At 41.0% G+C, this 115,343-nt stretch carries 115 protein-coding genes, 3 pseudogenes, 2 riboswitches and 1 other annotated feature (1 of these 121 running past the window's edge); of the genes and pseudogenes, 28 read left to right on the top strand and 90 right to left on the bottom strand.

The features are described from left to right. From LQ203_RS00585 to LQ203_RS00570, 4 genes are all read right to left on the bottom strand, one after another. Positions 1–86: the 5' end (the start) of an RDD family protein gene (locus LQ203_RS00585; RefSeq protein ID WP_230154657.1), read on the bottom strand. 454 nt of this gene lie to the left of the window's left edge; only the first 86 of its 540 coding nucleotides appear in the window; it begins with the start codon at positions 84–86; its stop codon lies off the left edge, out of view. A 12-nt stretch (positions 87–98) separates the two neighbouring features. Beyond that, entirely contained in the window at positions 99–1,100 is a 1,002-nt protein-coding gene (sppA, locus tag LQ203_RS00580) for a signal peptide peptidase SppA (protein ID WP_230154655.1), read from the bottom strand. Positions 1,101–1,454: 354 nt separating this feature from the next. Continuing rightward, positions 1,455–2,369, bottom strand: coding sequence for a 4-hydroxythreonine-4-phosphate dehydrogenase PdxA (locus tag LQ203_RS00575; protein WP_230154653.1), 915 nt, complete (start codon positions 2,367–2,369; stop codon positions 1,455–1,457). Further along, a complete protein-coding gene (locus tag LQ203_RS00570) occupies positions 2,369–2,722 on the bottom strand; it encodes a nucleotide-binding domain containing protein (RefSeq protein ID WP_230154651.1) in 354 nt (117 codons plus the stop codon). Before LQ203_RS00570 ends, LQ203_RS00575 begins: the two co-directional genes overlap by 1 nt. Before the next feature lie 154 nt (positions 2,723–2,876). Here LQ203_RS00570 and LQ203_RS00565 point away from each other — a divergent pair, with 154 nt between their 5' ends. Further along, positions 2,877–3,677 carry an NAD kinase gene (locus LQ203_RS00565; RefSeq protein WP_230154649.1) on the top strand — a complete coding sequence of 267 codons (801 nt, stop codon included), beginning with the start codon at positions 2,877–2,879 and terminating at the stop codon, positions 3,675–3,677. 41 nt (positions 3,678–3,718) lie between these two features. Here the strand turns inward: LQ203_RS00565 and LQ203_RS00560 are convergent, their stop codons facing one another. The 5 genes from LQ203_RS00560 to LQ203_RS00540 are packed head-to-tail and all read right to left on the bottom strand — an operon-like array spanning position 3,719 to position 7,314. Beyond that, positions 3,719–4,489, bottom strand: coding sequence for a TatD family hydrolase (locus LQ203_RS00560; protein ID WP_230154647.1), 771 nt, complete (start codon positions 4,487–4,489; stop codon positions 3,719–3,721). 18 nt (positions 4,490–4,507) lie between these two features. Further along, positions 4,508–5,251 (bottom strand): ABC transporter ATP-binding protein, encoded by a 744-nt coding sequence (locus tag LQ203_RS00555; RefSeq protein WP_230154645.1) that lies wholly within the window; start codon positions 5,249–5,251, stop codon positions 4,508–4,510. After that, positions 5,235–6,017 (bottom strand): ABC transporter permease, encoded by a 783-nt coding sequence (locus LQ203_RS00550; RefSeq protein WP_230154643.1) that lies wholly within the window; start codon positions 6,015–6,017, stop codon positions 5,235–5,237. Before LQ203_RS00550 ends, LQ203_RS00555 begins: the two co-directional genes overlap by 17 nt. Continuing rightward, positions 6,014–6,298, bottom strand: coding sequence for a thiamine-binding protein (locus LQ203_RS00545; RefSeq protein ID WP_230154641.1), 285 nt, complete (start codon positions 6,296–6,298; stop codon positions 6,014–6,016). Before LQ203_RS00545 ends, LQ203_RS00550 begins: the two co-directional genes overlap by 4 nt. 11 nt (positions 6,299–6,309) lie before the next feature. Continuing rightward, a complete protein-coding gene (locus LQ203_RS00540) occupies positions 6,310–7,314 on the bottom strand; it encodes an ABC transporter substrate-binding protein (protein ID WP_230154639.1) in 1,005 nt (334 codons plus the stop codon). A gap of 130 nt (positions 7,315–7,444) precedes the next feature. Beyond that, positions 7,445–7,554, bottom strand: a riboswitch (TPP riboswitch). Positions 7,555–7,857: 303 nt separating this feature from the next. On the opposite strand from LQ203_RS00540, the gene LQ203_RS00535 reads away from it, so the two are divergent. After that, positions 7,858–8,685, top strand: coding sequence for a protein-glutamine gamma-glutamyltransferase (locus tag LQ203_RS00535; protein ID WP_230154637.1), 828 nt, complete (start codon positions 7,858–7,860; stop codon positions 8,683–8,685). A 93-nt stretch (positions 8,686–8,778) separates the two neighbouring features. Here the strand turns inward: LQ203_RS00535 and rarD are convergent, their stop codons facing one another. The 7 genes from rarD to ezrA form a co-directional block, all read right to left on the bottom strand. Next, positions 8,779–9,708 (bottom strand): EamA family transporter RarD, encoded by a 930-nt coding sequence (gene rarD, locus LQ203_RS00530; RefSeq protein ID WP_230154635.1) that lies wholly within the window; start codon positions 9,706–9,708, stop codon positions 8,779–8,781. Positions 9,709–9,788: 80 nt separating this feature from the next. Then, positions 9,789–11,390: an amidohydrolase gene (locus LQ203_RS00525; protein WP_230154633.1), complete on the bottom strand. Its 1,602-nt coding sequence runs from the start codon at positions 11,388–11,390 to the stop codon at positions 9,789–9,791. A gap of 155 nt (positions 11,391–11,545) precedes the next feature. Next, a complete protein-coding gene (locus LQ203_RS00520) occupies positions 11,546–13,129 on the bottom strand; it encodes an acyl--CoA ligase (protein WP_230154632.1) in 1,584 nt (527 codons plus the stop codon). A 134-nt stretch (positions 13,130–13,263) separates the two neighbouring features. Then, a complete protein-coding gene (locus tag LQ203_RS00515) occupies positions 13,264–13,470 on the bottom strand; it encodes an alpha/beta-type small acid-soluble spore protein (RefSeq protein WP_034309203.1) in 207 nt (68 codons plus the stop codon). Between the two features lie 81 nt (positions 13,471–13,551). Next, a complete protein-coding gene (gene thiI / locus LQ203_RS00510) occupies positions 13,552–14,763 on the bottom strand; it encodes a tRNA uracil 4-sulfurtransferase ThiI (protein ID WP_230154629.1) in 1,212 nt (403 codons plus the stop codon). Beyond that, entirely contained in the window at positions 14,760–15,908 is a 1,149-nt protein-coding gene (locus tag LQ203_RS00505) for a cysteine desulfurase family protein (RefSeq protein ID WP_230154627.1), read from the bottom strand. Before LQ203_RS00505 ends, thiI begins: the two co-directional genes overlap by 4 nt. Before the next feature lie 229 nt (positions 15,909–16,137). Continuing rightward, positions 16,138–17,832, bottom strand: coding sequence for a septation ring formation regulator EzrA (ezrA, locus tag LQ203_RS00500; protein ID WP_230154624.1), 1,695 nt, complete (start codon positions 17,830–17,832; stop codon positions 16,138–16,140). 168 nt (positions 17,833–18,000) lie between these two features. On the opposite strand from ezrA, the gene hisJ reads away from it, so the two are divergent. Continuing rightward, positions 18,001–18,804 carry a histidinol-phosphatase HisJ gene (gene hisJ / locus LQ203_RS00495; RefSeq protein ID WP_230154623.1) on the top strand — a complete coding sequence of 268 codons (804 nt, stop codon included), beginning with the start codon at positions 18,001–18,003 and terminating at the stop codon, positions 18,802–18,804. Position 18,805: 1 nt separating this feature from the next. Here the strand turns inward: hisJ and refZ are convergent, their stop codons facing one another. After that, on the bottom strand, positions 18,806–19,462 hold the full coding sequence (refZ, locus tag LQ203_RS00490) for a forespore capture DNA-binding protein RefZ (protein WP_230154621.1): 657 nt from the start codon (positions 19,460–19,462) through the stop codon (positions 18,806–18,808). 154 nt (positions 19,463–19,616) lie between these two features. Here refZ and LQ203_RS00485 point away from each other — a divergent pair, with 154 nt between their 5' ends. After that, the gene (locus LQ203_RS00485) at positions 19,617–20,096 is read left to right on the top strand and encodes a GAF domain-containing protein (protein ID WP_290370498.1); all 480 of its coding nucleotides are present in this window, start codon (positions 19,617–19,619) and stop codon (positions 20,094–20,096) included. Here the strand turns inward: LQ203_RS00485 and LQ203_RS00480 are convergent. Further along, positions 20,091–20,300, bottom strand: a complete 210-nt coding sequence (locus tag LQ203_RS00480) for a diguanylate cyclase (RefSeq protein ID WP_230154618.1) — start codon at positions 20,298–20,300, stop codon at positions 20,091–20,093. The genes LQ203_RS00485 and LQ203_RS00480 overlap by 6 nt on opposite strands. A gap of 276 nt (positions 20,301–20,576) precedes the next feature. Here LQ203_RS00480 and rpsD point away from each other — a divergent pair, with 276 nt between their 5' ends. Further along, entirely contained in the window at positions 20,577–21,179 is a 603-nt protein-coding gene (gene rpsD / locus LQ203_RS00475) for a 30S ribosomal protein S4 (protein WP_057911405.1), read from the top strand. A gap of 298 nt (positions 21,180–21,477) precedes the next feature. On the opposite strand, the gene LQ203_RS00470 is transcribed toward rpsD, so the two are convergent. The 3 genes from LQ203_RS00470 to tyrS all read right to left on the bottom strand — a co-directional run bounded on the left by LQ203_RS00470 (position 21,478) and on the right by tyrS (position 25,006). After that, positions 21,478–21,708, bottom strand: coding sequence for a hypothetical protein (locus LQ203_RS00470; protein WP_230154609.1), 231 nt, complete (start codon positions 21,706–21,708; stop codon positions 21,478–21,480). Between the two features lie 15 nt (positions 21,709–21,723). Then, positions 21,724–22,278, bottom strand: a complete 555-nt coding sequence (locus LQ203_RS00465) for a hypothetical protein (protein WP_230154607.1) — start codon at positions 22,276–22,278, stop codon at positions 21,724–21,726. 1,471 nt (positions 22,279–23,749) lie between these two features. Beyond that, on the bottom strand, positions 23,750–25,006 hold the full coding sequence (gene tyrS / locus LQ203_RS00460) for a tyrosine--tRNA ligase (RefSeq protein WP_230154605.1): 1,257 nt from the start codon (positions 25,004–25,006) through the stop codon (positions 23,750–23,752). Positions 25,007–25,074: 68 nt separating this feature from the next. Then, positions 25,075–25,291: a binding site (T-box leader), on the bottom strand. Between the two features lie 149 nt (positions 25,292–25,440). Here tyrS and LQ203_RS00455 point away from each other — a divergent pair. Then, a complete protein-coding gene (locus tag LQ203_RS00455; RefSeq protein ID WP_230154603.1) occupies positions 25,441–28,476 on the top strand; it encodes a transglycosylase domain-containing protein in 3,036 nt (1,011 codons plus the stop codon). 158 nt (positions 28,477–28,634) lie between these two features. Here the strand turns inward: LQ203_RS00455 and acsA are convergent, their stop codons facing one another. Further along, positions 28,635–30,353 carry an acetate--CoA ligase gene (gene acsA / locus LQ203_RS00450; RefSeq protein ID WP_230154600.1) on the bottom strand — a complete coding sequence of 573 codons (1,719 nt, stop codon included), beginning with the start codon at positions 30,351–30,353 and terminating at the stop codon, positions 28,635–28,637. A 325-nt stretch (positions 30,354–30,678) separates the two neighbouring features. Here acsA and LQ203_RS00445 point away from each other — a divergent pair, with 325 nt between their 5' ends. The 3 genes from LQ203_RS00445 to LQ203_RS00435 are packed head-to-tail and all read left to right on the top strand — an operon-like array spanning position 30,679 to position 33,162. After that, the gene (locus LQ203_RS00445) at positions 30,679–31,311 is read left to right on the top strand and encodes a GNAT family N-acetyltransferase (protein ID WP_230154598.1); all 633 of its coding nucleotides are present in this window, start codon (positions 30,679–30,681) and stop codon (positions 31,309–31,311) included. Positions 31,312–31,337: 26 nt separating this feature from the next. Beyond that, the gene (locus tag LQ203_RS00440) at positions 31,338–31,988 is read left to right on the top strand and encodes an acetoin utilization AcuB family protein (RefSeq protein ID WP_230154596.1); all 651 of its coding nucleotides are present in this window, start codon (positions 31,338–31,340) and stop codon (positions 31,986–31,988) included. Further along, positions 31,981–33,162, top strand: a complete 1,182-nt coding sequence (locus LQ203_RS00435) for an acetoin utilization protein AcuC (RefSeq protein ID WP_230154594.1) — start codon at positions 31,981–31,983, stop codon at positions 33,160–33,162. The genes LQ203_RS00440 and LQ203_RS00435 overlap by 8 nt, the downstream gene beginning before the upstream one ends. Positions 33,163–33,256: 94 nt before the next feature. Here LQ203_RS00435 and ccpA read toward each other — a convergent pair whose 3' ends face one another. Further along, positions 33,257–34,261, bottom strand: coding sequence for a catabolite control protein A (gene ccpA, locus LQ203_RS00430; protein WP_230154592.1), 1,005 nt, complete (start codon positions 34,259–34,261; stop codon positions 33,257–33,259). A gap of 369 nt (positions 34,262–34,630) precedes the next feature. Next, on the bottom strand, positions 34,631–35,707 hold the full coding sequence (locus tag LQ203_RS00425; RefSeq protein WP_230154590.1) for a bifunctional 3-deoxy-7-phosphoheptulonate synthase/chorismate mutase: 1,077 nt from the start codon (positions 35,705–35,707) through the stop codon (positions 34,631–34,633). A 296-nt stretch (positions 35,708–36,003) separates the two neighbouring features. Here LQ203_RS00425 and LQ203_RS00420 point away from each other — a divergent pair, with 296 nt between their 5' ends. Beyond that, a complete protein-coding gene (locus LQ203_RS00420; protein WP_230154589.1) occupies positions 36,004–36,246 on the top strand; it encodes a hypothetical protein in 243 nt (80 codons plus the stop codon). A 21-nt stretch (positions 36,247–36,267) separates the two neighbouring features. Further along, positions 36,268–36,675 (top strand): hypothetical protein, encoded by a 408-nt coding sequence (locus LQ203_RS00415; protein WP_230154588.1) that lies wholly within the window; start codon positions 36,268–36,270, stop codon positions 36,673–36,675. 50 nt (positions 36,676–36,725) lie between these two features. On the opposite strand, the gene ytxJ is transcribed toward LQ203_RS00415, so the two are convergent. The 3 genes from ytxJ to LQ203_RS00400 all read right to left on the bottom strand — a co-directional run bounded on the left by ytxJ (position 36,726) and on the right by LQ203_RS00400 (position 38,320). Continuing rightward, positions 36,726–37,052, bottom strand: coding sequence for a bacillithiol system redox-active protein YtxJ (gene ytxJ, locus LQ203_RS00410; RefSeq protein ID WP_230154587.1), 327 nt, complete (start codon positions 37,050–37,052; stop codon positions 36,726–36,728). 135 nt (positions 37,053–37,187) lie between these two features. Next, positions 37,188–37,760, bottom strand: coding sequence for a YtxH domain-containing protein (locus tag LQ203_RS00405; protein WP_230154586.1), 573 nt, complete (start codon positions 37,758–37,760; stop codon positions 37,188–37,190). A gap of 50 nt (positions 37,761–37,810) precedes the next feature. Next, positions 37,811–38,320 (bottom strand): DUF948 domain-containing protein, encoded by a 510-nt coding sequence (locus tag LQ203_RS00400; RefSeq protein WP_230154585.1) that lies wholly within the window; start codon positions 38,318–38,320, stop codon positions 37,811–37,813. Positions 38,321–38,548: 228 nt separating this feature from the next. Here LQ203_RS00400 and LQ203_RS00395 point away from each other — a divergent pair, with 228 nt between their 5' ends. Beyond that, positions 38,549–39,661 carry an aminopeptidase gene (locus LQ203_RS00395; protein ID WP_230154584.1) on the top strand — a complete coding sequence of 371 codons (1,113 nt, stop codon included), beginning with the start codon at positions 38,549–38,551 and terminating at the stop codon, positions 39,659–39,661. Between the two features lie 96 nt (positions 39,662–39,757). On the opposite strand, the gene murC is transcribed toward LQ203_RS00395, so the two are convergent. From murC to LQ203_RS00365, 6 genes are all read right to left on the bottom strand, one after another. Next, positions 39,758–41,062, bottom strand: coding sequence for a UDP-N-acetylmuramate--L-alanine ligase (murC, locus tag LQ203_RS00390; protein ID WP_230154583.1), 1,305 nt, complete (start codon positions 41,060–41,062; stop codon positions 39,758–39,760). A gap of 282 nt (positions 41,063–41,344) precedes the next feature. After that, complete coding sequence (locus LQ203_RS00385) at positions 41,345–44,182, bottom strand: DNA translocase FtsK (RefSeq protein ID WP_356713522.1); 2,838 nt, start codon at positions 44,180–44,182, stop codon at positions 41,345–41,347. Positions 44,183–44,609: 427 nt separating this feature from the next. Then, a complete protein-coding gene (locus LQ203_RS00380) occupies positions 44,610–45,797 on the bottom strand; it encodes a M20 family metallopeptidase (RefSeq protein ID WP_230154581.1) in 1,188 nt (395 codons plus the stop codon). A gap of 266 nt (positions 45,798–46,063) precedes the next feature. After that, positions 46,064–46,167, bottom strand: a riboswitch (glycine riboswitch). A gap of 373 nt (positions 46,168–46,540) precedes the next feature. After that, complete coding sequence (locus LQ203_RS00375) at positions 46,541–47,347, bottom strand: DUF1444 domain-containing protein (RefSeq protein ID WP_230154580.1); 807 nt, start codon at positions 47,345–47,347, stop codon at positions 46,541–46,543. Between the two features lie 50 nt (positions 47,348–47,397). After that, positions 47,398–47,709 carry a thioredoxin family protein gene (locus LQ203_RS00370; RefSeq protein WP_207436825.1) on the bottom strand — a complete coding sequence of 104 codons (312 nt, stop codon included), beginning with the start codon at positions 47,707–47,709 and terminating at the stop codon, positions 47,398–47,400. Positions 47,710–47,819: 110 nt separating this feature from the next. Next, the gene (locus tag LQ203_RS00365; RefSeq protein WP_230154578.1) at positions 47,820–48,368 is read right to left on the bottom strand and encodes a hypothetical protein; all 549 of its coding nucleotides are present in this window, start codon (positions 48,366–48,368) and stop codon (positions 47,820–47,822) included. Positions 48,369–48,451: 83 nt separating this feature from the next. Between LQ203_RS00365 and LQ203_RS00360 the strand changes: the two genes are divergently transcribed. Then, a complete protein-coding gene (locus LQ203_RS00360; RefSeq protein WP_230154576.1) occupies positions 48,452–48,901 on the top strand; it encodes a YtoQ family protein in 450 nt (149 codons plus the stop codon). Between the two features lie 145 nt (positions 48,902–49,046). Here LQ203_RS00360 and LQ203_RS00355 read toward each other — a convergent pair whose 3' ends face one another. The 3 genes from LQ203_RS00355 to LQ203_RS00345 form a co-directional block, all read right to left on the bottom strand. Continuing rightward, complete coding sequence (locus tag LQ203_RS00355) at positions 49,047–49,916, bottom strand: AraC family transcriptional regulator (protein WP_230154574.1); 870 nt, start codon at positions 49,914–49,916, stop codon at positions 49,047–49,049. 161 nt (positions 49,917–50,077) lie between these two features. Then, positions 50,078–50,590 carry a DUF84 family protein gene (locus LQ203_RS00350; RefSeq protein WP_230154568.1) on the bottom strand — a complete coding sequence of 171 codons (513 nt, stop codon included), beginning with the start codon at positions 50,588–50,590 and terminating at the stop codon, positions 50,078–50,080. A gap of 83 nt (positions 50,591–50,673) precedes the next feature. Further along, complete coding sequence (locus LQ203_RS00345) at positions 50,674–51,747, bottom strand: M42 family metallopeptidase (RefSeq protein ID WP_230154559.1); 1,074 nt, start codon at positions 51,745–51,747, stop codon at positions 50,674–50,676. 176 nt (positions 51,748–51,923) lie between these two features. On the opposite strand from LQ203_RS00345, the gene LQ203_RS00340 reads away from it, so the two are divergent. Then, positions 51,924–52,241 (top strand): PepSY domain-containing protein, encoded by a 318-nt coding sequence (locus LQ203_RS00340; RefSeq protein WP_230154556.1) that lies wholly within the window; start codon positions 51,924–51,926, stop codon positions 52,239–52,241. 47 nt (positions 52,242–52,288) lie between these two features. Here the strand turns inward: LQ203_RS00340 and LQ203_RS00335 are convergent, their stop codons facing one another. Together LQ203_RS00335 and trmB are read right to left on the bottom strand one after the other, a co-directional pair. Continuing rightward, positions 52,289–53,134, bottom strand: a complete 846-nt coding sequence (locus LQ203_RS00335; RefSeq protein WP_230154547.1) for an MBL fold metallo-hydrolase — start codon at positions 53,132–53,134, stop codon at positions 52,289–52,291. Positions 53,135–53,475: 341 nt separating this feature from the next. After that, a complete protein-coding gene (trmB, locus tag LQ203_RS00330; protein ID WP_230154539.1) occupies positions 53,476–54,114 on the bottom strand; it encodes a tRNA (guanosine(46)-N7)-methyltransferase TrmB in 639 nt (212 codons plus the stop codon). Positions 54,115–54,368: 254 nt separating this feature from the next. Here trmB and LQ203_RS00325 point away from each other — a divergent pair, with 254 nt between their 5' ends. Next, entirely contained in the window at positions 54,369–54,659 is a 291-nt protein-coding gene (locus tag LQ203_RS00325; protein WP_230154537.1) for a YtzH-like family protein, read from the top strand. Here the strand turns inward: LQ203_RS00325 and LQ203_RS00320 are convergent. From LQ203_RS00320 to LQ203_RS00285, 8 genes are all read right to left on the bottom strand, one after another. Then, positions 54,645–55,427 carry a phosphotransferase family protein gene (locus LQ203_RS00320; protein ID WP_230154535.1) on the bottom strand — a complete coding sequence of 261 codons (783 nt, stop codon included), beginning with the start codon at positions 55,425–55,427 and terminating at the stop codon, positions 54,645–54,647. The genes LQ203_RS00325 and LQ203_RS00320 overlap by 15 nt on opposite strands. A 310-nt stretch (positions 55,428–55,737) precedes the next feature. Continuing rightward, positions 55,738–56,676, bottom strand: coding sequence for a diacylglycerol kinase family protein (locus LQ203_RS00315; protein WP_230154533.1), 939 nt, complete (start codon positions 56,674–56,676; stop codon positions 55,738–55,740). Continuing rightward, positions 56,663–57,673 carry an NERD domain-containing protein gene (locus LQ203_RS00310; protein ID WP_230154531.1) on the bottom strand — a complete coding sequence of 337 codons (1,011 nt, stop codon included), beginning with the start codon at positions 57,671–57,673 and terminating at the stop codon, positions 56,663–56,665. The genes LQ203_RS00315 and LQ203_RS00310 overlap by 14 nt, the downstream gene beginning before the upstream one ends. A 28-nt stretch (positions 57,674–57,701) precedes the next feature. Then, positions 57,702–58,256, bottom strand: a complete 555-nt coding sequence (gene thpR, locus LQ203_RS00305) for an RNA 2',3'-cyclic phosphodiesterase (RefSeq protein ID WP_230155337.1) — start codon at positions 58,254–58,256, stop codon at positions 57,702–57,704. Positions 58,257–58,698: 442 nt separating this feature from the next. Next, entirely contained in the window at positions 58,699–59,937 is a 1,239-nt protein-coding gene (locus tag LQ203_RS00300; RefSeq protein WP_290370496.1) for an Nramp family divalent metal transporter, read from the bottom strand. A gap of 277 nt (positions 59,938–60,214) precedes the next feature. Then, positions 60,215–61,069, bottom strand: a complete 855-nt coding sequence (dat, locus tag LQ203_RS00295) for a D-amino-acid transaminase (protein WP_230154529.1) — start codon at positions 61,067–61,069, stop codon at positions 60,215–60,217. Between the two features lie 21 nt (positions 61,070–61,090). Further along, on the bottom strand, positions 61,091–62,503 hold the full coding sequence (gene pepV, locus LQ203_RS00290) for a dipeptidase PepV (protein WP_230154527.1): 1,413 nt from the start codon (positions 62,501–62,503) through the stop codon (positions 61,091–61,093). Positions 62,504–62,649: 146 nt separating this feature from the next. Beyond that, on the bottom strand, positions 62,650–63,987 hold the full coding sequence (locus LQ203_RS00285; RefSeq protein WP_230154526.1) for an MATE family efflux transporter: 1,338 nt from the start codon (positions 63,985–63,987) through the stop codon (positions 62,650–62,652). A gap of 506 nt (positions 63,988–64,493) precedes the next feature. Between LQ203_RS00285 and LQ203_RS00280 the strand changes: the two genes are divergently transcribed. Next, the gene (locus LQ203_RS00280) at positions 64,494–65,228 is read left to right on the top strand and encodes an SDR family oxidoreductase (protein WP_230154525.1); all 735 of its coding nucleotides are present in this window, start codon (positions 64,494–64,496) and stop codon (positions 65,226–65,228) included. 81 nt (positions 65,229–65,309) lie between these two features. Here LQ203_RS00280 and LQ203_RS00275 read toward each other — a convergent pair whose 3' ends face one another. The 14 genes from LQ203_RS00275 to LQ203_RS00210 form a co-directional block, all read right to left on the bottom strand. Beyond that, on the bottom strand, positions 65,310–65,795 hold the full coding sequence (locus LQ203_RS00275; protein ID WP_230154524.1) for a DedA family protein: 486 nt from the start codon (positions 65,793–65,795) through the stop codon (positions 65,310–65,312). Between the two features lie 235 nt (positions 65,796–66,030). Then, positions 66,031–66,609 (bottom strand): signal peptidase I, encoded by a 579-nt coding sequence (gene lepB, locus LQ203_RS00270; RefSeq protein ID WP_230154523.1) that lies wholly within the window; start codon positions 66,607–66,609, stop codon positions 66,031–66,033. A gap of 64 nt (positions 66,610–66,673) precedes the next feature. Further along, positions 66,674–67,057 (bottom strand): DnaJ family domain-containing protein, encoded by a 384-nt coding sequence (locus tag LQ203_RS00265; protein ID WP_230154521.1) that lies wholly within the window; start codon positions 67,055–67,057, stop codon positions 66,674–66,676. 187 nt (positions 67,058–67,244) lie between these two features. Beyond that, a complete protein-coding gene (locus LQ203_RS00260) occupies positions 67,245–68,909 on the bottom strand; it encodes an immunoglobulin-like domain-containing protein (RefSeq protein WP_230154519.1) in 1,665 nt (554 codons plus the stop codon). Between the two features lie 192 nt (positions 68,910–69,101). Continuing rightward, the gene (locus LQ203_RS00255; RefSeq protein ID WP_230154516.1) at positions 69,102–69,512 is read right to left on the bottom strand and encodes a DUF4064 domain-containing protein; all 411 of its coding nucleotides are present in this window, start codon (positions 69,510–69,512) and stop codon (positions 69,102–69,104) included. A 261-nt stretch (positions 69,513–69,773) separates the two neighbouring features. Then, positions 69,774–71,222: a uroporphyrinogen-III C-methyltransferase gene (gene cobA, locus LQ203_RS00250; RefSeq protein ID WP_230154514.1), complete on the bottom strand. Its 1,449-nt coding sequence runs from the start codon at positions 71,220–71,222 to the stop codon at positions 69,774–69,776. A gap of 13 nt (positions 71,223–71,235) precedes the next feature. Then, complete coding sequence (locus LQ203_RS00245; protein ID WP_230154513.1) at positions 71,236–72,051, bottom strand: uroporphyrinogen-III synthase; 816 nt, start codon at positions 72,049–72,051, stop codon at positions 71,236–71,238. Positions 72,052–72,230: 179 nt separating this feature from the next. Then, positions 72,231–72,773: a hypothetical protein gene (locus LQ203_RS00240; protein ID WP_230154512.1), complete on the bottom strand. Its 543-nt coding sequence runs from the start codon at positions 72,771–72,773 to the stop codon at positions 72,231–72,233. Positions 72,774–72,899: 126 nt separating this feature from the next. Further along, positions 72,900–73,181: a hypothetical protein gene (locus tag LQ203_RS00235; RefSeq protein ID WP_230154511.1), complete on the bottom strand. Its 282-nt coding sequence runs from the start codon at positions 73,179–73,181 to the stop codon at positions 72,900–72,902. Positions 73,182–73,345: 164 nt separating this feature from the next. Next, the gene (locus LQ203_RS00230; protein ID WP_230154510.1) at positions 73,346–74,056 is read right to left on the bottom strand and encodes a DsbA family oxidoreductase; all 711 of its coding nucleotides are present in this window, start codon (positions 74,054–74,056) and stop codon (positions 73,346–73,348) included. 74 nt (positions 74,057–74,130) lie between these two features. Next, on the bottom strand, positions 74,131–74,586 hold the full coding sequence (locus LQ203_RS00225; protein ID WP_230154509.1) for an Rrf2 family transcriptional regulator: 456 nt from the start codon (positions 74,584–74,586) through the stop codon (positions 74,131–74,133). A 225-nt stretch (positions 74,587–74,811) separates the two neighbouring features. Beyond that, on the bottom strand, positions 74,812–75,570 hold the full coding sequence (locus LQ203_RS00220; RefSeq protein WP_230154508.1) for a TIGR03943 family protein: 759 nt from the start codon (positions 75,568–75,570) through the stop codon (positions 74,812–74,814). Continuing rightward, a complete protein-coding gene (locus LQ203_RS00215) occupies positions 75,570–76,580 on the bottom strand; it encodes a permease (RefSeq protein WP_230154507.1) in 1,011 nt (336 codons plus the stop codon). The genes LQ203_RS00220 and LQ203_RS00215 overlap by 1 nt, the downstream gene beginning before the upstream one ends. Before the next feature lie 120 nt (positions 76,581–76,700). Then, the gene (locus LQ203_RS00210) at positions 76,701–77,369 is read right to left on the bottom strand and encodes a YdeI/OmpD-associated family protein (RefSeq protein ID WP_230154505.1); all 669 of its coding nucleotides are present in this window, start codon (positions 77,367–77,369) and stop codon (positions 76,701–76,703) included. 784 nt (positions 77,370–78,153) lie between these two features. Between LQ203_RS00210 and LQ203_RS00205 the strand changes: the two genes are divergently transcribed. Beyond that, the gene (locus LQ203_RS00205; protein ID WP_230154503.1) at positions 78,154–78,657 is read left to right on the top strand and encodes a DinB family protein; all 504 of its coding nucleotides are present in this window, start codon (positions 78,154–78,156) and stop codon (positions 78,655–78,657) included. A gap of 226 nt (positions 78,658–78,883) precedes the next feature. On the opposite strand, the gene LQ203_RS00200 is transcribed toward LQ203_RS00205, so the two are convergent. The 11 genes from LQ203_RS00200 to phnG all read right to left on the bottom strand — a co-directional run bounded on the left by LQ203_RS00200 (position 78,884) and on the right by phnG (position 88,322). After that, a complete protein-coding gene (locus tag LQ203_RS00200; protein WP_230155333.1) occupies positions 78,884–79,696 on the bottom strand; it encodes an ABC transporter permease subunit in 813 nt (270 codons plus the stop codon). A gap of 59 nt (positions 79,697–79,755) precedes the next feature. Next, positions 79,756–80,541, bottom strand: coding sequence for an ABC transporter permease subunit (locus LQ203_RS00195; protein WP_230154501.1), 786 nt, complete (start codon positions 80,539–80,541; stop codon positions 79,756–79,758). Further along, complete coding sequence (phnC, locus tag LQ203_RS00190) at positions 80,531–81,319, bottom strand: phosphonate ABC transporter ATP-binding protein (RefSeq protein WP_098369895.1); 789 nt, start codon at positions 81,317–81,319, stop codon at positions 80,531–80,533. Before phnC ends, LQ203_RS00195 begins: the two co-directional genes overlap by 11 nt. A 27-nt stretch (positions 81,320–81,346) precedes the next feature. Further along, positions 81,347–82,381 carry a phosphate/phosphite/phosphonate ABC transporter substrate-binding protein gene (gene phnD / locus LQ203_RS00185; protein WP_230154499.1) on the bottom strand — a complete coding sequence of 345 codons (1,035 nt, stop codon included), beginning with the start codon at positions 82,379–82,381 and terminating at the stop codon, positions 81,347–81,349. Positions 82,382–82,515: 134 nt separating this feature from the next. Then, positions 82,516–83,223 carry an ATP-binding cassette domain-containing protein gene (locus tag LQ203_RS00180; RefSeq protein ID WP_230154490.1) on the bottom strand — a complete coding sequence of 236 codons (708 nt, stop codon included), beginning with the start codon at positions 83,221–83,223 and terminating at the stop codon, positions 82,516–82,518. Positions 83,224–83,245: 22 nt separating this feature from the next. Further along, a complete protein-coding gene (gene phnM / locus LQ203_RS00175; protein WP_230154488.1) occupies positions 83,246–84,424 on the bottom strand; it encodes a phosphonate metabolism protein PhnM in 1,179 nt (392 codons plus the stop codon). Positions 84,425–84,455: 31 nt separating this feature from the next. Further along, positions 84,456–85,301 carry an ATP-binding cassette domain-containing protein gene (locus tag LQ203_RS00170; RefSeq protein ID WP_230154486.1) on the bottom strand — a complete coding sequence of 282 codons (846 nt, stop codon included), beginning with the start codon at positions 85,299–85,301 and terminating at the stop codon, positions 84,456–84,458. Beyond that, a complete protein-coding gene (locus LQ203_RS00165) occupies positions 85,302–86,156 on the bottom strand; it encodes an alpha-D-ribose 1-methylphosphonate 5-phosphate C-P-lyase PhnJ (RefSeq protein ID WP_230154484.1) in 855 nt (284 codons plus the stop codon). It abuts the gene before it with no gap. Next, positions 86,149–87,285: a carbon-phosphorus lyase complex subunit PhnI gene (locus LQ203_RS00160; RefSeq protein ID WP_230154482.1), complete on the bottom strand. Its 1,137-nt coding sequence runs from the start codon at positions 87,283–87,285 to the stop codon at positions 86,149–86,151. Before LQ203_RS00160 ends, LQ203_RS00165 begins: the two co-directional genes overlap by 8 nt. Next, on the bottom strand, positions 87,267–87,884 hold the full coding sequence (gene phnH, locus LQ203_RS00155) for a phosphonate C-P lyase system protein PhnH (RefSeq protein ID WP_230154480.1): 618 nt from the start codon (positions 87,882–87,884) through the stop codon (positions 87,267–87,269). The genes LQ203_RS00160 and phnH overlap by 19 nt, the downstream gene beginning before the upstream one ends. 12 nt (positions 87,885–87,896) lie before the next feature. After that, entirely contained in the window at positions 87,897–88,322 is a 426-nt protein-coding gene (phnG, locus tag LQ203_RS00150; protein ID WP_230154479.1) for a phosphonate C-P lyase system protein PhnG, read from the bottom strand. A 164-nt stretch (positions 88,323–88,486) separates the two neighbouring features. Here phnG and LQ203_RS00145 point away from each other — a divergent pair, with 164 nt between their 5' ends. Further along, positions 88,487–88,636: a hypothetical protein gene (locus LQ203_RS00145; RefSeq protein ID WP_230154478.1), complete on the top strand. Its 150-nt coding sequence runs from the start codon at positions 88,487–88,489 to the stop codon at positions 88,634–88,636. Here LQ203_RS00145 and LQ203_RS00140 read toward each other — a convergent pair. Beyond that, on the bottom strand, positions 88,603–89,304 hold the full coding sequence (locus tag LQ203_RS00140) for a GntR family transcriptional regulator (RefSeq protein WP_230154477.1): 702 nt from the start codon (positions 89,302–89,304) through the stop codon (positions 88,603–88,605). The two genes, LQ203_RS00145 and LQ203_RS00140, sit on opposite strands and share 34 nt — an antisense overlap. Before the next feature lie 247 nt (positions 89,305–89,551). Next, the gene (locus LQ203_RS00135) at positions 89,552–90,409 is read right to left on the bottom strand and encodes a PHP domain-containing protein (RefSeq protein WP_230154476.1); all 858 of its coding nucleotides are present in this window, start codon (positions 90,407–90,409) and stop codon (positions 89,552–89,554) included. A gap of 739 nt (positions 90,410–91,148) precedes the next feature. Between LQ203_RS00135 and guaC the strand changes: the two genes are divergently transcribed. Then, the gene (gene guaC, locus LQ203_RS00130) at positions 91,149–92,132 is read left to right on the top strand and encodes a GMP reductase (RefSeq protein WP_230154475.1); all 984 of its coding nucleotides are present in this window, start codon (positions 91,149–91,151) and stop codon (positions 92,130–92,132) included. A gap of 67 nt (positions 92,133–92,199) precedes the next feature. Here the strand turns inward: guaC and LQ203_RS00125 are convergent, their stop codons facing one another. Further along, entirely contained in the window at positions 92,200–92,538 is a 339-nt protein-coding gene (locus LQ203_RS00125) for a zinc ribbon domain-containing protein YjdM (protein ID WP_230154474.1), read from the bottom strand. A 186-nt stretch (positions 92,539–92,724) separates the two neighbouring features. Here LQ203_RS00125 and LQ203_RS00120 point away from each other — a divergent pair, with 186 nt between their 5' ends. From LQ203_RS00120 to LQ203_RS00105, 4 genes are all read left to right on the top strand, one after another. Then, positions 92,725–93,414, top strand: a complete 690-nt coding sequence (locus tag LQ203_RS00120) for a response regulator transcription factor (RefSeq protein WP_230155327.1) — start codon at positions 92,725–92,727, stop codon at positions 93,412–93,414. Further along, positions 93,411–94,415 (top strand): sensor histidine kinase, encoded by a 1,005-nt coding sequence (locus LQ203_RS00115; RefSeq protein ID WP_230154472.1) that lies wholly within the window; start codon positions 93,411–93,413, stop codon positions 94,413–94,415. Before LQ203_RS00120 ends, LQ203_RS00115 begins: the two co-directional genes overlap by 4 nt. A 100-nt stretch (positions 94,416–94,515) precedes the next feature. Continuing rightward, positions 94,516–95,277: an ABC transporter ATP-binding protein gene (locus tag LQ203_RS00110; RefSeq protein ID WP_230154464.1), complete on the top strand. Its 762-nt coding sequence runs from the start codon at positions 94,516–94,518 to the stop codon at positions 95,275–95,277. Continuing rightward, positions 95,267–97,213 (top strand): ABC transporter permease, encoded by a 1,947-nt coding sequence (locus LQ203_RS00105; RefSeq protein ID WP_230154462.1) that lies wholly within the window; start codon positions 95,267–95,269, stop codon positions 97,211–97,213. Before LQ203_RS00110 ends, LQ203_RS00105 begins: the two co-directional genes overlap by 11 nt. 107 nt (positions 97,214–97,320) lie before the next feature. Here the strand turns inward: LQ203_RS00105 and LQ203_RS00100 are convergent, their stop codons facing one another. Continuing rightward, entirely contained in the window at positions 97,321–98,385 is a 1,065-nt protein-coding gene (locus LQ203_RS00100) for an NAD(P)/FAD-dependent oxidoreductase (protein WP_230154460.1), read from the bottom strand. A gap of 306 nt (positions 98,386–98,691) precedes the next feature. Then, the gene (locus LQ203_RS00095; protein ID WP_230154451.1) at positions 98,692–100,332 is read right to left on the bottom strand and encodes a PucR family transcriptional regulator; all 1,641 of its coding nucleotides are present in this window, start codon (positions 100,330–100,332) and stop codon (positions 98,692–98,694) included. A gap of 436 nt (positions 100,333–100,768) precedes the next feature. On the opposite strand from LQ203_RS00095, the gene LQ203_RS00090 reads away from it, so the two are divergent. Both LQ203_RS00090 and LQ203_RS00085 read left to right on the top strand, forming a co-directional pair. Beyond that, positions 100,769–101,890 carry an alanine dehydrogenase gene (locus LQ203_RS00090; RefSeq protein WP_230154450.1) on the top strand — a complete coding sequence of 374 codons (1,122 nt, stop codon included), beginning with the start codon at positions 100,769–100,771 and terminating at the stop codon, positions 101,888–101,890. A 350-nt stretch (positions 101,891–102,240) separates the two neighbouring features. Continuing rightward, entirely contained in the window at positions 102,241–103,596 is a 1,356-nt protein-coding gene (locus LQ203_RS00085) for an APC family permease (RefSeq protein ID WP_230154449.1), read from the top strand. A gap of 199 nt (positions 103,597–103,795) precedes the next feature. On the opposite strand, the pseudogene phnX reads toward LQ203_RS00085, so the two are convergent. From phnX to LQ203_RS00055, 6 genes and pseudogenes are all read right to left on the bottom strand, one after another. Next, positions 103,796–104,610 (bottom strand): annotated as a pseudogene (gene phnX, locus LQ203_RS00080) (phosphonoacetaldehyde hydrolase). Then, on the bottom strand, positions 104,607–104,810 hold the full coding sequence (locus LQ203_RS00075; protein WP_253074190.1) for a hypothetical protein: 204 nt from the start codon (positions 104,808–104,810) through the stop codon (positions 104,607–104,609). The pseudogene phnX and the gene LQ203_RS00075 overlap by 4 nt, the downstream one beginning before the upstream one ends. Before the next feature lie 104 nt (positions 104,811–104,914). After that, positions 104,915–105,385, bottom strand: a complete 471-nt coding sequence (locus tag LQ203_RS00070; protein WP_230154447.1) for a methylated-DNA--[protein]-cysteine S-methyltransferase — start codon at positions 105,383–105,385, stop codon at positions 104,915–104,917. Positions 105,386–105,453: 68 nt separating this feature from the next. Continuing rightward, positions 105,454–105,679, bottom strand: a pseudogene (locus tag LQ203_RS00065) (Ada metal-binding domain-containing protein); the annotation flags it as partial. Positions 105,680–105,701: 22 nt separating this feature from the next. Continuing rightward, entirely contained in the window at positions 105,702–106,469 is a 768-nt protein-coding gene (locus LQ203_RS00060; protein WP_230154441.1) for an isocitrate lyase/phosphoenolpyruvate mutase family protein, read from the bottom strand. A 177-nt stretch (positions 106,470–106,646) separates the two neighbouring features. Further along, the gene (locus LQ203_RS00055; RefSeq protein WP_098372038.1) at positions 106,647–106,997 is read right to left on the bottom strand and encodes a hypothetical protein; all 351 of its coding nucleotides are present in this window, start codon (positions 106,995–106,997) and stop codon (positions 106,647–106,649) included. A gap of 543 nt (positions 106,998–107,540) precedes the next feature. Between LQ203_RS00055 and LQ203_RS00050 the strand changes: the two genes are divergently transcribed. Then, positions 107,541–107,762: a DeoR family transcriptional regulator gene (locus LQ203_RS00050; protein WP_034309346.1), complete on the top strand. Its 222-nt coding sequence runs from the start codon at positions 107,541–107,543 to the stop codon at positions 107,760–107,762. Between the two features lie 83 nt (positions 107,763–107,845). On the opposite strand, the gene LQ203_RS00045 is transcribed toward LQ203_RS00050, so the two are convergent. Beyond that, positions 107,846–108,568 (bottom strand): pseudouridine synthase, encoded by a 723-nt coding sequence (locus LQ203_RS00045; protein WP_230154440.1) that lies wholly within the window; start codon positions 108,566–108,568, stop codon positions 107,846–107,848. Between the two features lie 123 nt (positions 108,569–108,691). Beyond that, the gene (locus LQ203_RS00040; RefSeq protein WP_230154439.1) at positions 108,692–110,293 is read right to left on the bottom strand and encodes a polysaccharide biosynthesis protein; all 1,602 of its coding nucleotides are present in this window, start codon (positions 110,291–110,293) and stop codon (positions 108,692–108,694) included. Between the two features lie 205 nt (positions 110,294–110,498). On the opposite strand from LQ203_RS00040, the gene LQ203_RS00035 reads away from it, so the two are divergent. Beyond that, on the top strand, positions 110,499–111,764 hold the full coding sequence (locus LQ203_RS00035; RefSeq protein WP_230154438.1) for an NAD(P)/FAD-dependent oxidoreductase: 1,266 nt from the start codon (positions 110,499–110,501) through the stop codon (positions 111,762–111,764). Between the two features lie 66 nt (positions 111,765–111,830). On the opposite strand, the gene LQ203_RS27395 is transcribed toward LQ203_RS00035, so the two are convergent. From LQ203_RS27395 to LQ203_RS00025, 3 genes are read right to left on the bottom strand one after another with little or no spacing between them, the layout of a single operon-like run. Continuing rightward, entirely contained in the window at positions 111,831–111,956 is a 126-nt protein-coding gene (locus LQ203_RS27395; RefSeq protein ID WP_290370494.1) for a hypothetical protein, read from the bottom strand. Between the two features lie 31 nt (positions 111,957–111,987). Further along, positions 111,988–112,302: an MGMT family protein gene (locus tag LQ203_RS00030; protein WP_290370493.1), complete on the bottom strand. Its 315-nt coding sequence runs from the start codon at positions 112,300–112,302 to the stop codon at positions 111,988–111,990. 18 nt (positions 112,303–112,320) lie between these two features. Next, positions 112,321–112,881: an MEDS domain-containing protein gene (locus LQ203_RS00025; RefSeq protein WP_230154437.1), complete on the bottom strand. Its 561-nt coding sequence runs from the start codon at positions 112,879–112,881 to the stop codon at positions 112,321–112,323. 440 nt (positions 112,882–113,321) lie between these two features. Here LQ203_RS00025 and LQ203_RS00020 point away from each other — a divergent pair. Next, a pseudogene (locus tag LQ203_RS00020) lies at positions 113,322–113,447 on the top strand (SDR family oxidoreductase); the annotation flags it as partial. 134 nt (positions 113,448–113,581) lie between these two features. Here LQ203_RS00020 and LQ203_RS00015 read toward each other — a convergent pair. The 3 genes from LQ203_RS00015 to LQ203_RS00005 all read right to left on the bottom strand — a co-directional run. Next, positions 113,582–113,767, bottom strand: coding sequence for a sporulation protein Cse60 (locus LQ203_RS00015; protein ID WP_230154436.1), 186 nt, complete (start codon positions 113,765–113,767; stop codon positions 113,582–113,584). A gap of 65 nt (positions 113,768–113,832) precedes the next feature. Next, positions 113,833–114,915: a tartrate dehydrogenase gene (locus LQ203_RS00010; RefSeq protein WP_230154434.1), complete on the bottom strand. Its 1,083-nt coding sequence runs from the start codon at positions 114,913–114,915 to the stop codon at positions 113,833–113,835. A 181-nt stretch (positions 114,916–115,096) separates the two neighbouring features. Beyond that, a partial coding sequence (locus LQ203_RS00005) for an IS3 family transposase (RefSeq protein WP_230154431.1) occupies positions 115,097–115,343 on the bottom strand: 247 nt, incomplete at its 5' end.

The following is a 115,343-nucleotide window of genomic DNA, read 5'->3' as shown; positions in this document are numbered from 1 at the left end:
GGAAATTCCTGCTGAACGGGAACCTCATGATCAGCCATTAGATTGGATGAAGCGATTTGTTCATTGTTTTCATTTCGTTCCGTCATCCTTCAGCCCCCCTATTCCGCATACAAATACATTAAGCGTGGAGAATTTGAGGAGGAAAGGATTTTTGTCAAGACCGCCGTTTCCACATCATTTCCCAACATTTTTTGCGCTCCCATACTGAATAACGAACCGAAACCTGCCTCATCTGTATAACGGATAACTTGAGCATCTTTATTACCGATATCCGTTTTCATCGCGGCAATGACATCATCCAAATGGCCGAAATCATCGATTAGATGGTTTTCTTTCGCCTGACGCCCATCATAAATACGGCCATCGGCAATTTTCCTTACTTCCTTCTCCGTCATACCGCGTCCATCTGCAATGACTTTTACAAATTGATCATAAGAATTATCAATCATATCTTGCAGTATTTTACGTTCTTCTCCAGTCATTTCCCGGGTCGGACTCATAATATCTTTGTGTGGCCCGCTTTTGATCGTTTCGAACTCAACACCATACTTCTCAGCTAACTTCTCGTAATTATACCCATGCATGATGACGCCAAGTGAACCTGTCATCGTTTCTGGGCTAGCGTATATCTTATCGGCCGGTGCAGAAATATAATATCCACCTGAAGCCGCCATTGACCCCATGGAAACATAGACAGGTTTTTTCACTTTTTTTATATCTAGGATTTTGTCATAGATCTCTGCACTTTCGACGACACCGCCGCCAGGAGAATTCACCCGTAGGATGATTCCTTTAATATCATCATTTTCTTCTGCCATCTTCAGCTTATCCATGAAGGCACGATGATTATATGTTGCTGAACTAAGTAATGATGCTTCTCCAGTATCTTGAATCGTGCCCTCCACATCAAATACGGCAATAATATTAGAGAAATCTTCACCTTCTATGACTTCCTCGTAAAATGCACTTTCGGAAGCAAATAAATCATCAATAATATTTTCCGTATCGGCTGTAAATAGAGTCGTAGCCGTCCCTACAGCAATAGAGACAAAAAATAAAACGGCTGCGATTCCAAGTGCTGCCCAACGCTTTCCATTCATCTGTTTTCCCCCTTAAATATATGTATCCTTCTTACCATACGAACTAATAACAAAAATGTTTCATTCCATGATAAACCAAGACATCTAAAATTGTAGCAAATAATACCCTAATTGGAAATGTGTAGTTAACTTTGTCATATCGACTTTCCCTTATAAAGAAAAAAGAAGGCCCTTTCATCATTATTCATACTTAGAGGGATTATGATGTACAGAAGAAATATTTATTTTTTCCATACTTCAAATTCAGAGATGTCAAACGATGTTCCGGATTGTTTTCAATCATATAGGCATGTTTTGCTCTTCCATGGCATAAATAGAAAAAGCTGCCGGAATTCATCCCGGCAGCTTCTACATTTATTTCTTTGGAGCTAATTCAATGGCTGACTGAATGGCCGCAAGCATGCTTTTTTCATCAGCGATGTTCTTCCCAGCGATATCAAAGGCTGTGCCATGATCTACGGAAGTTCTGATAATTCCGCCTTTCAGCCCTACGGTAATATTGACCCCAGCCTCAATTCCCATAACCTTGATTGGAGCATGTCCTGTTACATTGACTCCCTCATTCTGTGCCCTTTCTATTCCGGGCATTAGTTTCTCTTCTTCTTCACCATTTCCGAATAAACCGTTTTCCCCTGCATGAGGGTTTATCCCGCATACAGCGATGCTAGGATTTTTGAAACCCGCTTTTGTCAGTGTTTCATGTGCAAGCTTGATCACTTTGTACGTCCGCTCAGGATTAATGCTTTCGATTGCTTCAATCAGTCCCATATGTGTCGTCAAATGAATGACCTTTAAGTTGGGGGTAGTTAACATCATCGAAAAGTCTTCTGTATCCGTAAGGTCAGCAAGAATCTCAGTATGCCCCGGATACATATGTCCTCCTTTGTGGAGCGCTTCTTTATTCAAAGGGGCGGTACAGATCGAATCGATTTTCTTTTCCTTCGCCAAGTCGATGGCCTTTGCCAAGTATTGAAATGCGCCGTCTCCCGCTAGAGCGGAAACCTCTCCAAACGGAAGGTCCATAGGAAGGATGTCCAAATCCAGAACATCTATCGAACCGAACTCATACTTCGCCTCAGAAGGGTCCTTTATGGAATGTACAATCCCCGCATAGCCTACGATAGGCTTTACCTTTTCTATTATTTTTGCATCTCCGATAATAAGCGGCCTGCACTGTTCATACACCTCTTCATGTCCCAATGCCTTTACGATAATTTCTGGTCCGATTCCCGCGGCATCTCCCATGGTAATTCCAATAATGGGTCTCATCAAGAATTCTCCCCTTTCAACTTTCTCATCGCATGTATAAATACGTCCTCTGTACCAAAGCCGCCTGCTTTCGTAACGACATAAATAGCGTCATTACCCAAGAACTTGGAGATAGGGACTCCTATTTCCAGTTCATCTAGCAATTCGAATCCTTTTACATCCCATAGATTGCATATTTGCTTGGCTGTATCGCCGCCGGTCATGGTAACACCTTTAAAATATTGTTTCTCTAACAATACAGAACATACTGTCCCTATCGCTTTCACAATCTCGTTACTGATCTGTTTATGAGTAAGTCCTTTAGATTCGCCTGTTCTCCAAGCCTTTTCAATGTCGGTTTTTCCTTTCGACAACGCGTCCCCAAACGGTTAACAATAGTCCTTCATTCCATGATAGACTAAGTCATATAATATTGTTCGCAATGCAGCTATTCTTTGTACTGTCGGCTTTCTCTTATGGAAATAAAAGAAAGCCTTTTCACCACTATTCATACTAGGGGGGATCATGATGAAGAGTCGAAGAAACATTTATTTTTTCCATGCTTCAAATTCAGAAATGCAAAACAAGGTGAAACGTCTAGCCGAGTTGGCAAAGCAACATTCATATGAAATCGTCCAAAATTTCACAGAAGCCAACATTATCGTAAGTATTGGTGATGACGGGACATTCTTACAGGCTGTCCGAAAAACCGGATTCAGGGATGACTGTTTATATGCTGGCATTTCCACCACAGGAAACTTGAATATGTATTGCGATTTCCACTTGGAAGACACGGACAAAATGATCGATGCCATGACAAGAGAGCAAATCGAGGTTCGTAAATATCCTACCATCGATATACAATTGGACGGTCAACCATCCTTTTTTGCGCTCAACGAACTCAGTATCCGGACTTCCATCACCAAGACGTTCATCATGGATATTTTCATTGACCAACTTCACTTTGAAACTTTTCGCGGGGACGGAATTATCATTGCTACTCCGACCGGAAGCACCGCCTATAATAAATCGGTCAATGGGGCCGTTGTGGACCCCCTTCTCCCATGCTTTCAAGTGAGCGAGCTCGCTTCAATCAATAACAATACATATCGGACGCTAGGCTCTTCTTTCATACTAAGCGGAGATAAGACGTTGAACGTCCACCTGGAGCAAAATGGGCCAAGCTATCCAATCATCGGAATGGACAATGAAGCCTTGAGCATCAGTCATGTCGAGAAGATCCAGGTCCGATTAAGCGGTAAAGTCATCAAAACCGTTAAGCTTAAGGACAATTCCTTTTGGGAAAAGGTAAAAAGAACCTTTCTATAAAAAATACTAAAAAGGTACCAGATCTACTATCTGGTACCTTTTTATAAACTATAAAAATCTTTTGTATTTTGATAAAGGATTTCATACACAATTTCAATGGCTAAGCCTTTAATTGAAGCAATTTGACGCACACTGTCATGCATCATGCCCGGATGTGTCCATTTCCCTTTGAAAACCCCTTCAAACGGCCATGGGCCATCCGTTTCAATCATCATTTGCTTAAGTGGGTATACAGAAACCAACTCCTGTATTTCTCTTTCATAACATACATCAGGTGTGACTGAAATGAGGTAACCGTTTTTGGCCATTCTTTCGATTGTGTGGATATCACCTTTAAACCAATGAAAATGTGCCTTTGTGATTTGATGTTTTTCCAACAGATCACAAACAATAGATGCATCATTATGGACGGCATGAAGAATAACCGGTTTTTCGATTTCTTTAGCTAACACCAAGAACCTCTCCAGTAATTCTATATACTCTGACGTATCCATATTGGGATTTTCCTGCCTTAAGTAATAGGGCAGCCCAACCTCACCTACAGCAAACATATCGTGGTGATGTTTCCGCATCCAACTCAGTAAATCTTCCATTTCTTCTTTACTTGGGAGTGGCTGCTCGGGATGAAAACCAAAGGCCGGCTTAATTCGTGAATCTTTGAGTGAAAGATGATAATTGTTTATGGAAGAAGTCAAATTCATGGAAACAGTTAGCAAAGATTCCAAATGAACCTTTTCCATATCCATAAGGATCTGCTTCTGCTTCCATTCATCATACCTATCCAAATGGATATGGCTATCGATGATTTTCATGTTTCATTTTCTCCTTCCTTACGTAGTAACAGTCGGCTTTAGTGCTGCATATAGTTCTCTCTTCAAATTAAAAAATTCATCACTAAGGAGCTGTTCTTCCCTTCTTGGCCTTGGAAATGGAACAACAACCTCTTTTATGACAGTAGCGGGTTTTGCTGATAACACATATATTCTATCGGAAAGGAAAACCGCTTCATCAATGCTATGAGTAACAAAAAGCACCGATCTCCGATTTTCTTCCCAAACAGACATCAGCCATTTTTGCATTTGCAATCTTGTCAGTTCATCCAATGCAGAAAAAGGTTCATCCAGACACATCAATTCCTGTGGACTTAAGATACTTCGAATAAATGCGGCTCTTTGCTTCATGCCTCCAGATAATTCATGCGGATATGCTTTCTCATACTCTTCCAATCCCGCTTTCACCAAAAGGGCTTTTGCCATCTCTTTGTCTCTAATGCCAGCCAATTCACTTCCAAGCAAGACATTTTCCAATACCGTTCTCCAAGGTAAAAGGGAAGGCTGTTGGGGCATATAGCTTATATGGCCTTTTAAGCCATTTATTTTTTTACTATCAAGCGAAATGATGCCCTGATTCGGCTTCAAAATGCCCCCGATCAAGTGGAACAATGTACTTTTACCGCTACCGGATGGTCCAAGGATCGTGACAAACTCCCCATCACCTACATGGAAATGTATATTCTCTAAAATATTTTGTTTACCATCGAAAGAATAGGAGACATCTTTAATTTCCAGCTTCATCCTTTTCACCCTCCTTTCTCTTCCATGAAACAAAGTATTTCTCCAGTAAGTTAATGATTCCAAAAAAGAGAAGGCTCATTCCCATAATGAGGAAAATGGAAACAAACACCCGATCTGTCCTGAATGCAGAGGAAGCTAGCGTCATATAAACGCCGATCCCCGATTTAGCTCCAAGCCATTCCGAAATAACCGCACCCATTACACTATATGTTGCCGAAATTTTCAATCCTGAGAAAATGAACGGAATCGAATGAGGAAGCTCCAGCTTCCAAAATAACTGGTTTCTCCCCGCCCCCATCATCTTGAAATAATGCTTAAGTTCATATGGTGTCTGGCGAAACCCGTCTAATGAAGCAACGGCAACTGGAAAAAAACACACGAGAGAAATCACAATTAGCTTTGGCAGCATTCCAAAACCAAACCAGATCACTAAAAGCGGTGCCAGAACAATGATTGGAATATTTTGTGATAGTATGAGCAGGGGATAAACCGCCTCTTTTACACTAGGAAACAGGTGTAAGATTGCCGCAATTAATAAGCCGATGCAGCTTCCTATAAAAAAACCGGTTAACGCAAGCTCAGTAGTTGATATCAGATGTCCCGAAAGATTGTGAAACGATTCAATTCCTTCAGTCAAAATGGCTGATGGAGCAGGAAGCAGCCATTCTTCAACTTTTAATAAGACTGTCACTGATTCCCATACTATCAGCAACAATAATAAAAGAAAGAAGGGAGCCCCCTTCTTCCAAATTATCCTTCCGATCATGCCCGATATTTCTCCGTTAACGTATCCATGGTAATTCCGCTCGGCTGATATAATATTTTCACTTGGGAAATGACATTCGGCGATCCTATTTCAATCATTCTTACATTCATTTTTTCTATCACGGCGAAAATTTCGGAAAGCTCACCCTCCATTGTTGTTTCAAGCGGGTGAACCTCATATTTGACACCTGATTCATCAATGATCTTGATTGCTTCATCGACCATAGGGATGACATTTTCCCCTTTAGGGATAATTTGTATACTAATTAATGAATTGGCCATTTTTTTTCCTCCTATTTTGGTAAAAATTCATTGGTAAATGCCTTTTCAGGATCGAAATCACCTTCGAGAAGCTTATTTTCAGCCATCCAATCACTGTAATTCTTCCAAATTTCAAGCTTTTGTTCACCCCAACGCGGAGCATCATCCTGATACTTGGTTGCAAGCCACTCTTGGCTTTTCTTCACTAGTTTAGCATCAAGATCCGGTGCAGCCTTAATTAACATGTCTGCTGCATCATCGGGATTCTTAATCGCAAACTGGTACCCTTTCGAAGCTGCATGAACAAATGCTTTAACGGTTTCAGGATCTTCTTTAATCAGCTTTTCATTTGTGGTCAAAACAGGCGTATAGTAATCAAGCTTATCAGAGTATTCGGTTAAGTAAACCATATTCAGCTTTTCATTTCTCAACTCGGCCTCGATACCTGTCCACCCATAATAAATCCAGGCGAAATCTATATCCCTTTTAACTGAAGTGAAAAAATCTGTGTCCCCTGTGTTCACTATATCCACTTTATTTACATCCGCATTATCTTTTTTCATGAGTGAATCAAGAATGGCCTTTTCAACTGGAGAACCCCAGCCACCATACGTTTTCCCTTCAAAATCCTTGGGAGTTTTAATGTTTTTTGACTCAGGGGAAGCGAAACCTGAGGTATTATGCTGGATGACGGCAGCTAGCGAAACAATTGGCACGCCCTGCACACGAGCCTGCGTGATTCCCTCCTGGTAGCCCACGCCAAATTCAGATTTCCCTGAAGCAACGAGCTTATCAGCACCAGCTTCACCAGGCATGATAATTTCCACATCCAGACCTTGTTCTTTAAAATATCCTTTTTCCTTTGCTACATACAATCCTGTATGGTTTGTATTCGGTGTCCAATCCAGCACGACCGATACTTTTTTTAATTCTTTATGGTTTTCATTTTTAGATGCTTCTTCTTTTTCATTCGTTCCGCCTGCACCACATCCAGCTAAAAGGAACAACGAAGTTAACAGTGGCAAAAATTTTCTCAAGACTTTACCCTCCTACACATTATATAAGATCGATATGCCGGAACTATAACGGACGCCAGGTTCTATTCAAATAAAAAACAAAAAACGCCCGAAGATGAATTCGGACGTTAACATACAAAAACAGAAAGACAGTAATAATATGTATGTTTCCTCCGCTGGCATCATCCAGATCAGGTTCAAAGAGTCAGCATCTAAAGGACGCAATCTCAGCCAGCAATACTGGCCCCCCTACATTTCTCGCACATATGAACTTTTCTCTCTCATTATATCAATTCAGACCGAAAAGGGAATACTAATTTGCTTCTTCTCACTAATTGGAAAGGTTTCCTAGCAGTTTGGGAAATCCAGCAACGCATCTTAAAAAATGTAGATATCCTTATACATGTATGGATCAAGTCGATTATCATTCATTTGTAACGGTGCATGGCACGTTTCAAATAGTCATTTCCGTGCAGGTATTCATATAATGAGCATTACCTGTAGACAATTCAGTGTACTGGTTTTATAAATCCTTAACTTAATAAGCAAAAGGTGGATATGATCATGATAAAGATTAATAACAAAGTATTAGATGTCAGTCAAATCCAACCAGTCATACAATCCGCTAAATCGCTGGAAATTCTCCATTTGCTGGCGGGGTATCCAAACGTTTATGAATATGCGAGCTTGGGTGAGCTTGAATTCGAGATACAACTGAGGCTTCGAGTCATAGAGGCGGCCATTTCGTTAGAAAATAGTCATGCAGAATTTTCAACACTTGAGGAATCGCTATCCAATAAACAATATTGGCACCTTTCAAAGAATGGCACCTTCACCCTTCTGCCAAGGGTTCCTCCACATGTTGCAATTGTAGACATCTTCTTGAATGGAAGGCTATACGCTTTCGAATGCGGTACAGCAATAGTCGTCACTTTTTTAAAGGCGATTTTGGATTTAATCGGTCCGAGGGATTTTGACTATCTTTTTAAAGACCTATTTCTTTATGACTGGCACCCTCCAAAGAATATGGCTCTGCTTGTCCATAAAGGAAGAGATTATTTACCGGGGGATAATCTTTACTTCAAAAACCCGGATCACGATGAGGACACTCCTGAATGGCAAGGGGAAAATGCCATATTATTAGGACAAAACCAATTTTATGGCCACGGGATTGGGATTACCAATTCACAGGGAATCATCGATGAATTAAATGGCAATAGAAAGCCGAATGCCAGCATATCAGCATTCCTGACCCAGCATATTATTAGCTTGGATAGTTCCTACTATCGTCCATTCCAAACCAATATCCCCCGAGTAACCCCCGTGCACAGTCCCAGTAGCCTCTCCAATTTGATTGTATCTGAAATAGGTCAAACGCTTTACCTTTCTTGACCCTGGCAGTTTACGTAATGTAAACCCGTTTTCTTTGAATTTCGTCATAAAAAAAATGCTTGGCGGATAGATCCGCCAAGCATTTTTTCTTATTCACGCACCAATATTCCTTTTACCTTTAAACCTGCGGGCACTTGCCTGCCCCCATTTCGTAATGGATAGCGTATAAACGGCCAAGGCTGACCATATGAACAAAAAGGCTAAAAGATGTGCTTTGGTAAAGCTTTCATGATAAACAAATACACCGATCAATAAGGATAAGGTCGGAGCGATATACTGAAAAATGCCAAGCATCGATAGCGGGATTTTCTCCGCCCCCTTCGCAAAATATAAAAGAGGTAAAGCCGTGACAATCCCACCGCCGACCAACAGCAAGCCTGTGCTTCCCGCCGTAAAGAATTGCATGTCTGATTGCGTCATCAAATATATGAGGTAACCCAGGGCAAGAGGCGTTACCATCATCGTTTCGAGCGTCAGCCCTATCGCTGATTCGGCCTTGATCATTTTTTTTGCCAAACCATATAATCCAAAGGTCATGGCCAAGACGAGAGAGACCCAAGGAATGGTGCCGAAATGAATGCCAAGGATCAAGACTCCGATCCCCGCAAGCAGGAACGACAAGATCTGGGCTCCGCTCAATTTTTCTTTTAAGACAATCACTCCCAATAATACACTGACTAGCGGATTGATATAATAACCTAGGCTCGTGTCAAGGATTCGTCCTGAATTAACGGCCCAGATGAACACTCCCCAATTGGCTGTAACAAGCAGCGAAGCCGTAAGTAATGCCGCAAAGAGTTTGGGATTTCCCAATATGTTTTTGACATAATCCACGAAGGATTGCCATTTTTTCATGAACATCAATAAAACCAGCATGAAGACGAAAGACCATAATACCCTCTGCGCTAAAATCTCTGTTGCACCGACTCCCTGAAGAAACTTCCAGTAAATCGGAACAACTCCCCACATCATATAAGAAAGGGCGGCATAAATTGCCCCTTCTTTTTGTTCATCCACTTTCATAACCTGCCTTCTTTCTAATTACATTCCTTTATCGAAATCCATCTAACTATTTTGCATACCCATTTCTTTTTTTGCAATTGTTATTTTTTATCATACACGATTCTGTCATCAATGATTGTCATGACCGCCTCTGCTTTTAGCAGATCATCTGGCTCAACTGCAAAGACATCAAGATCAAAAATGGTAAAATCCGCATCATGCCCTTTAATGATCTGACCACGACGTTTTTCTTGACCTATTGCTGCGGCACTCCCTTTTGTATAAAGTGCGAATGCCTCATATACGGAAAGTCTTTCATCCAAGCCATATACATGGCCATCCTCACTGTTGATTTTCGTCCTTGTGACGGCAGCATGAATGCCCAAAATTGGATTTAACGGCTCAATCGGAGCATCTGATCCTCCCGCACAAATAATTCCCATATTCAAATATGTTTTCCAGGCGTAGGAGGATTCCAATAGATTTGCTGGAACCTTTTCTTCCACCCACGGAAAATCGGAAGGTACGAAACCTGGTTGGATATCAAAGATGACTGGTAGTTTTGCCGCCCGCTCCAACAGTTCCGGCCGGACAATTTGTGCATGGATGAGCCGATCCCTCAGTCCCTCTTTTGGAGGGAGAGCTTCCATTGCATTCAAGACATATTCAAAAGCAAGATCACCAATGGCATGGACAGCAATCGGCATTCCAACCTGCCTTGCTTTTTGCACCCATTCCTGAAGCTCCATTTCGGTGAATATCGCCACGCCATTCGTATCTTTTTGATCTACATATGGTTCGCTCAACAGGGCTGTATGGCCTCCTAAGGAGCCGTCAGTAAATATCTTCATGCTGTCGAATTTGATATATCGCGTACCTTCTTGATAACGACCGCCTGCTGCCAGCATCTCTTCAAACGCTCCATGATGGACGAGTAAATTGGCGCGAAAGACCATATTCCGGTCCTCGATGACAGATTTAAACGCCTGATAAGTCGGCATGAAGCCATTGTAATAATGGAGGTCTTCTGTATGCCCGCCAGTCAATCCTACCTTATAGGCGTCCTGTATCGCCTCTGTAAGCGCGTTTTCGATATACTCCTGGTCAATGCCGGGTAGGCTGTCTAAAATAAGGTTCTGCGCCTGGTTCTCCTTAAATAAACCATTTAACCTTCCATCAGGATAACGGCAGATAACCCCGCCTGGCGGTTCTTTCGTATCCTCTTTAATATTAGCTTCTTTAAGGGCGCAAGAATTAACCACCAAGGCATGACGGCATATTCTTTTCAATACGATGGGATGCTCTGTCGATATCGCATCAAGCTCATCACGCAATATCAATTCAGGACTAGGCCATTCGTTTTCATTCCAACCCTCAGCGACAATCCACTTTCCAGCCGGTGTCATTGCGCATCTTTCTTTCAAGGAACTCAATATGGACTCCCTGCTATCCATCAAAGAGAGGTCTAGACGAAGCAATCGTTCACCATGCCCGACCAAATGGAGGTGACTATCCACTAACCCAGGCAGCATCGTTTGTCCTTTTAAGTCGATTTCCCTGGAAATATTGCCTGCATATTCATTTTTTAAATAGTCAGGGCTGCCGGTATCGACAATTACCCCCTTTTCAGTGAAGACTGCCTCCACTCGATCGTTTTCTTTAATCATCGTATAAATCGACCCATTGAACCATAACGTTCCCATTCTGGCTTTACACTCCTTATTAAATGATTGTTACTGTACAGATATGCAGTAAGTGTACCATCTCATATCACGAATTCACATATTTATGCTTTTATGCAAGCCCCTTGTTATATAAAAAAAACGCCAGCCTTGGGGGCTGACGGTAATGCTTTCGATCAATTGTTAAGGAGTGCTTCTTCCCTTTTCCGTAAATCCACCCGTTTGATTTTACCGGATGTTGTTTTGGGAAGCTCTTCTAAAAATTCGATTTTCCTTGGATATTTATATGGAGCCGTCAATTCTTTTACGTGCAATTGGAGGGTCTTGATCAAGTCCTGGCTTGATGGATCGATATCATCCATTAAGACAACATACGCCTTAACCACATTGCCCCTTATTTCATCAGGGCTGGCTATAACGGCACACTCTTTCACATATGGATGCTTAACGAGTGCATCTTCCACTTCAAACGGTCCAATGGTATACCCTGAGCTGATGATGATATCATCAGAACGACCTTCAAACCAGAAATAACCATCTTCATCCTTTTTCGCCTGATCGCCGGTGACATAATAATCACCGCGGAATTGCTTCGATGTCCGCTCGGGATCTTTAAAGTATTCTTTAAAGAGAGCAGGCGTATCGACGTGCACGGCAATGTCCCCCACTACACCAGGAGAGCAAGGATTGCCGGAATCATCAATGATTTCAACATGGTTGCCTGGAGTCGGTTTGCCCATGGAGCCCAGCTTAATTTCCATGCCTTTTGTGACACCTACCAAAAGGGTATTTTCGGTTTGTCCATATCCATCGCGGACTTCGATATGGAAATGATTTTTAAACACCTCGAACACTTTTTGATTTAATGGCTCGCCCGCTGATACAGCACTATGAAGATGGGATAAATCATAGTCATCAAGGTTATCCACCTTGGCCATCAATCGGTACTCAGTTGGTGTACAGCATAACGCATTCACTTTATAATCCTGCAGAAGCTGAAGATATTTCTTGGCCTCGAACTTCCCATTATAGGCAAGACCGGTTGCTCCCGTTCCAAGAACAGCCAAGAACGGACTCCAGATCCACTTTTGCCACCCCGGACCTGCCGTTGCCCAAACCACATCCCCTTCACTGATGCCCAGCCAGTTTGCAGCAGACGTTTTCAAATGGGCATAAGCCCAGCCATGTGTATGGACGACCCCTTTTGGGTTTCCTGTCGTTCCGGAAGTATAAGATAAGAATGCCATATCCTCACTCTTCGTGGCGGCCATGGACAGCTGATCCGATTCCGCATCGGCAAGCTCATTCAAATCAAGCCAATTTTCCATTCGTTTTCCGATCGAGAATTTCAGAAGGCTTGCCGCCCCCTCTACTTCATCCAATTCATGTGTATATTCATGATAACTGATTATCCCTTTAACATCACCGTGATTAATACGATACTGCAAGTCCTTTGCCCGAAGCATCTCGGAGCATGGAATGACAATCATGCCTATTTTCAATGCGGCTAAATAAACCTGATAAGCTTCCACTAGACGAGGAATGATGATCAGGACCGTATCCCCTTTTCCCAGTCCTTTTTTCTTGAAGGCATTTCCGATTTTATTTGCACTTTTTAATAAATTTTCATATGTAAGTTGCTTTTTATCTCCGGATTCGTTCTCCCAAAGTACCGCAACCTTTTCTGGATTTTTTGCAAAACGTTCCATTTCACTCACTAAGTTGTAATGTTCCGGAGCTAATAAATCTTCACGCTTCATTTTCTTCCCCTCCAATTATGAACTCTTAGTACCTACTCATTATACAAGATACTTCTCTAATATTTCTATGTATTTTTACAAATAAATAAAGAGAGCAGGTTATAAACCTGCTCTCTGTAGCCATATTTATTAAATTAACGGTTAAATCCTCCGCCTAATTGTTGTTCAGCCATTTGAACAAGGCGTTTTGTGATTTCTCCACCAACTGAACCGTTAGCGCGAGATGTTGTATCGGCACCAAGTTGTACGCCGAATTCTGTTGCAATTTCGTATTTCATTTGTTGTAGAGCTTGTTCTACTCCAGGTACCAATAATTCGTTTGAGCTGTTGTTGTTTGCCATGTGTTTTTCACCTCCTTGTGATTATAGAATGTGTTAAAACACATGGCTTCATTCGCAAAATTTTATTGGTAATTACAGGAATTAAAATAAGTCATCCATAGCCTCATCTTTATTGAATGTATGTCCCGGTCTAACCGTCAATATTTCGGTATCGGAAACCGCTTTTTCAATCAATGATTCAAAGTCGACGAAGCTTTCATAGAAATTGACTTTTTCACGTTTTGGTTTCGTTTTTGGGCTTGCCGGCGTAAAGACCGTACAACAATCTTCGTACGGCAGATTGGATATTTCAAAAGTATCAAGCTCTCTGGCAATTTTGATGATTTCCGTTTTATCCATGGTGATCAATGGACGCAGGATCGGTGTATTCGTCACTTCATTGATGGCAAACATGCTGCTCATCGTCTGGCTCGCTACCTGTCCAAGGCTTTCGCCTGTAATGAGTGCCATCGCTTCTTCTTTTTCACGGATTCGATCGGCGACTCTCATCATCAAACGACGAGTTGTCGTCATGGAGTAGTTTTCCGGAATCTGTTTTTGAATCAGTAATTGAATTTCCGTAAATGGAACAATATGCACTTTCATGCTTCCATTTATTTCAGCAAGCTTGCCCGCCAGATCAATGACCTTTTGACGAGAACGCTCACTTGTGAAGGGAGGGCTGTAAAAATGGATCGCTTCTACGTCCAATCCGCGTTTCATTGAAAGGAACCCCGCAACAGGGCTATCAATCCCGCCAGAAAGCATCAGCATTGCCTTTCCGCTCGATCCGAATGGAAGCCCGCCTGCCCCCTGGATGATTTCACCCGTCAAATACACGGCTTCGCGTCTCACTTCAACCAACAGGTTCAAATCCGGGTTCTTTACATCCACTTTTAAATCTTCCGTATTTCGAAGCAAATGACCGCCGAGTGCCCTGTTAATTTCATCGGTATTATATGGGAAATCCTTATCCGCGCGTTTTGTCGTGATTTTAAACGTGCTTACATCTTCAAGCGTGTGATTAAGGTAATATAACGCTGCCGTTTTCATCACTTCTAAATCACGCTCGATTTTTATCGCAGGGCTTAAAGACTGAATCCCAAAAATACCTTTCAATCGGTCTATGACAGGCTTATGATCCACCCCATTCAAAAGAACGTACATCCGCTCCCGGTTGGCTGTAAGGACTACGCCTTCAATATCCTTTAAACTCCAGCGGATATGTGCCTTCATTTTGTCAACAAAGCCTTTGCGGTTTCTTTTTTTCGTGGAGATCTCTCCATAACGAATAATTATATGATCGAATTTCATTTAGCAACCCTCATTATTTTTTCTAATTTAGCGACTATTTTCTGTATCGCCGCCAGAACTTGCTTCGCTTCTTCCATCTCATTCCCATAGGTAGTACTGATCCGGATGACACTCTCGGAACGGGCTTGATTATGGAACATCGCATCCACCGTTTTGCTTACCGTCCTTTTTTTCGAAGAACATGCACTTGTCGTCGAAACATATATTCCATCCGATTCAAGAGCATGCAGCAATACCTCTGATTTGAGTCCCGGAACGGAAAAATTCAAAATATGGGCTGCACCTTCCTCAGGAGTGTTAACCATCACCCCGTCCATTTCGTTCAACCCTTTATATAAATATTGTTTGATTTGCTGCAGCTTATCATGATACAGCAATTGATTGTTCATACTAATACGAAAAGCTTTCGAAAGAGAGACGATTCCCGCGACATTTTCGGTGCCGCTTCTGAGTTTCGTTTCTTGATTTCCACCGTGGAATAGCGGATCGATCCGAACGCCTTCACGAATATAAAGGATGCCTGTCCCTTTCAAGCCGTGTACCTTGTGTCCTGAAATTGTACATAAATCCACATTTGCATCACGTAATGATAATGAAACTTTGCCTGCCCCCTGCACATTATCTACATGAAAGAGCACGTGTGGATATTGCTTTAACACTTTTCCTATTTCAACTACTGGTTGTATGGAGCCAACCTCATTATTAACATGCATGACGGACACTAAAACGGTATCTTCCCTCATTGCATTCTTAAGATCAGTTAATTCAATTTGCCCAAATTCGTTAACAGGCAGATATGTGATTTCATAACCCATTTTCGTCAATGATTCGCATGCATCTTCAACGGAAGGATGTTCAATCGCTGTCGTGATGATGTGTTTGCCCCGATTTCCCTGAGAATGGGCGGCTCCTTTAATGGCAAGATTATTCCCTTCCGTTCCTCCGGATGTGAAATATATTTCCGAGCTCTTCACCTTTAATAAATCTGCGATCTGCTTTCTCGCAGCAGAAAGAAGCTTTTCGGATTGTACGCCAAGTCCGTGCAGTGAAGAAGGGTTGCCAAAATAATCCGAAGAAACCTTTACGAACGATTCGATTACTTCGGGATATGGTTTTGTTGTTGCGCTATTGTCAAAATAAATCATGGTTTCACCTTCCATGTTTTGTATCTATGATGGTCTCTCTTTTAAATATCGCTTCAAATGTTGCTGTTGCAACTTCTAATATTAACATAATTGAATTTGAAAGAGAATGTAAAACACTGGTCTTGTAAGAAAGGAGTCTTGCATACTCATCACTCCCCACCCACTCAAATATATTGGCAGAAAACTAATTTAGGGTCCGGAAAAAGAAAAAACCCGCCGTGGCGGGTTTTCAGGAAAGAACCTCTTCTACGTTCGCTCCAATTTTCCTTAAACTTCCTGGGTCGACCTTTTCAATGGCCGTGGCTGCCGTTTCCAGTGCAGCTTGATATTCATAGCTGCGAAATTTCGCTTCCGCTTCCCTTAGGCTATCGGCCACTGTTTCGTGACTGCTGCGATAACGATTGCCGAATTGAATCACTTTTTCGGCCAAATACATATGTTCGATCAATTCTTGTGCTTTTTCGTGGACCTTATTCACCTGTTGAACTGCTTTTTCTAAATAAATATAAACAACTGCCATGTCAAGCGGCTTTTCTTCAAGTTTACTTTGAACGTCATCCGTGCTCTCCTTGGCATCAGATAGCACCACTTTATACTCTTCAGGGAGACCAGGAATATTGCTTTTGGCAATTAAACGGCCTGTATCAACCATTTTGCGTTTCAATTCGGCCAGTGAATCCCTGGCATCCATTTCATCTTTCCTTAAAGCCTGGATTTTAACGGCAAAGTCTTTCTGATTTTCCTGTAATTCTTTCAACTGCACTGCCAGTCCTTGCATCTCTTCGCTGATTAGCGAGCTTGCCATCACATTGTCCTCCATCTTCAAGACGAGCAATTGATGGCGTTTCGAAATCTGGGCAATTTGCTTTTCCATTTTCCTTTGTGCATCCAGCTCATTTTCTGTTAGATGATAGGTGTGTTGAACATGTATCGTTTCAACTTTGAGTTTATCACTTTCATATTCAAGGTCACTAATCGTTTTCCTGAGCACTTCATCATTTTTCAAGATATACTGTTTTGAAAGCACTTCTTTCTCCAGTAGGTCATAAAGCACGTCAATGCTTTCGCGCATATCTTTAATGCCTTTATCAACAGCTTCCGTTTCGGCATTTTCCAATTGTGTTTTATATAAATCCAGTTCTTCTTCAAGCCTGGATATCTCCTGTTCGAATTGGATATGGCTTAAATGATACCCCTGTCCTGACATCTCCTCATACCCATCCTTTAATTCATGAAGTTGGGAATGCAGCTCGGATTGACTATCAACCAATAATTTTGGAAGCAGCTCCATTTTAACCGCCAATGCTGCTAGTTTTTCCTTTATGGATAGTACAAGCTCCCTAGCATTTAAATAATTTCCGTTCACAGTCTCTTCTTCATACTTCTGCAGGATTTGCACTACTTCATCCAAGGAGTTTTCGAGCTTATCAGCGGCTTTTCCATAATTATGTCTGTGTGCAAGCAATGATTTCTTCAATTGGCGGTAGGATTCTTTAATATCCTCGATTTCCAAGCGATTCTTTTCCTCACTGCCTACTAGTTCATTCAGTTCATATAGAATCTTTTTGATCATTTCTTCGATTTCATTAAGCTTGACTGTAATTTTGCGCTGCTCCTCTTTTGATCGGCTGAAACGGTATTTATCGACAAACTCCTCGGCATCGAATAAAAGCTCTTCGACTTCCGGCATATGGTCCGTAATGATAGCGTCCCATTCAATGCGCCAGTTTTCGAACATTACTTCTGTTTCACCTGTCATGTTCAATTGTTTGACTTTAGAAAGCTCTTCTAGCACGGGGCGGTGCATGATGCTAATTTTCCAGGATTCCAGTCGATCGATTTCTTTAAAATATCTTTTTTTGAAAAAATAACCCCAAATGATGAAAATCAAAATTAATACAATTACCCCAATTATGTAATCCATGGTAAGCCCCCTGTTCTAGTCCTTACAGTCTTGCTCTATTATATATCAATTTTAAAAATGTTAAATTTAATGCTTTTATGATACCATGTTAGCAATAATTTTTGATGAGAAAATTGAATTATTTGTAGAAAATTGCTACAAATACCTGTTTTTTGGGAGGGAATGGCCATGAAAGCTGACAGTCACGTGCATACTCCGTTTTGCCCTCACGGCTCTATGGATGAATTCGATGAATATATTACGCGGGGAATCGAGCTAGGATTAAAGGAAATCACATTTACGGAGCATGCTCCTTTGCCACGAGATTTTCAAGATCCTACACCTGAAAAAGACAGCGGTATGGACGCTGCCCTGCTCCTGGATTACTTTCAAGAGCTCCGCGTACTGAAAGAACGTTATAAAGACAAAATCTTGATCAAAAGTGGTCTTGAGGTTGACTTTATAGAGGGTTATGAAAAAGAAACAAAAGAATTTCTCGATGACATCGGAGAATTCCTTGATGATAGCATACTTTCCGTCCACTTCATCAAGCATCAAAATAGTTGGCATTGCATTGACTTCAGTGAAAATGAATTTGGTGCGATTGCTAATGAACTAGGATCTGTCGAGGCGATATACGCCAAATATTACGATACTTTAGAGCAATCAATCAAAGCAGATTTAGGCATTTATAAGCCTAAGCGGATTGGGCATATTACCCTTGTCCATAAATTCCAGCTTCGATATCCGCCAGCATTAAGTTTTGACGAGCGTGTTTACAAAGTGTTGGACATGATCAATGTAAATAAATATGAACTTGATTATAATGGAGCTGGGCTTGTAAAACCTCTATGCGGTGAGCCTTATCCTCCAGAACGATTCGCTAGACGTGCCCGTGATCTAGGAATTCCGCTTATTTATGGTTCAGATGCCCATCAGGCTAAAGATTTGGGTCAGGGCTATCGGGCATTGATTGCAGAGTTCAATGGATAACTCATGTATACACTTTTGGCACACCAGCCAGCAGCGGCTGTCGGTCTTCGGCATTGAAAAGTGTATCTTGCAGAAAACGTCCGACCTCATTAGCATATATATTCGTGTAATAGGCTTCCTGCGGGAACACATGAAGAACATCCATCGCATAATGGGTATGCAGGACAGGAGCCGTTAGCAGGCCCTTCAACTGGAGCATATACATGGGAATCGAGACCGGCTGGAAACTCCTGCTTTTAATCCCTTGTTCCAAAACATATTGAAAATAAGACTTTTCCTTTGTAAAATAAGTCGAATGAATTTCCCGGTTTAAATTGGAATCCAGTGAAGATTCCCCATATATGAACCGTGCGGCCAGGAAGTTTTCCCTCTGGAAAGTGAGAATATCCTTTACTAGATTCATCAAGCATTGCTGCGGGCCTTTAAGGTCCAACAGCGTCATGTTCGTCTCAAGGACCAGGATATACTCTTCTAAATAGGAAGTGAAACAGAATTCCAGCAATCCCTGCTTATTTTTAAAATAGTAGGCAATATTGGCTGCGTTCACTTTCGCTTTATTCGCAATATCCCTTATGGATGTAGCATGATAGCCCTTTAAATGAAATAAGTGTAACGCAGCTTCCACAATGGCTTGTTTCGTTGGCGTCTGGCGATTCATTTAGGCAATCCCTCGCTTTCTTTGAGACAAGTCTTGTGGACTATTTCTGCACGGAATAGAGAGAATCCTTTAGTAAGTTCTCGACAATTTCCCAACAATCAAGCAACATGACTGGAAAGTGCTGTAAAAATATGAGGAAGACAGGTGAACGCTTTTGTTTAATGTCGAAATGTATCAAGGAAAAAAAGAAAAAAACTATGACCTTGTCCAAAAACAACTTTTTGCTTTAATTGAAGATGAAACGAACCGGATAGCTAATTTAAGCAATGCGGCAGCATTACTGAATCTGTTTCTCGATGAGATTAACTGGGTCGGCTTCTATTTATACGAAGAAGACCAATTAATATTAGGACCCTTTCAGGGCCTTCCAGCCTGTGTCCGCATTCCAATGGGTAGGGGCGTATGTGGGACTTCAGCAGCCACTGAAAAAACGCTGCGCATCGAGGACGTCCACCAATTCCCTGGACATATTGCCTGTGATGCAGCATCGCGATCTGAAATTGTCATACCGCTCATGAAGGATGGCAAATTGATCGGTGTGCTCGATATCGACAGCCCGATCACGAACCGATTTGACGAAATGGATCAACAAGGACTTGAAAAGTTCGCTGAAATCCTTTCCAGCCGTCTATAAAGTGAAAGGGAGCGGCAACACATGCCTGCTCCCTTTTCCATTATCGTATTCCATGTGCATGTACCCGGTCATCCCCGAATTCTTCGCCAAATATAAAGCTTCATCGGCCCTTTTAACAACCTCTTTGACATTATCCCATTGCCCTTTTACCCAATGGGACACGCCTGCCGAAATCGTCACCCCTGGATTAGAAAGATCTCTCACTTTATCCTTTGCTTCGATACAGTTTCCCCCTCTTCTTTTAATTAATAGCCAACTGTCCTTGACTCATTGAACAGAATATTATACAATACTCCTTGTGTAAAATATTGCAGCCTATGTGACAGCTTTTATGTTCTCATTTTGTTCCTCCAACCAGAGGTGTATCTCGTAACTCTCTGCTGCTAGGGCGAAGGTACATGAAAACAAAATGGTCATGATCGTTCATTCACACGGTTTTTATTTTACCAAAATAAAAACATTTAAAGGAGGAGTCATCCTATGGCTCGTTATACTGGCCCAAGCTGGAAACTATCCCGTCGTTTAGGAATTTCCCTAACAGGTACTGGTAAAGAATTAGAAAAACGCCCTTATGCTCCAGGACAACATGGTCCTAACCAACGTAGAAAAATTTCTGAATACGGAATGCAACTACAAGAGAAACAAAAACTTCGTCACATGTACGGAATCACTGAACGTCAATTCCGTTCAATGTTCGACCGTGCTGGCAAACTAAAAGGTGTTCATGGTGAAAACTTCATGGTTCTTCTTGAATCACGTCTTGATAACCTAGTTTACCGTCTTGGTTTAGCTCGTACACGTCGTCAAGCACGTCAACTTGTTAACCACGGTCACATCATTGTAGACGGACGTCGCGTAGACATCCCTTCTTACAAAGTGTCTCTTGGACAAACAATCGCAGTTCGTGAAAAATCACGCAACTTCTCAATCATCAAAGAATCAGTTGAAGCAACTAACTTCGTACCTGATTTCCTTACATTTGATGCTGAGAAATTAGAAGGTACTTTCACTCGTTTACCAGAACGTTCTGAATTGCCTGCTGAAATTAACGAAGCGCTTATCGTTGAGTTCTACTCTCGTTAATACTTTGTTAACAGCTATTTTAAAAACCCTCGAAACATTGAAATCAATGTTTCGAGGGTTTTTTCTTTTTCTCCTGATTTGTAGAATGTTGTATAATAACCTATTTTTTTACGTTCTCTTGAAATTAGGGGACGTTTTTTTTAGAGATCAGAGAAGACATGGCTCAGAAGTGTCAAAAAATGCGGTTACGCACAATAAAAGGGATTGTTAAAAGTATAGGTATAAAAAGTGAAATAAAAATCAATACAAAAAACAAGAAAAACCCTCATCGACCGAGAGGGCTTGAATTACTATTAGACTAGTTTTTTTTATCCACATCACTCTTGATGTAAAATATTAGCAATACAACATTAACAAATACTACGCCTGCTAAAGAAAAAATCCCTTGCAATAAATATCTAATATTATAAAAAGCTTCCGTTCTATCTTCTTTTGCCAAAGGATATATTGATTCTAGCATACTAGGAATTTGAAAACTTCCAATAATTATAATTAGGATAAAAATTAAAATTATATGTTTTTTTTTCATTTAAACTTCCATCCTTTATTTATAGGTATATACTTTTTTATAAGATACACCATAAGCTTTTTTGGCGGTGCCTGTTCCTTGTTTAGTCCAACTAAAGGAATTCCATGGCATTTTATACACATCATATTTTTTAGTTTTATATACAGAATATGCTGTGAATTTTAATGATTTCACAATTTCCCCATTTACTTTACTCGGAACTTTAAATGTACCAGAAATTGTTATAGATGTAGTACCCGTAACACTCCATCCTATAGATGCTGATAGCGCAGCATTACTTGCACCAAAATTTGCACTAACTGTTGTAGCTACTGATTTTGTCTGACCAATATTTAATACTACTCCTGGACCACCAATAGAAGTGGCAAGACCGCTAGATCCTGTTACATCAGCACCCGCTTGTACATTTTGGACTTTATACTGATTAATTATAGCACGTGCGTTGGGACTAGCGCCTTTTTCGCTATCACTATTCTCTTCTAACAATGATTCATCAAGAACAATTAACTCATGTACATTTGAATCACTAAGATACTTATTAATAATGGAGTTTTGTTCACTAGCTGTCATAGTATTATCTACAGTTAATACTTTACTTTCTGTACTTTCTGTACTTTCGTCATTATAAATTGATTAAATTTTTCTCTTGAGCATGTCCCACACTCGGTAAGATTCCTCCTGCTAACATAACCACTGATAATAGCATAATCGTAAACCTTGAGAATTTCTTAAACATTTTGTCCCCCTTTAAGTTTTTATAGTACATATGCAATGTATTTCTAACTTTTTTTTGTATATATACTATTTTATTAACTTTTTATGGTACATATGTAATAGTATACTAAATATAAAAAAAGGGAAGTGGCAAATGAGAAATATTTGGAAAGTATCATACAATTACCATTTATAACTAGAAGACCTTTAAGAGTCTGATATAGAATTCTCATAAATATTTTATGCAAATAAATTACCAAAGAAATTTACATAGACCTTAAAGATACAGAATGGTGGAATGTGGTATACAACTCTTTAGCAGTTAGTTTGAATACTTAACTCTTTCGTAACAGGATGAATACACACAAAAAATCTACTCGTTGTGTAATCTAAATGTTATCAGTAAATGATATTCCATTTCATAATAAATGTTGTTTTCAAACTTTTTAATCTGAAATTCATCAAGGACAGGTTTTTTATTTCTGATCACCCACTTTAAGAATCTATTAATGGATATTTTTGCATTTTATGCCTTTTCGAGCGCTCGGTATAATCACCATAAGACAACCATTCGAGGGGGGCTATGGTATGGTTAAGAGTAGTTAATGGTCTGATTTCTGTCTTTTTTTTGATAATAGTACTCATACAAACATCTCTGTTCAAGAAAGAATTTAAAGAAGAAATTAATGATGATAGAAGTGTTTCAGAGAACTTTATAAAACGATGGGACCAGAGATCGAAAAAGGGAATTATTTTGGGTATTATTGCAATGGTTTTCGGTTTAATAGCCACCTTTTCATCATATTAAAAATGTTATTTAAAAGCATTATTTACATATTGTAAAGAAGAATTGGAAAAACAAAAATAGAGTGTTTTCCGCAAATCTTTTTAATATACAATGGAAGTTTTTAAACTTTTCCAGAAATCCTATTATTGATAGCCGTATTTTATTTTGTATCATTTATGGTGAAGAATACCAAAGACTGAAAGAAAATAATAACGTACCGTTCGGAATACTGCGGTTCAGTTTAAGTCTGACGCAGTTTTGTCTATCGTTCATATAGATTTACTAACCCTTGATGGGCTATTTCCCCATTCATATGCTTTTCCAACTTCTTGGCAGCTTCCATTGTTTCCATTGGCACATCCTGAGTCTTCTTTGAATCCATGAATCCAAGCTGATACTACGTCAAGAAAATAGACACAGGTTTTCTACCGCGCTTTTGCTTGGTGGCCTTCATGGTTCGGGACTCACACCCTATAGATTACACCCATGCCAGGCGCACGACATAACAAAGCCCGGCTGACTCAGCCGGGCTTTGTTAACTCATTTCACTAATGTGTATTTTTTCTTTCCGCGACGAACGAGGATGAACTCTCCCTCAATCTTAGCAGCTTCCGTCACTACAAATTGCAGATCAGTCACTTTCTCTCCATTAATGGAGATGGCTCCGTTTTGGATATCTTCACGGGCTTGGCGCTTCGATGGGGAGATTTTCGCTTCAACGATCAACTCGACCAAACCGATATCTTCCTTGCTTTCACGTTCGAAGCTAGGGACATCTTTAAAGCCCAACTTGATTTCCGCTGCACTTAAATTCTTCACCTCACCGCTGAATAGCGCGGCAGAGATTTTGATTGCCTGGTCAAGAGCTTCCTGACCATGAATCAAACGGGTCATCTCTTCTCCCAACGCTTTTTGCGCTTTGCGCAAATGTGGTTCAGACTGTACGGATTGCTCTAACTCTTCAATCGCTTCACGTGATAGGAATGTGAAGAATTTCAAGTATTTCACAACATCAGCATCGGCTGTATTAATCCAGAATTGGTAAAATTCATACGGGGTCGTCTTTTCCGGGTCAAGCCAGATCGCTCCGCCTTCCGTTTTACCGAATTTCGTTCCATCCGCTTTCGTTACGAGCGGGATCGTCATACCGAATGCTTTTGCATCCTCATCATTGGATTTCCGAATCATTTCAAGGCCTGTCGTAATATTGCCCCATTGATCACTTCCGCCAATTTGCAATTTACAGTTGTAATTGCTGTATAAATGCTCGAAATCAATCCCTTGTAGAATCGTATACGTGAATTCAGTGAAGGAAATCCCCGTTTCCAAGCGAGAAGAAACTGTATCTTTTGCCAAAATGTAGTTAATGCCGATATATTTTCCATAATCACGCAGAAACGTGACGAGATCAATTTTACCCAACCAGTCATAGTTATTAACCATGACTGCACCATTTTCGCCGTCGAATTCAAAAATGTGTGATAGCTGTCCTTTAATGCAGTCGGCATTATAAAGCACTTTTTCCAGCGTTTGCAGCTGGCGCTCCTCTTTTTTACCGCTTGGATCACCGATAAGCCCAGTCGCACCGCCTACTAACACAAGGGGACGGTGGCCGTGCTGCTGAAAACGGCGCAATGTCAAGAATGGCAGTAAATGTCCGATGTGCATGCTATCCGCAGTTGGATCTACACCACAGTATAAAGATATTTTCTCTTTTTCTAAAAGGTCTTTAAAGCCCTCTTCGTCCGTTTGTTGATAAATAATCCCTCTCCACTCGAGTTCCTTAAGCAAATCCATTTAATATTCCTCCTTCATCTCAGAAAAAAAAACCGCAAAAAGCACACAAAAACGCCCCTTCATAAATATGAAGGGACGAATAAATTCGCGGTACCACCCAACTTGAGGACATACTACGCCCTCCGCTCAAGACGAATAACGGTCGTCAACCGTTCACTGCTACTAATCATTTCACAGCAAATGCTCCAGGAAGTAATTCATCATACTATTTGTACCGATTTCCACTAACCACCGGCTCTCTAAAACAGGGATAGTCTGACTACTGGGTCCTATCATCGCGATCAATTCATCATTTTATTGTTGTTAATAAACTTTTATCATACATAAGATTGCTTGTCAACATCCCCCTTACAGATTATAGAAAAATAAGAAAGATGCCCTTTCCCCTACATGTTATATGCTATAATATATGTGATTTCAGGGGGTATGATACGATGAATAATAATCAACAAGATAGATTTCAAACAGTTTGGAAGCAGCTGACGCGTTTTTTCAAAAAAGAAAAGACACAAAAAAACGCGCGGGTTACATACCAAGTCATTTGGAATTTAACGCTGATCCTCATTATTGTTGGGATTCTAGGATTCTCATTCGCCGGCGGCGTCGGAGCCGGCTATTTCGCTGCCCTCGTCAAAGATGAGCCGGTACGCTCAAAAGAAGATTTAAAAAAAGACATCTACAATTATGAAGAGACCTCTGAGGTATACTTTTCTGATGACGTATACTTAGGCAAGCTCAAGAGTGACCTTGAACGTGAAGAAGTGTCCATCGATAAAGTTTCGGAGTATCTTAAAAATGCAGTCATTGCGACAGAAGATGAGTATTTTTACGAACATGACGGGGTTGTCCCGAAGGCCATCCTGCGTGCCATTTACCAGGAATTTTCAAATGCATCCGTCCAATCCGGAGGAAGCACTTTAACACAGCAGCTCATCAAAAACCAGGTCCTCACGAACGAAGTCTCATTTGACCGGAAAGCAAAAGAAATCCTGCTTGCACTCCGGGTGGAAAAGTTCTTTGAAAAGGAAGAGATTTTGGAAACCTACCTAAACGTCTCCACGTTGGGACGAAATTCTTCCGGTCGGAACATCGCTGGTGTCGAGTCGGCTGCTGAAGGTATTTTTGGTGTGGAGGCCAAAGATCTGACTCTGCCCCAATCCGCTTTTATTGCTGGATTGCCGCAAAGCCCTTTCGGTTATACACCATATACCCAGCAAGGAAAACTGAAAGAAAATCAAGAACCCGGCATCAACCGGATGAAAACCGTATTAAAACGAATGTATAGTAACGGATACATAACAAAAGAAGAATATGATAAAGCAAGCGCATACGACATAACAAAAGACTTTATCGGAAAAACGGAGATGCCATCAGAGAAGTATCCATGGCTCACGTATGAAATTGAAAAACGCTCCATTGAAATTCTATCCGTCAGTCTAGCAAAAGAAGATGGATACGAAGAGAAAGATTTAGAGAATGATGATTTAAAAGATCAATATGTAGCACTTGCTGATCGTAAGCTTCGTCAAAACGGCTATAAGATTTATACGACAGTCAATAAAAAGATCTATGACAAAATGCAGGAAGTAACGAAAAACTATCCAAATTTCGGATACGATAAAACGGCACAAGTCGTCGATCCGGATACGAAAGAAATGAAAACGGTGAGCGAGCCCGTGGAGGCGGGAGCCATTCTTATCGAAAATAAAACTGGGAAAATCATCAGTTTCGTAGGCGGCCGCGATTTCAAGCGGGAGCAGACGAACCATGCTACCGCATCACTGCGATCAAACGGATCAACGATGAAGCCGCTGGTGATATATGGTCCAGGCATCGAGCTAGGCAAGATCTCGCCTGGCAGCGTATCGGCCAACGTGCCAATTTCCATTCCAACAGGCGGTAAACCGTGGAGTCCAGGAAACTATGGCGGCGGCAGCTATACGGGAGTATCGACTGCCCGCGAGGCCCTGAAGAATTCCTACAATATCCCGGCAGCGCTCTTTTACAAGAAAATAATCAACTTGAGCCCCGCTTCGTATTTGGAGAAAATGGGCTTCTCCACCGTGACGAAAGCGGATTACTCCAACCTTGCCATGTCATTAGGTGCGATGCAAAAAGGTGTAACCGTTGAAGAAAACGTCAATGCGTTTGGCACATTTGCCAATTCAGGAGAATTCATCGATGCTTATATGATCGATAAAATCGTTTCGAAAGATGGCAAAGTCATCTATCAGCATAAAGTGAAACCAGTGGATGTTTTCTCTCCACAAGCCGCTTACCTGACCCTTGATATGATGCGTGATGTCGTAAACAGCGGTACGGCGGCCTCAGTCAGGAACCGCCTTGCTTTCTCAAGCGATTGGGCCGGTAAAACCGGTACTTCACAAAACTATTGGGACGCTTGGTTCGTTGCCACCAACCCTAATGTATCATTCGGGACATGGCTCGGTTATGACACACCGAAATCCTTGCAAGGGACTTATAATGGTCTAGAATATAATAAACGTAATATGTATTATTGGGCAGATCTGATCAATGCCGCATACAAAGTCGAACCGAAACTCGTCGACCCCGATAAGCGGTTTGAAATGCCGGGCGGGATTGTCAGCCGTTCCTTCTGTGGCGTTTCAGGACTGCTTCCGTCAAGTTCATGTCAAAAGGCAGGACTTGTCAAATCTGATTTATTCATCGCCAAATATGCTCCATCAAGGGCGGATAATAGTTTCATAGATGGACAATATGTATCAGTCGGCAGCAAACGATACGCGGCCCTTCCGCAAACACCTGGCGAATTCACAAGTGGCGGATTCATGCTGAATCCGGAGTCATTTGGAGACATCGGATTGCAATATGTGAATGATCCGGGTTCAGTGATTCCTGGAAGCGAAAAATCAGGTGGTGTTGTCGGGACGAAAGCGAAGCTGAATGATAATGGCAAAGCGCCTGATCCCCTCTCCATAACAATAAGTAACGAAAAGATTACATGGGGCTTGCATCATGAAGGAGATGTCGTCGGCTATCGCGTCTATAAAGACGGTAAAAAGGTAGCAAGCATCAATGCTGGAGAGAATCTTGTTTACAAAGTCAGCTCAGGCGGTTCCTATTACGTAACGGCTGTAGACATAGTCGGTAAGGAATCAGCCCCATCGCAACGTGTAGAAAGCGGTGCTAAGAAAACAAGTTCAAAAGAAGATTCCACAAAGAATAAAGATGATCGCGAAAAAGATCAAATAGCTGACAAAGATAAAAAACCAGACTCAAAAGAAGAGAATAGTACATCAGATAAAGAAAAAGAAGCAGATAAAGAAACAGATAAAAACAAAGAACAAGAGCAAAACAAAGATAAAGACAATACAGATAAAAAAGACCCAGAGACTGACAAAGATAAAGACACAGTCAATGATCAAGATAAAGACACAGTCAATGATCAAGATAAAGACACGGATAAAGCTGAAGAAGAGAAAGAATGACATTTTTCAAGTAAACAGGCTGTCGGGATATGACCCGGCAGCCTGTTTTTTATAACTTCTCCCTACTCGATTGGTAAATGTGCCCAATACTCAAAAAAGCATCCACGCAAATGTGCATGGATGCTTTTTTACCTTCTCTAAAAACATAGCTCAGCTTCTCAATCCTCCATCGATGATAAATCACCAGTTGGCAGATCCAGTTCCCAAGCTTTCAAGACACGGCGCATGATTTTACCGCTTCTTGTTTTAGGAAGTTTATCCCTGAATTCAATTTCACGTGGCGCCGCATGTGCTGCGAGACCCTGCTTTACAAATTGTCGAATTTCTTCTATCAGCTCATCGTTAGCATCGTAACCGTCACGGAGGGCGATGAACGCTTTGATAATTTCCCCCCGGATTGGATCCGGCTTCCCGATGACCCCCGCTTCAGCTACGGCTGGATGCTCGACCAACTTGCTTTCCACTTCGAAAGGTCCGACTCTTTCCCCTGCCGTCATGATGACATCATCCACCCGGCCTTGGAACCAGAAATAACCATCTTCATCCATATATGCGGAATCTCCGGAAACATACCAATCACCTGGCATAAAGTAAGATTCATATTTCGCTTCATTCTTCCAGACGGTCTTCATCATGGAAGGCCATCCTTTCTTGATGGCTAGGTTCCCCATTCTATGCGGTGGCAGCTCGTTGCCTTGATCATCCACTATTGCCGCTTTCACGCCAGGAATCGGTTTACCCATCGAACCCGGTTTGATTTCCAGGCAAGGATAATTGCATATGACCTGAGCTCCAGTCTCCGTCATCCACCATGTATCATGGATACGGTGATTGAATACCTTCATTCCCCAGCGCACCACTTCCGGATTCAACGGTTCACCTACACTTAAGACATGGCGGAGGGAGCTTAAATCGAACCGTTTAACGATTTCGTCGCCTGCGCCCATCAGCATCCTGAAGGCAGTCGGGGCACTATACCATACCGTTACACCAAAGTCTTCCAAGGTCTTGTACCAGGATTCAGGCTTGAATCTCCCGCCTACAATGACATTCGAGGTCCCTGTCAGCCATGGTCCAAAGATCCCGTAGGACGTCCCTGTCACCCACCCAGGGTCCGCTGTGCACCAATACACGTCCTCATCCTGTAAATCAAGGACCCATTTTGCCGTTTGATAATGCTGGATCATCGCATTATGAACATGTAGCACTCCTTTTGGATTTCCTGTGGAACCCGAGGTATAGTGAAGAATCAGACCGTCATTCCGATCCACCCATTCAATTTCGAATTTTTTGTCCGCTTCTTTCAATTTCTTATTGAAGTTATGATACTTTCCTTCTTCTTTTATATCTTCCCCCACCAAGAAAATATGCTTTAAATGGGGTAATTCATCAACCGGTACGCGCGGCAAAAGTTCAGGTGTCGTCACTAACACACTTGCCTCACTATCTTCAAGACGATCCCTTATTGCACCTTCCATGAATGCTTCGAACAACGGCCCTACGACCGCTCCCGTTTTAATCGCACCCAACAATGCAAAATAAAGCTCCGGGGAGCGAGGCATGAAGATGAAAACACGATCACCTTTTTCCACATTGGCAATGTTCTTGAACACATTTGCCGCTTGATTCGTATAATCCTTCATTTCCTTGAATGTATACTTTTCATTTCTTTTATCGTCTTTGTAATAAAGGGCTACTTTGTTCTTTTTGTATGTTTCTACATGGCGGTCAATGGCTTCATACGCAAGATTCACTTTACCGGTTTCAGACCAGGAGAATTCCTTCTCCGTCTCGGACCAGTCAAACTTCTTGTATTTTTCATCATAATTCTTTAAATTGAAATTACCTTCCACTACTGGCAACGCTTTCACATTCATACGACAAACTCCCCCTTTATTCGGCTCTATATTTTCATTATAGTATAAGAGGAGAATTATCTCAATTTTTTAAATATTCAACACTTCCATTTTAGGGAAATTCCTTCTTGCTGAATCTTGAATAATACAAGTTTATTGTTATAGTTAAGGTGAATTCATATTGATGGGCGGGAAAGAAGAAGCCCTGTAACAAAAGATTCATATATGCCTTGAACTTTCTGAATTATGCCCCTTGTTTTTATGTATAATTTATGTAAGCTTTCAATGCTTCTTATACTCCGGAATGCGAGAGTGAAAGATTACTATTTTACAAGGGGGTGAAAGAATGGAATATAATAAGACCTTTTATACTAAGGAACTGCAGACATTAAGCGGAACTCTCATCATCGAGGGGCCGTTAAACGGCGAAAGAATGTCCGCTTATGAGTTTCACGAAGACTTGGTCGCCTTTCGCCCGCCTGCTTTGCAGCATAAAGCGTTAATTGAGATTGCAGACTTGCCTGAGGGCAGGATCTTCATCGCCCGTGAAAATGAAACAATCGTGGGTTATGTAACTTACTTATATCCCGATCCCTTGGAGCGCTGGTCGGAAATCGAGATGGAGGACCTGATTGAGCTTGGTGCAATCGAGGTCATCCCTAAATACCGGGGTGCCTCCGTCGGTAAGAACTTAATTCGCCTTTCCATGGAAGACGATTCCGTTGAAGACTTCATCATCATCACCACTGAATACTATTGGCATTGGGATTTGAAAGGAACAGGCCTGAATATTTGGGACTATCGTAAGGTCATGGAAAAAATGATGAGTGCCGGCGGCTTGGTCTACTTTGCAACAGATGATCCTGAAATCAGTTCCCACCCGGCCAACTGCCTGATGGCACGTATTGGCAAAAGAGTCCCGCAGGAATCCATCCAAAAATTCGACCAATTGCGTTTTATGAATCGGTTCATGTATTAAAGAGGCGAGGAAGAGGAGGAAGGAAAATGATTGTTGAAACAATAATGAATGAGGGTATCATCACCCTCACTCCAACGGATACAATCCATAGCGCTGTCTTGATCATTAAGGAGAAACGAATTCGCCATATACCCATTGTCGATGACAGCTTTCAACTTGTGGGATTAGTCAGCGACCGTGATATTCGGGATGCTGCCCCCTCTATATTCCGCACCGCAGAATACAAAAATGATTTACAAAAACCACTATCCAGCATCATGAAAACGGAAATAATCACAGGGCACCCGCTAGATTTCGTGGAAGAAATCGGGGCTGTTTTTTGTGATAACAATATCAGCTGCCTTCCAATTGTAAAGGGAAGGAAGTTAGTAGGCATCATAACCGGTTCTGATTTACTTCATTCATACGTTGAGTTGACTGGAGTCAATCAGCCCGGTTCCCAAATCGAAATCAGAATCCCGGATAAGGCAGGTAGCCTTCATGATATTGCCCATATTTTCAAAAGGCGCAATACGAATATCCTCAGTACTCTTGTTTATCCTGAAAAAGATGGTACCGATTATAAAATTCTTGTAATTCGTGTGCAGACGATGAATCCATTTATGGTGGTGGAGGATTTGAAGAAAGAGGGCTATACCGTGTTATGGCCTAGTCTACCGGGGATTTCCCATGAATGATACATCCCTTTTTGTCTATTCGGATGAACTTCTTACCTATAAATTCAACGATGATCATCCGTTCAATCAAAAACGACTTAAACTCACGCTTGATTTATTAAAAAAACACCATGCCATTAGTGATGATCAAATTATCAAGCCCAGAATGGCTACCGATGAAGAATTGGAACTGATCCACGATCCGCATTATGTAAACGCTGTCAGATTGGCGGGTGAGGGCAAACTCCCCACTGAAAAGGCTGTAAATTACGGGCTTGGAACGGAAGATACCCCAATATTCCCCAACATGCATGAAGCAAGCGCCTTGCTTGTCGGAGGCACCTTGACGGCCGTGGATCTCGTCATGACAGGTCAGTCCCTGCACGCACTAAATCTTGGAGGGGGCCTGCATCACGGTTTCCGCGGGAAAGCCTCAGGCTTTTGCATTTATAATGATAGTTCGGTAGCGATTAAGTATTTGCAAAAGAAATATGGCGCACGCGTCTTGTATGTTGATACAGATGCCCACCATGGTGACGGAGTCCAATGGTCATTTTATGACGATCCGGATGCATGTACACTATCCATTCATGAAACGGGCCGATACTTATTTCCCGGCACGGGCAATATTAACGAACGGGGTCAAGGAAAAGGCTATGGCTATTCATTCAATATCCCGGTCGATGCGTTCACGGAAGACGACTCTTGGCTCGAATGCTATAGGGCTGCCTTTAAAGAGGTCATAGAATTCTTCAAACCGGATGTCATTTTAACGCAAAATGGAGCAGATTCGCATTATTACGATCCACTTACCCATTTATCTGCCACCATGAAGATATACAGGGAGATACCAAAGTTGGCCCATGAAATGGCCCATAAGTATTGCGACGGGCGCTGGATTGCCGTGGGCGGCGGCGGTTATGATATATGGCGCGTCGTCCCGAGGGCCTGGTCTAGGGTCTGGCTTGAAATGACGAATAATGATATTTCAGGTCCCCTATCAAAAGAATGGATTAATACATGGCAGCCGGAGTCCCCTGTGCCCCTCCCGATAGAATGGGATGATATGGAAGATATATATGAACCCATTCCAAGGAAGCCTGAAATTAGCGAGAAGAATGCCCTAACGCTTGAAAAGGTCCTTTATCCCATCCGTTCTTCCAAGCAAACATCGTCAAGCAATGAACAAAGCTAATGAAAAGATCGTTGAAAAACGATCTTTTTTGTTTGTGGATATAACCTGTGGAACAAAAAAATGAGAGCGCCCTCGGGGCACTCTCTAAACCAGATTATTTCGTTGATTGACGTTCTTCAATCCGATGTGGCAGGATCACTATTTCATGACCTTCTTCCACTTCCTCTTTATTCATCAATTTTGTCAGGAGCCTCATCGCAACCGCACCAATATCATATAAAGGTTGGACGATTGTCGTGATTTGCGGACGTACCATCAAAGTCAATCTAGTATTGTCAAAGCTGATCACTTCAAAGTCATCCGGTACATTATGTCCTTTGTCCTGGGCGGCATGGACAATTCCAAGCGCCATTTCGTCGGCGCCGACAATGAATGCTGTTGGTTTCTCATCCGCTTCCAGGAACTTTTCAAAAGACTCAATTCCAGAATCATATGTATAATCGCCTTCAACAATATAACTTTCATTATATGAAAGCCCAGCCTCTTTCAACCCGCGTTTATAACCAGCCAATTTCTTTTCATTAATCAGCATGGACAGGTTTCCGCTTACAAGGGCGATATGCTTGTGTCCTTTTTGAGCGAAAAAAGTCACTGCGTCGAATGCCGCCGCCTCATAATCAATATTAACCGATGGAATTTGTCCGCTTTCATCCACCGAACCGGCAAGAACGATTGGAACGGGTGAATTCTTAAACTCTTTGACATGCTCGTCAGAAATGTTGCCTCCCATGAATACGATACCATCCACTTGTTTTCCAAGCATCGTATTCAACAAATGGAATTCCTTATCTATATTCTCATCAGAACTACTTAGAATGATATTGTATTTATACATGGTCGCTATATCTTCTATACCTCGTGCCAATTCGGCAAAAAAGATGCTGGAGATATCCGGTATAATGACCCCAACTGTAGTCGTTTTCTTGCTGGCAAGACCCCTTGCCACTGCATTGGGACGGTACCCTAACTTCTCAATCACATCCGAAACTTTCTTCCTTGTCGCTGGCTTTACATTTGGATTCCCGTTAACTACGCGGGAAACGGTGGCCATGGAAACATTCGCCTCACGCGCCACATCATAAATGGTTATATTATTCATTCATCCATTCCTCCATTTCTTTCATTTTTCCCATAAAAGACCCGAATTATTTCGGGAAATATTCTTTTATGCGTTTTCCTCTATAAGGAAGATTTCTCAGGAACGATCTGCCTAACAAAAAATGCAGTCTTACTCTCTTCTCAGCCAAATATTCAATACCCTTTTCAAGTATAAAATTCACATAGATAACTCTTTATGTATGACTCAATCTTCCGAACAGTTCTCATTCTTGTTATTTATCATACGATAGTCGAATCTTTCCTGCAATCCAATAGTGCCTATTTCGATACTTTTTCTGAAAAAACCATTAAAAAGAGCCCTTGCCAAGGTGGTAAGGGCCTTAAATAGATATTTTTAAGACTTTTCAGCTTATACAGTAACCCAGTTCAAACGTTTAATTTCTTCGTAGAATTCATCAAATTGTTTGAAGTCCATTTGCTGTGCAGAATCCGATAAAGCAACGGAAGGATCCGGATGCACTTCTGCCATAACTCCGTCAGCACCGATGGCAAGAGCCGCTTTAGCTGTTGGAAGCAATAGGTCGCGACGTCCAGTGGAATGCGTTACATCAACCATGACCGGTAAGTGAGTTTCTTGTTTTAAAATCGGTACAGCAGAGATATCAAGTGTATTTCTTGTTGCTTTTTCGTAAGTTCGGATACCGCGTTCGCAAAGGATGATGTTACCATTACCCTGCGACATGATGTATTCCGCTGCATGAATGAACTCCTCAATCGTTGCAGCCAGACCGCGTTTTAAAAGAACTGGTTTATTTACGGCACCAGCCGCTTTTAACAAGTCGAAGTTTTGCATGTTGCGTGCACCGATTTGGATGACATCAATATGATCGATAGCCGCTTCAATATCGTTAGCACTCACGATTTCACTGATGACAGCCAAGCCGTATTCATCAGCAACACGTTTAAGTATTTGCAAGCCTTCCAAACCAAGTCCTTGGAAATCATATGGAGATGTACGTGGCTTGAATGCACCGCCGCGCATCAATTTCAAACCTTTAGCTTTAATGACTTCAGCTACCGCAGCTGTTTGTTCATAAGATTCAACGGCACATGGTCCGAAAACGAAGCTAGGAATCCCATTACCGACCAATTCACCCTTAATGTCGATGATGGTGTCTTCTGCCTTTTGTTTTCTAGAAACAAGAAGCGTTTTCTTCTGATCATCTTTTTGAAGCTCCAAGCCCAATTTGAAGATTTCCTTGAAAATATGTTTAATCGAACCAAGATCAAGTGGTCCTTGATGATTAGCTTCGATAAGATCCAGCATCGTTCTTTCACGGACCGGATCGTAACGGTTTACACCTTGTTTTTCTTTTACGCGGCCAATTTCCTGTACAAGTTCAGCACGTTGATTAATAAGATGTAATAACTGAAGGTTCACATCGTCCAGTTGATTACGAAGTCCATCAAGCTCTTTGTTGCTCATTACAAATCCATCCCTTCGTTTTTTAAAATAGAAATCGGTTTTGCGATCATCAAACTCAAAAATACCTTTGTAGTCTTCGATCATCCATCCCGATCATTTTATCAATGAAAAATTTAGAATATTTCATGTATAATTAAATCAATTATAAATGAAGTATCCGCAAATGTCACGATATTTTTCTTTAATAATTAAACGCTTTTAAGCATTAAAGTTATAAATACATAAAAGTAGGTGTTACCACGCAAGAAAAACTGCTTGCGTTAGATATTGGAACACGTTCCGTTGTAGGAATTATATTGGAAAATGCACAGGAAAGCTATCATATAATTGATACCTTATCTCAAGAGCATTCTGAGAAAGCGATGCGTGATGGACAAATTCACGATGTCCCAGCCGTATCCAAAGTCATTTCCCATATAAAAAGTCAACTTGAATCGGTACATGGCCCATTTAAGAAGGTATCCGTAGCAGCAGCTGAAAGGGCGTTAAAATCGAACGGGCGGGAGCGGCAATCAATATCGCCGGCAAGCCAATGTTGAATATTGAAGATATTCTCCACCTTGAATTCAGTGCCGTCCAGGAAGCTCAGACCATCGCCGCCAAACAAAACACTTCTCAATCCAACATTAAGGGATGTTGCGGAAAAGTTACATATTACAGCAGACCTTCTCCATTCCTATTTTTTTGAAGATAATCGATTCATCCTTTCAAGAAAGCTAGCCGAGTTCCGGCGAGATGACGTGCTTTTGGATGAGAACGAGATCATTCTTTCAGGAGATTCACTTAGCTTTGTCCAGCAAAAGCCAGAACCATTCATTTTTCAGGATATATTCCGCCATATTGAGATCGATTTCCCCAGACAGGGAAATAAACGCTTCATCCTCATCAAAAACGAACAAGAAACGACCTTTCAAGAACAAGTTTCCCCTGAAGATCGTTTAAAAATCCTTTGGCCAACCATTGTATGAATGGTGGCATTGTAAAAGGCCGGATCCTAAGGGATCCGGCCTTTATAAAATCATTCAGTGATGGCCTTGCTCAATGAATCATTTGTAATCCGCCAATGAGATTCATTCCATACCGGTTTTCCACTTTTAAAAAGTATGGCCTGGGGTGATTGATGCTTGATATCAAATGCTTCTGCCACATAATTGGAAAGTGGACGAGCTTCCTGAACGGCTAAATAGGCCGTTTTAAGTTGTTCGTTCCCTAAGATATACTTCTCATATTGTTCATATGCTTCCGCACTGACAGGGCAAGTTACACTATGCTTGAATAACAGGAATGTATCCTCTTTTAAAAGCTCATTGAATTGTTCTTCTGTTTCAATTTTGGTTATGGTCATACTATATGTCCCCTTTCCTTGTCCTATAAATTTTACCATCAAAAAGGCGATGAAGCCATTGATGCGCTTCACCGCCTTATTCTTCGTACCTCTATGCATCTTCATCCATATTGAATGAATGAAAGGGTTTAGAGTTTATTTCGTCAATTTATTTTCAGTTTCTTCAAATGCTTTTTTCGCTTCATCAAGTTTTAATTTTGCCGTATTCTTGTTTTCGCTTGTAGGGTCGGCTGGATTATTTTCTGAGTCCGTGCCGTTAGCAAAATTGGTTTCGACGGATACGATTGGAGAATCGGAAGCTCCCGTTACATCTATATCCTTATTGCTCGAATTTGTCGTATCATCAGCCGCGTCACCGTTTTCTTTTCCCGTTTTTAAGCTTTTCACTTTATTAACGATATCGGATGATTTATTTGAAACGATCTCAGTGACGGAACTTGTTTTTTCTTTTGCAGTATCGGCAAGAATAGTACCTTTTTCAATAGCTGTTTGTCTTAATTTTTCTGTTTTCTCTGAAATGTTTCTAGCTTGTTCATTAAAATCATTCCTTAATTCCTTGCCTGCTTTCGGAGCCATGAACAAAGCGGTGGCCGCTCCGATCATCCCGCCGATTAAGGCGCCAATCATAAAGTCTTTTGAATTGATCGAGTCGCGTTCGTCCTCATAGGATTTCTGATAGTCCTTTGTCTGAAATTCTTTTTGAGTCATAATACATTCCCCTTTCAATTTTCAGTTATTTATTTTTATTTAACTAGATTTTAAGATCTAGAACGTAAAAACCTTTTTTTAGGTAAATTATCGGTTTCCAATGCTACCCTTTCTAACTCCGCCCTTTCAGCGGGGCTCGGGGCAGCCTGTTTGGTTCTTGACTTCCATTTGTCCCGAATCTCTAAGGCTACGTTACTCCATTGTACAATTTGTGAGATTCGTTCTTGATTATTATCAATCTCCGCCTGCACTTTATGGGAAACCTTTTGGACCGAAGAATTAAAGCTAGAGATGGATGTACCCACTTCCTTCACAGCATCAACCACTGTGTTCAGGTTTTCTGACTTATGCTGCAAATCTTCAGCCAACGTATTTGTTTTATGTAATAACTGGGTAGTTTCGAGCGTTATGCCCTGCATTTGGCTCTCAAGTCCTGTCAGCGTCCGGGCCACACTGTCCAGGGTGGTTTGAAGTGATGTCAGTACCTTTGTTAGGAATATAACAAGGATCAAGAAAGCTATCGCTGCAACAGCAGCACTTACGTATAAAATAATCTCCATTGGAACACCTCCGAAAAAAATCGACTTATTTGGTAACTGATAGTTATTAATTACCCCTTCCCTAATATTATAAACTTATTTATTTTTTCAATATACCCTATCAAACCCTAATCTGGAAATATTATTGTCTAAATCCAGTTCCTCCATAAAATTCTACGGGTGACACTTATGGCCGGAAATCGGGTATGATAGAAAGATAAGTCGAATTTATACAATGGAGGTATTTTAATGAAAGATCCCAGAATTGAAACATTGGCCAAAAACCTAATCAATTATTCCGTGAAGCTTCAAAAAGGTGAAAGAATCTTGATCGAAAACTTTGGATTGCAGCGTGAACTTGTTAACGCCCTTGTTAATGAAGCCTATGCAGCTGGTGGTTACCCGTTCGTTCTTTTAAAGGATCATCAAGTGGATCGTGCCTTGTTGATGGGTGCCAAAGAAGAACAGTACAAGATGATGGGTGAGTTTGAAGCGAACGTAATGAGCCAGATGGATGCATATATCGGCCTACGCGCCGGGGATAATATCAATGAACAATCCGATGTCCCTCCAGAGAAAATGGCGATTCATGGACAAACAGTCGGTAAAGTACATAGAAATATCCGCGTGCCAAAAACAAAATGGGTCGTCCTTCGCTACCCGACAAATTCCATGGCCCAATTAGCCAAAATGAGTACAGAAGCTTTCGAAGACTTTTATTTCGAAGTCTGCAACCTCGACTATGGCAAAATGAGCAAAGCCATGGACAGCCTTGTTGAATTGATGGATAAAACGGATAAGGTCCGCTTAACTGGGCCCGGTACGGACCTAACCTTCTCCATCAAGGACATTAAAGCCATCAAATGTGCAGGTGAGCTGAACATTCCTGACGGTGAAGTATATACGGCTCCTGTGAAAGATTCCATCAATGGAGTGATTTCGTATAATACTCCATCCCCTTATCAGGGTTTTACTTTTGAAAACGTGAAGTTAACATTCAAGGATGGAAAGATCGTTGAAGCAGTTGCGAATGATACGGAACGCATTAACAAAATTTTTGATACTGATGAAGGAGCACGATATGTCGGTGAATTTGCAATTGGTGTAAATCCTTATATTCTACACCCGATGCAAGATATCCTCTTTGATGAAAAAATTGATGGAAGTTTTCATTTCACTCCCGGACAATGCTATGATGATGCCTTTAACGGAAACCATTCAGACATTCACTGGGACCTGGTCAATATTCAACGCCCTGAATATGGCGGAGGGGAAATCCATTTTGATGACGTCTTGATACGTAAGGACGGACGTTTCGTTTTACCGGAACTGGAAAATTTAAATCCAGAAAATTTAAAATAACGAAAAAACCAGCAGCATACGAAATATGCGGCTGGTTTTTTTTATTAAATACCGATAAAAAAACGACCGACCCACTAAACGGGATCGATCGTTTTTTTATTTTACCTGCAGTGAATGCTCGTAGGCAGCTTGGAACTTTTGAATGTCCCCCGCACCCATGAATAACACGACACTGTTTTCATGATTTTGCAATATTGATGTTGTGTTCTCCGTAATCAGCTCGGCACCAGGAATTTTATCTTGAAGGTCTTCAATCGATAATTTCCCTTGATGTTCACGAGCAGATCCAAAAATTTCACATAAGTATACTTTGTCGGCCAAATTCAAACTGTCGGCGAATTCATCCAGGAATGCTTGCGTTCTCGAGAAAGTATGCGGCTGGAATACCGCAACAACCTCACGCTCCGGATATTTTTGACGCGCTGAATCAACAGTTGCTGAGATTTCAGTCGGATGATGCGCATAATCATCAATGATGATCTGACTTCCGATTTCCTTTTCGGAGAACCGGCGTTTAACTCCGCCAAAAGTGCGCAATTGGGCTTTCACAGCTTCCGTATCCAAGTTTTCATATTTACAAAGTGCAATGACACCAAGTGCATTCAATACATTATGCTTTCCAAAAGTAGGGATAGTAAATGTATCATAGTAATTGTTCCTTACATGCACATCGAAAGTAGTGCCATCCGGAGAGACGGAAACATTTTTCGCTTGAAAATCATTTCCTTCTGCAAATCCGTAAAAAATAACCGGTACTTTCGCCTGAATATGTGGTAAATGCTCATCATCACCGCACGCAATAATGCCTTTGTTGACTTGAAGGGCCATTGCTTGGAATGCCTCGAACACGTCTTCGACATTTGCGTAATAATCGGGGTGATCAAAATCAATATTCGTCATGATTGCATAATCCGGATAATAAGAAAGGAAATGACGGCGATATTCACATGCTTCGAATACGAAGTAATCGGAATTCACGATTCCTTTACCCGTTCCATCCCCAATCAGAAAGGATGTCGGTTTAGCGCCACCCATTACATGTGCAAGTAATCCGGTCGTTGATGTTTTTCCATGCGCTCCCGTAACCGCCACACTGATAAAGTTTTTCATGAAATCACCAAGGAAACGGTGATAACGGATGATCGGCAAACCAAGTTCATTTGCCTTCACGATTTCCGGGTGACTATCCGGAAACGCATTTCCTGCAATGATGGTCATTCCAGGTTGTATATTTTCCTCATTGAAAGGAAGGATTTTAATCCCGGCTTTTTCTAATGCCAATTGTGTAAAAAATTCTTTTTCGTAGTCAGAACCCTGCACTTCAATATTCATATCATGCAGTATTTGTGCAAGAGCACTCATACCAGACCCTTTAATTCCCACAAAATGGTAAGCAGTCATAAAGCGAACCTCCACCAATCGTCTACCTGTATGACAGTATATGACGTCATCTTTTATTTGTTTTTCTTTACGAGACTTGTTAGAAACGCAATTTCTTCATAGGTTTAATGCTTATATTTTCAATCATTCATCAACAAATAACTATTATATCACTTTTTTATTCATACATCCATGTCAGGCAGATGCCAATTTATCAAATCATTGGCTTTTCCGTCCATTAAGGTGATAACAACGGGTTTTCACCCTTTCACATTATATACAATTTCCTTTAAATCGGTTCTCTTAATTACCATCTAAAAATTCCAGTTCTTCTTCTGTAATCAAAACATCCCTGGGTCTTGATCCTCTGGATTCAGATACGACTCCCTGCTGCTCCATCATTTCTATTAGACGCGCTGCACGGTTATAACCGACTCTGAAGCGCCTTTGGACGCTCGATGCAGATGCAGCCTGCTGGCTCACGACAAATTCACAAGCCTCGAAAAACAGTTCATCCGCTTCTTCAGTGACCTGGGCCCTATTCAGTAAGTCTTCCTGTTCAAAAAGATACTTCGGTTGCTGCTCCAATTTCACGTGGTTGACGACCTGATCTATTTCTTCGTCGCTTACAAAAGTCCCTTGCAAACGAACCGTTTTTGATGAGCCGTTTTCAGCAAATAACATATCTCCTCTTCCTAACAGCTTTTCTGCTCCCCCACTATCGATAATCGTGCGCGAGTCGACCTGGGAAGAAACAGAGAACGCGATCCTTGTCGGGATATTTGCCTTGATCAATCCAGTGATGACATCGACTGAAGGTCTCTGAGTGGCTACAATTAAATGAATGCCACAGGCCCGGGCTTTTTGAGCAATGCGACAGATCGCCTCCTCAACATCAGCCGGGGACATCATCATTAGATCTGCAAGCTCATCGATGATCACCAGGATATAGGGCAGCTTGTTCGAATATTGACCGGCTTTTTCCGCTTGGTCATTAAAGCGGCTGATATCACGGACACCGGCATGTACAAACAATTCATAGCGTCGTTCCATTTCCTCTACCGCCCATTTCAGCGCAGCCGTAGCGGCCTTTACATCGGTTATGACCGGACTGACCAAATGCGGGATTCGATTATACGGGGCAAGCTCGACCATTTTCGGATCGATTAATAGTAATTTCAACTCCTGAGGCGTCGCCTTATAAAGCAAGCTGACCAGCATGGTGTTGATACAGACACTTTTCCCTGATCCCGTTTGTCCGGCAATCAATCCATGAGGCATTTTTCTCAAATCCGTGATAATAGGCTGACCTGATATATCAAGGCCGAGTGCCACTGCAAGAGGTGATTCATGCTCTTGAAATTCAGTACTTTCCAAAACCTCTCGCAAAAATACCGGCTTGCTTTTCCTATTCGGAATCTCAATCCCAATTGTATGTTTACCCGGTATCGGCGCTTCCATCCGCATATCCTGGGCGGCAAGGCTTAATTTGATGTCATCCATCAGGTTTGTCACTTTATTCACCTTCACTCCCGGTTCCGGATGCACTTCGAAACGAGTCACTGCCGGCCCTTGAGTGACATTGACAACTTTTGCACGGACATTAAAATTTTTCAACGTCTCATCCAGTAATAAAGTTTGTTCCTCGAGCCACTCATCATCATGCACAGCATAAGTAGGAGGTGTCAACAACTCAATATTTGGAAACACATAGTATGGATTATCATCGACCTCCAGGGAACCAAAAGATTCTGGGGCTGCACTCTGTCTCCTTTCTGCTTTGGAGAAGGCTGCACCACGATTACCACTTTCAGAAATGGAAGTTTCATGGATCGGGTTCGAACCGATATTGGCTTCAACGGCATTTTCGGGCTTGGCGACCTTTTCGGAAACATAGTTGGTTTCCGTGAAGTTTGCGGGTTCTGGAGTGACAGGAGTTCCATCTTTCAACATACCCTTACCTTCCTCCGTCTGCCCTTCAGGAATGGTTGGTTTCGCTTGTCCTGCCTCCGCTTCATCAGCATTAATTAGAGGTTCCTTTTCAAGTGAAACTATTTCCCTTTCGGCATTAAGGCTTTTTTTTTCCGGGATCATTTTATTCAAGAACTCGTTTCTTTTTCGATCTTGCTTAAGCATCATCACATTAAAAGGGATATGTTTTTTCGTTGGTTTAGGCTGTTCATCCGGTATCACAGATGATGATTCACTTGCATGACTCATCGGTTGAGGTGATAGTACCGCGGTTTCCCGAGGAACCTCTATAGCTTCAGGCGGTGCATCTTCAACCTGTTCCATTATGGATACAGCGACTTCTCGTCCAAAATCATCATGATCGTGTTCATAGGCCTTTTTTTCTTCCACTTGTTTTGTTATTAGTTCAGCGGGCTCGCTTACTGGTTCTTCAGGTGCCGCCTCAATGGAATTTTTACGAAAGAAAGCGGGTATTTCCGACCCTTCTCTTTTTTCTTCCACTTGTTCTGGTACAAGAACGGATGGTTCTATCGTCAATTCCTCATAGGCTGTTGGAACTTCAGGGATTGATGCTGGAATATCATTATGAAGTTCTTCTTTTTTAAGAACAGGCAGTGTGCTTTCTAATTCATATTCGACAATTTTTTCAGAAGGGACGATCTTTTTTTCCGGACGGCGAAATCCATAAATAGGTGAAGGGATTTCCGTTGGGCGGAATGGAGTATTCGACGGGACTATTTTTGGGTTTGAATCCCGATTCGTGCTTCTACGTTTTGGTTCAGGCTCCCGATTCGTGCTTCCCCGTTTTGGTTCAGGCTCCCTCACTGGCCTTCTCGTTTCTTTGGGCATGTTTCCCTGCTTTGGTTCGTGATCTTCTTTCTTTCTTTCCCTAGGTCTTCTTTTGTTATGCTCCCTGTCGGGAATGAGAGGAAACTTGAACTCTCCTTTTGGATATTGAAACAGGATTTTTGTATCCGGATCTTTTGTCTGGGACATTTTTTCCACTGTTTGATTGTAAACTTTTATTTCTTCTTTCTTTTCCTTAGAAATCTTCGAAAAATCCATATTCCTTAATGTTTCTTCATCAAGCGGTTCATCTATAATAATTTCTTCAATTTCAATAATTTCCTCTGCTTGGAACCATTTTTTCATCTTATTTAGCCATTTCAAACCTATCACTCTTTCTACATCTGTAGTTATGTAACTAATTCTACCAGTTATTTTTAAAATATCGAGAAAATTTAAGCTAAATTGGGATTTGTATGTACATTTTTTTCCGATTCTTTACCAACTCTACGTTTTTCGCCTAACTCCTACCCTACTAAACCCCTTCTGAAAAGAGTTTAAACCTATCCGCCGCGAAATAACTTTAGTCCCTAGTCTACTATTTAAATAAAACACCGCTGTTAAATCGCGTTTACAAAGAGATTAAGTTTCCATGCAACTATTAGAGACGTCCGTAACACATGCCATCACCCTATACGAAATCGCCGGTGGCATTCATATAACTGCTGAAACTTATAAAACACCGTTCGTTTAAACCGAACGGTGTTTTGTGGGTTCCAGCGTTTTTTTTGCTAAGAAAGGGCCATTTTGACTATTCCGATTCACCAAAGCTGCATACAACTTGTGCGACTGATTTGGCAGCGATCAATAGGGCATCTTCATCTATATCGAATTTAGGATGGTGATTGAAATAAGCCCTTTCCACCCCTTTTGGTTTACAGCCGATGTAAAAGAAGCAGCCAGGAATCTTTTCTGCATAATACGAAAAATCTTCCGAACCTGAGAACATCGGAAATTCCATGACCTTCTTAATATCTTTGTCGTTCATACTTTCAAGGCTATTTTTCACGAATCCAGTCAGTTCAGGGTCATTATATAACGGTGGATAATCAGGCACATACGAAAGTTCACACTGAACACCAAATTCCGTTTCTATCCCTTTAACGATCCGGTGGACTTCCTTATCTATCAGCTTTTGTGTCTCTGCTGTCATGTAACGGACATCCCCTTCTATTTCTATACAATCTTTAATGACATTAAAACTACCTTTTCCATCAAAAGAACCGATCGTAACCACGCCCATATCAAAAGGGTTCAAGCGGCGGCTGATAACGGTTTGCACGGCTGTGACGAAATGGGCACCTGCTACAATTGCGTCATTGGCCATATGCGGGGATGAACCATGGCCGCCCATGCCTTTTATTTCCAATTTGAAGTAGGTCCTTCCAGCCATCGAAAAGCCGCTGCGATATCCAATTTCCCCAGCTGGATATGTCGGGAATAAATGAATGCCAAAAACAGCATCCAGTTCATCCAGAACCCCTGATTCCATAATACTTTTTGCACCTCCAGGGGGTGTTTCTTCTGCATGTTGATGAATGATTTTAATGGTACCGGAAAGGGAATCTTTTAACTCTACTAGGCAGTCTGCCAGGACCAATAAATAAGCGGTATGGCCATCGTGTCCGCAGGCGTGCATGACACCTTCATTTGTTGACCGGAACGGAACCTCCGTTTCTTCTGTAATCGGCAATGCATCGAAATCGGCTCGTAGACCTATCGTTTTCCCTGGTTTCCCGCCTTCGATCGTTACGATGACCCCTAATCCATTTCCTGCATTCGTTTGAATGTCCACATCTTTACCCTTATAAAAATCAATGATATATTGTGCTGTTTTCTCTTCTTTGAAGGAAAGCTCGGGATTCTCATGTAAATGACGGCGGATTTGAACCATTTCCTCTTTACGGGCTTCAAGCATGTTCATTAATTGATTTTTCAAAATATTTTCCCCCTTTATTTCAATATAAGTTTTTGATCAGGAAGGCCTTTCGAAATGGAAGGCTTCGTTTCGCTGCACGCCTGCCTGTCAGAAGCCAAATAAAGCTGGCCCCATTCTTTTTTGCACGCCAAAAAAGGACAGAAAAGGGTTGCGTAAACTTACTGCTCCCCTTCTCTGTCCTTTTTACCTGAGAGTTTAACTCCATTTTATTTTCTGGAGATTTCCCCTTTGGTGGCGTCATGTTTCATACGCGCTCTCCAGAGTTGCGTCCAGTTGCGGTTCCATTTACCTGAGAGATTTGATCCAAGGGCGATTTTTGGAACTTGCTCCTTCGGTGGCATTATATTTTGCACTCTCCCACAACATTCATCCGCTATATAATTTAAATATTCAGTTTTTTAAATCGTGAACCAATTCAGACTGAAACTCATACCAGTCCCTATTCACCATCAGCAATAATCTCTATTTTCAAAATAATCTAACTATATTATCACCCATACTAAAATAAATTTCAACACCATTAAACAGAACATTCCGGAGATATCCCTCTTGGAATTATGATTACTTACGGCTGTAAAAAAAAAATTCCTTGCTGCTTTGTCACTCACGCTTCCTTTTCATTGAACATATGGACCTGAAAAACTTCTAACTCTACTAAACTTGCACATAGTACTCCATAAATAAAGGACCACTGCCAAGCTGGAACTTTTCCATGCTGACACGGTCCTATGTTTTTCAATGATTCATTGTTCACGCTTTTTGTTTTTACCCATAATGAAGATGGGCTCCAACTCATTTTCTTCGTAAAGGAATGATAGAGCCGTTATCGGTACATGACCGCTCGCAAAGAAGCTCATGGCCATTTGTGCCAGAATATCATATCCCGTATCGTTCTTCACATCGGCAATGATGATGACATCCTGATGCGGAATGGCCACCGCCATGGTCCCCTCCATCTTGTCCTTCATGTCCCGAAGCCAGGAGTCGTTAAGAATTCGGCTAGCATCATATCCATCATTGGTGTTTAAAAAGTAAAATTTATTACCGGCGACGATATCCGATTTCATTTCAGTGGAAAGGGACCGGGCATTGAAAAGGGCAATTTCACGAATCCTGTCACCCTGCCAATTTTCCCGTTGAATCATCTTTTCATCAATCAGACGGTAGGTTTTCCCCAAATCGAGTGCGTAAAGTATCCGGGTTTCAGCCGTATGCTCATCGAATAAAAAGGGATTTCCTTCTTCTGATTCCATTGGAAAGGAAGTCGAACGGATGACAGGGAAAATGGATTTCTCCTTGCCTTCCATGCTGTGTTCTCCGCCCATTACATTCAAGGCCTCTTCCACGTAATAGGCAACCTCATCGATGGCTTTTTCCTGCACGTTTTCATAGTTAGCAAGTACAGGAGGCAACTCGATGGTGATCCCCTTCCCGGTTTTCACATTTTCCACCCGTAACGTATCTTGCTTGCTATCGAATTTGAATGATCGGTTATCATCTTTTAAACGATCCTTCAAGATATTTTTCAGCTTCGTGCTGTCCATTTTCATGTTTGACCCTCCTCTTCATTGAAAAATCCCCAGCGAGAAGGGGAAATTGATTATAGTGATTGAATGAATTCCTCAATTTGTTCTTGTGTTTTGCGATCCTTGCTCACGAATCTGCCTAGTTCTTTGCCATTATCATAAGCAATGAAACTTGGTATACCGAATACATCATTAGCTGCACACACATCGATGAATTCATCTCGATCTACATAAATGAATGTAAAATCCGGAAATTTCGTTTCAATCTCGGGCATGATCGGTTCGATTACACGGCAATCTCCACACCATGTTGCTGAAAAAAGAAAAATATGTTTGCCTTCATTTTTTAATGCATCATATTGCTCCACAGTTTGTAAATTTTCCATTTGAATATTCCTCCTGCTCTAAATGATATCTTAGGTTTTATAATCCCATCATACCAGACTCTTCAGAAATCAACCATTAATACGGATTGGTTGAACGACAGCACTTTTACTTATTTTTGCGGCACAGATGAAACGACTTCCATCATTTGTTTCGCATCGGTTTTTAGATGGTCCTTATCCGTTTCCGTTGTCAACTTGACTCCACCGATCCCCACTGCTAGCTCATACTTTTCATTCGGTGACTCTTTAATCGAGATAAAACCGAACTTATCATCATTTTGAAATGAATGCAGCACTACATATTGATCATCTTGTTCCTTTATCGCCAAAAATAAGACGGAGCTGTCTTCCTTTTCATTAGGATTGACAAATAATATATAAATCTTATCACCTTTTTGTAAAATCAAATTATTATCATGTTCTTCCACTACTTTAAAACCCTTTGGCATATATACCTGAATAAGCCCTGCCTCAATATTGGGCTGTTTTTCATCGTTTCGAAATGCCAATTCTGCGGCCTTCTCTGCTTTTTTTGTTTGTCTATCGATACTGGAGCAGCCCACAATCAAACTGCTCAATATCAGAAATATAATAAGAAATTTTTTATTCGATAAAGCCATTGTCATTCCTCCAGCCGTCACTTTTACTCTCTTATGCATACTATTATCCTTATTTATGAAATTCATCCATTTTCTCAAAACATGATACAATGAAAGCAATTTAAATTCAGAGGAGGAAAACCATGAAATTAACCGTTTATCTTGCTGGGGAAATCCATTCAAATTGGAGAAGTGAGTTGAGAGATAAGGCCGCTGCCTTGAAGCTACCGTTAGAATTTGTCGGTCCGATGGAGAACCATGAACGATCCGATCATATCGGTGAAGATATTCTTGGTGAACAACCGAACCCGATTCAAAAGGATACGGCCGCTTCCCAAATTAATAATTTGCGGACAGGTCTTTTGATGAAAAAAGCTGACCTGGTCGTTGCTCTGTTTGGCGAAAAATATAAACAATGGAATACCGCCATGGACGCAAGCACTGCCGTTTCACTCGGTAAACCGCTTATTTTGATCCGCCCCGAATCCCATCACCATGCCTTAAAGGAATTATCAGAAAAGGCGAGTGTCACGGTCGAATCCGTGAATCAAGCCATGAAGGTGCTCTCTTATATTTTTGAAGATGGATTGTGACTCTCCCTTGACGAACCAATCATGCCTGCCATTCTAGAATAATGCATTCATCAAGGTAAAAGGGAAAACGATTATGTACAATCAAACCGCAAAAAGCTTGTAGGGAAACAGAATAACCCACCCTACAAGCGAAATGCATTTAAACTTATCTATTTTTAATAGGAATCCAAATTTCTGAGTAATAATCAGGGTTTGAAGCGTCATCATTCGTGTATACTTCCAGTTCAGGAATTCCGGCATGTTCATAACCACTTGTAGGAAACCATTCGGAAAAAATTTGCTTCCACGCTTTTTGAATGGCATCAGGCATAGGTCCGTGAACTTCAAATGCAACCCACTTGGAAGCCGGTATCGTAAGGGTTGAAAACTCTTCGGGTACTTTCCCGGCATACTCTGCAGCTATCCAATAATCCATCGTTTCATTTTTTTCCTCTGCCCTCTTATCGACACACACACCGAGCAATCCAACTATTTGGCCATTGTTCAGCTGCTCTAATTTGTCGCTCGTTCCATCCGCATTCACTTTCTCCCACAACTTCGGAATCCCAACCAAATTTCCTTCATTAACCAAAGAAAACTCTTGCTTGATCCCAATCAATTGAAAAGAATCTCTTTCAAGGATATTGTATTTCATCGGTTTTTCCCCTTTCAAAATCACCTGTATCACCAGGCGTTCATAGAATTTCAGCTTCCCCATATACTTCCGGGCTTCACTTGGAGATACTCCATGCTGCCTTCGAAAAGCTTTTGAGAAGGCCTCGGGAGTGTCGTAGCCATACTTGTAGGCTAAATCAATAACCTTGCCATTTGTGCTTGATATCTCCTGCGCCGCCAAGGTCAATCTTCGGCGCCGGATATATTCACCAACGGATATATCCGTTAAGATGGTGAACGTCCGTTGAAAGTGAAAAGCGGAGGCATTCGCTTCCCAGGAAATATTCTCGATTGTCAGGTCATCCAATAAGTGCTCCTCGATATAGTCAAGGGCCTTTTGGATCGATTCAATCCACCCCATCCCACTCACTCCTTGTCATCTATACTAGCAACCCGACAAATTTAAATCCTGTCAAATCTTGCTCTGTTGTGGCAGTATTCCATTAAATCGCTCGTAGAATTGATATCGTACTGCTGAAATATCAAAATGAAGCATACACTCATGCCAGTAATTCAAACATTCTACTTTTTCATTTTCAGCTTATACTCGTGTTGACCTGCAAGCATCCTCATGATATGAAGGAACATATCTCCTCTGGTGATTCGCTCATTAGTAAACACGCCAATCGCTCCTTCTTTTTTGCTTATATTCTCTTGCTTTGTGAAGTTGTCCATCACCGGTCCCAGTTCTTCGCCGCCCAGCAGCCTCTCAGCTACAATTTCGGGGAGTGGAACTCTCGCACCGCCTGCAACATAGACCGCGCCGTCTCTCGTTGCCATCGCACCCCAATTACACAGAAATAGGCCTTGCTCCATTTTCACGACGCCGCCTTCAAGTCCAATACCGATTTCGGCATCACTGTGAATCAAGCAGTTCAGGGCACGCGTCTTTGCCCCATCCATCGTTTCTTCATCTGAAAATGGCTGTTCCGAAACCCCGCTTTCCACTTGGAGTGATATGATATCAGCTTTTTCATATACGCCCAGCACAGCCTTTACCTTCGCCGGATTTTTACTGCCCACTGCTATTTTCATAATAGTTACCTTCCTTCTATGCAAAAAAAAAGCTGCTGGAAAAGGATATCTGACTGTATCCCTTTCCATTTCAGCTTCCTCTATCAGCCGTTATTTATCAATGTTTCAAATGTCGTTTTATCACAGGAACGAACCAATTTTCCAATCAATTCACGTGCAGCGGCATAATCATCAATATGAATCATGGATGCATGTGTATGAATATAGCGTGAACAAATACCAATCACACCACTTGGAATGCCCTCATTTGCAATATGGACCTTGCCTGCATCCGTGCCGCCTTGGGATACGAAATATTGATACGGAATATCATTAGACTCTGCTGTATCAAGGATGAACTCCCTCATGCCGCGATGTGTAACCATCGAACGATCAAGAATGCGGAGCAGTGCCCCTTTCCCAAGCTGGCCAAATTCACTTTTACTGCCTGACATATCGTTTGCCGGGCTTGCATCCAAAGCGAAGAAAATATCCGGTTTGATCATATGAGCCGCCGTTTGCGCCCCCCGTAATCCCACTTCCTCCTGCACGGTTGCTCCGGAATATAAGACATTCGGTAATGTTTCATCTTTCAGATCTTTTAACAACTCGATTGCCAGTCCGCAGCCGTAGCGATTATCCCAGGCTTTTGCGAGAATCTTTTTCTCATTGGCCATTGGCGTGAATGGACAAATCGGCACAATCTGCTGACCAGGCTTAATACCGATTCTCTTCACATCTTCCTTATCATCCGCACCAATATCAATAAGCATATTTTTGATATCCATTGGTTTTGAGCGTTGTGATTCATCAAGTAAATGAGGCGGAATCGAACCGATGACACCAATAACAGGACCATTATCGGTAATGATTTCCACTCTTTGTGCCAAAAGCACCTGACTCCACCAGCCTCCTAGAGTCTGAAAGCGAATCATTCCATTTTCCGTTACGGAGGTGACCATGAAGCCTACTTCATCCATATGACCGGCAACAAGTATCGTGGGTCCTTCTTCATACCCTCTTTTTACGCCAAAAATTCCACCAAGCCGGTCTTGGACGATTTCATCTGAATATTTTTCAAGCTCACTCCTCATGAAACTCCGAACTGCATGTTCATTTCCCGAGGCACCTGGTAATTCCGTCAATGTCTTAAAAAGTTCTAAAGTCTCATGATTCATCTTTTTACCCCTAACCTATGTATTGTTTCTTACTATTTTACAGAACTTAGCATCATATTACACTAGATAGTTCTAATTTATCAGTTAATGGTTAAAATTTCAAATTGTTAGTCAAATAAAGCGTTCTTCTGTATACTAGAAGAAGTGATTGAAAAAAAGCAATGGAGGAGAAATCAATGAATTGGAAAACGTTTTTACTAGGTACTGTAGCCGGATTCGCTGCTGGCTATGCGACAAAACAAATATTGGATCAATCTAGCAGACCTTCTCCGGATAAAGTGTTAGCCCAAGTTAAGGAAACAGTCAAAAAAGATGGAAATATATATGGCTCATGGATCTTGATGAAGCCGGAAATCTATACAAAAAATGATTTGGACTATGAAGTGTATAAAGGCGGGATCACTAGAAACACAGAGGGAAAACGCGAGCAATTCGAATTTGTTGCAGATGCCTCTACAGGAACGATCTTGGAGCTAAATGCGCAAAATGATTGAAACAAGAGGAGGACCGTCAAAATGACGTCCTCCTTTCGCTATCCCACTTACCGCTTCCGTTTCAATTCGGCTATTATCCCCTTACCTGTTGCATCCCATTTGATTGCACGGTAATGGGCATCATGGTAAAAGCTATACCAAGACCCATTTTCCAGTCCGGATTTCATCCACTTTTCCTTCGCCTCGATGGAAGTCATCGGATAATCATCATAAGCGAGTACCCAGAGGACATTCGCATGTGCATGCGTCGGCATGATATCTGCCATATGGATCAACCTATCCTCACCATCCTCAAGGATAATGATTGCATGTCCGTCACTATGCCCACCTGTATGGATCATTTTAATACCGTCCGTAATTTCTTTCTCTCCTTCAAAAGGACGCACAAGAGAAGCTACCGCTTCCCAGTTTTCAGACCAATATGTACTTTTTGAACGAATATTGGGGTTTTGCATTTCTTTCCATTCAGTTTGTGTCGTAATAATTTCTGCACGCTCGAAAACAGGCACCCAAGCATCACCTTCACGTTTCGTCAAGCCACATGCATGGTCGAAATGCAGATGGGTCATTAAAATGTAATCGATTTCATTTGGCCCTATCCCAAGACTGTCAAGATCCTCGACAAGATTGGATTCCTCCGCCACCCCAAAATTCCGTCTTTGCTTATCATTCATCTTCCCATTACCAATCCCTGAATCGATTAGCATGTTCAACCCATTTGCCTGCACTAAAATTGGATCCGTACGTAACTCGATCTGGTTATTTTCGTTAACAGGATACTTCTTGGACCAGAGCGGTTTCGGTACAACACCAAACATTGCACCACCATCCAAGTGAGTCACACCGCCATTCAGCCATGTTAATTTAATTTCCCCGATTTGCAAAGTTTCCATTTTACCCCTCCTCTCCCTTTAGTTTAACATCCACTTCCAATTATTGAAATTGATAACGGTCATCACGTTCGTAGGAATAAAAAAACACACTTATTTATCCTTTACGATTTACCCAATGAAAATCTTTCGTATCGGCTTAAGGTTTTATAATATCTCATCCATAACTTAGTATTCTGAAAATACCCGTCATCAAGTATCGACCATTGAAGTATGTTTTGCTTTGATAAAGTTTTATTGAGAGGTTCACGGCAGCCTTATTGCTTCTGCGCGCAAAGAGCGCATTGATCTATTCTTAAACCACATAAAAACCAGATGCAGTGCACCTGGTTTCTAATCGAACATTATTGGAACATTGCTTCCAATCGGTATATCCGGTTTCCTTTACTCGAGAACTTCTCTTCATATTCAGTCATGATATTACCTTCAAAGCTGCTGTTATGCAGATCAAGGCTTACATATTTCAAGAGCAGGCCGTATTCGGATATACTCTTCAATGAAGATTCGAATAATCCTTGGTTATCCGTCTTGAAGTGAATCTCTCCCTGGTCTGGCAGGATGCCTTCATAAACTTCAAGGAAGGTCTTATACGTTAACCGACGTTTAGCATGACGTGATTTCGGCCATGGATCAGAGAAATTCAAGTAGACGCGATCAACGTCACCTTTTTCAAAATATTCCCCTAAGTTCGCAGCATCGACATTCAACAGCTTTAAATTTGGCACTTCCGCCTCAATCAGCAAGTCCAGTGCAGCTACAATGACGCTTCTATATACTTCTATTCCAATGAAATTCACATCAGGATGGGCCTTCGCCATTTCTGTAATGAAACGGCCTTTCCCTGTACCCACTTCAATATATAACGGATTATCGTTACCGAAAACTTCATGCCATTTACCTTTATGGCTCACTGGTTGCTGAATTACATATTGTGGAAAATCATTCAAACGGTCTTCAGCCCAAGGTTTATTTCTTAAACGCATGATGACACCCCTATTTATAAATATAATCGTTCAAACCATAACACGAGTGGATGGATTCCTGCAAGTTGATTTTTTCAGGAAAAGCCTGCATGTACCCACTGAATCAACAAAAAAACCACCGTCCATCCAGGCGGCAGTCTCTGTAGTTTTCATGTATAAAACTTTCCGCAAAACACACCATAAATAAGTGAAGGGCAGGCGAAAACAACCTGAGAATCCCTTAGATCCATATTTAAGAAAGGAGAGAAATTATAATGCCACTTTCCCATGAACATCAAATGTCACTATTGAAAGATATATTAACCAATCATCAATCAGACTGCTGCGGATCCGTTTCTGAATGTGAGCAGGTTGAAAGGCTCGTCAAATCCTTAATGGTCAATATGGATATTGATAGCAATGTGAAAACGATACTGACAGAGATTTACGAATACAGTCAGACAGGCATCGGTGCCGCTGATTTAGATGCACATATTACAACCCACCAGAACGACTTATCCCAGTGGGTGGATGACATGGATCAATACGGATCAGTCAACCGTTAATAATGCTTCAAGTTTTTGCAGTAAATCATTTCTTTCCTCGTACCGCTTTCTACGATGATGCCATTGGATGGAAAGCACAAGTTGTGAAACCGTGTGCCATTTCATCCTCATCTCCAGGCCTGCGTCAAGCTTCTTGCCATATCGGGCAAGCCACTGCTTCCATTCATTCCTTGGGACGTAAGAATACAGAAGTATGCCGAGGTCAATGGCCGGATCGCCAATGACCGCTCCGTCCCAATCAATTAGGAACAATCCGTCGGTTTCCGTCATAAGCCAATTATTATGGTTCACATCACAATGACAGACGACTTTTTCGTCACATTCAATCAACAGGAGATTGTTCTGTAAAAAATGAATGGCTTGCTTGATAATCGGGATTTCCGTAACATCCGAAGTTAACCCGGTTTCTATGTCTGTAAGTATACTTTCAGGTCGTAAAGGGGATTTCCCAAGCCTTTTGAGCATGCTTAACAAAGGATCGGATTGATGAATTTTTTGAAGCAGCTTTGCGACTCTTATATTGTTCATTTCCTGCTGAGATAGCTCCCTGCCTTCCATCCAATGCTGGGCCGTAATTACATCCCCATTTTCCAGGCGTTTTGTCCACATTAACTTTGGAACAATGCCCTCAGCTGATAGAACAGCTAAAAATGGCGATGAATTTCGTTTAAGGAAGAGCTTCTGCCCATCTTTTTCGGCAATAAAGGCTTCTCCCGTAGCTCCTCCAGCAGGGGATATATCCCACTCCTGACCTAATAAATGTTCCAACTGGTTCACCTTCGATTTCCTCGCTTAATCATACAAATGTGGGTACGTTCACCTAGTGTATGTATTACCACTACTTTGAGTCCATGTTTAATAAAAAATCCGCCTGCTGGCGAAGCTGCATATATACGTGCATCGGGATGACACCCGCAATTAAAAACATCCTCATTTTTGAGAAATAAAAAAATAGCTATTGAGCAATTTAACAATAGCCATAAATTAAATTTTAGTTGAAAAACGGTTTCTTCGTCAAGTACTATAAAACGATTATACGCATAAAACAAAAACAAATAAATCATTTCATATTTTTGTATCAACTATCATCCTTGAACATGACGCGGATTTTCTCCTTCAGAACCTCTACAGCTACTTCATCCATTCCAACAATTTCTCCATCCGATTGGATTTTTACTGACCCGTAATTCTTCATTTTCATCGTTTCTCCAGAAAAAGCATCAACGTTTTTAATGTGCAGGTGACCGCCCCATAAAACGGTGATGAATACGCTCAATAATTTCAACCATGAAATATCATGGACCGCAATCACATTCAACCTGCCATCATCCGGCTTTGACATCGGTGAAATCTTCATTCCGCCGCCAAAGTACGGCTGATTCGCAATGACGATGAACCAAACCTTTTTCAATAGATGCCGATTTCCATCAACGATCAATTCCATGCAGCTAGGCTCATATTTGAATAACTTTTTTAAAAATATGAACAGATAAATTAATTTACCCGCTTTGACAAAATTAAACCATTTTTTCAAAAGCGAACGGTCGGATTCAAAGGAAATTTCCGCATCAATCCCCATACCCAGGCTATTCATAAAATAACCAACCCTACCATCCGTCTCAAACTGTCCAATGTCAACGAACCTGCAGGCGTTCTCCTGAAATAAAGAAAGGGCTTCTTCCACACTCTTTGTTTTTTGAACGCCCCTTACATAATCATTGCCAGATCCAGCCGCAAGTGCTCCGATGATTGCATGAGGAAAACGAATGGCGCCATTTACCATTTCATTTATCGTACCATCTCCCCCGACAGCGATCACCCTTGTTTCCTGATTCGTCCCTGATAGGATTTCCTTCGTCAATCTTAATGCATGCCCCTTTTCTCTCGTAAAAAACACTTCATAAGGAACACCTTGTGATTTCAACATTTCCTCGGCTTTTTTCCAAACCTTCATACTTTCTTCATTTCCAGCCATTGGATTGACAATGAAATACAGTGTTTCGTTAAGGTGCGGCATGCTCATTTCCCTCTGTTTGGTTATTATATTCCGAATCCCATTCCGGTCGCAGGCTGGATGTAGTTTGGCAATATTCCAGCAATGCCTGAGCTCCTTTTAATTGCTGTGCCTTAAGCGGAGATGAAATGGAACGCATTTTTTCAAACCATTCCGGGAAGGTCCGCTTATCCAATATGGTCATATCATATGGAGTTTCAAGATAATCCACATAACCATTTCGCGATAGAATCACCTTTTTTATCGGCACATTCACTTCATATAGCTCAAATAACTGGGAGACGATGTTCCCCATCCGATTTGCACCCAATAAAGGATTGAGCACTTTTTTATCAGGATGCTTATGATGCCTGCGGACCCAGAACCGATCGCTTGAACCGATGAAAGCTGCATCTTCTTCCGCTTCCAGAAAAGTGATGCACCAAGCGTCAATAGGGGTCAATAAAATGACATCGACTTCAACAGGGGCGTTTTTCAATAGAAAGATAGGTTTATATAATACGAGAAACGTATCCGGAAAACGCTGCAGAAAAAAGCGGAGCCTTTCATCCAAAAAGAATGTTTGGTCCACAAATGACTTTTCACGAAGCGTCGAACTCCCCCATTTCATTTGAAAGCGGAGCAATTGATTTAAAAAATTCTGCTTTAATTCATCCACACTAGCTGGACGGTTCGGAAATCTCAATGAAAATATATTGGGATTTTCAACCTGGTTCGATATTAGCAACTCTTCTGCCTCTGCCTCCTGTTTATCCGTTCGGTGAAATATGCCTTTCACTTTTTTGAATAAGCCCTTTGACTCTTCGTGAGGCGCGTCAATTTTGACCTCGATTTCACCCGCGTCATATTCGCTATACAATCGATCTAGCTCGCCCGCATCATATGCAGCCTTCAATTTATCCCATTGCTGCTTTTTCAGTCGTGCAAATTGTGTTGGATATCGATAAATATCCTGCTCATACCGGGAAATATAATCCTGCATCTTTATGAGCTGTGCCATTCGACCACCACCCATCTTTCTTTCTCTATTATTGAAAGTTTATCGTGATTATCTTTTCGTATGAAGGGAAAGCTCCGAGATGTGTTTGATAAAGCGCAACCTGGACTGCTTCAAAATGCTCACCCTCCAAATTGGCTATCTGTCGGACGCCCTCCAGCGAAAAGGGACTTTCCCCCTCGTATTTTCTTGCTAGCGTTATATGGGGCTTAAACGGCTTTTTATCAAGTTCAAAACCCGCCTCTACACATGAGTCATAGATTTTCTTTTGAATGGTAAAAAGCCTTTCTTGCTTTTGGACACCTGCCCAAAGAATTCTTGGACTTTCATTCTTGCCAAAACCACCGATACCGTCAAGTTTCAGCTCGAATGAGGTCTCATCGGCAAGCTCCCTTTCGACACGCTCCAAAGCATCCTTTTTCAATGAATCGGGAGCATTACCCAAAAACGCCATCGTAATATGATAATCGGCTGGATGCAGCCATTTCTTAAATGGAAACTCTGACTTCAGTTGTTCCGTTACAGCATATAAGTATGCCTTTATATCATCAGGTAACACTAAAGCAAAGAAAAAATGAGTATTCATGGTCACGAACATTCCTTCCTGTTTTCCCTATAATTTTACCATAATTCCCATTGGATATACCCCCACTCGTACTTGTCTTCATGATATTCCGACTGGGAAAATCAATCCGTAAACAAGGGTTTAGAAGGGCCGAATTGTTCATGTTCTAGGTCGGATTTTCATCGTTGACGGACGATTTGTTCATGCATTAGGTCGGATTTCCCCGGTGACGGACGATTTGTTCATGCATTAGGTCGGATCCCCGCTGAGAAGGACGATTTGTTCATGCATTAGGTCGGATCCCCGCTGAGAAGGACGATTTGTTCATGCATTAGGTCGGATTTTCCGCATTGACGGACGATTTGCTCATGCATTAGGTCGGATTTCCCCGGTGACGGACGATCTATTCAAAGAACAAATGATAAGCAAAGAAAAAAGGACCAAAAATTGGTCCTTCTCCCCTTTAGCTGAACAGTGTTTCATAAAGCAGGAATAAGTTCAGCCCGATGATAAGTATTGCAATAAGCCAGGCAACGCTCGTGGTGATTTTATGATTAACCAGGTTGCCCATGATGTTTTTATTGCTAGTAAACATGATCAATGGCACTAAGGCAAACGCGATTCCAAACGAGAGTATCACTTGACTCATCACAAGAGCTTTAGATGGATTCACTCCCCATAATATGATGATCAGTGGTGGAACGGTTGTAATGACCCTTCTCAAATAAATCGGTATATGCCTTTTAATGAATCCCTGCATGACTACGTCACCGGTCATTACACCAACGGAAGAGCTTGATAAACCGGCAAATAATAATCCTATTCCAAAAAACATCGCGACAGATGGTCCAAGCATGGCACCAAATTGGTGGTAAGCCACATCCAAGTCTTCTACAAGTATTCCGTTCTTATGAAATAGGGCAGCTGAAACAATGACCATGGCAGCATTGATACCACCTGCAATCAACATGGCAATGACAATATCAATTAGTTCAAAACGGAAAATCCGCTTTCTTTCCAAATCATTTTTACCGACTATTCTCTTCTGAGTTAAAGAGGAATGAAGGTAAATTGCATGTGGCATAACGGTCGCTCCAAGCATACCCGCTGATAGTAAAATACTGTCCACCCCTTCGAATTTTGGAGTGAAGAGTCCTAAAACAACAGCCGAAGTGTCAGGTTGTGCATAAAAAACTTGAGCACCAAAGGCAAGCACTACAACAAAAATCATGACCGTGATCAAGGCTTCGAATGTACGATACCCTCTACGCTGGATTTCCAAAATGGCAAAGGAGCCAATTGCGGCTATAATGGCCGATGTGATAAGCGGCAAATCAAAGAGCAAATAGATTCCAAGTGCAGCTCCTATGAATTCTGCTAAGTCTGTTGCCATGATAACGGCTTCGGCCTGAATCCATAATAAGAATGAGGTCTTTTTCGAAAATTTCTCCCTGCATAATTCAGGAAGATTTTTCCCAGTTGCTATCCCTAGTTTAGCTGACAGTGATTGAATTAATACAGCCATTAAATTAGAAGCGAAGATAACCCATAATAACGTATAGCCATATTTTGATCCGGCTGTAATATTGGTGGCATAATTCCCCGGATCAATATAGGCCACAGCCGCTATAAATGCCGGTCCTAGATAAGGAAGCAGTTTTTTAAATCCTCTGGAAGAAGATTGATGCAATACATCAGACATATCTATCTCAACTCCTTTTACACGCAACTCAAAATGTTGCAATGGGTAAACTTTTTAGGTTATTAGCAAGTATATTCCTGAATCTTGAAAATGTCAAAAAGGACAAACTTAAATTTTCAAAGGTTTTCTACCGCATAAGGAGGATGTTATAAACGTTAAAAACACAGGCGGGTAAAAAGGATTCGGACATGTTTTCCTTCCCTTCCGGCATACACCTCAGAGATTGCTGAAAAATAAAAAAAACCCCTTGCCAGTTATGGCAAGGGGATGAACACATTTATTTAACCGGACCGCATTGCCTCTCGATTTCCTCAGAAAACAGTTTCTGCAGTCTTTGGGTTATCGGACCGGGTTCTCCGGAACCAATCGATTGGCCATCGATATTAATAATTGGTGTCACTTCAACGCTTGTGCTCGTATAAAGGACTTCGTCGGCTGCCATCATGTCCTCGACTGTGAAGGCTTCTTCGACATAGGGAATTCCATGATCAGCGCAAAGCTTCAGCATCACTTGACGGGTAATTCCATTCAGGATCAAGTTTGTGGCCGGATGCGTTTTAAGTAATCCATCCACCACGATTGAGACATTGGACGAACTTCCCTCCGTCACCGTGCCATCACGATGCTGAATCGCTTCGTCACAGCCAGCTTCCACCGCTTGCTGTTTAGCCATTATATTACCCAGTAGATTTAAACTCTTGATATTACAGCGCAGCCAGCGAATATCCTCGGTCGTAACTCCCTTGACCCCTGGCTTCATTTTTCCTGTATAAGGAGTTTCCTTCGTATAGGCAACAAAGACCGGTTCCACCTCTGCACTTGGAAACGCGTGTGTACGCAGAGATACTCCTCTCGTCAACTGCATATAGACGATACCGTCCTTCAGTTGGTCTTCAGTGATCAGCTCTTTCATACGGGTCTTGATTTCCCCTACAGTATAGGGAACTTTCATCTTAATCAACTTCGCGCTGTCCATCAGCCTGTTCAGATGCATGTCCCCCGCAAATAATTCGCCATTATAAACCCGGATGACTTCATAGACTCCATCACCGAATTGATATCCCCGGTCTTCAATATCAACCTTTACTTCCGACCTGCTTTTAAGGTCGCTGTTAAAAATGATTTTTCCCATATTTTCTCCCTCTTTAGCCTCTTATTTAGCCAATTCATGAATGGCACGTGCATAAATGGACGTAGCCTTAAGCATATCCTCAATATCAATATATTCATCTTTCTGATGCGCAATGTCTTCGCTGCCAGGGAAAAGCGGGCCGAATGCAACGCCTTCCTTCAACGAACGGGCGTAGGTGCCTCCCCCAATGGAAAGGAGTTCAGCTTTATCACCTGTCTCCGCTTCATAAACTTTCTGCAACGTCTTAATCAAAAAGCTTTCACTGTCCACAAAATGCGGCGTTGAATGCGAATTGGTCTTCACTTTCAAATTATATGCCGCAAGCCTATCTTCTAATGCCGCCTTTTCCTTGTCCCATTCGAACGTCACCGGATATCGCATACTGAAACCAATCGAGCTGTCCCCCTGTTTGGAATAATTGAAAACGCCGGCATTGACCGTCAATTCACCCGTTTGCTCATCCGAATATGCCACACCTAAATTATTTCCGCGGGAATCTTCAAACAAACGATCTTTGATGAAAGAGAAGTAAGCTTTCGCATGCGGATCAAGAGTATGATCAGCTAAAAATACGGCTAAATGCAGACCTGCATTCTTACCATTTTTCGGTTCCATCGCGTGCGCCGAGACACCGTTCAATTCCAGAAGCACTTGATTTTTTTGCGGAACAGCTTGGCCCTTCAATGAGTATTTTTGCAAATAATCCTGGTAGTTTGCCACTACTTCAGCAGGGTTAGCCGCCTCCACAAGTGCCGTTGCAAAATCCGGTACCATATTCGTCCTTCGACCTGAAGAAAATTCCATTACGTTCACTTCAGAGTTCGTACCATTTCCTACATCGGCTGGTTGTATAACAGAGAAATCCCAGATTCCTTTTTCCGCACTGATGATCGGGAAGTCAGCATCTGGTGCGAAGCCCATCGTGGGCATTTCCTCCACTTCAAAGTACCGGTCAACGCAGCGCCAGTTCGATTCTTCATCGGTTCCAATAATCATCCTCACGCGTTTGTTCAAAGGCTCCCCTAGCTCCCGTACCAGCTTCATCGCATGATAGGCAGCCATCGTCGGCCCTTTATCATCGATTGCCCCACGAGCATATATGCGGCCATTGCGGATTTCAGCTCCAAACGGATCCGAACTCCAGCCATCCCCTTCAGGTACTACGTCGACATGGCATAATATCCCGATTAACTCCTCGCCTTCACCCATTTCAATATGACCAGCGACATTATCAACATTTTTCACGGTAAAACCGTCTTTTTCGGCTAATTGAAGCATGAAATCAAGCGCTTCCTTCACCCCTTTACCGAATGGGGCCTCCTTAGTCGGATGTTCTTCATCCAGTACACTTTTTATTTTCAATAAATTTTGTGTGTCCAGTAACAGGTCCATTTTCCGTTTTTCAACTTCTTCTCGCCAATTCAATTCATTCAAAATCGACAACTCCTCTTTTATATATATTTTTCATTTTATCACTTTTACTATCTTATTCGCCAAATGTTGCTACCTTTTCTTCGTATTCCCGTATTATCGCTAACGTCAAACTACCGATAAAGTTCCCTACACAAACCCTCTTTTCATTAAAAAGAAGATGATTTCATTAGACGATCGTCATCCATCAGCTTTGTTACTTTTCGGTTCAGTCTTGGGATGTATAATGCTAAAAACACTGAACGCCCTAAACTGAAAGCCAGGAATGCAAGCCATAATCCATGATTGCCATGATGCGGGACTGCTGAAAATTGGACAAATAGAAAAGCCAATAGGGCAAGGAGCATCGAGTTCCTTACAGGAACGGCTTCAGTCGCACCGGTAAACACTCCATAGAAAATGAGTCCGATAAAGGCACTGAAAGGGAATAAAACAATCCAAAGTCCGTATTCATGGGCCAGTTCGATGACTCCTGGAATATTCGTGAAAAGCAGGATAATCTCATCGCTAAATAGATAGTATGATACGGCAAGTATGAAAGAAGCATACAAGCCCCACTGCGCCGATAGTGAGAGAGTTTTGTTATAAAGGTGTATATTTCTTGAACCGATGGCCTTCCCGACAAGGAGACTCGAAGCGTTAGCGAATCCATCAAAGCAATAGGCCATCAGATAATGGATTTGAATGAGTACGGCATTGGCCGCCAGTGTCTCTGTCCCGAAAGTGGCTCCCTTGGCCGTAAAAAAATTGAAAACCGTGATCAGACAAATGGTCCTGATGAATAAATCCCTGTTGACCACCATCATTTTTTTCAGGGAAGCCCGATCGAACCCCTCCAGTAATGAAAATGCATCCGGGACGTTAACCGCTTTCCGGATCACCCACAAGCCCAGTAAAAAAGCGGCAATTTCTGATATCAATGAAGCGGCAGCAACGCCTGATACAGACCATGAAAAGCCATTTACAAAAACCAGGCATAAGACAATATTGATCACGTTCATGAAAACTTGTATGAACAAAGATGTTTTGATCTTCGATTTCCCGATTAACCAGCCTAAGATGACATAGTTCAATAATGCAAAAGGCGCACCCCATATCCGGATGCCGAAATAATCTGCAGCAAAGGCGGATACTTCCGATCCCGGACCAATTGCGCCTAACGAAACATGCAAAATGGGTTTTTGGATCACGATAAAAAGAAGACCTATAATCGCCGCTATGAAAAAAGGCCGAATCAAGGCCATCAGGCTTTGCTTTTCATCCCTTGCACCCTCTGCTTGTGCAGCGAAGGCAGATGTACTGACCCGAAGAAAACCAAAAAGCCAATACATCGTATTAAAGATAATCGTTCCGACAGCTACGCCGCCAATATAAGCGGGATCACTCAACCTTCCAACCACAGCCGTATCAACCGCACCGAGCAAGGGCGTACTCATCGTTGAAATCGTAAGCGGAATGGCCAAGGAAAGATACGTTCTGTTATTCATACATGGATGATCTCCTTTTTACATTAAATTTCAGAAAAAACCAAAATTGGAATGACGTTATAAAAATTTGTATTAAAAGTACAAAAAGATTGCAGTATTCAATTTTACTCACTAGAATTGAACTTATCGTGCTCCCCGACAACAGTTGCCAGGAATTCGAGGACCCTAATTGCATGCAATGCCTCTACAAGATTACTTGTGAATCGTTTCAAATAGAACGGGTTAAGCATTTAGATTTTGCCAATCTATGGGATCAATATTTGAATATTAAATGATTGATAACGTTTTCAACTTACAGCGATTATGGGCAGTCCATTTAAATATATCAACTATTGCAAACATGCATCCACTTTTTATCCAGCAAGAAAAAGTAAAGGCGCAAGCCGGAAAATAAAATGCTTGACGGATTCATCCAGAAGGAATAGTATTGCTCGTTGATAATATAACTTTTGAACTAGCTTTGACATATATTCATGGTTATAACAAACTAATTGGGAGTGATCATGATGGGAAGATTGACTGATAAAGTAGCCATTCTCACTGGCGGAGCATCTGGCATGGGCAGGGAAATGGTAGACCTATTCACAAAGGAAGGAGCACAAGTCATTGCGGCTGATATCAATGAAAAAGCTGTAGCTGTTGTAAATGAATTGGATAACGTCCATGGAACTGTACTTGATGTATCTTCAGATGAAAGCTGGAAAAAGGTGACGGATGAAGTGATCGCTAAATTTGGCAAAATCGACATTTTGGTTAACAATGCCGGGATATCAACAGAAAAAGGCATTAACGATACGACATTGGCTGATTGGCAGCTAATGTTAAGCATTAATGGATTTGGACCTTTCCTTGGAATGAAACACGTTGTTCCTTACATGGCTAAAGAAGGTAAAGGCGCAGTTGTGAACATTTCTTCCTTTACAGCTCAAATCGGTATGGGCTTAAACTCTTATTCAGCTTCCAAAGGTGCCGTTCGTGCTATCTCCAAGGCAGCTGCAACACAATATGGCCGCATGGGCGTCCGTGTCAATGCCGTATTCCCTGGTATCATCGAAACACCAATGACACAAAAATTAGAAGAGTCAAAAGAGTTAGTGAACCAAATGATCAAGGCAACTCCATTACAACGTTTGGGTCAGCCGGCGGATATTGCAAATGCCGTGCTTTATCTAGCATCCGATGACGCTTCATACGTAACTGGTGCCGAGCTGGTCATCGACGGTGGATACTCCGCTCAATAATAAAAGGCAGAAATGGAAAATCCCATTTCCGGAATCCAGAAACGGGATTTTTAACCTTGGAATAGCTATTGGAGTAATAAATTAAGTCAACACACCAATGAAATAGCCAAAAGACGTAAATACCAAACACCAACTAAATGCTCCTGCACCTGCAAAAATGAAATACTTCCGTTTCTCCATTCCGTTCATTCCGGAAAAATAACTAGCGAAGTGGCGAACACCCGGGATGAAATAAGCAATGATAAGGGTCCATGGACCGTATTTATTGAACCAACTCTCCAGCTTTTCCACCCTTGCAGGAGTCATTTTGATCCACTTACCATACTTTCTCAAAAAAGGCTTACCCACCTTTTTCCCAATGAAATAACTGATCAGCATCCCAGAAATCGAACCAAGAAAACTTACGAGGAATGCCCCTTGGACATTCAAAACAGAAATGGATGACAAATAGCCGACAAAAGTCATCATAAACTCATCAGGTACAGGCAAGCCAATAATCCCAATGGCCAGCAGTGCATATATCGCAAAATAACCATAGTTTGATATTAGTTCTTTTACCATGTCCATCTTTAGTACTCCATCTCAGTCACCCTTTTTACAAAGTAATCCAATTAATAATGCGGGCCTGGTTAACGTGATTACTTCTTTTTAATAGGATAACCTAATTTAACCTAAAATGAGTTGATTTTCATAAAAAAAGTAAAAAAAAGTAGAATAAACACGTTTTATGTTGAAAAACTTGAATGCGAAATGAATATTTGCCAATGATAAAGCGGACTCGATGACCGAGTCCGCTTACGTCTTAATTCACGATTTTTATTTCCTTGATTGGCCAGTACACTAGATTCGCCTTGCCGACGATTTCATCAACGGAAATCGTACCGATTTCACGGCTATCCAAACTATTTTGGCGATTGTCCCCCATAAGGAACAGCTGATCGTCCGGCACTGTCATACTGCCTGTAATATCCTCGAGCTTGAAGGATTCGGTCAGCGGCATTCCTGCCATCTCATTCTTATATTTGTCCAGGTATGGTTCTTTATAAGCTTTCCCATTAATATAAAGCGTATCATCTTTATATTCGATATGGTCACCTGGCAGACCGATAACCCTTTTTATATAATCTTTATCTGCCGTTGCATGAAAAACGACAATATCAAACCGGTCGATGCTATCGATATCGGTTCCAAACTTGGTAAGTACAATTCGTTCGTGGTCTTGCAGAGTTGGCATCATTGACTCACCGTCCACGACAATGGGAGCAAAAATATACGTTCGAATTAAAAAAGCTAGAATGACTGCAATCACAATCGCTTTAATCCATGAAAAAACTTCTTTTCTGTTTTCCAATCGAAGTCCCTCTCTCTGTTTTTTATTCATGCCATTATATCATAATCCTTTCATAATCACGTCATACAAATACCCACATTTTGTACATTATCAATTACTTCCATTTTCCATACTGGATTTCAACGCTTTCCAACTCTATTTCCCTACGTTGCATTTTGGGCGGACAAATCCCATTATATGTACGTACTTTCTCATTAATATCTTCAATTCGATTGTTTAATTCAGATTCTTCTTCATTCATTTTTCTCAAGCGAACCACCTCGGCTAGTGCTTCCCGAATTTCTTTTTGCCATTTTATCCAAAGCGGAAGAAAGCCGGCATCTTTGGCCTTCGCCAAGAAGTTATCATACATATTTCCCGAGAGCGCCGACTCCGGAAGTGGTTTTCCAAAGCCAGGATTATTCTTTAGACCGCCGTTCTTTTCATAATCGAGGAAAATCTGATCCATCCAGTTTACATGCCCCTGCTCTTTGCCCATAAACAATCCCCCTTCAGATCATTTTTACATCTTTTTACAATCATAACATTTTTTATCAACATTCACTCACCTGAAATATCATTCAACACACACTTTCTACTATTATATATGCCTTGCTTTCCGCAAACCATATTCATTCATTCCAATAAAAAAGGATTCCAATATTAACGGAATCCCTTTTTGCCATCTATTTAACAGTGATTTTCCTTGTTACAACTGCCTTATTCTTCGATATATCCGTCACTGTGTAAGTCAATGTATAGGAACCTTTTTTCTTCGTATTTACAGTCCCTGTTATTTTGATCTTACTTGTCAAACTTCCATCCAGATTATCTTTCGCGGATACACCGGATTTGGAATTGAATGTCGAGTTATAGGCAATGGTTTTACTTTTGGCTCCGGAAATGACGGGCTTGGTGCTGTCTATCGTAATCTTTCTGGTGACAGTACCTATATTTTTCGATTGGTCTGTGACTGTATACTTTAATGTATACGTTCCCTTTTTCTTCGTATTTACCGTACCCGTCACCTTGATTTTACTAGTCACGTTGCCATCCAGATTATCTTTCGCCGTTACGCCTGATTTAGGATTGAATGTCGAGTTATAAGCGATGGTCTTACTATTGGCTCCGGAGATGACGGGTTTGGTGCCATCTATGGTGATTTTTCTGGTGACTGTCGCAGTATTTTTCGATTGATCGGTGACCGTATACTTCAATGTATAGGTGCCCTTTTTCTTCGTGTTCACTGTACCCGTCACTTTTAATTTACTAGTCATGTTGCCATCGGCATTATCCTTGGCACTCACGTTTGTTTTGGGATTGAATGAAGAATTAAGTTTGATGGTTTTATTCCCGGCACCTGAAATCACTGGCTTAATCGTATCCTTTATAGGAACCACTGGACTTGATAGCCTATTGGAGATGTAAGCCGATGAAACATACCCCTTCATACTCTTGTCTTCCGTTTGTACGGGATACCAGACAAATTTATTTTCCTTAGACTTGTCATAGACAAATTCACCCGTGATGATCAAGATGGTATCCTTTGACACTGTTTTGTAGCCAGACGAGGTACTTGCTTGTTCCCGTATTTTCACGCTGGACGACGTCACCACTTTGTCTCCTGCCTTGAACCAATAAACAGAGTCATGCGTTTGATCAGCCAGTGTGTATACAAGATTTTTAAAGATGATATTTTCAGTGCTTTCCCGATCATATTGAAAGTCCGTTGTTTTGAATGGATATTTTGCTAGTATTGTATCATTCAAATAGCTTTGGTTTTCTATCTCGGCAAAAACTTCCTCTTGGTAGGCATTCACATTTATTTTCCCGTTTTCCTGGTAAAGTGGACTGTTAACCGGTTTTGTCCCATTGTATGCCATGACAGGGAAATACCAATTTTCGATGACCCTGCGTCCCGCGCCTGTTATTTTCGGCAGATCATAATCATTTCTTGAATACATACCGCTCAGGACCTCGACGCCAGCCTCGATATTGTAGACTATATCATTTTCCAGCTTTTTCTGGTCATACCCAGTTTTATTGGTAAGCTGCATTAGACCGATACCGCCATCGGCGGATATAATCGGTTTACCGTCATCATTAAATTGTCTCCAATCCCCATTTTCCTGTGTAGCCACAGCTTTTACCACTTCAGGGGGGATTTCAGCCTTAATTGCCGCATTCGTCAGTAAGCAGTTAATCTTCTCATGGGAAGGGTTTTCATTCGGTTGGATTTCACCAAATGATGAGCACGCATTGGTTAATCCAGACTCAGCAAAAGCCTGTCCATTGAACATGCTGAATGTTAAACTGGTCAAGATTCCAACCTTCATTATAGATATCTTCATCAATCGTAAACTCCAGTCTATTTATATTTAAATCTATAATTATAGTAACATGATAAACTGGTCATTGCAGGCATAAAAAGGTATATTACCCTAAATTATCTTGTATCTGCCAATTCTCAGAACAAAGGAGCTTACCCATATTTTCGGGAAGCTCCTTTGTTTTCAAATCACAAAACTATGTATGGTGCAAGATCATACGATTACTTCCACCGGTTCTCTTGGTTTCCTTACCAAACACATGATACCCGGTACGATGAAGAAGATAAGCGGCCATACATGAAAGATCGTCAGTATACCTGTAATGATCAATAAGATTCCTGCTGGCTTCGCTTTACCTCCTTTTAATAGAAAGATAGCGATCAAGCCGCCTGCTAAGGCAAGGAACAATGATATGATACCCGCCCATAGTATGCCCATGAATAACTTGATAGACATATCAACCTCAGACGTTGAAAACTGTGAATCTGTTATGGATGAGTAGTCCACCATTTCCGTCAAATTGATACTGTTGATATAAATTGCCGCTAAAATCGTCACGATCAAAGAAATCGCAGCGATACTCACGCCAATGATACTTAATACGAATTCCCATGTGCGTTTCAATTGCTTCGCCCCCCTAGAAAAGTCACTTATATATAATACCCAATCCGGGAAGGAATAAAAGTCTTTTATACCTTCATCGACAAAATCCTGATAAGTTCATTTGGCATTATCATCAATAAGACAAATGATCGTAAAATTAATCCGATGAAAGGACCAATCTGAGCTTGACTCTTCTCAAAAAAAAGACAGGTGATAATCAAAAAAAAACACCCATCCATCCTTAAAAAGCTGCAAAATGGAAAACGGCCTGGATAACAGAGGCTAAAATACGTTCCTCTTCGCAATCAGCGCCACCATTTGTTCGACAGAAGGTTCTTTGGGCATCATATCCAGTGAAAATCCTAATTCTTCAAGTCTCTGGCCAGTACTTTTCCCGATTACCCCGATGGAGGCGTGATTTAGCAACGCTTCAACATCCACGTCAGCCTTGTTCCCGTATTGCATCAGCACATCGACTGAATGCCGATTCGAAAAAAGTACCGTATCAACAGCTTTCTCGACTAGCATTCTCGGAAGAATTTCAAGGAATCTTTCATCGACAAATTTATCGATGGATTGAAAATAATCCCCGTCCCCGTAAGCAGGATCTCTTTGGTCCTTGCTGCGATCTCCAATGACCAATAAGGTTCCGGCTTCTTCCATCTCGGATTTGAGCTCGGCCATTAGTCCACGTTGCTGTATAACCATCTTCGATTTTCTTGATATTACATAAAGTTTTGAAGAAATACGGCGGAAATCAATAGCATATTCAGTGAGTAAATCCAAGAATCCATGGACACTTTCAGGTGAAGTGAAGAGAATGCGATCATATAAAAGAAAAGAGAGCAGCTGACTTTCATCTATTTTCACTTTTGCAGTCATCCATTTAGGAAACTCGATGACATCGCCCCCAAGTTCAAGCAGGGCTTCGGCCATGGAACTCTTTGCCGTTCCGGTTCGGGCCACTAAAAATTGTTGTCCGTATAGTGGCTTCTTTTCGAACCATTGCAGTTTTCCCCTAAGTGAAATGATATCTCCGACCAAGGTAATTGCAGGGTTTTGAAGCGACCTTTCATTTACCCTTTCGACGATATCGTCCAATGTCCCCTCGACCGTTTCTTGTCTTCCATATGTACCCCATTGAATGACGAGCACCGGCGTGTTCCCGGCCTTTCCATTACTAATCAAATTTTCGCGGATATAGGGAAGGTTGGTCACTCCCATATAAAATGCTACAGTATCTATACTATGTACAAGACCTTTCCAATCTATATCCTTCTTCGTACGGTCATGGCCTGTCACCATCGCAAAGGAACGTCCGTAATCCCGATGCGTAACGGGGACTCCTGCATACATGGCCGCGGCAATGCCTGAGGTGACCCCCGGAATGATTTCAAATGGGATCCCTTTATCTTTTAACGTTTCCGCTTCCTCCCCAACTCTTCCAAAAACGGCAGGGTCGCCGCCTTTCAAACGGACGACGCGATGTCCTGCCGATGCATTGGACACAAGCAGTTCATTGATTTCCCCTTGACTGATGCCATTCGTATATGGTGTCTTTCCGCAATATATCAACTCACAATCAAGAGTGGCAGCCTCCAATAGTTTGGGATTTAGCAGCCTATCATATAATATGATATCCGCTTTTTCAATCGCCTTTTGACCTTTTACGGTAATCAGGCCCTCATCACCCGGCCCTGCCCCGACAAAATAGACCTTGCCTTTGGTCATACCACTCTTCCCCCTATCTGCTTGCAATTCCCTGATAATACTTCACCAGCTCCACCATTGCACTGCCCATCCGTTGGTCTTCAGGATAAATGACCCGCTCAATTCCTTCATCGATTACGACCTGCGCCGTCACTTTTCCGACTGCAAGAGCAATTACCTCGGATGTAAACAAGTCGATTATTTTATCCTCCACACCTTGCTCACGGACAAACTTCATTAAGTTACGCGGCTGCGGTGCACTTGTGAACACAACGGAATCAATTTTTCCTTCAAGGATTTCTTGGGTCAGCTGTTGCATCGTTTCTTTTTCGGGCGGTATATGTTCGTATGGAAGGATTTCATTATGTTCCACTTTTTGTTCATCCAACCAGTTCATCAAAAGAGGCGCTGGATCGCCGTGAAGCTGCAAAGCGACCTTTACATCTCCAGACAGATGGCCTTCCAGATTGCGAACGAGCCCTGCCGTACTGCCATCATCATCACGGATTAATGGCTGCAGTCCGAGTTTTTTTAGCATATTCACCGTTTTATAGCCCCGAGCAGCTATCTTCATAGACATCAAAGCTTCTATGAAACGATCTCCCGCTTCCATCTTCACTGCCGTTTTATATAATAGTTCCGTCCCCACTCCCGTCGTGAGGATGATCCAATCGAACTCCCCTGCCATCAATCGGGTGACATCTTCTTCTAAATGGGAATCATCAAGGAATACCGTCCCCTGTGCCGGACGAACAAGCGGGACTCCCCCAAGATTATGAACAATCTTACTAAGTTCTTCCGTCTTCCTCGCTCCCAATAAAGCAATGGTCTTGCCATTAAGCTTACTCATCCATGTTCCTCCTATATGTACATTCAATTAAATCTATCTCACCCATTATACAAATTTTCAGTCTTTGAAACTATGGAAAACATATGACACTTCAAAACCCATGTCTTTTCTTTTATCTTATTTAAAACCATTGAACCCCATACAGCCAGTTTAAGTACCCCTACAAATAATCTCAATGATCATTTCCTCATATCCGAATATACAAGCATTAAATCGGCTACCTCTTCACCATCACACGAGATGCAATGTATGGCAGCCGACTTAATGAATGCTTCACCATCAAGTTTCCCCACTTCGTTCACCATTGAAATTACAAATATATCATCTTCCAGGTATTTAATAAAACCTTGAACATCCCCGTAACCACTATTGAAAAGTTCAACAGAAACCATGAAGTTATTTTCATGTGCAAAATCCAGAAAACTCAAAAGTAAATCTTCATTTCCATCAACGAATTCAATATGATTTTGTTTTTTTTCCAAATATAATTTCTTGATTTTCTTAATGTATTTCGTATTGACATTCATTTGGTGGATGCTGTCCATATAAAGCAAACTGTAACCATCATACATCCCTGTTGAAGCAATATTAGCTACCACGACAAAGACATCCGACACTTTTAAGATCATAGCCACACCGAATTTCCTTACATCATTTGCATCCGAGTATAATTCGACAAGTTCTTCTCTTTCCGCTATCTTAAGCAAATGTTTTTTCATCATTTAATTCCCTTTCTCCAAAATGTTATATATTCCCCTTTCTCCATGAAACGTCCATTTCCTCCCTTAACTTTTTTACCCAGTAAAAAAGACTGCCACCAGGACAGCCAGATTCAAGATTTTCACTTATTAATTTTTGTGCAAGGCCCTTAGGGCAATTTGCTCATGTTCCTTTTTCACAAAAACATCATATTGAGCAGTTTCATGGCGATTTTGAATGTGCTCGGAACCTAAATTCATAGGCGTTTTCGTTTTGAAATGTATCCCTTCGCTTTCCAATTTCGCTATCACCTTAAAATAATTATCATGTCCGAATGCCGTATAGATACACGTCCAATATTTATAGGAAATTAATTTAGCAGTTAATACACATGCAAACGCGACAACAAGTATTCCAATTATGATAAACACTTTTTTAGCTCCTTTTCATTTCGGATCTTTCGGTATTGTCATCCATTACACTATATTCTTTGCCCTATACACTATTTCCTTTTTAAACTGAACTTCTCTTTAACCAGACCAATCTCCCATAAAAAAGAGACCCCAGTTTCAGGTCTCCATCTACACATCAACTTTTATTTTTCCGGCACGTTACAAGAACCGTCCGTACATGCTTCGCCTGCTGCTGGATCATTCACCATTTGAAGCGGATTTTCCTCAGCCCAAACCTTTTTCAGCGTATCCAGGAACGCCTCTGTTGGCTGAGCGCCGGAGATGCCATACTTTCGGTTAATGACAAAGAATGGAACACCTGTAATTCCCAGCTGACTTCCTTCTTGCTCATCCCCTCTTACTTCCGCCGTGAATGCTTTCCCTGCCAGCATGGCTTCCGCCTCAGATTTTTCAAGGCCGGCTTCTTCAGCCAAACTGGCCAATGTAGCATGATCGCCAATATGTTTGCCTTCCGTAAAGTATGCTTGGAATAGGCGTTCATTCATTTCATTCGCTTTACCTTTTGATTCAGCAAAATGCATCAAGCGGTGGGCATCAAACGAATTCGTTAAGACCACCTTGTCCAAATGATAATTAAGTCCCAATTCTTTTGCCTGTTGGGTCAGGTTTTGGCTGCTCGCTTCCACGTCGGCTTGCGACATGCCGTATTTCTTCATAAGCATTTCAGTTTGGGTCATATTGATATCCCGTTTTGCCTCTGGATCCAACTCAAAACTGCGGAACGTAACCTCTACCTGATCTTTATTTTCAAATTGTTTTAAAGCCTCTGCAAATCGATGCTTCCCTATATAACAAAACGGACATTGATAATCCGACCAAATTTCTACCTTCATGTGAATACCCCCTCATTTTAAATGCAATCGCATTAAGCACATTATATATTTTAGGGTATCCTCTTGCAAGGATATTACCCTAGACACTCATTTTCAAAATTGGTGAAGTCGACCTTTTTCATGAATTCTTCTAATGTATAGCCCTTTAATAGGCGCAATGTTTCCTTTTCGGCTTCGTTCATGATTTCCTCCAAAGCCGTATCCAACTGCTTCACGACTTCACCGCATTCGCTCGTCTCCATACACACAAGACATTCCGGCCGTACCGTTTGATACACATCGGCCAAAGTAAGCTGTGACGCAGGCACCTTCAAGCTATACCCGCCATCCCTGCCTTCCTTAGTTTCGACGATCCCCGCAGATGCTAGCTGAGCCATCACCTTTCTTAAAAAAGTGGCATGTGAATTCACCTTTAAGGCGATTGCCGAACTTGTCAGGAGCTTTTCGCTTTGTGCGAGCCAAACCAATGAGTGAATGGCAATAGCAAACCGCGGCGGTCCAATTTGATTGTTGCGATTACCTGAAGACATGCTTATCCCCCCTTATACCACAGTCCATAGTAAGCCCATTATACTATGTTACGTTCTCTTAGAACAAATGGACTCTTTGACTTAATAAGCCAGGGATATTCCTTGGCTTATTTTTTCAAGCTTTAAATCGATTATTTTGACCGTTTAGCAGCATTTTTCGGCCTTTACCTGGAAATTCCGGCCGATACGCAGCTTTATTCGACCGTTTCACGGGATATTTCGATACTACTGGATGATTTGCACATTCTCATATAAATAAGCTTCTTCCGGTGCCTTTATTTTCTTCGACTCTTTCAAGTCGATCACCGGCACGGGTTCACCTTTATAGCTTCCTTTTTTTAATGTACCAGTAATGGTGTACCAATCATTCGTCTTCATCCCTTCCACATTTCCGTTGACCATATATCCGTATAACGTTGCATCCACTACACAGCAGGACATGGAGAGGCGGGAGATGGCCATTTGTTTTTTCGTAAATGTATCCTCACGATATATGAAACCCGAAAGTTCTATTTCCTTCCCCTCGATCGTATCGAGGTTATTCAGTAAATCATCCAGTACTTCAAAATAATTATCATCCGTTACGGAGATTTTCTCCTCATTCGCATGTTTCCCTGAATCATACGAACTTACCTTCTGTGCCTGCTGCTTCGCCATCCCTCTATTTTCCAGCACTTCCCCGCTTAATGTAAAGTCAGTCAGGATGAAGCCAAGAAGAATCGGAACAAAGAACAAACTATATTTCAGGACCAACGATGAAGACTCTCCATTCGATTCGCAGTCACAATGATGTACACCGTGTTTTTGTTTTTTCAGCCGGAGTAGACTGATGACTAAAAATGCAAAAAGCGCCGCCAATGCATAGGGAACCATTTTAGGTGCAATCAATTTCGTTAAATGACCAGAAACATACAATTTAAAAATCATGAGACCCAATCCAAGCAGCAGTAAGCCCTCAAGTTTTTGGATAAAATATCGTTTCATCACACTCCCCCCTTACTGATCAATCCGCCAGCAATCAGGCATAGGCTAAAGACAACGGCGAAAACAAGCAATACATATGTGATGACAAAGCTCCGTTTAAAGCAGGACATCATGATCAGGACATTTTTCAAATCCAGCATGGGCCCAAATACAAGGAAACCGAGTATGGAGCCTGGCAGAAAACTATGGGAAAAGGAAGCGGCAACGAATGCATCAGCTGACGAGCAGAGCGAAAGCACAAAAGCTATTCCCATCATCAACGCCGTCCCTTTTATCGGCGCCTGCCCTATATCGGCCATTACTGTTCGATCCATAAGCACTTGAAATAGGCTGGCAAACAAGGCACCGATGATAAAGTATCTGCCGACCATAAAAAATTCCTGTGAGGTATGAACGATGAAGCTTGTCCACTTACTGGAGGGAATATCGTGGTGATGATCGTGAACTGGTACTATCTTCTCCTCTTTGACCACATCTTTATTGCTGAATATATAAATGAATAAACCTACGATCACGGCCGTTAAGACACAGAGAATGATTCTCCCGTATAGAATGGACGGATTATTTTGAAACGCATAATAAGTTGAGCCGAACACTATGACATTCAATATTGGGGCCGTTACGAGTAAGACAACACCTGCATGTACCGGAATACCCTTTTGAACGAGCCTCCTCACGACCGGAATGATGGCACATTCGCAAACTGGAATGATCAACGCTGCCCCGATTGCAGCAAAAATGGCCGTCAAGGGGCTTTTTGGTATCATCCGCTGAATGACTTCTTCACTGATGAACAGCTGGATGAACGAAGATGCAATGGCACCGAGGAACAGGAATGGAATCGATTCTAAAAACAACCCCAAAAATACGACGCACACAGAATGCAGCATCGGGTAGCCCGAGAAATCAATTACTTTTGGCATAAACACATCGCCTAGAAAAAAGAATGCCAGCAGCAAAAACAACAGCGTCCATAACAGCAAATTGACCGTGTATCGTTTCAATAGCATGTTCAACCACCTCGCAAATCATAATTATTACGATTTAAGTTTTGATTCGGTCTAGTCTATGCTTTTGATAGGATGAACATGACAAAAAACAGAAGAAGAATGGAAGACAATCTTCCACCCTCACTTATTTCTTCGATATAGATCCCTAGTCTTGTAGCCCTCTCCTAGAATCATTTTCATTTCCTGGCGCCGCTTTACTTGGGTCGCCTCTTGTTTTGCACTATAAACGTAGCGAGCCCAATCTTTACGATATCCTGGTGTAAGGGATTGATAGAACGCAAGTAAATCAGGGGAATCCTGCAAATCTTTCTCAATCTCCTGAATCATTTCGATATAATCATCAACTGATTGGCTTGCTTTGGTAGATGAACGGTTTCTATTTTTCGAATCTTCTTTTAGCCCGACTACGGTAAAGACTTCATCCAATCCAACCATACGTGCAAACTTTATGTCACTTGAGCCAACATAACCGTTTTCATCCGCACCAAGGCCCTGCATCAAATCATCACGATGAATATATGTAGCATATTCCTTATTCCCCTTCTTGGGATATGCCACATACATATAACCGTTTTTACTCAAATGATTTTTCTCTATCACCTTATTCACGATTCTTTTTAAAGAATCCATATCTAATACAAAGGTAAATATAAGATCATACGCACCTTCTTTAAGCTCTGTATCGTAATTCGGCAGCTCCGCTAAATAATCCGCCCCGGATGGTATATCCAAGACTGCCACCCGTTTATATCTATGTAAATTCAGTTTTCCGACTATTGTTTTAGTCATCGCATTCACCCGACCATTTCGTTCAGTTTATCTTCAGTTTAAAAGTTTCCCATTTGGTCCGCAACTTTTGATAGTCTATCCTATTTAAAACGGCAAAAAAAAGACGAAGAGTAAACCCTCCGTCTTTTTTATTACAGGGCATAGATTTAGAATTCCCCCAGCTGTAAGCATATAAATTTTTTTACCCTTCTCTTTTCAGTAATGAAGTTACTTTTAATAAAAAACATCTCTATTTTTTATGATAAACTTATATGGTAGAGTGTTATGAAAAGAAGAAACTCCTGCCTGCTCTTTTTTTTGACTCACCTTATATGAACATTCGTGATTTCTGTTAACCACGTAATGGGGTCAATTACAGGCATAAACCTAAGTTATGCGCATAGCATGATAGGGTATCGCTGCTCAAGAAAAATCAAATACCTGGAAATGCAGACCTGACTTCAGATCTATTTCATCCGTTAACAAGCAGAAGAGCCGATCTTTGAATCCTGGTCTTACCAATGAAACAAACCTTTTCGAGGTATCTCTTAACACTCTCACTCAATAGAAGCCTTCCTTACAAGCATGATGTCGCACCCCTACAATCATGAATCACACATATCCCAGCAATGAATCGAAATCATGAATCCATTTGTTCTCCAGATCGGTTTAGAGTGTTTTTTAATAATTCACCATCTTCTTAGTTTTTTATGCATTCGTCATGCAGTCCGATATCCCTTTATTTTTCCTATATCAAAAAATCAGTGATGCTTTCAAATGGGGTGTCACAAATGGGGGAGTTCATATGAATTTTATCGAGTATGATTTGCTATTTGCATCAAGAAACCAATTAATAGAGGAAATTACGGATTTGGATGAAAATATGCTGCACCATAGGCCTGTGCCTGAAGTATGGAACGTCGCCCAAATTTGTCATCACTTATATCTCACGGAACAGGTATTTACTGAAGCTATAGCTCATGGCCTTGGCGAAAGGGATTTTCATAATATCATTCAAAAAAACATTTACTTCGTTACTGATAGAACAAGGAAATTCACATCCCCTGATATCATTTCACCCTCTCCAAACCCATTTCAATTATCGAACCTCATGGATTTACTGGGAGAATCAAGGGATCGATTATTACAGGTTCTTTATGATATGGATACAGATACCGTCTTAAATAGAAAGAAGGCCAAGCATCCGCTGTTCGGGGACCTATCTTTGGATCAATGGATTGAATTATTATCCTTACATGAACAAAGGCATGTCAAACAAATACAAGAAATAAAGGCCGCCCTTATTTAAGCCTTCAATGACAATATCGGCCATAATTATTCGTAATCAGCGGTCGACAAGCTAAATGGAGCATACGCTTTGTTAGTCATACCTATCGATTTTCAAACAAATAAAGAGACCACTTCATTTTGTGGTCTTCTTTCATGCATACTATAGAATCGAACGCAACTGTCATGGGCTACATAGAGTGCTCGAAAAATCAAATGGATAGATAGACAGAACCCATATTTATCTATCAAGATAATACTTTTAGTTTCCTTTTGATCTGTGTTGCGAAGATTTCAAGACAGATTGCAATTATCAGGATAAAATAAGTGATTGCTCCAATTTCACTCAAGTCAAAGTAAAATCCACTTGCCATGAACATATCGAAGCCGATTCCGCCTGCGCCTGCAGCTGCCCCCATTGCTACCGCCACTGCAAAATTGATTTCAAAGCGCATGAAAGTCCATGAAATGATGTAAGTGATCGAAGATGGAATGATGACTTGGAACACGATCTGCCACCAATTCGCACCGCTTGCTTGCAGAGCTTCTATAGCACCTTTATCAATTTCCTCGAAGGATTCCGAGTAGGCCTTTACAAGGTAACTTATGGAGTGAAACGTCATCCCTATAACTGCCGCAACACTGCCCAATCCTGCTGCGACTGCAAAAATGAGTACCCATAACACGGTAGGAACGGCTCTAATCAGGGCAACCGATCCCTTTATGATAACCGATAATGGCTTGGACGAGATATTTCCAGCCGCTAATAGTCCCAACAACATGGCGATGATTGCACCAAATAGTGTCGTTAAGAAAGCTAAACCTAATGTAATCGACACTTGATAAAGCGCTTGAGTAAAGGTAAAGTGCTTCAAATGCGGCTCAAGAAACATGGTCTTCAAATTGTCGACGGTCAATAATAGCGCGTCCCATAGTTTAACATCCTTATAATCAAAACTGGCAAATGCATAAATAGTCAAAACTGCAAGTACCAGCACACTCAACCTAATGGCGATTGAAGATTTCGAGAAGGGCTTTTTGGATAATCGTTCAAGTAGCATTTTATCTAACTCCTGGCCAGTAGGAGAAGGAAATGGTTTGATTGGACCCTCTGCCTGCATTATAAAATCACCCTCCTCACATAATTTGAGATCAATTCAATACTTAATATCGAAATGATGATCGTAATGACGACAAGACTGGCAATGTCATAACTCAAGTTTTTATAATAAAGATTAAACGTAAAACCAATACCCGATCCTGTAAGCAGTCCGACCAATGTTGCATTCCTGATATTCGTTTCAATCATAAAAAGTACCCAGCTGATCATTTGCGGAATTGTTGAAGGGATAACAGACTGCGAAATGACGGTTAGATAACTTGCGCCGGTTGTCTGCAATGCTTCTACGGAACTGCAGCTCACTTCATCGATCGTTTCGATGAAAGCTCTTGTTAAAAAACCGAAAGATCCAAAAAACAAGGCAAAATAACCGGTCAAGGAACTTTGTCCAAATGAAAATAACAGAACCAACGCCCATATTGAGACATCAATATTCCTAAATAAAACCGCTACCCCACGGCTAAAACCTCCGAAAAAAGCATTCACTCTTGTCGTATTGGAACCCAATATTGCAAATACAAAGGCCAATATTCCCGCGAATGTTGTTGCAGCAACGGATATTAAAAGTGTTTCTTTCAGCTTTATCAAAATATCTGGCAGTTTGGTAAGCGACTCTTTTGTTGGATAAAAATTCGATAACGACCATTGTATGGCCTTAGGAACGGAAGTAACCCCTTTTGCGATGCTGAATTCTGTAATGATAATGGAAACAGCCGTCACAGCTCCAATAAGCAAAAACAATACAAGTGAATTTCTTCTCTTTTTTGCAAAAACATCAGCCGACATGGGAACCTCCCAAATCAAAAATCAACTTCCCTTCATCTGATCCATAAATCTGATGGATATCATTCGAGGTTATATTTTGAGTTGTGCCATTGAAAACAACCTTGCCACCATTCACACCGATGATTCGATCCGAATATTTCAGGGCAACATCGACTTGATGCAGGTTGACTACTACCGTGATTCCCATGGAAGTGCAGATATTCCTTAAATGATCCATAATCACTTTGGAAGAATTCGGGTCAAGAGAGGCAATCGGTTCATCGCACAATAGCAATTTAGGATTTTGGATAAGTGCCCGAGCAATTCCAACCCGCTGTTTCTGGCCTCCGCTCAACTGATCGGACCTTTTATAGATTTGATCTTCCAGACCGAGAATTTGGAGAACTTTAGCTGCCTGAAGTTTCTCCTCTTCGCTATAAAGGCCAAGGATTCCAGCCAGTGTAGATTTATAGCCTAATCGTCCATGCAGGGTATTTTCAATCACACTTAGTCTATTTACAAGATTATAATGTTGAAAAACCATCCCTATTTTCCTGCGTACCTTCTTTAACTCCCTTTTATTCACCTTGTATACATGATCATTATCAAAAATGATTTCTCCGCTAGAAGCATCGATCATCCTATTGATGCATCGAAGAAGAGTTGATTTCCCTGCCCCAGATGGCCCTATGATCGAAACGAACTCTCCTTCTTTCACAGTGAAGTCAATATTGGATAACGCCTTTGTACCATTTCCAAAATGTTTTGAGACATTTTTCACTTCCAATAATGTTTTCATGTATGATCCTCCTACATTCTACTGCCCTTATTTAGATAATTCCCGAATTGGATTGAACCAGTCATCCTCAACTTCTACCAATCTTTCTTTTCCGCTCACCCGTTTAAATAGACCTGATAACTTAGAATCTTCTGGTACAAAAACTTTCTCGTTATTTGCTATTTCATCAGACATCAACGTTTCAAGAATTTTTTCACGTGTTTCCTCACTGACTAATTCGGTGTTAACAACGAAAGGTGCATTCAAAACTGGAGTCACTGAAATGAGTGAGAATGTCTTATCTACAACTGTGTTGAAGGGTTCAGCTGCATCCTTCTTTACTTTATACACGGCACCTGCTTTATTTTCTTCCCCATCAGCCAGCTCCACATAATTATTGACACATGTGTCACAAAAAGCTGCCACTTCCGCTTTCCCGGTTAAAAGATTTACAGCGGATCCTTGGTGTGAACCGCCATAAAGCACTTCACTGAAGAATTTATCTTTCCCGCCTTCCAATAAATCCTCGGCCTTTAATTCCTTAAACTTATCTTGCTGCGAAAAATAATCAACGATTCCTGTGGAAGGAACTTTGAAGCCAGATGTAGAGCTATTTGATACGAAGGAGAACTTTTTCCCTTGGATACCGTCTATCTTGTATTCGCCGTTAATTTTATAGTCATCTGCATTTTGAACAGCCAGCCAGCTTTTATAGACTGCATCATCCAACGTACCTGATTCACCGCTTGGAACAACTAGAGGTTGAACCTTATCGTTTTTGTTATTTGCTTCAATATAGCCTTGTGCCCCCAGGAAAGCTAAATCTGCGTTTCCATTAGCAATTGCCTCGATTGCAATGTTATAATCCGTAGTGGTCTTATGTTCGACTTTCTTTCCTGTGGCATCCTCTAAGATCTTCCCGATTTCATCGCGGGCTTCCCCTAAATCTTCCCCGGATTCATTTGGCAGCCATGCTATGGTTAATGTATCATCTTCATTTGCACCTGTTGAACTACTAGAAGAACAGCCTGTAAACACCAGTAACATAACTAACATCAATATGGACATCATCGATTTTTTCACGTTAAATTTCCCCTCCAGTTTAAAAGATCTTTTCTTATTTCGGTCACTTCCCATATAACAATACCGGTACAATACTAACCTGTTGTTAAGAGGGCTGAATATTCAGTAAAATTTATGTGAATCAATCGTTAAATTTATTGAACAGCTTGAGTAAAGCATCCATTCTGTATGCTGTATTCTTTATTTACTAACCGATTCATGAACTCCAAGTCATGAAAAATGCCCAGCATGGTCGTTCCTTCGTTCATTAGCTGTTCCAGCAGGGTTTTTACCTTCACTTTAGAATCGTGATCCAAACTTGCTGTCGGTTCATCCAACAGGAGGAGCCTCGGCCTTTTCACCATTGCTCTTGCTATATTTAACCTTAGCTTCTCTCCTCCTGAAAAGGTAGCAGGGTAACTGTCCCATAGCTCTGTTCCTATTTCAAAGTGGTCGAGGATTTTTTCTGTTTCAATATTGGCCATTTCCCTGGTTTGTCCCATTTCAAGGATGGCCCCGGTAACGAGCTCCCTTGCTGTAGTCCTTGGCATGACATTTAAAAATTGGGACACATAGCCTATCTCATGCTTACGCAGGTAAATCATTTCCCTTTCAGTAGCTTTTGCTAGATTAATCGCACCATAGTGGGAAGATTCATACCAGATGTCTCCTTCTTGAACCTGATAGGTACCATAAATCGATTTTAAGATCGTTGATTTTCCGCTGCCGCTCTTGCCTGTAATGCCGATAAATTCCCCTTTTTTCACTGTGATCGTAATGTTGCTAACCGCATGGATATGCTTGCGTTGATTATGTAAAATAAAAGACTTGGATAAATCTTTGATCTCCAATATGTTCTCCACTTTGCCACCCGCTTTCTAAAATTTAAATCCTGTAATTCGTTTTTTGAATCAATTTCCCATCTACGATCACAGTTGTTATGACAGGGAAATCACCAGAAATTTTTTCAATAATAAGTATGTCAGCCTTTTTCCCTTCGTGAATCGATCCAATTTCGTCTTCCATCTTGACTGCCTTTGCGGGATTAATCGTAACTAGCTTAAACATATCGACAAGGTCCATCCCATGGTTTTCAACTAATTCAAACATTGAATGGAGCAGGGCTGCAGGGTAATAATCACTGCATAATATGTCTATACTTCCATCTTGAATAGCTTCAGAAGCACTTAAGTTCCCGCTGTGAGAACCTCCCAAAAGCACATTGGGTGCACCGGCTATGGTATACATCCCCATATCATGGGCCTTACGGGCAATCTCAAGTGTGATTGGAAATTCACTTATACTCGTTCCAAAGCTGTGAACCAATTCAAGCTTCTCTATTGAATCATCATCATGTGAGGCAACGGCAATATTGTTTTCTCTTGCTAGCAGTGCAATTTCCTTCATTCTTTCAATCGTCAGCTTTTCTTTCACTTGATGAGTCCGGATCATCACATCAATGGCTTCATCACTATAATCGTTATATCCTCTTAAAGTGTTTCGATAAATCTCTAGATGCCGATACTGCCCTTGTCCTGGAGTGTGGTCCATGAATGAGACCAGATGCACCTTCTTTTCCGAAACATATTCTTTTAAACTATCAATATCCTCCAAATTATCGATTTCATAACGGGCATGAAACCGATGACGGACCAGGTGCTTCATCTTATGTGTTTGATCAATTAAGTCAATAAGCTTTCTTACATTCTCAGGCTCCCGAATTGGCTTATATGCGTATTCAGTAGATTTATAGAGAGATAGAGAGTGAAACATGGTCGTAATCCCATGCGTAATCAGTTCCTTTTCCGTTTCCCTTAAGCTCAAATGAAAATTCATTAAAGAAGTGGGGCGCGGCGCAGTCATATGTTCAATATAATCCGAATGGAGATCAATAAAACCAGGTGTAACATATCCCCCCAAAGCGTCCAGCACCTCCATCTCAGGACTCGTTTCGATTTCTCCCACAGGTGCAATCCGGCTAATTCTATCATCCTTAATTAAGAGATCATGGTCCATCAATATCGAGTCTTCCGTTATTATTTTTCCATTTTTAATCAGCAACATTGTCTTTTCCCCCATTTTCCTTTAGTTTCTTTTACAGCAGTGAGTGTACTAATTGCTGGGTATAAGAATGCTGCGGATCTTCGAGAATTTGATCTGTCAAACCCTGCTCGATTACTTTACCCTCCAGCATAACGAGCGTACGGTCTGCAAGCATTCGGATTACGCCCAAATCATGGGATACCAATACAATGCTAATATTCAAATCTCTTTGGAGGCCTTTAATTAAGTCCAATACACTTGCTTGAACTGATAAATCCAAACCTGTGGTGACCTCATCCAAAAGCAGTATCGGTGGATTGTTGGACAATGCTTTTGCTATCTGGACCCGTTGCTGCATTCCGCCTGAGAAATTCCTTGGTTCTTCTTTCATTCGATGAATGGGAATATTGACTGCTTCAAGAAGCTCGGCCCCTCTTGTTTCCATGCTGCCAACATGTCTGTTCCCAGCTGAAATTAACTTCTCAGCAATATTGCCTATCGAGGAGAAATTCATTTTCAATCCTAGAATAGGGTTTTGATAAACCTTCCCCATTAGATGGTTTCGAACGAATCTTTTTTTCTGGGCAGACTCCATGAATAAATTCTTTTTTCCATCCTCAAAGCCAGCCACATACATGTCTCCGTCGGTTACTTCTTCATCAAAATACAAACTTTTCATTAAAGTGGATTTGCCACTGCCGCTTTCCCCTACAATTCCGAGAACTTCTCCGTGATGCAAATCGAACGTAACACCTCTACAGGCATATACCGTCCCGCATTCGTGACAATAGTTTTTCGTCACTTTTCCTAATTTCATATAATTGCATGTTGAACATCCGTTTCCATACTGTTTGTTCAGCTGTTTAACTGATAATACAGGTACCTCAAGCACAGACATTTATTTCACTCCCGATATTTGTTTTTGATTGACCATTTCAAGACAATTGCTTGTATCATTGCATTGGAAATACGTTTCCCCTGATTCCCCATCAACAAGTTCATCCAAAAACAAATCATTGGAACCACAGAGAATGCAAGCATGATTTGTAAAGGACTCAATTTCAAATGCATAATCATCAAATGCTAAAGATGATACATTTGTATATGGAGGTAATGCATATACCTTTTTCTCCCTACCTGCACCTAACAAAATGAGCGCTTCACTATCGTCTAGCTTGGCATTATCGAATCTTGGTATTGGACTTGGTGCCATGACATACCTGTCGTGCACCATTACCGGATGGTCTGCATCCGTCGCCATTATTCCGTACTTCATAATTTGTTCAAATAACATCAGCCATGCTCCGCTATACTCTCTCTCAGCATGCAGCTTTTTCGTTTCTTGTTCGCTCGGTTCAAAATTCCTTAAAGGTTCTGGTAACGGAACTTGAAGAATTAAAATTTGGTCTCGTTGTAGCGGCACTTCCGGCACCCTATGTCTAGACTGGATTAAAGAGGCATCTGCTGTGCTTTCCGTTGTCCTTACCCCAGTGGTGTCAGATACGAGTTTTTTTATGTTAACGGCATTAACGGATTCATCCGAGCCTTGGTCGATCACCTTAAGGACGTCATCCTTTCCGATCAATGACAATGTCAACTGCAGTCCGCCCGTTCCCCAACCACGCCCAATCGGCATTTCCCTTGAAGCGAATGGGACTTGATAACCGGGAATGGCAATCGCCTTCAGTGTTGCTCTTCTAATTTCCCGTTTCGACCCTTCATCAAAGAATGCGAAATTATAGGTTTTATTCATGCAATCCAACCTCCTGCTCTGTAGTCTTATCTTTCGACTTCCGAATGCTATCAAGCTTGGATTGGAACGTAACATAATGAGGCATCTTCAAATGGGAGATAAAGCCCGTTGATTCCACTGAATCTATATGATAAAGAACGAATTCCTCGTTGTGACTTGGAAACTCCTTGTTTGGTTTTTCCAGGCAATTATCCAAGATGCCCATTGCAATTGCTTTTGTTTCATTTTGTCCCATGCACATGCCATAACCAACTTCAAACTCTATTTCTTTTTTGCCTTGGTCTTTCTCTACCGTAAGCGGAATGAGCATCTCTACCTCCGTTGCTGTGAAGTCTCCAATATAATAGCTATCTTCCTCTTGCCCTTCGTCCAGCAGCGGGTGATCGAGATGGACAGGCAGCTGCCCTACGCGTAGCTCCCCTACTGTCGGGTGCAGTGCACCATATCCTCGAATGACTGCATAAGCAAGTGATGTCACTGCACCGGTTTGGCCTCTTGTTAAAATTTGCAGGCGTTCACTCCGCATTGAAGGAAACTCTAGACTTTTCCTTGTAACATCCCCAGGCTGCAAATCATTGTTTTCACAGCCTGCTAATAAGCCTTCACTTCTTAAGTAGTCCAAAACTTTAGGCAAATGGTTTAAATCACCCATATGGTCCTGATTTTCGATTGAATGATTCTCATCCTGAAAAGCTCGTAACCAATCTTGAATGCTTATATCCGATTCTTGCTCTAACTCCGAATCTAGTAACCGATGTGTATAATCGGTCGTAGCACCTAAAATCTGGCCGCCAGGTACATCCTTAAAACTAGCTGATATCCGCCGTTCCACTTTCATATTTTCAGAACTGATCACTCGTGAAACATGTTTTCGCGGCAAAGTAGATCGATAGGCCCTTAAAAGGAAAACAGCTTCTTCCGGATTGCCTTCAGCCTGTTTAATAGCAAGTGCAGCCAGTGTTTGATCATACAAACTGCTTTCTGACATTACCTGATCAATCAACCCTCTCATCCCAGCTTCTATCTTATGAAGCTCTATAGCCGTCCCTTTTTTGACCCGTTCATACTTTAAGCGTTTAATGGATTCCTCAATCGCCTTTGTTCCGCCCTTTACTGCAACATATCCCATATAATCTCACCCCCATTTCCTTTGATTTGCGTCGTTCTCGGTAAAGCTATTAAACGATCTTGTTGATCCACAAAATACATATCGATTCCTAACGGGAATTCTCTGTTTTTTTCGTTCCTTGCACCCAGCCAAGAGGTAGCATTCGGGAGTGTTATAATTGATTCCTGTTGAATTCCTGGTCCTGAAAGGATCATTGAGTCCCCTTTTGTTACATCCGGTACTTCTAAAATAATCATTGCCGATTCATGAGGGTTCAACAGATTACCTACCTTTGCATGATTTAAAGCTTCCTTCAGTTGCTCTTCGGAAGCATCATGTAAAATAAAGATGAAATCTGCTTCTGGCAATTCGACAGGCTTTGAATATGTAAGCTGATTAATCATTCTTGACACTGCCTCCTCCTCCTTTGCAATGACCTTGAAAGTCACTTCAGGGTCAAGTACCGTGCGTGCAAGCAGGATAGTAGAAGATAAGCATTCTATTTGAACCCCCAAAGTCTTGGCTTCCCTCTCCAAAACCACTAAAGTTCCAGGTCTTGAAGTCGCCGTTACAAGCTTTCTATAAACAGTTTGTATATCATGAACTACATCCAGATTCATTGCTTTCCCCCCTTATTGAACATCCATTGTCTCAAAGTTAACCTTGGTTCTAAGAATTGATCGATTCAGCTCTTGAAGGTTTTTCTGTATATTCTTCTTCTCATTTTCTAAAACAAGTGACCATAATCTTGTTTCGCCAAGATCTGCCTGATAAGCGGCATCAATGATAGCTAAACTATGTGCCAGCTCTTCCCGATGTCCCTTCACGATACCAATCCCGATTGAATCCTGGATTTGGACCGTGCATTCAGTCACCAGCATTTCCCCAAGATAAAACAAGCTCTTTTTTGCCGTTTCCCTTGTCTTTAGCAACACAAGAGCACTCTCTGGCTTTTGAATGACGGTAACTTTATATATCATTTCTATTTCCTTGGCAAATTCCTTCGCAATGGCCTCAGAGCCTTGAATCAAAATCTCGGTTCTTTCCCTTCTTCTCATTCCATTGGCCTCCAAATGTTTTAGTTTCCCGCTACATCTTCAATGTATCTTGTTGCCAAGTGAACGTACGTTAAGAAAGAGTAAATCTTTGTATGAAATTTGTTAAAGTCGGGTCTACACTACTCAAGATTTCGTGCTTTTACTCATGAATTCGAGGGTTACTCGTGAGTTTTGTACTTTTACTCGTGAGTTCGGAGCATTTACTCGTGAGTTTCGTACTTTTACTCGTGAATTCGGAGCATTTACTCGTAAATTCGAACGATATCTGGAATGGAAGTTTTTATATAACATATGTGAAACAATCGCTTCTATAGATTATGACCGTGTGCTCAAGGACTTGATTGCTCCTCTTATCCCGGCATAATGATTCCACTTGTAAAAGTGGAATTAAACTAGAACACTGCAAAATATCCCGTTCGAAAAGAGTAGGAAAAATCACTTTCAGTGTGCTGCTGCTGGATCCGAATTCTACATAACCGCGCTGCCTATAATATTGAAACATAGAGGTAATGTCAGGACCGTCATTTTCTATTTCAGGAAATGCTGTTTTTGCTACAAAAGATGTATGAAGAGCAATCGGGAAATCGTCCATTAACCTAAGCCTGCCAATTTTAAAGACCTTGTCATCACTTCCCACGCCGAGGCTTTGAAAAATCTTCTGATCATAAGAAATTTCTTCGCAATAAATAGTACTCGTTTGAAAGGAAAACTGGAATTCTTTCATTTTCTCGGTGAAACTAACATCTCCAGATAGAATTAACGGAATTTGCTTCTTACTTTCCTGGACATAACTTCCCTTACCTTGCTTCGAATAGATAAAGCCTAAATCTTGAAGCTGTTCATATGCCTTCCTGACAACCATTCTGGGAACATTAAATTGATCAGCGAGTATATGCTCTGAAGGTAACTTTTTATCCAATTGATAGGTCCCGCTCTTAATTTCAGATATCAAATGATCCACTAGAAAGTTTTTTTCCGCCAACAGAAATCCCCCTTTAAACGATCCGATCTGCCTAATACTATTTTTCCTTGCTAAAGTCAGTGTAATGAGAAAATATGAAGCTACCATGATTTTCTTGTAAAAAAAAAGTCCTGGTCAATTACCAGAACAAAAGAATACTTATTTTATGAATCTTTTCTACACCATCCTGCCTTGTTCAGTCTTTCAAATTGCTCATCCAGCATATGAGCAGGCCACTCTCATAGCAAAATTCCTTTTTTCATGAACATCATTTAATGGCCATGCTTTTTTTCCTTAATTTCAAAGCATCCACACATTCCGTTCCAGGGCTCATACTGCCAAGCCGATTCGGTTTATCCCCATACTCCCCATGAAAATCTGAACCTCCTGTCTTAATGAGATTATATTGATCTGCATATTGAATCGCCCTTTCCTCTTCTGCATGACCATGATGTGGGTGAAGAACTTCAATCCCTTCAAGTCCTGCTTCTACAAGATCAGGAATCATTTCAAAGCTCTCGTATTGTCCAGGATGAGCAAGGACCGGAACGCCTCCGGCAGCACGAATCGCCTTCACAGCTAGAATAGCATCTACATACTCCATTGGAATAAAAGCAATGCCTGGCTCTTCTCCATTTTGGCCGCGACTGAAAATTTTCTTATACAAAGCGCCATAGATAGAATTCGTATACCCCGCTTCCTGCAGCGCTAGCATGATATGTTGCTTATAAACACCAGTTCCCCCCCTAAACTTAGAAACCTGATTCCAAGTTATTTGATATCCTGCATTGATTAGCCGCTCCACCATTTTTTCTGAAGCTGCATTCCTCTTTTCAATCAATGGATTACATAGCTCCTCAAGCGCCTTATGTCCATGCTCAACAAAATAGCCCAAAATATGTACACGCCGGCCTCTTGCAAAATCATAACCAGAAACCTCTATACCAGGGATGATTTCAATTCCTTGATCTTTTCCCATTTCCACCATCTCCTGCAATCCCATCGTTGTATCGTGATTCGTAATCGCTAAATGACCAATGTTCTCCCTTTTCGCAATCTCCAATAGTTCTACAAAAGAACTGGACCCATCCGAAATGTTCGTATGACAATGTAATTCAACCTTCATGCCAATCCCCCATTCTTATTCGTCACCTATTATCATTCTAACCTAGTGCCAAGTCGGTCAACGTTAAGAAAATGTAAAAAAACGTAAAAGTGTAAAAGTCGAACAGATTGGTGAAAATATATAAGTATTTCTGGCTGCAGACAAATAAAAACGTTCGAGTTGATTTAAGAAATCCACTCCCTTTCCGCCTCCCCTTTTTATCAACAAAATGGTTTTTATCTAAGATTTAAAACAAAAGTTGATTGGAACGGGTGTGCAAGACTCCTCCGGGAACAGCACGTCCCAGGGAGACCCCACAGGCGCAAATACCGCCGAGAGGGCTACTGGACCGCCCGCAGAAAGCGAGTTCCTGAAGTGGAAATCCAACCATTTGAATTTTACAACCATCAAAAAAGTAGACAAAAGGGGTAATTGCTAAATTTTAAAACAAAGTGATTGGAAAACGGAAGGTACGAGACTCCTGCGGGAATACGCGTCCAAGGGAGACCCCGCAGGCGCAAAGAGCGCCGAGGAGGCTTCCGGACCGCCCGTGGAAAGCGAGTGCCTGGAGTCGACAAACTGAAATACATGAGTATTCTTCAGTTTCCTTCCCTGTAATGGATTTTCGATCTATCTGAAATAAAAACAAAATAAAACCATTAAAATTTTTGACTTACTGTCAAAAATGATGTACATTACCTAGTGGGCGAACAATTTTTATATAAAAAGACAAAAATATTCGTATATAGAGGTGCATAACATGGAAAACGTGTTTGATTATGAAGATATTCAATTAATTCCTGCAAAATGTGTAGTAAATAGCCGTTCAGAGTGTGATACTTCCGTTACTTTAGGTAAACATACATTCAAGTTACCTGTAGTACCTGCCAATATGCAAACAATCATTGATGAAAAGATTGCCATCTACTTGGCTGAAAACGGTTACTTTTATGTAATGCATCGCTTTGAGCCAGAAAAACGACTGACCTTCATTAAAGATATGCATTCACGAGAATTAATCGCATCCATCAGTGTCGGCGTTAAAGAAGAAGAATACGGATTCATTGAACAATTATCAAATGACAACATTGTCCCTGAATATATTACGATAGATATTGCACACGGCCATTCCAATGCCGTGATAAAGATGATACAACATATTAAAAAACATTTACCTGAAAGTTTTGTCATTGCAGGAAATGTGGGAACTCCGGAAGCGGTACGGGAATTGGAACATGCCGGTGCCGATGCTACAAAGGTAGGGATTGGACCAGGGAAAGTATGCATCACTAAAATCAAGACTGGATTTGGAACGGGTGGCTGGCAATTGGCTGCACTTCGCTGGTGTGCAAAAGCGGCAAGCAAGCCAATCATAGCTGACGGCGGCATTCGCACGAACGGTGATATCGCTAAATCAGTTCGATTCGGTGCTTCCATGGTCATGATCGGTTCATTATTTGCTGGACATGAAGAATCTCCAGGTCAAACGATCGAGAAAGATGGAAAGGCCTTTAAAGAATACTTTGGTTCTGCTTCTGAATTCCAAAAAGGTGAAAAGAAAAACGTTGAAGGCAAAAAGATGTTTGTCGAACACAAAGGATCTTTGGAAGATACGTTGAAGGAAATGGAACAAGATCTTCAGTCTTCCATTTCATACTCCGGAGGAAACAAGTTAGAAGCAATCAGGAATGTGGATTATGTGGTCGTTAAGAATTCAATCTTTAACGGTGACAAAGTTTATTAATGAGTATCCATTCTCGTAAAAAAGAACGGCCTATTAGGCCGTTCTTTTATTTATTGGCTAAGTTCACTTATACCTTTTTAACAAATTGGGATTTTAATTTCATAGCACCAAAACCATCAATTTTGCAATCAATATCGTGATCCCCATCGACTAAGCGGATACTTTTGACTTTTGTACCCATTTTTAAGACGGAAGAGCTTCCCTTCACTTTAAGATCTTTGATGATTGTAACGGTATCACCATCGTTCAAGGCATTTCCATTTGCATCTTTAATAGTCTTTTGTTCACTATTATCAGTTATTACTTCTGTCGTCCACTCATGAGCGCACTCCGGGCAAACAAAAAGACTACCATCTTCATATGTATATTCTGAATTACATGCAGGACAATTGGGAAAATCGGACATACATTCACTTCCTCCATTCGTTATTGTCAATTCTAATATAATAGTGGTTTACATACAACCCGTAATAGCCTTCTGGTTGTTCCTCTAGCAGAAGAAATTCAGCTCCCATTTCCTCCCTCCTCTAGTACCTTAAAAGGTTTTACTATATAATTCTAAGGAAAAGCAGAAAAAAGTGTGGTGAAACCTTTGTTTAAACTCTTATTGATAGAAGATGATACGACGTTATTCAATGAGATTAAAGATAGATTGGCACAATGGTCTTATGATATTTACGGGATTAGTGATTTTAGTAAAGTGGTTCAGGAATTCACGGATATTAAACCTGATTTGGTCATCATTGATATACAGCTGCCGAAGTTCGATGGGTTTCATTGGTGCAGGATGATCCGGTCCCACTCCAATGTTCCCATCATCTTTTTATCATCACGTGATCATCCTACCGACATGGTGATGTCCATGCAGCTTGGCGCTGATGATTTTATCCAGAAGCCGTTTCATTTCGACGTACTCATTGCAAAAATACAGGCCACGCTTCGCCGTGTCTATAATTACAATACTGAAAAGATTGAATTGAAGACTTGGTGCGGTGCTACAGTGGATTATGAGAAGAATACTGTGTCCGCTGAAACGGGCTCTATCGAATTGACAAAAAATGAAATTTTCATCTTGAAAAAGCTCATTGAACAAAAAAACAAAATCGTTAGCCGGGAAGAATTGATCAACAGCTTATGGGATGACAAGCGTTTCATAAGCGATAACACCCTTACCGTAAACGTGAACCGTTTACGAAAAAGATTGGATGAACTGGGTTTGGGGCATTTTATCGAAACGAAAGTTGGCCAGGGTTATATCGCAGTAGAAGAGGCAAATGCATGATTGGAAAATATTTCGCGGAAAGGATCAGCTGGATCACATTCTACATCTTTCTTCATTTATTCATTATCTTTGTCGCTTTTCTTGATTCAGCCATTCCGTTAAAACCAATCCTATATATTGTCTTTTTATCGTTGATACTGTTCAGTATCTTTTTGATTTTCCGCTATAAAAAAGAAACGTTTTTCTATAAAAGTTTAGAAGCGCGGGAAGACAATCTGGATATAACGAATATAGCCGGACCAGAAAGCCCTTTCGAAAAAATCATAGAAAACAGCATCATTAACCAAACCGAATTATTGAAGCAATCCGCTTCAATTGGTCGAATGACTTTAGAGCAGGAGAAGGATGAATTATTATCTTGGATTCATGAAGTGAAGACACCATTGACAGCGATGCATTTAATGATTGACCGCTTGGATGATGACTTGCTGAAATCCCATTTGACGTATGAGTGGCTGCGCATTCATCTTCTCCTTGATCAACAGCTCCATCAACGGCGCATGCCTTTCATCGAAAATGATTTGTATATCGAGAATGCGGATTTGGAAATCATAATCTTTGATGAAATCAAAACGCTGCAATCATGGTGCATTCAAAAAGGAATTGGCTTCGACATACAATTGGATGTAACCGAAGTGCTCAGTGATGCCAAATGGCTGGCTTTCATCATGAGGCAGATCTTAACCAACTCCATTAAATACAGCGAAAATGCCGATATTACGATAAATAGCTATATCCAAGACGAACAAACGATTCTTGAAGTGAAGGATTCCGGACGAGGCATCGACCCAAAAGACTTACCCCGCATTTTTGATAAAGGATTTACATCCACGACAAATCATCGTGACAATGCCGCAACTGGCATGGGTTTATATTTAACCAAGAACGCGGCAGCGTCCCTATTGATCACCATTGACGTAAAATCAGAGCTTGGAGTGGGAACGATCATGACCTTGACCTTCCCAAAAAGAAATGAATTCGTGAATATCACAAGCATGTGACAAAAGTGTCACATGCTTTTATTCTTTGTTCGGCCAAACGAAGGAAAAGAAATACATCGCCTTTTATAATGAGGATATAGAAAAAAAGGAGTGTATCGTTATGAATATATTAGAAGCGAAAAAAATCCATAAAAGCTATGGTAATAAGTTCAATAAACAAGAAGTATTAAAGGGTCTCGATATAAGCATACAAGAGGGTGAATTCGTAAGTATCATGGGTGCTTCCGGTTCAGGAAAAACGACTTTGCTGAATGTCCTTTCCTCGATCGATAAAATCAGCAACGGCACGATTACGATTGATGGTAAAGAAATTTCCGACATGAAAGAAAAGAAGCTGGCCGAATTCCGAAAGAACCATCTGGGCTTCATTTTCCAAGAATATAACTTATTGGACACACTGACTGTCAAAGAAAATATCCTTCTGCCCTTATCCATTACAAAAACACCAAAGAACGATGCGGCACAAAAGTTTGATGCTGTAGCGAAAGAACTGGGTATATATGAAGTGAAGGATAAATATCCAAATGAAATTTCCGGAGGTCAAAAACAGCGTACATCTGCAGCACGGGCTTTCATCCATGAGCCAAGCATCATTTTTGCGGATGAACCGACTGGGGCGCTTGACTCTAAATCCGCTTCCGATTTATTGAACAAACTGAGCGAAATGAATCAAAAGCGCAAAGCGACCATCATCATGGTAACCCATGATCCAGTAGCCGCCAGTTATTGCAGCAGAGTCATTTTTATTAAAGATGGGCAAATATATACACAATTGAATAAAGGCGAAGAAACCAGACAAACCTTCTTCAAGGACATCATGAGAACACAAGGTGTATTGGGCGGGGTGCAAAATGAGCATTAATCAACTCATCTTTCGAAATTTGAAAAAAAATCTGAAGAACTATTATCTGTATGTGTTTGCCCTAGTCTTCAGCGCTTCCCTTTATTTTGCTTTTGTCACCTTGCAATATGACCCAGCGATGGATAAAGCGGAAGGTACGATCAAAGGGGCCGCCTCCATCAAGGCTGCATCGATCCTGCTTGTTGCGATTGTTTCCATATTCCTTTTATACGCCAATAGCATTTTCATTAAACGACGCAGTAAAGAAATCGGATTATTCCAATTGATAGGCATGACCAAGAACAGAATTTTCCGTATCCTGAGTGTGGAAAACTTAATCCTGTACTTCTGTTCTGTATTTCTAGGAATCTTCGTTGGGTTTGCCGCTTCCAAATTGATCATCATGATTTTATTTAAAATTACCGGGGTTCAAGCGATCGCTACCCTCCAGTTTTCTTTTCAGCCGCTTGTTCAAACCGTGCTCGTTTTTAGCGCCATCTATCTTTTCATCATGTTGATGAATTATGCCTTCATTAAAAGGCAAACCATTCTATCATTATTTAGAGTGACTTCAATGACGGAAGGAAAAGTGAAAAAGGTTTCGATGTTCGAAATGATTCTTGGGATATTCGGGATCATCCTAATCATTGCCGGTTATGTCGTTTCATCCAAATTATTCGATGGAGCTTTTACACAGATGACCGAGCTTTTTATGGCCATGATATTCATTTTGGCAACCGTCATCATCGGTACCTACCTATTCTATAAAGGATCCGTAAGCTTCATCTTTAATATCATCCGTAAAAAGAAAAATGGCTATTTGAATATCAATGAAGTATTGTCCCTTTCATCCATCATGTTCCGGATGAAATCGAATGCGGTATTATTGACGATCATCACGACCGTTTCCGCTTTGGCGATCGGGTTATTATCATTAAGCTATATCTCCTACTACTCAGCGGAGAAAATGGCACAAAGCAGTATCCCTACCGATTTTTCGATGACGGATAAGGGAGATGCGGATAAATTCAAAGAAGCTTTATCCGACAGTAAAATTGATTATGACGAAAAGGTGATAGATGTCATTCAAGTGGATGTCAATGTAAAGGAAATAATGGAAACCAGCCTGGAAGGAGTGAACTTTGATCCGGACATCATGACCGTTCCCGTCATCAGTGATGAATCCGTTAAAGGAATCAACCTCGCTGAAGATGAGACCCTTTTCAGCGGATACAGTAATATGATGGAGAAAGTCATGTCCTTGAAGGATTCCGGAAAGATTGAGCTGAAAGGCAAACATGAAGTGATTCCGCAGACATATATGGGATTGAAAGATGATACATTCGTGTCTTATTACTTCACGAATGGCGGATTGCCCGTTGCCATTGTAGACCAAACGATATTCGACCGTTTGAAAAAGGATGTCGACCCCAAAATCCAAAAAGTATCATCCGTTAATATCGGCATTGATGTGAAGGATGAAGCTGAAGTTGAAAAAGCGAATGATTTCTTCAATAAAATGAGTTTTAAAGAAGAACATGTGAATGATTCTCAATTTGAAATGTCCAACAACCAGAAGAAGAATATGGGTCTTATCATGTTCATCGTCGGCTTTTTGGGATTAACCTTCCTCGTCACATCCGGTTGTATCCTGTATTTCAAACAAATGGATGAAAGTGAAAATGAAAAATCTAATTATACCATTTTAAGAAAACTGGGATTCACACAAGGTAACTTACTAAAAGGAATCCAAGCAAAGCAAGTTTTCAATTTCGGTATTCCTTTAGTCGTCGGGTTATTTCATAGTTATTTTGCAGTTCAATCAGGATGGTTCTTATTCGGGACCGAAGTTTGGACACCGATGATCATCGTTATGGCACTATACACGGCATTATACTCGATCTTCGGAATCCTATCCGTATTTCATTACAAGAAGGTCATTAAAGAATCTCTATAAGCTGCTAAAAGCTCCAGGACACATAAGGCCCTGGAGCTTTTAGACTGTAGAAATTCAACATGGTTCGTGGTGAGACATTTCGAACCTGCTTCCAGTTTCCGTTTCCTTTAAAATACCCTTGCCGGTTTCATCATTTCCTTGATCAATTCCCTATTGCGCTTTTTAAAGATTTCATTATGGGAAGAGACCATTCCCACTCCGTGAGCGTCAGGCTGGATATATTGCTTCGCCTTGTTTACGGCGTTTGCTGCATCTTGAAAAGTACCTGCTATCAGGTTCAATTTACCTTCATGCTTTAAGATATCACCGGCAGCGTATATCCCCTCCATCGAGGATTCACTGGCAGCAGTACCTTCAATATAATAATTATCCACTATGGCAATATCCACTTTACTATTTTGTAGCAGAGATGTATCGCGTTCGTATCCATGATTGATGATGACTTCTTCGATCGGCAGGTAAGAAACCTCTCCCGTTTCATGATTCGTCAGTTCAACATGCTCGATTGATGCATGATCATCACATGCGATCAGTTTTGTAATCGTCGTATTCAAGTAACAAACAGCAGAGCTTTCCATCAATTGCCTTGCTTGTGATTCATGACCAGCTAAACTATCTTTCCTGTATGTCAGATACACCTTTTTGGCGATGGTCTCCAATTCATTTGCCCAGTCTATTGCAGAATTCCCGCCGCCTGAAATGATCACCGTTTTATCCTTGAAACGATTGAATGACTTCACAGTATAGTTTAAATTGGAAACCTCAAACCTTTCAGCCCCGTCTATTTCCAACTTTTGCGGATTCAGAATTCCCCCGCCAACCGCGACAATGATCGTTTTGGAAAAGTGCATTTGCCCTGAGGCGGTATGTAAAACGAAGATACCTTCTTCATTACGTGTGATTGATTCCACTTTTTCATTCAAGACGACTGTTGGATTGAATGTTAAACCTTGCTCCACCAGCTGCTCAATTAATTTTTCCCCAGTAGTGGGTGTCAGCCCTCCTACATCCCAAATCATTTTCTCCGGATAGACATGAATTTTCCCGCCTAGCCGTGGCTGGTATTCAATCAGTTTAACTTTCATTTCTCTAAGTCCGCTATAAAAAGTGGAGTAAAGGCCTGCTGGCCCTCCCCCAATAACCGTTACATCAAATAAATCTTGCTGTTCCATAACGTCCACTCCCCGGTAATCAAATGTGATTGATTATCATTCTCATTTAATCGTACACTCTTTTCTCACTTTTTACAATATGGATTTATTAAAAAACTCTGTTCATTTAAAAAATGAACAGAGTTTTTTATTTCCAATCACGCAAACTTACCATTCATTAAGAATGAATGATAAATGGAGTATTAGAATGAATGTTAGGTTAAAAATGGAATGAGGGTATGGGACGTCAATGAATATTATTGTTAAATAATTTTTATCCTCGGTCTTAATCTTGTTACCTATGCGCCCGTGGTTGGCTGTTGATAACTACTTCGTAGGAACTCCCACTTGTTGTATGAGTTGATATGCTTTCAAAGCCATTTCAACGTTTAATCTGTTCTCTGGCATATCAAAATCAAAATCAAGAATCTTTTTTATTTTTTCCAGCCGATGATAGAGTGTTTGTCTTACAACATGTAATTTTTGAGCAGTAAGCTTCTTTGATCGATCAAGCTCAAAGTATTTTGCTAAAGTCAGAAGCAATTCCGTTCCATATTCCTTATCATAGGATATTAAAGGAGAAAGATAGTCCTCAATAAAATGGGCGGTATCTTGATCATGCTGAATTAATTGTATCAACCGAAAGATGCCAAGGTCTTCGTAAAAGGCACTTGTTGAAAACGCACGATAATTTAAAGCTAACTGCGCTTCTCGATACCCAGTATGAGCATCCAAAAGTAACTGGTATTGTCGCCCAATGCCTATACGGATTTGGCTAGATTCACCTTCTTTAACATATAGCAAGGCATTGATCACTTTCAAGAAGCGTGCCTTAGAGGAATCGGCAGTTCCGAGATCAATAGCTAATACAATAATCTGATTTCTTATAGATGTGATATAAGGTGTAAAAGAATATTTTGCGAACCCAGATCGAATTTTTAAAGAATAATGATAAATAGCAGATTCATTTTCTTCATTCGATAAACTTAATAAAGACGGATGAAGAGCATCTTCGATATCAACGATTGCAACTCGATAATGTATAGAAGCACGCTTAGGTTTTAACGAAATAAATCCCCTTGCTTGTTCTTCATTATTGATGCGTCTATAAAGTAAATCATTTAGCCATGTAGATTCTAAACGTAATCGTTTTTCATCCAAATAATGTTTGCGCAGTAAGTCTTGTGAGATTGCTAGAGAAGCACGATCAAGGATTAGGAAATCAAATTCATCCGATTCACGATCTAAAACCATAACAAGGTACGCCCAGATTTGATCCATTGCTCCGATCGGTTGGAGAAGAATAGTATGGTTTAATGCCTTCCATTCAACGGGCGAATCATTTGTAATCCGGTCATGCCAGTGTTCTTTATCTTCATAAATGGTTTGAAGTAGCTGCTCCATAAATTCATTTTTCAATCCTGGAATCGAAAAAGGTGTTCCTTCTATAGGAAGATAGATAATTGGTGCTTCTGTCTTCTGTTGCAACAACTTTAAAATATTTGATAACCCATGAGTAGTGAGTGACAATGAATGGAACTTTCTTGATATCGAATCTAATGTAACCAACTTCTCATGATGAACATTAATGATAAACGAATGTAGATCCTGTGCTATTTCAACGAAATTTATGAATTCTTTGAAAATAATAATCGGAAAGTTATACTCATTTGCCATCTCGATCATTTCATTAGGGACCTTTTCGAAGTAGTGTCCAAGTTCTATACATAAACATGAGGCATTGCGTTCGATAAGATTTAACAAAAATGAAGTATTAGAGGAGTCTCTCCATTCAAACCCAAATCCGGTGGAGAGTATCAGTTCCCCTCCCTGAAAGATGGTATCATCAAAAAACGGAATTTCAAGGACATGTGTCCATTTGACTTGACGGTGCAACCCGTTTGCCCCCGCAACTACCTCCGTTTTTGAAAAGAGTGAGCGCTTAAGAACATCTTGTACTGTAAGCATGTGTACCTCCTCATTTAATAATTGTTAGCTGTATCATTTTATTATAACTATACTAGAAAGTCTAAGCCCATAAAATATGGATCCCTATCTCTGTTTAACCCCAAATAATGTTCTTTTACGTGCTTTGATGAAATACCTTAATCAACCTGAGAATCTTTCATACTGGTATCCATTTACACCATTTTTCATCAGTTATATGTGTGCATGAACGGTGGAGTATTGAAACTTAAAACGACCAAAACAATTAGTTATACAATGGAAAAATTATCACTTACTCACCAATGCTGTATTCATAAAAGTTCAAGATAACCAAAAGCGCTTGGTTAAAAAAAAACTAATATACATTTAACCTCGTGTCTAATGAAAGGGTTATCATTTCCCTGTAAGATTTTAGAATGTTCAATAAATTAAATACAATTAAAAAGGAGAATGAACAATGATAGTAGGGGTTCCTAAAGAATTAAAAACCGCAGAGACTAGAGTGGGATTAAATCCATCATGGGTAAAAAAATTAACAGCTTTCGGTCATGAAGTACTAATACAAAGCATGGCAGGTGAAGCTAGTGGTTTTTGTGACGAGAAATATATTTTGGCTGGAGCAAAAATAGTAAACACGATTGACGAAATTTATGAGAAGGCAGAATTTGTTGTTAAGGTGAAGGAACTTCAACCCTATGAATACGGCCTTCTTAAAGAAAATCAAATGATAATGGCATGGTTTCATTTGGCGGAAGATGTAAATCATGAGATGACACAGGCCTTACTAGATAAAAAAGCTATTTCAATATCAATGGAATTAATCGTTTTACCTGATGGGACAAGACCTACGATTAAACCAATGAGTGAAATTGCAGGAACATTAGCAATGCTTGAAGCAGTCAAATATGCTCAATATGGTTATGGTGGAAAAGGAATACTTCTCCGGAAACTGGCAGGTTTACCGTCGAGCAAAGTATTCATACTTGGTGGTGGCAATGCTGGACTCAATACTGCGCAAGTTGCTGTGGGCCTTGGATTGAATGTAACAATCATGGAAGCATCAATGAAACGCATCGATTATTTGAACAATCAGTTGCCACAGGTGGACATTTTGTGTTGGGATAAAGATATAATGTTCGAAGAACTTATTCAAAGTGATGTTTTAATTAATACAATTTATCCGATGCCAGGGGTAACCGAACCTATCATAACACGAGAGATGGTCAGTAAGATGAAACCCCATTCTATTATTATTGATATTGCAGGAACGGGTATAATTGAAACCTCACGTTATACGACTTTAGAAGATCCAGTTTACTACGAACAAGATGTCCTACATTACTGTGTCCCGAATATGCCGGCTCTATGTCCACAAACCTCGACAAACATGATGTTGATGACAACGGGCCCATATATTATGGACATTGCGAATAATGGTTTGAAAGAGGTTGTAGAAAATGATGTAATAATAAGAAATTGTATCAGCACTTTGAACGGTGAAATTGTTCATCACGAAGTTGGGATCAATCATAACATGCCTTATACAGATATAAAAAATGAGTTACTATTGTCAAAATAATAAAGCGTCTTTAGAGTTATCTCATATTCTACGTTTCATTTCTATTGATTAGAAATCAGTATACACGTTATTGAACAAGTCGCTACTAAAGAAATTCCAGGAGTCAGTAAAGATGCCAGCGAGAAGATTTTTACAGGAATTATCTTTGTTATTCTGCAGACGAAATTCCTTACGAGGAATGGGGAAATAAGACAACAAATTCATGGATAATTCAAAGCAGGCTCCCTAGCATCTTTCTGACTTTTTTATGATTTCTAGAAACCCACCGTATTAAAAAAGCCATGGAAGTAATAATATTGTTCCTATTTCTCACAAAAGGTTAAATCAGGTAAAAGAGGAGAGTATTTTACATGTCAAATATAAGGAAAACGGATAGAACACTGACACTCATTCCAGTTGTATTGTTTGGTTTTTCATTTATGGGGTTAACCACAGCTTTTACTACGTATGGTATTGCGGCCAATATTTCCCACGGTACGGTTCCAGGGGCAATGATAGTTGCTCTAGTGGTAATGATGTTTACTGCTTACAGTTATGGGAAAATGGCAATTGCGTTTCCATCTTCCGGTTCTGCCTATGTTTATACGCAAAAATCGCTCAATCCCTCTGTTGGATTTCTTGTCGGATGGGTGATCTTAATGGATTATTTATTTATGCCAATGGTGAATTATTTAGTATTTGGTATTTTTTTCTCAGCTGCCTTTCCTACAATTCCAAGTTACATCTGGATTGCAGGTATGCTGATTCTCGTCACTTTTATTAATATTAAAGGATTGAAGATTGCCACAAATGTAAACGCATTCATAACGATTTTTGCTTTTCTTTTTATCCTTATCTTTATAGGTTTTTCTATTAAGGAAATTTTTATGGGAGAAAGCACGGCAACTCTTTTATCTCTTGAGCCATTCTATAATTCGAAAGAACCCTTTTCTTATACAATAGCTGGAGCAGCATTATTATGCTTTTGTTTCCTTGGGTTTGAATCAGTTACAGCGTTTTCGGAAGAGACAGTGAACCCTAAGAAAACAATTCCACGAGCTGTTATTTTAATTACTCTTGGTGGTGGTTTAATCTTTACAAGTGTCTCATATTTCTCGTATCTTGTATGGCCAGAGTATAACACATTTAATAATCCTGATTCCGCTGCCTACGAAATTATTAAACTTGTTGGTGGAAAGGCGATGTACTCAATATATCTTGCCCTTTACGCATTAGCTGTATTGGGTAGTGCCATGTCTTCCCAGGCAAGTGCATCACGAGTCCTCTATACGATGGGGCGAGACGGACAGTTTCCTGAAAAGTTCTTTGGCACCCTGCATCCGAAATATAGAACACCCGTAAATAATATCCTGATCATTAGTTTTGTCTCTTTGCTTGCTTTATTTTTAAGTTTAGATCTTGTAGCATCATTTATTAATTTTGGGGCGTTTCTTGCGTACACTTGTGTTAATATTTCAGTAATTGCTCATTATTATATTAGAAATAGAGAACGTTCGGTAAAAGGAACTGTCTTATATTTATTTGTTCCCATTATTGGAGCTGCTCTTGATATTTTACTACTTGTGAATCTTGATGCGCACTCAAAAGTACTTGGAGTAAGTTGGTTAATAATAGGCTTCATTTATTTACTTGTATTGACAAAAGGACTAAAAAAACAGCCACCAGTATTGAAAATCGAAGAAAATTATGGTGTAGATTTAAAATAAAGTAACGAAGTTTAAAAGAAAGATGAAAAACATCTTAGACACAATAATTGTCACTTGAAATGATGGAAACCTCTAGGTCGATTAAGTCCCCTACAACCCTTTTTACACAGCCGACAAATAAAAAAGATGCAGCATATACTCTATTCTTTCTCAATCAAGAATAGAGTATATGCTACACTTTTTTTACTATAATTAATGTTTAGTTTGTACGAGGTCTCTTACCATCTGAAATAAGACTATTAATTCTTTCGATAATACCGGGAAGTTCATTCATCGTTTTAATCGTAAAATCAGCCCCATTTTGCATAAAAGAGTTTGCAGTTTTGGAGATTACAATTTCTTTATCAAATTCTGATAGACTCGTATACTCATTCAAACTCACCCCATTTCAGAGCTTCCGACAATGACTCCGACGGACCATACCCCTGCATTCACTCCCTCTTGCATATCGGAAATGGTATCCCCTACCTTCACAACCTTCCATGATGCCGATAACTTCAATTCTTCCATATTACGATAAATCATGTAAGGATAGGGTCTTCCAATCGAATGGGTTGCATCTGGGGTTACATGAAAATCTGGCTGATTCCCTTTTTTCAACGCATTTGAAACGACAACATCCATCATGGTATCCGTATAACCCGTTGTCGACCCAATCTTCAGGCCGCGATTTCTTAATGCTTCCACTGTCTCGATAACCCCTGGAATTGGATCTGTATAATCCGCCAATGACATCATTAGTGCCGGTTCGAACTCGGCATACAGTTTTTCAACGTCTTCCTCATTGAATGACCTTCCATATTCCTCTCTCCATAAAGAAGATATCCTTGGCATGGTCAGCATCGCACGAATATGGTCGATTTTCAGCATGCCCATCGGAGCTCTGGCTTCCTCCATCGTCACTTCCAGTCCAGCATTCTTAAAAATATCCACAAAAACATTCACTGGCGCAAAACATCCAAAATCCACAGCCGTTCCAGCCCAATCCAAAATGATTCCCTCTACCTTATTTATACTGTCACCACTTTCATATATTTTTCTACGATCCTGCCAAGTTCCTCGATATCTTCTTCATGGATTTCGCCAATATTACCGATACGGAATGTATCTATGTCCGTCAGTTTTCCGGGATAGATTACGTAGCCCCTCTCTTTGATATAATTGTAGAATTCCCCAAAATCAAAGGTTTCGGTTGGAAAATGAGATATATGCATGAATGCCCAATTTACCCATCCTTTATTGGGTCAGATCAGGTTATTTTCATGGATTTGACTCTGTTTTAGGTCCCGGCGATTCCCATAAAGTTGCGCCCAGTATCCTACTTAAAATTCCTTTCATGCTGAAGGAGCCATTCCTTTCTCCATAAGCCACCCGCATAACCAGTTAATTTTCCATTTGAACCTATTATCCGATGACAAGGAATCACGATGCTTAACTTATTTCTGCCATTAGCGCTCCCTACTGCCCTAATGGCTTTTTCATTACCGATTGTAACGGCGATGTCTTTATAGGAACCCGTGTTAGCGTACATGATTCCTGTTAAAGCGTTCCACACGTTTTTCTGGAAGATGGTCCCTTCAAGTATATAGGGAAATGTAAATTCCCTGCGTTCACCTTTGAAATACTCATCAAGCTGACTAAAGCACTCCACCAAAATCTTGGGCGTTTGATCTTGCATAATATTTATCTTTATATCCCTTTCAGCAAACATTATCGAACAGATGGCCTCATTCGTTCCTGATATCTCGATAATTCCAATCGGTGATTCATAATCTAATTTATATAACATATATAAGGACCTCCATACTTATAAGGCAGCAGATGCCTTCCACTCACCCGATTTTTTTTCAATAAAGCGATGACATCTTTGACAAGTCCCTTCTGCGGGGAATCATCAACTTCCGGTTGGCATCTTTTGCAAGAACGGAAACCAGCCCTTTCGACTTTTCCTTGACCTACATGAAGGGCGGCAGTATATTTTAGTTGTCTCTACTGCCGTAAAAAATAATCCGTCATATTTAGGGTCGCAGGCAATGATCTTCTCCCACATTTCTTCAAAAGAAAGATTTAAAGCAACAGCCATTATACTCCGCATCCTTTCAGTTTTAGTTCCCATATAAATGTGAGGTGTCATTCAGCTCTACTATTCGTGCTGTATCTTGTTCTAATAAATCAATAATTTTATCGGTTAGGGCATTTCCGAAACTGAAACGTTTCACGCCTATTTCTTCAAGCTCCTTACCATTCGTTAATCCAGGCAAAGATAATACATTAAGGGGAGCACCTATATTCAAAGTGATTTCCTTTATTTCATCATAGTTCGTTATTCCAGGGATGAATATTCCGCTGGCACCATTCTCCACATACGCTTTTTCCCGCTCTACTGTTTCCGGGAAAGGATTTTCTTTTTGAAAATAAGTATCTGTTCTAGCATTGATGTAAAAATCTTCATACCCATTATAATCCAACGCTTCTCTTATTTTTAATAGTAGGCTGCAGTGTTGAGATAGATCTCTTAGCCCTTTTTGTTTTTTGGGCGAATCCTCAATATTGATCCCGGCTACACCGACATCTGCCGTCCTTAACACATTATCGACAATCTTTTCTGCGGTTTCACCATAGCCTGCTTCAATGTCTGCAGTGACGGGAATTTTCACATTATCCGCCATTAGTATGATACCTAAATGTCTTTCAAAATCAATCAATTCGCCATCAGAATAACCCAGGGAGTTGGCAATACCCCAGCTTGTCGTTCCAATCGCCTTGAATCCTGATTTCTCAAGAATCAAGGCCGATAATAGATCCCAGGCGTTCCCCAATATCAACAGGCCCTTCGAAAAGTGTAATTCATTGAATTCCTTAATGTTAGTCAATATAGTTGCTCCTAAAATTTAATTGTCCTCATTTTAACAATCAACCCAGCTCCAAATCGTCCTCATTCTTGCTCTTATGGTCCATTCAAACAATGGTTGTGCTGGATTCCCGTTTAACAGTTCCGGACAAATAAAAAAATGCCCTTTCATACCAGGGCATTTTCATGATCCAATTTATTAATTTACGAATAGATATAACTTTCGATGATACTCCACAAATGCCTGCTGGTCCTTTTCCGTGTAGTCCATCCACTTCACTTTCTTGCATCTTTCCTCTAATCTCTCATTCAGCTCATCTTCTATTTCATTCATGAAACGAATAATTTCCCCATATGGCATATTGAAATGACGGGCTGCGAGCCGGGGTGGAGAGTGCTTTACAAGCAGTCTCATAAATTGATCGACTGTGTCCGCCTTTGAAGCAAGATAATCTTCTTCGTTCACGATGAATTCATACACTTGTTTTTTCACGCCAGAAAGCCTGGTTACTTCATCGCGTAATAAAAACTCCATTAATCTTTCGTTCATATGGCTCTACCTCGAATTTGTATATATTTAAATTCCTTTTAGATTATGTATGAATAGGTTAAACTGCTCAATACCTCATTATGACATCGTTACAGCAAGCCATCAAGCAAATCCTCCAACTATATATAAACCGTAACAATTACGTTTTAAAGTCTGTCTTTAGTAAAATAACATGCATATTCCCCATAGTCAACGTTCTTGCTGTTTATCATATTTTTAGATGCATATTTCGCATCGTTTATTGGCAAAATGTGAGTATGAGCAAATGGAGTCATATCTTTATTAATTTTTATACATGTTAAGAGAATATATTTGTTAAAATTTGATATAATAAATGTAATATTTAGTCAATTAGCATCTTTTTATAGAATTTGCTTTTGCAAAGGAGTAAAATGAAGCTAATGACATCTTGTTTTTTCTAAATGTTTCCGAGGAGTTATAGGGTGGGTATAGCAAGTACATAGTGACAGCTGAAATGCTGTCCGACATATCGGTTGTTTTCATTTGTTCAGAATAACAATGAAAAGAATAAGGAGTGATTTTTTGAAACCTTCAACAAATCGCATGTTAACCCGTATTAAATCCGTTTATATGTTCATTAGTAATAACGGTACGGTTTCTACTCAAGAGCTTGTAGAAGAATTTGGCATCACTCCTCGAACTGTGCAGCGCGATTTAAATGTCTTAGCATACAATGACCTTGTTCAAAGCCCAAGCCGTGGCCTTTGGACGACAACAAGTAAAAAGGTGAAGATGTCATCGTAAAAAGAACGACCACCCGAACAAGATCGATATGTAAAATACTTTGAGGCGGACAATATTTGTCCGCCTCATTTTTCCTCTTATCATCATTCTGCAGGTTGGCCCGCTTTTAACTGTTCAAGCTCTTCTGTCGTTAACTCTCGGTATTCACCAAGCTCAAGCTCCTCATCAAGCTGTAAACTTCCCATGGAAAGACGCTTAAGATAGACGACACGTTTGCCAACGGACTCAAACATTCGCTTCACTTGATGGAACTTCCCTTCCATGATCGTCAGCTCGATATCCGATGTCAGACCTGATTTTAGAATATTCAATTCACCCGGTTTTGTTTCATACCCATCATCCAAGGTCACGCCGTTGCGGAATGCCTCAATATCCCGTTCCGTCACTTCGCCATCAATGACCGCAAAGTACGTTTTAGGGACATGTTTCTTCGGGGAAAGCAGTTGGTGGGCAAGCTTTCCGTCATTCGTGATCAGCAATAAACCTTCTGTGTCTTTATCCAAACGACCTACAGGAAATGGCTCGAATACGGAATCTTCTGGCTCCAAGATGTCGATGACCGTTTCTTGGTGTTTGTCTTCCGTTGCCGACAATACGCCTGGCGGTTTATTCATCATTAAATAGATGAACTCCCTGTATTCAACACGTTCACCATGAACCGTCACGATTTCTGCTTCAGGGTCGACTTGTTCTTTCGGATCTTTCAGCAGCCGATCATTGACCTTAACGGCGCCGGATTTCAGGAGTTTTTTCACTTCTTTCCTGCTGCCATAACCAATATTGGATAATATTTTATCTATTCTCATCGTTTCCTCCTAAAGCCTTTTCAGTAAAAAGCCTTGCCCATTTTATGACAGGCAAGGCCAATATAATTTAATCTGGGAATTCACTTATTTTATACCCTTTATTTTACACATCAAACTTCTATCTTATAATCCTAATTTTTCTTTTAAACGATCGATACGGGTTCCGAATAGGCGATGGGCCAGTTTGCTTTTCAAGGAAAGTGCTGCAAAAATGAGAGCTCCGAAAGTGGCACAAATGGCCACGATCAGGATCGCTTGGAATCGCCCTTCCGTTGTAAACCACAGCGCTAATAAACTGTTCATGCCCCATACCGACAGTCCCATTATCGCGGAAAAAACAGTGATCAATACGCTCCTTCTGATAGTAAGGCTATAACGATATCCAGTAAAGTAGGTAATGACATACATATTCAGCAAGACCGCAGCTAAATAGCCAAATGCCGTTGCATAAACGGAACCTTCCGTTTCAAACAGCTTGATCATGGGGATATTCAAGCTCAATTTGATTAAAAAACCTAAAAGCAGGCTGAGCACCGTATATTTTTGCTGATTGATCCCTTGTAAAACAGCCGCCGTAATGGAAAAGAGTGCAAACAAAATGGAAACGGGCGCATATGCCTTCAGGACACTGATTCCAAGTGGATCATGGCTGTAAAAGGCGCTATAGATTGGATCGGCCAGCACCGACATCCCAACGACAGCGGGAATCGTAATGAACAACAAAATTTGAAAGGCTTGGTCCAGCTGGCGGTTGAACTCTTCGGTATTCTCACTTGCATATGCCTTCGTCACCGAGGGAAGAAGCGCCATCGAAAACCCGGTTGCAAGCGTCATAGGAATTACGACAAGCTTCTGGGCATATACATTCAAAACCCCAAGGGCATCTTTAGCAACATGCTGTAAACCGATGGAAGCCATCGCTTTATTGAAAGACAATAAGTCCGCAAACTGAAACAATGGCATCGCGATTCCGACAAATATGAAAGGAATCGACGAAAGAAATATTTCTTTATAAATCTCCGGCAGGGAAATGTCCATCGTCCCCCGGTCATTCTCCATCAAGCTGTCCAAACGGGGTTTTTGTTTTTTCCAATACCAAAATAACACCACTAAACCGCCGACAGCCCCGACCGTCGCCGCGAACGTAGCTATTTGAATGGCCTTCACTAATTCTCCATCCAGGACATTTAATACAACATAAACACCGGCCAGAAGGAACACGATGCGGACAATTTGTTCAACAACCTGCGAAATGGCCGTCGGCTCCATCGCCTCATGTCCTTGAAAATAACCGCGGATGATACTCATGAACGGTACAAAAATCAGGGCGAAGCTGACTGCCCGTATGACCGCCGTGACATCCCTGACATCTTCCTTCCTGACACCAAAGACTTCAGTAAACATCGGTGCCATCGTATAGAGAATCAAGAAGGCAAGAAAACCGGTAACAACCATTAATTTCAGGCTCGATTTAAATAACTTCTCACCGACCGCGTATTCCTCAAGCGCATTATACTTCGAAATGAATTTAGAAACAGCAAGCGGCATGCCTGCCGTTGCAAAACTGATGAAAATGGTATAGGGGATATACCCATATGAATAGAGTGAAGCCCCTTTATTCCCAACCATATGTTCAAATGGGATGACATAAAATAAACCAAGAACCTTGGAAATGATCGCTCCCAGCGTTAATATAAAAGCCCCTTTTAAAAATTTAGACGACATCTAATCCCATCCTGCCTCTGTCAGTTACGTTTAACACGCTTTTTATCTTAACATAATAAAGTTTTTTTTCTATAGAAAACTACACTCAAGTTTATCGTTTTCGAAGATAATACACAAACAAATCATTCCTCTTTTTCTACATTCGCAATCTGACGGGCTCTTGCTATATAATAGAGGGACTGAAAATGATAAAGTGGTGATCAATATGAAATATGATGTAGTGGTAATTGGCGGCGGCCCTTCCGGATTGATGGCAGCAATTGCAGCCGGGGAAAAAGGTGCCCATGTATTGTTAGTGGATAAAGGCGAGAAGCTTGGAAGGAAACTTGCAATCTCGGGCGGAGGACGCTGCAACGTGACGAATAGGCTCTCTATCGATGAAATCATTCAGCATATCCCTGGAAACGGGCGATTTCTATACAGTGCTTTCTCAGAGTTCAACAATGAAGACATTATTCAATTCTTTGAAAAATTGGGCGTTGCTCTAAAAGAAGAGGACCATGGCCGGATGTTCCCTGTAAACGATAAGGCACAAAGTGTCGTGGATGCCCTGCTGACGCGCCTGTCGCATTTAAAGGTTACGATTTATAAGAACTCCCCAGTTGCTGAAGTACTCTATGAACATGGAAAAACAAGCAGTGTCCGGTTGAAAGATGGACAGACAATTGATTCAGATGCAGTCGTGATCGCTGTCGGTGGAAAATCAGTTCCCCATACCGGTTCAACCGGCGACGGCTATGCATGGGCTAAAAAGGCGGGGCATACGATTACTGAACTGTTCCCGACTGAAGTTCCCTTGCTTAGCCAAGAAACATTCATTAAAGATCGAACGCTTCAGGGTCTCGCACTCCGGGGTGTTTCATTGAGTGTCCTTAATCCAAAAGGCAAGGCCTTGATTACGCACCAAATGGATATGCTCTTCACCCATTTTGGCGTCTCTGGTCCAGCTGTACTAAGATGCAGCCAATTCGTCGTGAAAGCGATGAAAAAGTGGAACCTCTCGGAAGTGACCATGAAACTCGATGCCCTTCCCGATCGAAACAAGGAAGAAGTCTTTCAAGACATCATAAAAGAAATCAAAGCCGAACCGAAAAAAGCCATTAAAAATACATTAAAAGGGTTGGTTCCGGAACGGTATCTTCACTTCCTGCTTGAACGAAGCGGCATCGACCTTCAAGAACAAGGAGCGACGATCTCAAATGAGAAAATTCGCCGATTTGCTGAACTATGCAAGGAATTCCAATTTGGAGTACACGGCACCCAGCCGCTAGAGAAGGCCTTCGTCACAGGCGGCGGCGTATCCGTCAAAGAAATCCATCCAAAAGAAATGGCTTCCAAACTAATGGACGGACTGTATTTCTGCGGTGAAATTTTGGATATACACGGATACACAGGCGGCTATAATATAACATCGGCATTAGTAACCGGAAGACTTGCCGGGTTGAATGCTGCCATGTATGCCCGTTCATAATACACAAAAAAGGCTGATCTAGTTGGATCAGCCTTTTTTTGTGTATGATTTCGTTTGTAGTGGCATTCATTCAGCGTTTGCCTGGAGAATAATTCGGTAATTCCGCAGGCAGCCCTCTTTTTTCGTTTGATTGCACAGTTTTCGACCCGCCGCATCGTTATTCGTCCCTCCACTATTTTTTTTCGTCCTCATCGCTGTTTATTCGGCCGCCTTCGGCCTATCCTTAATAAATTTCTGGATGATATCGAAAAGCCTCCAGGTCAATGGTATTCCGATTGGTGAATGTGACGCCTTCACTTTCCAGCATCGCCTTCTGGTGTTCCGCAGCTCCCTCTGCTTTTATGCCGATTTCGCCTTTGGCATTGATTACCCGATGCCAAGGAAGGTCATGTTTTTTGCTGCTTGAATGAAGGATCCTTACGACCTGCCTTGCACCGCGCGGGCTTCCAGCAAGCTGTCCAATCTGGCCATATGTCATCACTTTACCGGAAGGGATATGTTGAATGATCTTAATAACCCGTTCAGTAAAACTATCCACATTCTTCGCCCCTTTGTCCTATCTGTTAGTCAAAATCGTAATTTTTTCATCGGTTATGAGGATTTCATGATGCTTGATCAAGTCTGCTTTAAGCACGTCAGGTACTCTGCAGTCATCGTAAGCACAAACAGAAATCAACCCTCGTTCCGTTATCAATTTATCGATTCCTTTTTCATATTCACCTATCGCAACGCTTGCTTTATCTTCTTGGCCCCATTCCACATGACCCCAAGTTCGCACGAGTTGATTTTGTTTTGAATATGAATCGATATTTTCCAAGAAATAATGAACCATCGTTGAAGGATGGAAGTCTCCATGAAAACAATAAAAATCAAAATTATTAATAAGATTCACTTTCTTCAATTGCTCTTCATTTAAATGAAGCTGTAATTTTTTTTGCACGAAAGGAAAGATGCGATCATTTTCCACGACCAGGATATTGTCTCCTTGCTCAACACCGGCAATAATGAATGTTGCCTCGTTTTCAATGTAGGTTTCCAATTCATTAAAACAGTATAAGATATGGCCTCCACCTGATTGTTGCATATTTTCTATCAGTTGTTTCATATTGTTATCCAAAAAGAATCTCTCCTTTAAATACACCAGTCCGTACTATGCATTACGTTTAACTTTACCTATAATCCGCTTGTTTGTAAAATTCATAAAAGGATATAATCAGTCTTTGCTAATTTATCCCTTTGAAGTTCGTCCTTAAATTACAGGATAATACGGCACATAACGCGGGTTATAATAATAGGCCATATTGAGACATCCAAAGACTTTTTTTCTACCCTTCAGCCTATTCCAGGTGCACGGCAACGAGTCCTGCCCAGAGGTTATTAATCATTAGTCATGTTGCACGGCATTTGCCCGGCCGACATAAAGTAATCCGTCTAAATTCTTTTTTAGGAGGACTCCTCATGGCAGAAGATAAGAAAAAGAAATCATCTGGTAAAGGGTTTCCCATGCATGCGAATTATGGAAAGATAACTCGTTATCAAGACGTCCCCATCACGGTTCCGATGCAATGCCAAGGTCAGACGTTTGAACTGGCTCCCACCTTTGTCTACCTCGCTTCTGATGATTCCTGTTTCGTGACCGGACAAACACTTCTGGTCAATGGCGGGGAATCGACTTCATCCTAACATATCTTACTGGAGACAAAGTCAGGGTTTTGCAGATTAAAACTTAATGAAAAAAAGACTACCTTGGTTGCCCCTCGTGCAGCAATAGGTAGTCTAATATTTTTGCAAAATGAAAACGATAGGGCCTCATGACTTTATTTTTTCTTATAAATGATCATCGCACTAAAACAGTAAATCTGTTCCTCTTCCTCTTCACCCGAAGTGGCGACATTGTATTTGATATCGACGATTTGATTCTCACGAATGTCTTCCAAGAAGACGTTCATTTCATCCTCTAGGTCCTTTTCATGCTCATAATCAAATAATTTCACTTGAATCATCGGCTCTCCCCTGCCCTTTTACTATAATGATAGTTATTGTGCAGGATGCCCGTTTTTCATGATGATTATACCTGTTTTGTTTGTAAAGCGGATAATAATGCAGCCACTTCATCTCCGACTTCTTCTGTAGAAGCTGCCCCTCCCATATCTGGGGTCAGGGCTTTTTTATCGACCATCACCTGTTCGACCACGTCCAACACTTTTGCGCCCCAATCCTCATGCCCAAAGAAATCAAGAATCTGACTGGCAGACCATATGGCGGCAAGTGGATTGGCTATGCCTTGGTGTGCAATATCCGGTGCTGAACCATGAATCGGTTCAAACATTGAAGGATATGTCCGTTCCGGGTTTAAATTGGCTCCTGCCGCCAGTCCCATCCCGCCTGCGATGGCAGCACCTAAATCCGTGATGATGTCACCAAACAAATTGGAAGTGACAACGATTTGAAATCGCTCGGGCTGTTTGACAAAAAACATGCTGGCGGCATCAACCAAATATGAATTCGTTTCAACATCCGGATACTCAATCCCGACTTCTTCAAATACCTGATCCCAAAAAACCATGGAATAATTCAATGCGTTCGCCTTGCTTATACTCGTTAGCGTCCTGCCCGTCTTACGAGCCAGTTCATATGCATATCGGATGATTCTCTCCGTTCCTTTTCGTGAAAAGACCCCAGTCTGCAGTACGACTTCTTCCGGCTTGCCTTTGAATAGCCAATCACCAGCACCGGAATATTCCCCTTCACTGTTTTCACGGATGACAACCATATCGATTTGATCACGAGTAACGTCTTTTAATGGGCAGGGAGCACCTTGAAGCAATTTTACAGGCCGAACATTCACATATTGATCAAATTGCTTTCTGATTTTCAGCAAAAGTTCACGTAATGAGATATGATCCGGTACACCAGGATAACCGACCGCCCCAAGATACACGGCTTCAAACTTCTTCAATTGTTCCAGCCCGTCGTCGGGCAGCATTTTACCGTGCTCAAGATAATATTCACAGCCCCATGGAAAATATGTAAACTCGAAAGAAAAATCCCCTGCAATCCCAGCAACTTCTTCAAGGACCTTTACACCCTCATTAATCACTTCTGGGCCTATCCCGTCACCCGCGATGACCGCTATTTTATAAACATTCATCCTTTATTCTCCTTTATCTATATTTTCTGATTTTTTTCATCCTAATTTTAACATATAACTTTTCAGCCCTATTCCTAAAGGGGAAATTTTCTGAAGAATGATCATAAAACATTGATAAAATCGTTCATGAAAAAGAGCCCCTTCATTGAAGTGAACCCAAAAAGTTAGACACTTTATTTAATTAGGCAGCCTTGAGGGCATGAATCCGGTAATCTACCGGGCTCATGCCTTTTAATTTTACCTTGATTCGTTGATGATTGTAGTAATGGATATATTCTTCTAGTTCTTGTTTGAAATGCTCCATGCTTTCAAATTCTTGAAGATAGAGTAATTCGGATTTTAATAAGCCAAAGAAGTTTTCAATCACCGCATTATCGAGACAATTTCCTTTGCGGGACATGCTTTGTGTAATGTTATGTCTTTTCAAA

The organism is Peribacillus sp. Bi96, from assembly GCF_918698115.1.
Lineage (GTDB): Bacteria > Bacillota > Bacilli > Bacillales > DSM-1321 > Peribacillus.
Note: the sequence above shows the minus strand (reverse complement) of the source record. Positions and strands in the feature narration are given on the sequence as shown.

Excerpts from the sequence above, each read along its gene's own strand:
- LQ203_RS00135 (WP_230154476.1), bottom strand. The coding sequence starts at position 90,409 with ATGAAGGTTGAATTACATTGTCATACGAACATTTCGGATGGGTCCAGT.
- ccpA (WP_230154592.1), bottom strand. The coding sequence starts at position 34,261 with ATGAATAATATAACCATTTATGATGTGGCGCGTGAGGCGAATGTTTCC.
- LQ203_RS00170 (WP_230154486.1), bottom strand. The coding sequence starts at position 85,301 with ATGTCTGTGCTTGAGGTACCTGTATTATCAGTTAAACAGCTGAACAAA.
- thiI (WP_230154629.1), bottom strand. The coding sequence starts at position 14,763 with ATGAAATTCGATCATATAATTATTCGTTATGGAGAGATCTCCACGAAA.
- LQ203_RS00275 (WP_230154524.1), bottom strand. The coding sequence starts at position 65,795 with ATGGACATGGTAAAAGAACTAATATCAAACTATGGTTATTTTGCGATA.
- LQ203_RS00525 (WP_230154633.1), bottom strand. The coding sequence starts at position 11,390 with ATGGGAACGTTATGGTTCAATGGGTCGATTTATACGATGATTAAAGAA.
- LQ203_RS00545 (WP_230154641.1), bottom strand. The coding sequence starts at position 6,298 with ATGGCCAATTCATTAATTAGTATACAAATTATCCCTAAAGGGGAAAAT.
- LQ203_RS00520 (WP_230154632.1), bottom strand. The coding sequence starts at position 13,129 with ATGAAGCGTGAAGATTTATTAGCTCCGGAACATTACAACTTAGTGAGT.
- rpsD (WP_057911405.1), top strand. The coding sequence starts at position 20,577 with ATGGCTCGTTATACTGGCCCAAGCTGGAAACTATCCCGTCGTTTAGGA.
- LQ203_RS00365 (WP_230154578.1), bottom strand. The coding sequence starts at position 48,368 with ATGCATAAGAGAGTAAAAGTGACGGCTGGAGGAATGACAATGGCTTTA.
- LQ203_RS00215 (WP_230154507.1), bottom strand. The coding sequence starts at position 76,580 with ATGCTATTGAAACGATACACGGTCAATTTGCTGTTATGGACGCTGTTG.
- LQ203_RS00260 (WP_230154519.1), bottom strand. The coding sequence starts at position 68,909 with ATGAAGATATCTATAATGAAGGTTGGAATCTTGACCAGTTTAACATTC.
- LQ203_RS00245 (WP_230154513.1), bottom strand. The coding sequence starts at position 72,051 with ATGAGTAAGCTTAATGGCAAGACCATTGCTTTATTGGGAGCGAGGAAG.
- LQ203_RS00210 (WP_230154505.1), bottom strand. The coding sequence starts at position 77,369 with ATGACTAAAACAATAGTCGGAAAACTGAATTTACATAGATATAAACGG.
- LQ203_RS00015 (WP_230154436.1), bottom strand. The coding sequence starts at position 113,767 with ATGATTCAAGTGAAATTATTTGATTATGAGCATGAAAAGGACCTAGAG.
- LQ203_RS00285 (WP_230154526.1), bottom strand. The coding sequence starts at position 63,987 with ATGAATAACAGAACGTATCTTTCCTTGGCCATTCCGCTTACGATTTCA.
- LQ203_RS00200 (WP_230155333.1), bottom strand. The coding sequence starts at position 79,696 with ATGCTACTTGAACGATTATCCAAAAAGCCCTTCTCGAAATCTTCAATC.
- LQ203_RS00040 (WP_230154439.1), bottom strand. The coding sequence starts at position 110,293 with ATGTCGTCTAAATTTTTAAAAGGGGCTTTTATATTAACGCTGGGAGCG.
- LQ203_RS00550 (WP_230154643.1), bottom strand. The coding sequence starts at position 6,017 with ATGATCGGAAGGATAATTTGGAAGAAGGGGGCTCCCTTCTTTCTTTTA.
- LQ203_RS00440 (WP_230154596.1), top strand. The coding sequence starts at position 31,338 with ATGATTGTTGAAACAATAATGAATGAGGGTATCATCACCCTCACTCCA.
- tyrS (WP_230154605.1), bottom strand. The coding sequence starts at position 25,006 with ATGGATTTGCTTAAGGAACTCGAGTGGAGAGGGATTATTTATCAACAA.
- LQ203_RS00070 (WP_230154447.1), bottom strand. The coding sequence starts at position 105,385 with ATGTTATATAAATTAGATTATGAATCACCGATTGGAATTATCGAGATA.
- LQ203_RS00370 (WP_207436825.1), bottom strand. The coding sequence starts at position 47,709 with ATGGAAAATTTACAAACTGTGGAGCAATATGATGCATTAAAAAATGAA.
- LQ203_RS00465 (WP_230154607.1), bottom strand. The coding sequence starts at position 22,278 with ATGACAGCTAGTGAACAAAACTCCATTATTAATAAGTATCTTAGTGAT.
- LQ203_RS00575 (WP_230154653.1), bottom strand. The coding sequence starts at position 2,369 with ATGAGACCCATTATTGGAATTACCATGGGAGATGCCGCGGGAATCGGA.
- LQ203_RS00405 (WP_230154586.1), bottom strand. The coding sequence starts at position 37,760 with ATGACTCAAAAAGAATTTCAGACAAAGGACTATCAGAAATCCTATGAG.
- ezrA (WP_230154624.1), bottom strand. The coding sequence starts at position 17,832 with ATGGATTACATAATTGGGGTAATTGTATTAATTTTGATTTTCATCATT.
- LQ203_RS00110 (WP_230154464.1), top strand. The coding sequence starts at position 94,516 with ATGAATATATTAGAAGCGAAAAAAATCCATAAAAGCTATGGTAATAAG.
- hisJ (WP_230154623.1), top strand. The coding sequence starts at position 18,001 with ATGAAAGCTGACAGTCACGTGCATACTCCGTTTTGCCCTCACGGCTCT.
- acsA (WP_230154600.1), bottom strand. The coding sequence starts at position 30,353 with ATGAATGTGAAAGCGTTGCCAGTAGTGGAAGGTAATTTCAATTTAAAG.
- cobA (WP_230154514.1), bottom strand. The coding sequence starts at position 71,222 with ATGACCAAAGGCAAGGTCTATTTTGTCGGGGCAGGGCCGGGTGATGAG.
- LQ203_RS00010 (WP_230154434.1), bottom strand. The coding sequence starts at position 114,915 with ATGAATGTTTATAAAATAGCGGTCATCGCGGGTGACGGGATAGGCCCA.
- LQ203_RS00565 (WP_230154649.1), top strand. The coding sequence starts at position 2,877 with ATGAAGAGTCGAAGAAACATTTATTTTTTCCATGCTTCAAATTCAGAA.
- LQ203_RS00225 (WP_230154509.1), bottom strand. The coding sequence starts at position 74,586 with ATGTCTTCAGGTAATCGCAACAATCAAATTGGACCGCCGCGGTTTGCT.
- trmB (WP_230154539.1), bottom strand. The coding sequence starts at position 54,114 with ATGCGTTTAAGAAATAAACCTTGGGCTGAAGACCGTTTGAATGATTTT.
- LQ203_RS00240 (WP_230154512.1), bottom strand. The coding sequence starts at position 72,773 with ATGATGAAAAAACATTTGCTTAAGATAGCGGAAAGAGAAGAACTTGTC.
- LQ203_RS00265 (WP_230154521.1), bottom strand. The coding sequence starts at position 67,057 with ATGGGCAAAGAGCAGGGGCATGTAAACTGGATGGATCAGATTTTCCTC.
- LQ203_RS00515 (WP_034309203.1), bottom strand. The coding sequence starts at position 13,470 with ATGGCAAACAACAACAGCTCAAACGAATTATTGGTACCTGGAGTAGAA.
- LQ203_RS00125 (WP_230154474.1), bottom strand. The coding sequence starts at position 92,538 with ATGTCCGATTTTCCCAATTGTCCTGCATGTAATTCAGAATATACATAT.
- LQ203_RS00085 (WP_230154449.1), top strand. The coding sequence starts at position 102,241 with ATGTCAAATATAAGGAAAACGGATAGAACACTGACACTCATTCCAGTT.
- rarD (WP_230154635.1), bottom strand. The coding sequence starts at position 9,708 with ATGAAAGTGGATGAACAAAAAGAAGGGGCAATTTATGCCGCCCTTTCT.
- LQ203_RS00220 (WP_230154508.1), bottom strand. The coding sequence starts at position 75,570 with ATGAAACGATATTTTATCCAAAAACTTGAGGGCTTACTGCTGCTTGGA.
- lepB (WP_230154523.1), bottom strand. The coding sequence starts at position 66,609 with ATGAATAAAAAACAGAGAGAGGGACTTCGATTGGAAAACAGAAAAGAA.
- LQ203_RS00095 (WP_230154451.1), bottom strand. The coding sequence starts at position 100,332 with ATGCTTACAGTACAAGATGTTCTTAAGCGCTCACTCTTTTCAAAAACG.
- ytxJ (WP_230154587.1), bottom strand. The coding sequence starts at position 37,052 with ATGACCATAACCAAAATTGAAACAGAAGAACAATTCAATGAGCTTTTA.
- sppA (WP_230154655.1), bottom strand. The coding sequence starts at position 1,100 with ATGAATGGAAAGCGTTGGGCAGCACTTGGAATCGCAGCCGTTTTATTT.
- LQ203_RS00425 (WP_230154590.1), bottom strand. The coding sequence starts at position 35,707 with ATGAGCAACAAAGAGCTTGATGGACTTCGTAATCAACTGGACGATGTG.
- murC (WP_230154583.1), bottom strand. The coding sequence starts at position 41,062 with ATGACTGCTTACCATTTTGTGGGAATTAAAGGGTCTGGTATGAGTGCT.
- LQ203_RS00375 (WP_230154580.1), bottom strand. The coding sequence starts at position 47,347 with ATGAAAATGGACAGCACGAAGCTGAAAAATATCTTGAAGGATCGTTTA.
- LQ203_RS00230 (WP_230154510.1), bottom strand. The coding sequence starts at position 74,056 with ATGAAGGTAGAAATTTGGTCGGATTATCAATGTCCGTTTTGTTATATA.
- phnH (WP_230154480.1), bottom strand. The coding sequence starts at position 87,884 with ATGAATCTGGATGTAGTTCATGATATACAAACTGTTTATAGAAAGCTT.
- LQ203_RS00160 (WP_230154482.1), bottom strand. The coding sequence starts at position 87,285 with ATGGGATATGTTGCAGTAAAGGGCGGAACAAAGGCGATTGAGGAATCC.
- LQ203_RS00310 (WP_230154531.1), bottom strand. The coding sequence starts at position 57,673 with ATGGCACAGCTCATAAAGATGCAGGATTATATTTCCCGGTATGAGCAG.
- phnG (WP_230154479.1), bottom strand. The coding sequence starts at position 88,322 with ATGAGAAGAAGGGAAAGAACCGAGATTTTGATTCAAGGCTCTGAGGCC.
- thpR (WP_230155337.1), bottom strand. The coding sequence starts at position 58,256 with ATGAATACTCATTTTTTCTTTGCTTTAGTGTTACCTGATGATATAAAG.
- LQ203_RS00055 (WP_098372038.1), bottom strand. The coding sequence starts at position 106,997 with ATGAACGAAAGATTAATGGAGTTTTTATTACGCGATGAAGTAACCAGG.
- LQ203_RS00355 (WP_230154574.1), bottom strand. The coding sequence starts at position 49,916 with ATGGGGTGGATTGAATCGATCCAAAAGGCCCTTGACTATATCGAGGAG.
- LQ203_RS00340 (WP_230154556.1), top strand. The coding sequence starts at position 51,924 with ATGAATTGGAAAACGTTTTTACTAGGTACTGTAGCCGGATTCGCTGCT.
- LQ203_RS00315 (WP_230154533.1), bottom strand. The coding sequence starts at position 56,676 with ATGCCGCACCTTAACGAAACACTGTATTTCATTGTCAATCCAATGGCT.
- LQ203_RS00400 (WP_230154585.1), bottom strand. The coding sequence starts at position 38,320 with ATGGAGATTATTTTATACGTAAGTGCTGCTGTTGCAGCGATAGCTTTC.
- LQ203_RS00165 (WP_230154484.1), bottom strand. The coding sequence starts at position 86,156 with ATGAATAAAACCTATAATTTCGCATTCTTTGATGAAGGGTCGAAACGG.
- LQ203_RS00360 (WP_230154576.1), top strand. The coding sequence starts at position 48,452 with ATGAAATTAACCGTTTATCTTGCTGGGGAAATCCATTCAAATTGGAGA.
- LQ203_RS00090 (WP_230154450.1), top strand. The coding sequence starts at position 100,769 with ATGATAGTAGGGGTTCCTAAAGAATTAAAAACCGCAGAGACTAGAGTG.
- phnC (WP_098369895.1), bottom strand. The coding sequence starts at position 81,319 with ATGAAAACATTATTGGAAGTGAAAAATGTCTCAAAACATTTTGGAAAT.
- LQ203_RS00195 (WP_230154501.1), bottom strand. The coding sequence starts at position 80,541 with ATGTCGGCTGATGTTTTTGCAAAAAAGAGAAGAAATTCACTTGTATTG.
- LQ203_RS00555 (WP_230154645.1), bottom strand. The coding sequence starts at position 5,251 with ATGAAGCTGGAAATTAAAGATGTCTCCTATTCTTTCGATGGTAAACAA.
- LQ203_RS00455 (WP_230154603.1), top strand. The coding sequence starts at position 25,441 with ATGAATAATAATCAACAAGATAGATTTCAAACAGTTTGGAAGCAGCTG.
- LQ203_RS00350 (WP_230154568.1), bottom strand. The coding sequence starts at position 50,590 with ATGAAAATAGCAGTGGGCAGTAAAAATCCGGCGAAGGTAAAGGCTGTG.
- LQ203_RS00325 (WP_230154537.1), top strand. The coding sequence starts at position 54,369 with ATGCCACTTTCCCATGAACATCAAATGTCACTATTGAAAGATATATTA.
- LQ203_RS00280 (WP_230154525.1), top strand. The coding sequence starts at position 64,494 with ATGGGAAGATTGACTGATAAAGTAGCCATTCTCACTGGCGGAGCATCT.
- LQ203_RS00335 (WP_230154547.1), bottom strand. The coding sequence starts at position 53,134 with ATGGAAACTTTGCAAATCGGGGAAATTAAATTAACATGGCTGAATGGC.
- LQ203_RS00205 (WP_230154503.1), top strand. The coding sequence starts at position 78,154 with ATGAATTTTATCGAGTATGATTTGCTATTTGCATCAAGAAACCAATTA.
- LQ203_RS00345 (WP_230154559.1), bottom strand. The coding sequence starts at position 51,747 with ATGAATCATGAGACTTTAGAACTTTTTAAGACATTGACGGAATTACCA.
- LQ203_RS00100 (WP_230154460.1), bottom strand. The coding sequence starts at position 98,385 with ATGGAACAGCAAGATTTATTTGATGTAACGGTTATTGGGGGAGGGCCA.
- dat (WP_230154529.1), bottom strand. The coding sequence starts at position 61,069 with ATGGGAAAAATCATTTTTAACAGCGACCTTAAAAGCAGGTCGGAAGTA.
- LQ203_RS00445 (WP_230154598.1), top strand. The coding sequence starts at position 30,679 with ATGGAATATAATAAGACCTTTTATACTAAGGAACTGCAGACATTAAGC.
- LQ203_RS00395 (WP_230154584.1), top strand. The coding sequence starts at position 38,549 with ATGAAAGATCCCAGAATTGAAACATTGGCCAAAAACCTAATCAATTAT.
- LQ203_RS00035 (WP_230154438.1), top strand. The coding sequence starts at position 110,499 with ATGAAATATGATGTAGTGGTAATTGGCGGCGGCCCTTCCGGATTGATG.
- guaC (WP_230154475.1), top strand. The coding sequence starts at position 91,149 with ATGGAAAACGTGTTTGATTATGAAGATATTCAATTAATTCCTGCAAAA.
- LQ203_RS27395 (WP_290370494.1), bottom strand. The coding sequence starts at position 111,956 with ATGAGGACGAAAAAAAATAGTGGAGGGACGAATAACGATGCGGCGGGT.
- refZ (WP_230154621.1), bottom strand. The coding sequence starts at position 19,462 with ATGAATCGCCAGACGCCAACGAAACAAGCCATTGTGGAAGCTGCGTTA.
- LQ203_RS00535 (WP_230154637.1), top strand. The coding sequence starts at position 7,858 with ATGATAAAGATTAATAACAAAGTATTAGATGTCAGTCAAATCCAACCA.
- LQ203_RS00115 (WP_230154472.1), top strand. The coding sequence starts at position 93,411 with ATGATTGGAAAATATTTCGCGGAAAGGATCAGCTGGATCACATTCTAC.
- LQ203_RS00470 (WP_230154609.1), bottom strand. The coding sequence starts at position 21,708 with ATGAAAAAAAAACATATAATTTTAATTTTTATCCTAATTATAATTATT.
- LQ203_RS00075 (WP_253074190.1), bottom strand. The coding sequence starts at position 104,810 with ATGCATATATCTCATTTTCCAACCGAAACCTTTGATTTTGGGGAATTC.
- LQ203_RS00505 (WP_230154627.1), bottom strand. The coding sequence starts at position 15,908 with ATGATTTATTTTGACAATAGCGCAACAACAAAACCATATCCCGAAGTA.
- LQ203_RS00560 (WP_230154647.1), bottom strand. The coding sequence starts at position 4,489 with ATGAAAATCATCGATAGCCATATCCATTTGGATAGGTATGATGAATGG.
- LQ203_RS00300 (WP_290370496.1), bottom strand. The coding sequence starts at position 59,937 with ATGTCTGATGTATTGCATCAATCTTCTTCCAGAGGATTTAAAAAACTG.
- LQ203_RS00045 (WP_230154440.1), bottom strand. The coding sequence starts at position 108,568 with ATGAGAATAGATAAAATATTATCCAATATTGGTTATGGCAGCAGGAAA.
- LQ203_RS00435 (WP_230154594.1), top strand. The coding sequence starts at position 31,981 with ATGAATGATACATCCCTTTTTGTCTATTCGGATGAACTTCTTACCTAT.
- phnM (WP_230154488.1), bottom strand. The coding sequence starts at position 84,424 with ATGTTGCTGATTAAAAATGGAAAAATAATAACGGAAGACTCGATATTG.
- LQ203_RS00105 (WP_230154462.1), top strand. The coding sequence starts at position 95,267 with ATGAGCATTAATCAACTCATCTTTCGAAATTTGAAAAAAAATCTGAAG.